The 115,343-nt window shown below is 38.4% G+C and carries 101 protein-coding genes (1 of these 101 only partly in view); 59 read left to right on the plus strand and 42 right to left on the minus strand.

From position 1 onward, the window contains the following. Positions 1-264: 264 nt before the first annotated feature. On the plus strand, positions 265-1,587 hold the full coding sequence (gene mtaB / locus BV902_RS06980) for a tRNA (N(6)-L-threonylcarbamoyladenosine(37)-C(2))-methylthiotransferase MtaB (RefSeq protein ID WP_075991309.1): 1,323 nt from the start codon (positions 265-267) through the stop codon (positions 1,585-1,587). A gap of 117 nt (positions 1,588-1,704) precedes the next feature. On the opposite strand, the gene BV902_RS06985 is transcribed toward mtaB, so the two are convergent. Beyond that, the gene (locus BV902_RS06985) at positions 1,705-2,601 is read right to left on the minus strand and encodes an EamA family transporter (RefSeq protein WP_075991310.1); all 897 of its coding nucleotides are present in this window, start codon (positions 2,599-2,601) and stop codon (positions 1,705-1,707) included. Between the two features lie 307 nt (positions 2,602-2,908). Between BV902_RS06985 and BV902_RS06990 the strand changes: the two genes are divergently transcribed. The 3 genes from BV902_RS06990 (at position 2,909) to BV902_RS07000 (ending at position 5,974) form a co-directional block, all read left to right on the plus strand. Beyond that, entirely contained in the window at positions 2,909-3,481 is a 573-nt protein-coding gene (locus BV902_RS06990; RefSeq protein WP_075991311.1) for a C40 family peptidase, read from the plus strand. Between the two features lie 91 nt (positions 3,482-3,572). Then, on the plus strand, positions 3,573-4,076 hold the full coding sequence (locus tag BV902_RS06995; RefSeq protein ID WP_228280036.1) for a hypothetical protein: 504 nt from the start codon (positions 3,573-3,575) through the stop codon (positions 4,074-4,076). 338 nt (positions 4,077-4,414) lie between these two features. After that, positions 4,415-5,974 (plus strand): calcineurin-like phosphoesterase C-terminal domain-containing protein, encoded by a 1,560-nt coding sequence (locus tag BV902_RS07000; protein WP_075991312.1) that lies wholly within the window; start codon positions 4,415-4,417, stop codon positions 5,972-5,974. Between the two features lie 387 nt (positions 5,975-6,361). On the opposite strand, the gene BV902_RS07005 is transcribed toward BV902_RS07000, so the two are convergent. From BV902_RS07005 to BV902_RS07025, 5 genes are all read right to left on the minus strand, one after another. Continuing rightward, positions 6,362-7,687, minus strand: a complete 1,326-nt coding sequence (locus tag BV902_RS07005) for a mechanosensitive ion channel family protein (protein ID WP_075991313.1) — start codon at positions 7,685-7,687, stop codon at positions 6,362-6,364. Positions 7,688-7,726: 39 nt separating this feature from the next. Then, entirely contained in the window at positions 7,727-9,097 is a 1,371-nt protein-coding gene (locus BV902_RS07010) for a nucleoside permease (RefSeq protein ID WP_075991314.1), read from the minus strand. A 45-nt stretch (positions 9,098-9,142) separates the two neighbouring features. Then, complete coding sequence (locus BV902_RS07015; RefSeq protein ID WP_075991315.1) at positions 9,143-9,769, minus strand: bifunctional nuclease domain-containing protein; 627 nt, start codon at positions 9,767-9,769, stop codon at positions 9,143-9,145. Between the two features lie 115 nt (positions 9,770-9,884). Continuing rightward, a complete protein-coding gene (locus BV902_RS07020) occupies positions 9,885-10,859 on the minus strand; it encodes an electron transfer flavoprotein subunit alpha/FixB family protein (RefSeq protein ID WP_075991316.1) in 975 nt (324 codons plus the stop codon). A gap of 20 nt (positions 10,860-10,879) precedes the next feature. Further along, complete coding sequence (locus BV902_RS07025; protein ID WP_075991317.1) at positions 10,880-11,617, minus strand: electron transfer flavoprotein subunit beta/FixA family protein; 738 nt, start codon at positions 11,615-11,617, stop codon at positions 10,880-10,882. A gap of 401 nt (positions 11,618-12,018) precedes the next feature. Here BV902_RS07025 and BV902_RS07030 point away from each other — a divergent pair, with 401 nt between their 5' ends. From BV902_RS07030 to BV902_RS27250, 3 genes are all read left to right on the plus strand, one after another. After that, on the plus strand, positions 12,019-12,351 hold the full coding sequence (locus BV902_RS07030) for a tetratricopeptide repeat protein (protein ID WP_075991318.1): 333 nt from the start codon (positions 12,019-12,021) through the stop codon (positions 12,349-12,351). An 84-nt stretch (positions 12,352-12,435) separates the two neighbouring features. Next, on the plus strand, positions 12,436-12,855 hold the full coding sequence (locus tag BV902_RS07035) for a copper resistance protein NlpE (RefSeq protein ID WP_075991319.1): 420 nt from the start codon (positions 12,436-12,438) through the stop codon (positions 12,853-12,855). A gap of 292 nt (positions 12,856-13,147) precedes the next feature. Continuing rightward, positions 13,148-13,330, plus strand: coding sequence for a hypothetical protein (locus BV902_RS27250; RefSeq protein WP_157625923.1), 183 nt, complete (start codon positions 13,148-13,150; stop codon positions 13,328-13,330). Positions 13,331-13,424: 94 nt separating this feature from the next. Here the strand turns inward: BV902_RS27250 and BV902_RS07040 are convergent, their stop codons facing one another. From BV902_RS07040 to rsmI, 4 genes are all read right to left on the minus strand, one after another. Then, positions 13,425-14,561, minus strand: a complete 1,137-nt coding sequence (locus BV902_RS07040; RefSeq protein WP_075991320.1) for a cysteine desulfurase family protein — start codon at positions 14,559-14,561, stop codon at positions 13,425-13,427. Positions 14,562-14,771: 210 nt separating this feature from the next. Then, positions 14,772-16,400, minus strand: a complete 1,629-nt coding sequence (gene lnt, locus BV902_RS07045) for an apolipoprotein N-acyltransferase (protein ID WP_075991321.1) — start codon at positions 16,398-16,400, stop codon at positions 14,772-14,774. Between the two features lie 23 nt (positions 16,401-16,423). Beyond that, entirely contained in the window at positions 16,424-17,173 is a 750-nt protein-coding gene (locus BV902_RS07050; protein ID WP_237242008.1) for a PH domain-containing protein, read from the minus strand. A 42-nt stretch (positions 17,174-17,215) separates the two neighbouring features. Further along, positions 17,216-17,881: a 16S rRNA (cytidine(1402)-2'-O)-methyltransferase gene (gene rsmI, locus BV902_RS07055; protein ID WP_083663502.1), complete on the minus strand. Its 666-nt coding sequence runs from the start codon at positions 17,879-17,881 to the stop codon at positions 17,216-17,218. A 112-nt stretch (positions 17,882-17,993) separates the two neighbouring features. On the opposite strand from rsmI, the gene BV902_RS07060 reads away from it, so the two are divergent. The 11 genes from BV902_RS07060 to BV902_RS07110 all read left to right on the plus strand — a co-directional run bounded on the left by BV902_RS07060 (position 17,994) and on the right by BV902_RS07110 (position 36,091). Further along, positions 17,994-19,067: a class I fructose-bisphosphate aldolase gene (locus BV902_RS07060; RefSeq protein WP_075991324.1), complete on the plus strand. Its 1,074-nt coding sequence runs from the start codon at positions 17,994-17,996 to the stop codon at positions 19,065-19,067. 312 nt (positions 19,068-19,379) lie between these two features. After that, entirely contained in the window at positions 19,380-20,651 is a 1,272-nt protein-coding gene (gene serS / locus BV902_RS07065) for a serine--tRNA ligase (protein WP_075991325.1), read from the plus strand. A 648-nt stretch (positions 20,652-21,299) separates the two neighbouring features. Next, entirely contained in the window at positions 21,300-24,536 is a 3,237-nt protein-coding gene (locus BV902_RS07070) for a SusC/RagA family TonB-linked outer membrane protein (protein ID WP_075991326.1), read from the plus strand. Between the two features lie 13 nt (positions 24,537-24,549). Further along, positions 24,550-26,040, plus strand: coding sequence for a SusD/RagB family nutrient-binding outer membrane lipoprotein (locus BV902_RS07075; protein ID WP_075991327.1), 1,491 nt, complete (start codon positions 24,550-24,552; stop codon positions 26,038-26,040). A 519-nt stretch (positions 26,041-26,559) separates the two neighbouring features. Then, positions 26,560-26,847: a hypothetical protein gene (locus BV902_RS07080; RefSeq protein WP_157625925.1), complete on the plus strand. Its 288-nt coding sequence runs from the start codon at positions 26,560-26,562 to the stop codon at positions 26,845-26,847. After that, positions 26,837-27,862 (plus strand): hypothetical protein, encoded by a 1,026-nt coding sequence (locus BV902_RS07085; RefSeq protein ID WP_157625926.1) that lies wholly within the window; start codon positions 26,837-26,839, stop codon positions 27,860-27,862. Before BV902_RS07080 ends, BV902_RS07085 begins: the two co-directional genes overlap by 11 nt. Positions 27,863-28,262: 400 nt before the next feature. Beyond that, positions 28,263-29,285, plus strand: coding sequence for an energy transducer TonB (locus tag BV902_RS07090; RefSeq protein WP_075991330.1), 1,023 nt, complete (start codon positions 28,263-28,265; stop codon positions 29,283-29,285). Between the two features lie 419 nt (positions 29,286-29,704). Next, the gene (locus BV902_RS07095) at positions 29,705-32,866 is read left to right on the plus strand and encodes a SusC/RagA family TonB-linked outer membrane protein (protein WP_075991331.1); all 3,162 of its coding nucleotides are present in this window, start codon (positions 29,705-29,707) and stop codon (positions 32,864-32,866) included. 12 nt (positions 32,867-32,878) lie between these two features. Beyond that, positions 32,879-34,453 carry a SusD/RagB family nutrient-binding outer membrane lipoprotein gene (locus tag BV902_RS07100; RefSeq protein WP_075991332.1) on the plus strand — a complete coding sequence of 525 codons (1,575 nt, stop codon included), beginning with the start codon at positions 32,879-32,881 and terminating at the stop codon, positions 34,451-34,453. A 12-nt stretch (positions 34,454-34,465) separates the two neighbouring features. Further along, complete coding sequence (locus BV902_RS07105; protein WP_075991333.1) at positions 34,466-35,329, plus strand: DUF1735 domain-containing protein; 864 nt, start codon at positions 34,466-34,468, stop codon at positions 35,327-35,329. 69 nt (positions 35,330-35,398) lie between these two features. Continuing rightward, the gene (locus tag BV902_RS07110) at positions 35,399-36,091 is read left to right on the plus strand and encodes an energy transducer TonB (protein WP_075991334.1); all 693 of its coding nucleotides are present in this window, start codon (positions 35,399-35,401) and stop codon (positions 36,089-36,091) included. 61 nt (positions 36,092-36,152) lie between these two features. Here BV902_RS07110 and BV902_RS07115 read toward each other — a convergent pair whose 3' ends face one another. Next, positions 36,153-36,515, minus strand: coding sequence for a VOC family protein (locus BV902_RS07115; RefSeq protein ID WP_075991335.1), 363 nt, complete (start codon positions 36,513-36,515; stop codon positions 36,153-36,155). A 477-nt stretch (positions 36,516-36,992) separates the two neighbouring features. On the opposite strand from BV902_RS07115, the gene BV902_RS07120 reads away from it, so the two are divergent. The 3 genes from BV902_RS07120 (at position 36,993) to BV902_RS07130 (ending at position 43,317) form a co-directional block, all read left to right on the plus strand. Then, entirely contained in the window at positions 36,993-40,238 is a 3,246-nt protein-coding gene (locus BV902_RS07120; RefSeq protein ID WP_075991336.1) for a SusC/RagA family TonB-linked outer membrane protein, read from the plus strand. A gap of 11 nt (positions 40,239-40,249) precedes the next feature. Next, positions 40,250-41,785, plus strand: coding sequence for a RagB/SusD family nutrient uptake outer membrane protein (locus BV902_RS07125; RefSeq protein WP_075991337.1), 1,536 nt, complete (start codon positions 40,250-40,252; stop codon positions 41,783-41,785). 296 nt (positions 41,786-42,081) lie between these two features. Next, entirely contained in the window at positions 42,082-43,317 is a 1,236-nt protein-coding gene (locus BV902_RS07130; RefSeq protein ID WP_075991338.1) for a porin, read from the plus strand. A gap of 110 nt (positions 43,318-43,427) precedes the next feature. Here BV902_RS07130 and BV902_RS07135 read toward each other — a convergent pair whose 3' ends face one another. The 6 genes from BV902_RS07135 to BV902_RS07160 all read right to left on the minus strand — a co-directional run bounded on the left by BV902_RS07135 (position 43,428) and on the right by BV902_RS07160 (position 48,181). After that, complete coding sequence (locus BV902_RS07135; protein WP_216640479.1) at positions 43,428-43,904, minus strand: Crp/Fnr family transcriptional regulator; 477 nt, start codon at positions 43,902-43,904, stop codon at positions 43,428-43,430. Between the two features lie 103 nt (positions 43,905-44,007). Then, a complete protein-coding gene (locus BV902_RS07140; RefSeq protein WP_075991339.1) occupies positions 44,008-45,282 on the minus strand; it encodes an adenylosuccinate synthase in 1,275 nt (424 codons plus the stop codon). A gap of 122 nt (positions 45,283-45,404) precedes the next feature. Continuing rightward, complete coding sequence (locus BV902_RS07145) at positions 45,405-45,986, minus strand: NAD(P)H-dependent oxidoreductase (RefSeq protein ID WP_075991340.1); 582 nt, start codon at positions 45,984-45,986, stop codon at positions 45,405-45,407. A gap of 58 nt (positions 45,987-46,044) precedes the next feature. Then, positions 46,045-46,611, minus strand: a complete 567-nt coding sequence (locus BV902_RS07150; RefSeq protein ID WP_075994658.1) for a Crp/Fnr family transcriptional regulator — start codon at positions 46,609-46,611, stop codon at positions 46,045-46,047. Positions 46,612-46,724: 113 nt separating this feature from the next. Then, positions 46,725-47,192 (minus strand): cupin domain-containing protein, encoded by a 468-nt coding sequence (locus BV902_RS07155; RefSeq protein WP_075991341.1) that lies wholly within the window; start codon positions 47,190-47,192, stop codon positions 46,725-46,727. Beyond that, positions 47,189-48,181 (minus strand): quinone oxidoreductase family protein, encoded by a 993-nt coding sequence (locus BV902_RS07160; RefSeq protein WP_075991342.1) that lies wholly within the window; start codon positions 48,179-48,181, stop codon positions 47,189-47,191. The genes BV902_RS07155 and BV902_RS07160 overlap by 4 nt, the downstream gene beginning before the upstream one ends. A 158-nt stretch (positions 48,182-48,339) precedes the next feature. On the opposite strand from BV902_RS07160, the gene BV902_RS07165 reads away from it, so the two are divergent. After that, the gene (locus BV902_RS07165; RefSeq protein ID WP_075994659.1) at positions 48,340-48,726 is read left to right on the plus strand and encodes a winged helix-turn-helix transcriptional regulator; all 387 of its coding nucleotides are present in this window, start codon (positions 48,340-48,342) and stop codon (positions 48,724-48,726) included. 4 nt (positions 48,727-48,730) lie between these two features. Here the strand turns inward: BV902_RS07165 and BV902_RS07170 are convergent, their stop codons facing one another. Next, positions 48,731-49,204, minus strand: coding sequence for a DinB family protein (locus BV902_RS07170; protein ID WP_075991343.1), 474 nt, complete (start codon positions 49,202-49,204; stop codon positions 48,731-48,733). A 194-nt stretch (positions 49,205-49,398) separates the two neighbouring features. On the opposite strand from BV902_RS07170, the gene BV902_RS07175 reads away from it, so the two are divergent. The 10 genes from BV902_RS07175 (at position 49,399) to BV902_RS07220 (ending at position 66,857) form a co-directional block, all read left to right on the plus strand. Further along, complete coding sequence (locus BV902_RS07175) at positions 49,399-50,019, plus strand: RNA polymerase sigma factor (protein WP_075991344.1); 621 nt, start codon at positions 49,399-49,401, stop codon at positions 50,017-50,019. 60 nt (positions 50,020-50,079) lie between these two features. Next, positions 50,080-51,279, plus strand: a complete 1,200-nt coding sequence (locus tag BV902_RS07180; protein WP_075991345.1) for a FecR domain-containing protein — start codon at positions 50,080-50,082, stop codon at positions 51,277-51,279. 132 nt (positions 51,280-51,411) lie between these two features. Continuing rightward, positions 51,412-54,876: a carboxypeptidase-like regulatory domain-containing protein gene (locus BV902_RS07185; RefSeq protein ID WP_075991346.1), complete on the plus strand. Its 3,465-nt coding sequence runs from the start codon at positions 51,412-51,414 to the stop codon at positions 54,874-54,876. A 4-nt stretch (positions 54,877-54,880) separates the two neighbouring features. Continuing rightward, on the plus strand, positions 54,881-56,614 hold the full coding sequence (locus BV902_RS07190) for a DUF4397 domain-containing protein (RefSeq protein WP_083663503.1): 1,734 nt from the start codon (positions 54,881-54,883) through the stop codon (positions 56,612-56,614). Continuing rightward, on the plus strand, positions 56,614-57,819 hold the full coding sequence (locus BV902_RS07195) for a hypothetical protein (protein WP_075991347.1): 1,206 nt from the start codon (positions 56,614-56,616) through the stop codon (positions 57,817-57,819). Before BV902_RS07190 ends, BV902_RS07195 begins: the two co-directional genes overlap by 1 nt. Positions 57,820-57,830: 11 nt before the next feature. Next, positions 57,831-58,952 carry a fasciclin domain-containing protein gene (locus BV902_RS07200; RefSeq protein WP_075991348.1) on the plus strand — a complete coding sequence of 374 codons (1,122 nt, stop codon included), beginning with the start codon at positions 57,831-57,833 and terminating at the stop codon, positions 58,950-58,952. Then, the gene (locus BV902_RS07205) at positions 58,942-60,285 is read left to right on the plus strand and encodes a fasciclin domain-containing protein (RefSeq protein WP_157625928.1); all 1,344 of its coding nucleotides are present in this window, start codon (positions 58,942-58,944) and stop codon (positions 60,283-60,285) included. Before BV902_RS07200 ends, BV902_RS07205 begins: the two co-directional genes overlap by 11 nt. Positions 60,286-60,288: 3 nt before the next feature. Then, positions 60,289-61,287 (plus strand): fasciclin domain-containing protein, encoded by a 999-nt coding sequence (locus BV902_RS07210; RefSeq protein WP_075991350.1) that lies wholly within the window; start codon positions 60,289-60,291, stop codon positions 61,285-61,287. Positions 61,288-61,387: 100 nt separating this feature from the next. Continuing rightward, positions 61,388-64,639, plus strand: coding sequence for a TonB-dependent receptor (locus BV902_RS07215; RefSeq protein WP_075991351.1), 3,252 nt, complete (start codon positions 61,388-61,390; stop codon positions 64,637-64,639). A gap of 61 nt (positions 64,640-64,700) precedes the next feature. Continuing rightward, the gene (locus BV902_RS07220) at positions 64,701-66,857 is read left to right on the plus strand and encodes an IPT/TIG domain-containing protein (RefSeq protein WP_075991352.1); all 2,157 of its coding nucleotides are present in this window, start codon (positions 64,701-64,703) and stop codon (positions 66,855-66,857) included. A gap of 140 nt (positions 66,858-66,997) precedes the next feature. Here the strand turns inward: BV902_RS07220 and BV902_RS07225 are convergent, their stop codons facing one another. The 3 genes from BV902_RS07225 to BV902_RS07235 all read right to left on the minus strand — a co-directional run bounded on the left by BV902_RS07225 (position 66,998) and on the right by BV902_RS07235 (position 69,687). After that, on the minus strand, positions 66,998-67,735 hold the full coding sequence (locus BV902_RS07225) for a metallophosphoesterase family protein (RefSeq protein ID WP_075991353.1): 738 nt from the start codon (positions 67,733-67,735) through the stop codon (positions 66,998-67,000). 182 nt (positions 67,736-67,917) lie between these two features. Beyond that, positions 67,918-68,679, minus strand: coding sequence for an SDR family NAD(P)-dependent oxidoreductase (locus BV902_RS07230; RefSeq protein ID WP_075991354.1), 762 nt, complete (start codon positions 68,677-68,679; stop codon positions 67,918-67,920). Between the two features lie 93 nt (positions 68,680-68,772). Then, positions 68,773-69,687, minus strand: a complete 915-nt coding sequence (locus BV902_RS07235) for a helix-turn-helix domain-containing protein (RefSeq protein ID WP_075991355.1) — start codon at positions 69,685-69,687, stop codon at positions 68,773-68,775. 167 nt (positions 69,688-69,854) lie between these two features. Between BV902_RS07235 and BV902_RS07240 the strand changes: the two genes are divergently transcribed. The 7 genes from BV902_RS07240 to BV902_RS07270 all read left to right on the plus strand — a co-directional run bounded on the left by BV902_RS07240 (position 69,855) and on the right by BV902_RS07270 (position 73,498). Then, the gene (locus BV902_RS07240; protein WP_075991356.1) at positions 69,855-70,280 is read left to right on the plus strand and encodes an organic hydroperoxide resistance protein; all 426 of its coding nucleotides are present in this window, start codon (positions 69,855-69,857) and stop codon (positions 70,278-70,280) included. Between the two features lie 3 nt (positions 70,281-70,283). Next, positions 70,284-70,652, plus strand: a complete 369-nt coding sequence (locus BV902_RS07245; protein ID WP_075991357.1) for a DUF1304 domain-containing protein — start codon at positions 70,284-70,286, stop codon at positions 70,650-70,652. 12 nt (positions 70,653-70,664) lie between these two features. After that, positions 70,665-71,300, plus strand: a complete 636-nt coding sequence (locus BV902_RS07250; protein WP_075991358.1) for a nitroreductase family protein — start codon at positions 70,665-70,667, stop codon at positions 71,298-71,300. A 46-nt stretch (positions 71,301-71,346) separates the two neighbouring features. After that, on the plus strand, positions 71,347-71,778 hold the full coding sequence (locus tag BV902_RS07255; protein WP_075991359.1) for a MarR family winged helix-turn-helix transcriptional regulator: 432 nt from the start codon (positions 71,347-71,349) through the stop codon (positions 71,776-71,778). A gap of 170 nt (positions 71,779-71,948) precedes the next feature. After that, positions 71,949-72,662: a 2OG-Fe(II) oxygenase gene (locus tag BV902_RS07260; RefSeq protein ID WP_075994661.1), complete on the plus strand. Its 714-nt coding sequence runs from the start codon at positions 71,949-71,951 to the stop codon at positions 72,660-72,662. 10 nt (positions 72,663-72,672) lie between these two features. Next, entirely contained in the window at positions 72,673-72,933 is a 261-nt protein-coding gene (locus BV902_RS07265) for an Ada metal-binding domain-containing protein (protein WP_075991360.1), read from the plus strand. 136 nt (positions 72,934-73,069) lie between these two features. Then, a complete protein-coding gene (locus BV902_RS07270) occupies positions 73,070-73,498 on the plus strand; it encodes a hypothetical protein (protein ID WP_075991361.1) in 429 nt (142 codons plus the stop codon). Between the two features lie 23 nt (positions 73,499-73,521). Here the strand turns inward: BV902_RS07270 and nudK are convergent, their stop codons facing one another. The 3 genes from nudK to BV902_RS07285 form a co-directional block, all read right to left on the minus strand. Further along, complete coding sequence (gene nudK / locus BV902_RS07275) at positions 73,522-74,103, minus strand: GDP-mannose pyrophosphatase NudK (RefSeq protein ID WP_075991362.1); 582 nt, start codon at positions 74,101-74,103, stop codon at positions 73,522-73,524. Positions 74,104-74,119: 16 nt separating this feature from the next. Continuing rightward, a complete protein-coding gene (locus BV902_RS07280; protein WP_075991363.1) occupies positions 74,120-74,458 on the minus strand; it encodes a hypothetical protein in 339 nt (112 codons plus the stop codon). 118 nt (positions 74,459-74,576) lie between these two features. Then, the gene (locus tag BV902_RS07285; protein ID WP_083663504.1) at positions 74,577-75,416 is read right to left on the minus strand and encodes a helix-turn-helix domain-containing protein; all 840 of its coding nucleotides are present in this window, start codon (positions 75,414-75,416) and stop codon (positions 74,577-74,579) included. Between the two features lie 526 nt (positions 75,417-75,942). On the opposite strand from BV902_RS07285, the gene BV902_RS27255 reads away from it, so the two are divergent. Together BV902_RS27255 and BV902_RS07295 are read left to right on the plus strand one after the other, a co-directional pair. After that, complete coding sequence (locus tag BV902_RS27255) at positions 75,943-76,284, plus strand: helix-turn-helix domain-containing protein (protein WP_216640438.1); 342 nt, start codon at positions 75,943-75,945, stop codon at positions 76,282-76,284. A 30-nt stretch (positions 76,285-76,314) separates the two neighbouring features. Beyond that, positions 76,315-77,472, plus strand: coding sequence for an FAD-dependent oxidoreductase (locus BV902_RS07295; protein ID WP_075994662.1), 1,158 nt, complete (start codon positions 76,315-76,317; stop codon positions 77,470-77,472). A gap of 60 nt (positions 77,473-77,532) precedes the next feature. Here the strand turns inward: BV902_RS07295 and BV902_RS07300 are convergent, their stop codons facing one another. The 3 genes from BV902_RS07300 to BV902_RS07310 are packed head-to-tail and all read right to left on the minus strand — an operon-like array spanning position 77,533 to position 79,598. Next, complete coding sequence (locus BV902_RS07300; RefSeq protein ID WP_075991365.1) at positions 77,533-77,814, minus strand: hypothetical protein; 282 nt, start codon at positions 77,812-77,814, stop codon at positions 77,533-77,535. Further along, on the minus strand, positions 77,811-78,665 hold the full coding sequence (locus BV902_RS07305; protein ID WP_075991366.1) for a DUF2071 domain-containing protein: 855 nt from the start codon (positions 78,663-78,665) through the stop codon (positions 77,811-77,813). The genes BV902_RS07300 and BV902_RS07305 overlap by 4 nt, the downstream gene beginning before the upstream one ends. 36 nt (positions 78,666-78,701) lie before the next feature. Beyond that, positions 78,702-79,598 (minus strand): SIR2 family protein, encoded by an 897-nt coding sequence (locus BV902_RS07310; protein WP_075991367.1) that lies wholly within the window; start codon positions 79,596-79,598, stop codon positions 78,702-78,704. Between the two features lie 745 nt (positions 79,599-80,343). On the opposite strand from BV902_RS07310, the gene BV902_RS07315 reads away from it, so the two are divergent. The 3 genes from BV902_RS07315 to BV902_RS07325 are packed head-to-tail and all read left to right on the plus strand — an operon-like array spanning position 80,344 to position 81,674. Next, a complete protein-coding gene (locus BV902_RS07315; RefSeq protein ID WP_075991368.1) occupies positions 80,344-80,838 on the plus strand; it encodes an N-acetylmuramoyl-L-alanine amidase in 495 nt (164 codons plus the stop codon). Continuing rightward, entirely contained in the window at positions 80,825-81,202 is a 378-nt protein-coding gene (locus BV902_RS07320; protein ID WP_075991369.1) for a hypothetical protein, read from the plus strand. The genes BV902_RS07315 and BV902_RS07320 overlap by 14 nt, the downstream gene beginning before the upstream one ends. Continuing rightward, complete coding sequence (locus BV902_RS07325) at positions 81,159-81,674, plus strand: hypothetical protein (RefSeq protein WP_157625930.1); 516 nt, start codon at positions 81,159-81,161, stop codon at positions 81,672-81,674. Before BV902_RS07320 ends, BV902_RS07325 begins: the two co-directional genes overlap by 44 nt. Before the next feature lie 150 nt (positions 81,675-81,824). Here BV902_RS07325 and BV902_RS07330 read toward each other — a convergent pair whose 3' ends face one another. Continuing rightward, complete coding sequence (locus BV902_RS07330; protein ID WP_075991371.1) at positions 81,825-82,397, minus strand: hypothetical protein; 573 nt, start codon at positions 82,395-82,397, stop codon at positions 81,825-81,827. Between the two features lie 341 nt (positions 82,398-82,738). On the opposite strand from BV902_RS07330, the gene BV902_RS07335 reads away from it, so the two are divergent. Next, entirely contained in the window at positions 82,739-83,545 is an 807-nt protein-coding gene (locus BV902_RS07335; protein WP_075991372.1) for a LexA family transcriptional regulator, read from the plus strand. Positions 83,546-84,073: 528 nt separating this feature from the next. On the opposite strand, the gene BV902_RS07340 is transcribed toward BV902_RS07335, so the two are convergent. The 5 genes from BV902_RS07340 to BV902_RS07360 form a co-directional block, all read right to left on the minus strand. Continuing rightward, positions 84,074-84,577 carry a hypothetical protein gene (locus BV902_RS07340; RefSeq protein ID WP_075991373.1) on the minus strand — a complete coding sequence of 168 codons (504 nt, stop codon included), beginning with the start codon at positions 84,575-84,577 and terminating at the stop codon, positions 84,074-84,076. Between the two features lie 407 nt (positions 84,578-84,984). Next, entirely contained in the window at positions 84,985-85,482 is a 498-nt protein-coding gene (locus BV902_RS28655; RefSeq protein ID WP_075991374.1) for an anthrone oxygenase family protein, read from the minus strand. 202 nt (positions 85,483-85,684) lie between these two features. Then, positions 85,685-86,458: a helix-turn-helix domain-containing protein gene (locus tag BV902_RS07350; protein WP_075991375.1), complete on the minus strand. Its 774-nt coding sequence runs from the start codon at positions 86,456-86,458 to the stop codon at positions 85,685-85,687. A 235-nt stretch (positions 86,459-86,693) separates the two neighbouring features. After that, positions 86,694-87,815, minus strand: coding sequence for an NAD(P)-binding domain-containing protein (locus BV902_RS07355; protein WP_075991376.1), 1,122 nt, complete (start codon positions 87,813-87,815; stop codon positions 86,694-86,696). A 12-nt stretch (positions 87,816-87,827) separates the two neighbouring features. After that, on the minus strand, positions 87,828-88,850 hold the full coding sequence (locus BV902_RS07360; protein WP_075991377.1) for an LLM class flavin-dependent oxidoreductase: 1,023 nt from the start codon (positions 88,848-88,850) through the stop codon (positions 87,828-87,830). Between the two features lie 178 nt (positions 88,851-89,028). On the opposite strand from BV902_RS07360, the gene BV902_RS07365 reads away from it, so the two are divergent. The 3 genes from BV902_RS07365 to BV902_RS07380 all read left to right on the plus strand — a co-directional run bounded on the left by BV902_RS07365 (position 89,029) and on the right by BV902_RS07380 (position 92,192). Beyond that, a complete protein-coding gene (locus BV902_RS07365; protein ID WP_237242012.1) occupies positions 89,029-89,628 on the plus strand; it encodes an HD domain-containing protein in 600 nt (199 codons plus the stop codon). Positions 89,629-90,940: 1,312 nt separating this feature from the next. After that, complete coding sequence (locus BV902_RS07375) at positions 90,941-91,162, plus strand: methyltransferase type 11 (RefSeq protein ID WP_075991379.1); 222 nt, start codon at positions 90,941-90,943, stop codon at positions 91,160-91,162. Positions 91,163-91,334: 172 nt separating this feature from the next. After that, a complete protein-coding gene (locus BV902_RS07380; protein ID WP_075994664.1) occupies positions 91,335-92,192 on the plus strand; it encodes an alpha/beta hydrolase in 858 nt (285 codons plus the stop codon). Positions 92,193-92,216: 24 nt separating this feature from the next. Here the strand turns inward: BV902_RS07380 and BV902_RS07385 are convergent, their stop codons facing one another. The 3 genes from BV902_RS07385 to BV902_RS07395 form a co-directional block, all read right to left on the minus strand. Beyond that, the gene (locus BV902_RS07385; protein WP_075991380.1) at positions 92,217-92,753 is read right to left on the minus strand and encodes a GNAT family N-acetyltransferase; all 537 of its coding nucleotides are present in this window, start codon (positions 92,751-92,753) and stop codon (positions 92,217-92,219) included. 385 nt (positions 92,754-93,138) lie between these two features. Beyond that, a complete protein-coding gene (locus tag BV902_RS27080) occupies positions 93,139-93,429 on the minus strand; it encodes a hypothetical protein (protein ID WP_083663505.1) in 291 nt (96 codons plus the stop codon). A gap of 119 nt (positions 93,430-93,548) precedes the next feature. After that, the gene (locus BV902_RS07395; RefSeq protein WP_075991381.1) at positions 93,549-94,715 is read right to left on the minus strand and encodes an FN3 domain-containing metallophosphoesterase family protein; all 1,167 of its coding nucleotides are present in this window, start codon (positions 94,713-94,715) and stop codon (positions 93,549-93,551) included. Between the two features lie 239 nt (positions 94,716-94,954). Between BV902_RS07395 and BV902_RS07400 the strand changes: the two genes are divergently transcribed. The 5 genes from BV902_RS07400 to BV902_RS07420 all read left to right on the plus strand — a co-directional run bounded on the left by BV902_RS07400 (position 94,955) and on the right by BV902_RS07420 (position 102,505). Next, positions 94,955-98,092, plus strand: a complete 3,138-nt coding sequence (locus BV902_RS07400) for a SusC/RagA family TonB-linked outer membrane protein (protein WP_075991382.1) — start codon at positions 94,955-94,957, stop codon at positions 98,090-98,092. A gap of 4 nt (positions 98,093-98,096) precedes the next feature. Further along, the gene (locus BV902_RS07405) at positions 98,097-99,710 is read left to right on the plus strand and encodes a RagB/SusD family nutrient uptake outer membrane protein (protein ID WP_075991383.1); all 1,614 of its coding nucleotides are present in this window, start codon (positions 98,097-98,099) and stop codon (positions 99,708-99,710) included. Between the two features lie 18 nt (positions 99,711-99,728). After that, positions 99,729-100,412: a hypothetical protein gene (locus BV902_RS07410; RefSeq protein WP_075991384.1), complete on the plus strand. Its 684-nt coding sequence runs from the start codon at positions 99,729-99,731 to the stop codon at positions 100,410-100,412. Between the two features lie 8 nt (positions 100,413-100,420). Continuing rightward, entirely contained in the window at positions 100,421-101,410 is a 990-nt protein-coding gene (locus BV902_RS07415) for a DUF5007 domain-containing protein (protein WP_075991385.1), read from the plus strand. 189 nt (positions 101,411-101,599) lie between these two features. Continuing rightward, on the plus strand, positions 101,600-102,505 hold the full coding sequence (locus tag BV902_RS07420; protein WP_075991386.1) for an AraC family transcriptional regulator: 906 nt from the start codon (positions 101,600-101,602) through the stop codon (positions 102,503-102,505). Between the two features lie 34 nt (positions 102,506-102,539). On the opposite strand, the gene BV902_RS07425 is transcribed toward BV902_RS07420, so the two are convergent. Then, on the minus strand, positions 102,540-105,179 hold the full coding sequence (locus BV902_RS07425) for an alpha-L-rhamnosidase (RefSeq protein ID WP_172840652.1): 2,640 nt from the start codon (positions 105,177-105,179) through the stop codon (positions 102,540-102,542). A 223-nt stretch (positions 105,180-105,402) separates the two neighbouring features. Here BV902_RS07425 and BV902_RS07430 point away from each other — a divergent pair, with 223 nt between their 5' ends. The 5 genes from BV902_RS07430 (at position 105,403) to BV902_RS07450 (ending at position 109,337) form a co-directional block, all read left to right on the plus strand. Continuing rightward, on the plus strand, positions 105,403-105,846 hold the full coding sequence (locus BV902_RS07430) for an SRPBCC family protein (protein ID WP_075991388.1): 444 nt from the start codon (positions 105,403-105,405) through the stop codon (positions 105,844-105,846). Positions 105,847-106,350: 504 nt separating this feature from the next. Further along, entirely contained in the window at positions 106,351-106,563 is a 213-nt protein-coding gene (locus tag BV902_RS07435; protein ID WP_075991389.1) for a hypothetical protein, read from the plus strand. Positions 106,564-106,643: 80 nt separating this feature from the next. Then, positions 106,644-107,492, plus strand: a complete 849-nt coding sequence (locus BV902_RS07440; protein WP_075991390.1) for a TraB/GumN family protein — start codon at positions 106,644-106,646, stop codon at positions 107,490-107,492. A 36-nt stretch (positions 107,493-107,528) separates the two neighbouring features. Continuing rightward, positions 107,529-108,290: an SDR family NAD(P)-dependent oxidoreductase gene (locus BV902_RS07445; RefSeq protein ID WP_075991391.1), complete on the plus strand. Its 762-nt coding sequence runs from the start codon at positions 107,529-107,531 to the stop codon at positions 108,288-108,290. A gap of 138 nt (positions 108,291-108,428) precedes the next feature. Next, positions 108,429-109,337: a DUF6268 family outer membrane beta-barrel protein gene (locus BV902_RS07450; RefSeq protein ID WP_075991392.1), complete on the plus strand. Its 909-nt coding sequence runs from the start codon at positions 108,429-108,431 to the stop codon at positions 109,335-109,337. Here the strand turns inward: BV902_RS07450 and BV902_RS07455 are convergent, their stop codons facing one another. From BV902_RS07455 to BV902_RS07465, 3 genes are all read right to left on the minus strand, one after another. Continuing rightward, positions 109,338-110,066 (minus strand): LytR/AlgR family response regulator transcription factor, encoded by a 729-nt coding sequence (locus BV902_RS07455; RefSeq protein ID WP_075991393.1) that lies wholly within the window; start codon positions 110,064-110,066, stop codon positions 109,338-109,340. Between the two features lie 9 nt (positions 110,067-110,075). Next, on the minus strand, positions 110,076-110,981 hold the full coding sequence (locus tag BV902_RS07460; RefSeq protein ID WP_172840653.1) for a sensor histidine kinase: 906 nt from the start codon (positions 110,979-110,981) through the stop codon (positions 110,076-110,078). A 204-nt stretch (positions 110,982-111,185) separates the two neighbouring features. Further along, positions 111,186-111,782 (minus strand): porin family protein, encoded by a 597-nt coding sequence (locus BV902_RS07465; protein ID WP_075991395.1) that lies wholly within the window; start codon positions 111,780-111,782, stop codon positions 111,186-111,188. Positions 111,783-112,033: 251 nt separating this feature from the next. Here BV902_RS07465 and BV902_RS07470 point away from each other — a divergent pair, with 251 nt between their 5' ends. Further along, entirely contained in the window at positions 112,034-112,969 is a 936-nt protein-coding gene (locus BV902_RS07470) for a hypothetical protein (protein WP_075991396.1), read from the plus strand. A gap of 123 nt (positions 112,970-113,092) precedes the next feature. Here the strand turns inward: BV902_RS07470 and BV902_RS07475 are convergent, their stop codons facing one another. After that, a complete protein-coding gene (locus BV902_RS07475) occupies positions 113,093-114,856 on the minus strand; it encodes a hypothetical protein (protein ID WP_075991397.1) in 1,764 nt (587 codons plus the stop codon). Positions 114,857-115,208: 352 nt separating this feature from the next. Then, positions 115,209-115,343, minus strand: the end of a protein-coding gene (locus BV902_RS07480) for an alpha-L-fucosidase (protein WP_075994665.1). It continues 1,212 nt past the right edge of the window; the window shows 135 of its 1,347 coding nt (coding positions 1,213-1,347); the start codon falls outside the window, past its right edge; it ends in the stop codon at positions 115,209-115,211.

The raw sequence follows: 115,343 nt of genomic DNA on the forward strand, positions 1-115,343 counted from the left end.
TAAAAAGTAATTATTAAATGCTAAATATCAATGCTGTCATCGAACTGGATAGGAACGAATAGCACCATTTTATGTGTCTGATTCTCAATCGGGGAATATTTGAATACATCATGTCCGGATCTTATTTCGTTTGCCTGTAATAAGCCGTCGCTGCATTCAGCCTTTCAAGATAGTCAAAACTAAGGAAAATCCTTATAACGAGAAAGTCAAAACTTAAAATGATAAGAGCGGTTACTGAAAAAAAATGTAATTTTGCAAAATATTATGGAGAATAAAAAAGTAGCTTTTTATACACTTGGATGTAAACTGAATTATTCGGAGACATCATCCATTGGTCGTTTATTTAAAGATGCGGGCTATGATACCACAGCGTTCAATAGCCGTGCAGACGTTTATGTAATCAATACATGTTCGGTAACGGATAATGCTGACAAGAAGTGTAGAAAAGTAGTGAAGGAAGCATTAAAGCACTCTCCCAACGCCTATATTACGATTGTTGGCTGTTATGCGCAGCTAAAACCAAAAGAGATTGCAGAGATTCCGGGAGTGGATATGGTCTTAGGTGCAGCTGAAAAGTTTAATATTATTGAGCATATCAATGATTTGACGAAACAGGAAAAAACGATCGTTTATAATGGTCCAATCGATGAGACCAATCAATTTGTCTCGGCTTATTCGATTGGCGATCGTACGCGTACCTTCCTAAAAGTACAGGACGGGTGCGATTATTCATGTACATTTTGTACGATTCCTTTGGCACGTGGCGGAAGCCGCTCGGGTAAGATCGAAGATATTGTGCGTCAAGCGGAAGAAATTGCAGCTTCAGGCGTAAAAGAAATTGTGTTAACGGGAGTTAATATTGGTGATTTTGGTATTCGGGATGGTAAGCGTGAAGACCGATTCTTGGATTTGGTAAAGGCTTTGGATGAAGTTGAAGGTATCGACAGGATTCGGATTTCTTCGATAGAACCTAATCTTCTTTCCAATGATATTATTGAGTTTGTGGCGCAATCAAAACGTTTTGTTCCACATTTTCATATGCCACTGCAGTCTGGAAGCAATAAAATTCTGAGTTTAATGCGCAGAAGGTACAAAAGAGAACTTTACACAGAGCGTGTCGCATTTATCAAGTCATTGATGCCTAATTGCTGTATTGGTGTTGACGTTATTGTCGGATTTCCGGGAGAAACACGTGAAGACTTTATCGACACGTACAATTTCTTGAACGATTTGGATATTTCTTATCTGCATGTCTTCACCTATTCAGAAAGAGAGAATACGATTGCAGCTCAAATGGACGGCGCTGTACCGGGAGCTCAACGCAGTGACCGTAGCAAAATGTTGCATATCCTTTCGGAGAAGAAGCGCCGTGCTTTTTATGAGTCACAGCTTGGCGAGACTGGTGATGTCTTGTTTGAGGCCGATGAGAAAGATGGATATATGCATGGCTTTTCTAAAAACTATGTCAAAGTACGGACCTTATACGATCCATTATTGGTGAATGAGGTTGTGCCGGTTAAATTTATGGACGTAACGGATTCCTGTGAAGTGGAGGTAGAAGAAATTCCGGAGACACTGACACATTAATCTTTTTAAGGGGTATACCATATTAAGATTTATAACATATAAAAAAGGCAATCTTCTCTAGTAAGATTGCCTTTTTTCGTTAAAAGGAATTCCAAAATTTTCCTATGGATTGCCCTCCTAATGTGCACTGCTCTTTGCTGCGTTCAACCAGATGACGGTACCCAAGATCAAAAGTACCCCGAGCCATTGTATCGTGGATACACTTTCATGAAGTATAAAAAATGACATACAGGTGGCTACAGGTAGCTCAGCCGAACTCAATATTCCGCCTAAGGAGAAGCCCGTTTTAGGTAAGCCGTAGGCAAACAATAAAGGCGGGATGACTGTGCCAAATAGAGAAAGGATCAAGCCGAAATAGAGGAAGTTTCCATCAAATTGACCATTCCATAAATAAGCAGGCGGAAATAAGGTAAAGACCATGATACAGGCCCCCGTTACCATAATAGCGCTTTTTTGAATGGGGTGATAGTCATTGCCGACACGGCCATTCACGATCATGAAGACCGAATAGGCAGTTGCCGCTAAAAGGCCAAATAAGATACCTGTTAAGTTGAGCTGTTGTAAGCCTTTTTCAATAAGTCCAGTCGCTAATAATGTTGCAATGAGTACAATGCCGATACCAATCAGGTTGTTTTTTGAAGGTTTTGCCTTGAAAAAGATAAATTCAATCAGCACACCGATCCAGATATACTGCATTAACAGTACAATGGCCAACGAAGCCGGAACAAGCTGTACACATTTGTAATAGAGGATACTCACCAAACCAGTAGAGGTACCACTGATTAATATCTTGATCCATGAAGATTTCTTGCTTGAAGAGTGAAATGACTTTGCAGAAAAGAGTTTGATGATAATATAGATAAGCCACAGTATAAGCATGCCAAATAAAACCTGAATTCCTGTTACCTCTCCTAAAGTCAACCCTTTACCATAGGCTTTTTTAACAAACGTTGATAGTATCCCAAAACTACTCGCACCTAAAAAGACAGCTAATGCACCTTTTAATTTTTCCATTCTCAAATAAATTAGGCGTCAAAGTTACGATTTCTGAACAATTCTTTTTCTTATCTGACGTTCTTATCAAGAAAAGCAATCTTCGGGGACAAGCTTAACAGTAAGGAGTAAATGCATCCAACAGGTGAAATTCATCGACTGGAAACATTGCTGTTCGTCGTAGCATGTTGCAGGGGACGGCTTTATAGCAGCGGTCATAGGGGTAAATTGTTTTTTAGCAGTGGGCAAATTTATTGGATATAAACAGCAATTTAATTAAGTTTGTTAGGCAAGTAAGTTTGTTAAGCAAGAACGTAAATCGAACAGCATGAGTGTCAGATCTTATTTTATCTTCTTTTTAGGTGCAGTTCTATTTTTGAGCAGTTGTTCAACGAAGAAAAAGGTACTTAGCTCCAACACACATTCTTCCAATGGCGCGGTATTGACAGATGCGAGCTCAGCGCGCGGAAAAACCTTTTCCGGATCGCGACTGGACAATTATGCAGACTTACTCAATGTGAGTACAAAAAAACTAAATCCGCACCTTTATTCATTTATTGACGATTGGATGGGCATACCGCATCGTATGGGTGGACAGACCAAATCGGGGGTAGATTGCTCGGGGTTTGTTAATTTGCTCTATATTGAAGTATACAAAGGGAATTTGCCCCGGACTTCGCGTGACATGGAAGGAATAGTAAAGAGAAAAAAGGTCGATAAACTTGAAGAAGGAGATCTCGTGTTTTTTTCTTTCGGACGAAATGGGATAGATCATGTAGGTGTATACCTGCATAATAATAAGTTTGTTCATGTTTCGACACGGAAAGGCGTTATTATCTCTGATCTTTCTGACAGCTGGTATGCTAAGACCTTTGTTGATGCGGGCTCTCCAAATATCTAAATGCGTGAATTTCATGTAGGTTTTATGTCATATCTTGATATAAACTTTTATACCCTATATAAATCCTTATTTTTGTCAAAATTTTATAGAAATGACAATCAAGAGTAAGAAGATTTTTTTGGGCCTATGTATTATTGTGCCGTTTTTGATGTATTGTGTTTATTACTATAGTAATATGATCAAAAATGCCCCTTTTCGTTTTGCTGATTTTGAATCCATTGAATTCAAATACGGCGAGCCGAACCACATGGTCAACGAATACAATTCAAAAACACGCATCTATAAGTATTTAGACAAAAAAGATTCTTTAATTACCGATACTGTAAAATTTACAAAAGACGATTTATTGTACCTGCACCGCAAAGCAATGGAGCTCGGCTTTTGGAACTTGGATACCGATATGACTGGACCTGAATGGCAGCAGGATTCAACACATTCTAAAGTTCCACGTTTTTATTTAGAGTACAACTATAAAGATAAATCCAAGCATATTACTTTAGATGCAGATTTTGCAGGCAACCCGCGTATGCATGACGCAGCTAAATCAATGATCGATGAAGTCAACCGTATGTTGGCAACCGCGCAAGCCCGATAGTTAAGAAATAAACCCCAAGGGTAAGAGAGAAATCAAGCAATTGGTTTCTCTTTTTTTGTGCCCAATATTCGTCAGGGAGCAAGGGCAAGAAGATGGGTTAATCAGCTAACAACATAATACTGATAGGGGAAATAGGTAGCTAATAGGGACCTGAAGGGACCTCATTTGGATGAAACCCCATGAAAGATGTATGAAATCCCTGTGATTATACTGTTAAATATGGGTTAACTAATACATTGATGTTAAATCGTTCTTTCTATTTTTTGATGAATTCTTGATGTTCTCTTTATACTCGTTTAACCTGAATCGAATACTTTAGCGCCAAAACAAAATTTCATATGAAAGCATTTTTGGCATTAGCAATTTCCTGGGCATTCGTAAACGCGGTGCAGGCCCAAGATTTTGCGAAAGGAAAAGTTTATCTCGACATAAACAAAAACGGAAAATTGGATAAAAACGAAAGAGGCGTTGCTTCCGTTGCTGTTAGTAACGGGCGTGAGGTGACGACAACCGATAAAGATGGCAATTATCAGTTGCCTGTTGGAAATGACAACATCATTTTCGTGGTTAAACCGACAGGCTACGCTTTGCCTTTGGATGAAAATAACCATCCAAAATTTTATTATATCCATAAGTTAAATGGTAGTCCAGCTTCAAAATATCCTGCTGTTGCTGCTACAGGGAAAATTCCGGCTGCTGTAAATTTTGCATTGTACCAACAAGATGAAGATCCTAACTTTTCAGCTTTTGTTTTTGGTGATCCACAGGCTTACACAGTGGAAGAACTGGCCTATTTCAAAAATGGTGTGATCAATGAAATTTCAGATAAGACAATTGCGAAATTTGGAATAAGCTTAGGCGACTTAGTGGGAGATGATCTTTCACTACAGCCAAAGTATAAATCGGTGATTTCCACGATGGGATTGCCGTGGTATAATGTCATGGGAAACCACGATATGAACTATGATGCCAAAGAGGATAGCCTCTCCGATGAATCGTTCGAGCAGACTTTTGGTCCCAATAACTTTGCGTTCAATTATGGAAACACGCATTTTATCATTCTTGATAATATCATTTACCCGAATCCACGGACAGGTAAAGGTTATTTAGGTGGATTCCGTAAAGATCAGCTTGATTTTGTGGAGAATGACTTAAAAAACGTAGCTAAAGATAAATTGATTGTATTGGCATTTCATATTCCTTTATATCATCAAAACTCGGATGTCTTTCGTAACGAAGATAGACAACGTCTGTTCGATATTTTGGCTCCATTTAAGCATACCTTATCTTTGTCCGCGCATACACACTTTCAGCGCCAATATTTTTATGGACAAAAGGACGGATGGAAACAAGAAAAGCCACATCACGAATATAATGTAGGTACAACTTCTGGTGACTGGTATTCGGGCGAGTTGAATGAAAAGGGAATTCCTGTTTCTACAATGCGGGACGGTACACCAAAAGGGTATGCCATTTTAAAAATCGAGGGCAACCAATACAGTTTTGATTATAAGGTTGTAGGTAAGCCGGCAACGTATCAGATCGATTTATACGGAGCATCGGTCGTTCCAGAAAAATACACAAAGAGATATCCGATATACGCTAATTTTTTTATTGGAAAGGAAGGTGACAAGGTAACGTATAGAATCAATCAGGGCGAATGGAAGGAAATGGATTTTGTCAATGAAAACGATCCAGCATTTCTAAATTCTTTGGCTAAGTATGATACAGCAACTGAATTAAAGAATACGCGTAGACCTTCAAACCCTGAAAAATCCAGTCATCTGTGGACGGCTAATTTGCCCAAATTAAAAGCTGGTAAATATCAGATTGAGGTTCAGGCTGTTGATCTTTTCAATAGAGTACACCTGGCAACGAAGACTATTGAAGTGAGATAAATAACCGGTTGTAGAGTTGTTTTAAGTTTAAAGATAGCTTAAGATGCACTTAACATAACCATCCTATATTTGTATAGAGTAATTTTTGATTCATAAAGAGTTAGGGTTAATGTGTAGATCTGTTGTGAAACACGTCTGAAAATTTAGTTTGTTTTTAAAGTGAAGGTAATCTCCCCAGATTACCTTTCACTGTTTTTAGACCTTTCACTTTAAATTATGCTGCCAAAATTTAAGTCCTTCTACTACGATCCATTTTTTACACTTTATCCAGTTTGCAGCTACAAACTTTGTTAAGCTGTTAACCTGGTATATGAATGTCAGTGCGGTAGCGGCTTTTTTTCTGAAAGCGACTGATATTATTGGCCGGAAAGAACTTTCAGTTCGCTTCTACCGCTGTTGGTCTGCGAAGTCATGAAGGTTTTGTTGTCGGATAACCTGCCGGAAATCATCTGATGCCGGATTTTCAAAGATCTCCAGGTCGAAGTATTTTGTTGCAGCAAATAAGTGGTCGAATACATCTGAAACAATTCCTTCGTAATATTCCCAGCGGATATCATTTACAAAGAAATAAAGTTCGACCGGAACACCGTGTTCGGTTGAAGCAAGCTGACGCACCATCAAGGGCATGGTCTTGTGAATATTGGGATTTTGACGTAGATAGGTGAGTGTATAAGCTCTGAACATCCCTAAATTGGTCATTTTGCGACCGTTTATGGGACTTGATTGATCTATTTGCTGTTCCGTATTGAATTGGTCAATTGTCTTGGCACGCTCCTCGATATAAGGCCGCAGAATCTGTATATTTTTGAGCCTTTCAATTTCTTCATTTTCCAAAAAACGGATCGTGGAAATTTTGATGTTTAGGGCTCGCTTTAAGCGCCGCCCGCCCGATTGCTGCATGCCCCTGTAGTTTTTGAAAGAATCCGACAATAGCGTATGCGTTGGTATCGTCGTAATGGTCTTATCAAAGTTCTGTACTTTCACATTATTGAGGTTAATCTCTTTGACAGTTCCATCGGCGCCATATTTAGGCATTTCTATCCAATCGCCTACACGGATGGAGTCATTGGCCGAAACTTGTATACTGGCAACAAACCCCAGTATAGTGTCTTTGAACACCAACATCAAGATTGCTGACGCGGCACCCAAGGATAATAAGAAGGACCAAGGGGATTTTCCTGTCAATATCGAAAAGCAGATCGTCCCACCGATAAATAATAGGATAATCTGGCAGACCTGTAAATAACTTTCCAGCGGCTTGTCGGCAAAAGATTTTTTCATGCGCAGCATGTCCCGTAAACTTTTCAGAAGCGAGTGGATAATCAGTAAACTGACGACGGTCGTTGCTATGTCAAGTACTTTATTGCTGTTTTCTTTCCAGGTTGGAAAACCCATGAAGATAATGGGCATGATATATTGTGCCACTAATATCGGAACAAAATGAGCAATAAGTTTCAGCGTTTTATTGCGGATCAGTAGATCATCAAAGCGATTTGTACTTCGCCTGATGGCTTTGATTGTTAACAGGAGTAACGTTCTTTTGGTGAAATAGTCAATGACGATCAAAAACAGGATAACCAGTAAGAGTAAAAGGATCGAGTTCACAAAGTGGCTCCCCTGATTATCAAGACCAAGTTGTTTAATCCATTGAAATGTCCAGTTATAGATGTAGGATTGGGAATCTTTGAATAATTCCGTTGCTGTGCTTTGCATGTTACAAATATACAAAAAGCCGCAATTAGCGGCTTTCGGTTATTTTGAGTTTAGCGGTTCACGCTCGTGTTTATGTCTAAAGAATACAGCAAAGAAGATTGCTATAACCAAGGTGTAGATGGCAAATGCAAGCCAGATGTCATGCCAGTCTTTTAGCATGAGGTTACCGCTTAACATGCCGTCAGGTAATATGGAAATACTCTTTTCCTGCAGGAAATGTAGAAAATGGGTATTATCGATTGTTGTATCCAGGTATTGTGCGAGATCCTTGCTGTTTTGAAAACTTTTGGTAAAGTAATGGTCAATGATCCAACCCGATGCAAAACTGCCTACAACGGCACCGAAACCATTTGTCATCATCATAAATAAGCCTTGTGCCGAGCTGCGTATGCGTGATGTTGTTGAGGTTTCAACAAATAAAGAACCTGAGATATTAAAGAAGTCAAATGCCATACCATAGACGATACAGGATAATACAATCATCCAAAGTCCGCCTGCAGGGTCACCAAATGAGAATAATCCAAAACGTAATACCCAGGCAAACATCGAAATCAGCATGACCTTTTTTATACCGAATCTTTTGAGGAAAAATGGAATAGCAAGAATAAAAAGTGTTTCGGATATCTGTGAAATCGACATAATGATGGTCGAATATTTCACAACGAAAGATTCTGCAAATTTAGGGTAGAATTTAAATTCATCCAAAAACACATCACCGTAGGCATTGGTCAATTGGAGTGCCGCACCTAAGAACATGGAAAAAATAAAGAATAAAGCCATTTTATAATTTCCAAAAAGTTTAAATGCTTCCAAGCCTAATAGTTGTGTCCAGGAAGCATCTTCCTGTTGTAACTTCTTCGGTGGACATTTAGGCAATGTAAAAGCATAGAGGCTTAAAGCCAAAGCTGCGGTTCCGGCGATATAAAATTGATAAGCTGTGGCCTTGTTGCCTGTTAAATTGGTGATCCACATGGCGACGATAAAACCTATGGTTCCGAAAACCCGGATGGGGGGGAATGCCTTGACCAAATCGTAGTTATTTTCATTTAACGCCGTATATGCAATGGAGTTGGATAGGGCCAAAGTCGGCATATAAAAACACATTGCCGCAAGCATCGCATAAAAAAAGGTGTTTGGATCATTTACCTGAGGTAAATAGAATAAAACACCCGCATAACATAAGTGAAGAATAAAATATAATCTTTCGGCATTTATCCAACGATCGGCGATGATTCCCATCAAGGTAGGCATAAATAAAGAAGCGATCCCCATGGTTGCAAAAATAGCTCCAAATTGTGTACCATCCCATTGTTTTGTGCCAAACCAATAGTTTGCTATTGTAATCAACCATGCTCCCCAGACAAAAAACTGAAAGAAGCTCATAATGGTCAATCTTAATTTAATAGACATAAATCGATGTTATTTAAAATTTTTGTTTCGCTTTAATGAAAGGAGTTATTTTCTTTTGGAAATCTCATCCCTAATCAATGCAGCCTGCTCGTAGTTTTCTTCGGTCAATGCCTGATTAAGTGCTTGCTCCAGTTGCTCATCTGTCAACGAGGAGAAAGGATTTTGTGGGGATTTTGAAGGTGTTTTTTCTTCGATCTCAACAACACTTGGATCCTGAACTTTATTGGACTTGTCTAGGTTTTCCAAAAATGCGAACTCATGTCCCTCAATGATAATTCCAGCAGAGGACATAATAAATTCGTAGGCATAGATCGGAGCTTCAAACCGTACAGCCAGTGCAACGGCATCGGATGTGCGGGCATCAATCTCGACAATCTTGTTGCCGTCGGAACAGATAATTTTAGCATAAAATATCCCTTCAATCAAATTATAGATCAGTACTTCAATGAGTTTAATACCAAAAGAATCTGCAAAAGATTGAAATAGGTCGTGTGTCAGCGGACGACTAGGAATCATTTTCTCTATCCGAATAGCAATAGCTTGAGCCTCGTGGCTGCCGATAATGATGGGCAATCTTCTGTTGCCCTCCACTTCTCCCAATACAAGAGCATAAGCCCCAGATTGCGTTTGACTATAGGATAAACCAACGATATCTAATCTGATTTTCTTCATTTTAATTCCAAAGCGGTCTACAAACTTAGATAAATTTGCTTTTATATGCAATTATAACAAATAAAAACTCCCCATTCATTTTGGATAAATGGGGAGAATATATCGGAAGAAAGCTTTAAATACCTTTGTAAGCCTTCAATGCCTGCGTTAATTTCGGAACGACGTCGAAAGCATCGCCTACAATTCCATAATCGGCCACTTTGAAAAAGGGCGCTTCTGGATCTTTATTGATGACAACGATTGTTTTAGAAGAGCTTACTCCGGCCAAATGCTGTATTGCTCCGGAGATACCGATAGCAATGTAGAGATTGGGGCTAACAACAATACCTGTTTGGCCTACGTGCTCCGAATGCGGGCGCCAGCCTGCATCAGATACGGGTTTTGAACATGCTGTAGCTGCACCAAGGACGTCTGCAAGTTCTTCCACCATACCCCAGTTTTCGGGGCCTTTTAAACCACGGCCTGCGGAGACGACGATTTCAGCTTCGGGCAGGGAAACTTTGTCTGTTGCTCGAACAATCTCTTTGACCATCGTTGTAAAATCTGTTTGGTCAATATTGGGAGCAAAAGTTTCGACAGTTGCGCTACCACCGGTCTCTTTTGTTTCATATGCATTCGGGCTTAGTGCGATGACCTTTATATCCGAGGATAGTTCGAGCGTAGCGAACGCTTTATTGGAGAACGCTGTTTTTTTGACAGTCAGTTTGTCGCCATTGATTTTCGGCAATTCGAGCGCGCCATCGGCCAGACCAGCCTCCAATTTGGCTGCAATACGTGGAGCGAGTCCCTTACCTGAGAATGAGTTGGACAGCACAAGTATTTTTGAGCCGGTACTCTTTACGGCTTCAGCAATGATGCTTGCATACGCTTGGTTTACAAAAGAAGCTAGTCGCTCATTGTCGACATTTAATACTTTGGAAGCACCGTACTTGCCCAAGCCAGCAAGTTCGTCTCCAGCGACATTTCCAATTGAAATCGCAACAAGATCAGTCTGTATGTTATCGGCGATGGATTTTGCATAAGAAACAACTTCAAAAGCAGATTTTTTGAATTTTCCATCGGTATTTTCTACATATACGAGTATAGACATGGTGTTTTAGCGTTTAAAGATTAAATAACTTTAGCTTCGTCGTGAAGAAGAGAAACTAATTTTTCTACCTCGGCAGCGTCAACAAGTTTGACTGTACCGCGCGGAGCAGGTGTCTCATAGCTGACAATGTGTTCAAGAACGTCTATAGTGGAAGGTTCCAGCACATCCAATGGTTTGGTCCGCGCACTCATAATACCACGCATATTAGGTATTTTTGGCTCGGCAACACCTTCTGCTGTACCAATGACGATTGGCAGCTTTGCTGTCAATACTTCTTTTCCACCTTCAATCTCGCGCTCAACTGTGACTGCGTCGCCCGCAATATCAACTTTTTTGGCAATGGAAACAGAAGGGATATGCAGCAGTTCTCCTACGATTGCCCCCACTTGAGCACCGTTATAGTCGATGGATTCGCGGCCAGTTAAAATTAAGTCAAATGCATTGTCTTTGGCATACTTTGCTATCTGATTAGCAACAAACCAAGCATCGCGTGGAGCGGCGTTAATCCGTACAGCATTGTCTGCGCCAATTGCCAATGCTTTTCGAATGGTTGCATCTGTAGATGCATCGCCCACATTGATGACAGTTACGGTTCCTTTTCCACCTTCAGCCAACTCAACTGCTTTGGATAAAGCAATTTCATCATAAGGGTTTATAATGAATTGTACACCAGCTGTATTAAATGCAGTGTTGTCATTTGTAAAAGTGATTTTGGATGTAGTGTCAGGGACATTACTTATACAAACTAATATTTTCATATACGATTGGTTTTACTCAAACTTACCATATTTTCTTTCAATTAAAAAGCGCTAAGGCGTTTTAAATTCTGTTAAAGAGTCGTCTTGTTATTTTGATGAATTTTTAATTTTATCAGTTGTTTTCGTGTATTTTTTTTGATATGATGTGATATTTAGGTATTTTGTTGTCTTTTTTGTAATTTTTTATTTTAAATAGCCGGTTCTTGATAATGGATTTATTGCGTCAGTAAATTGTCATTTTATATGCTAGCATAGTAATTTTAGAAAGCATAGCAGCTCATTCGGGGTTCCTGTTTATAAAGAGCTTTCGTGTGATATGGAGAGACGGGGAATTGTTTTAGGGGAAACACAATTAAATTGCATATAAAATGCAATTTGTCTAAGTTTGAAATAAAAAAGATATGTCGACACGATTGGATCAACTGAATGAATTTTTGAAAGAGAGCCCCGAAGATCCTTTTTTAAAATATGCAATTGCAGCTGAATACCTCAAGCAGGAAGATGAACAAGAGGCCATGCTAAGATTTGAGAATTTAGTACATACAAATCCGGATTATGTAGGAACTTACTATCATTTGGGTAAATTGTACGAAAAATTAAATAAACAGGCGTCCGCGATTGATACCTATAGATCCGGAATTGAGATCGCTCGGAGGACACGTAATTTCCATGCTTTGGGCGAGTTACAAGGTGCATTGTCATTCTTGACAGACGACGATGAAGATGATTTTTAATCTTTTCTAAATTTTTGGTATTTAATTTGTTATGAATTTATTGGTGTAACTGTTAGATGCTGGTTTTTTTGAATTTGGAATGAGATGAAAAGGTTTATTTGGATTGTGGGTTTGTTGTTGACAATTGGAATGGTGGGATGTGATAATCCCAAACAAAGTGTTGCGGTCTATAAAGATAATTTACAGGACCTAAAAGGTAGGGATAAGGCGGAAGTAGTGATTGGTGAATACAAAGGTGTTATGCCTTGTGCGGATTGTGATGGTATAGAAACACTTATTTCATTGCATGCTGACAACACCTACCAATATTCATCTAAATACCTTAATAAAAGTGATGATGTGTTTATGCGTGAAGGAAAATGGAAATTGGATGGTAACATCATTACACTGGACGGCGTTGACTATAAGTTCAAATTAGGAAATCGGATACTCAGTCAGTTGGATCTTTCCGGAAATGACATTACGGGAGATATTTCCAAATATTATGTCTTGACAAAAAATTGAATCTAGCATAAAAGATGTATGAAGAATGAAAAAGCCGAATCTATTTTCGGCTTTTTTATTTTTTTGAAATTATTCACTTTTCCCAGTATTGCAATCCTTAATTGGGATTATACTGAAAGTTTTCTTCCCTTCTTCTCTTTAATTTTTAACCGTAGCAAGTTAGGATCAAATAGGCTCTTTTAACAGTGCTTGTTCAGTGATTGTTCAGTGCTCGTTCAGTGCTTGCTCAGTATGAACTGAATAAGCACTGACTGATCACTGTCTAAAAACTGATTGAAAACTGTTATTAGGAGTGAGTTGGTATGATGATGTATATGTTCGGGTAATTATGGTAGTTGTCGGAAATGGGGGTGTACGTATCCAGAACGGTTTAGCGAATACAAATATGCCGTGTAACTTGTTGTTGGATGAGGAAGTCTTCTCACTCCAGCTTGCTGCTCTGATAGCGCGCTGGAGCAAGATTAAACTGATCTAACTCAATGTAGCGCTAATTAAGAATTCTTGCTTGAATTTTTAATTAGCGCTACATTGAGCGATCTTATTCGTTGTCTGTTGTCAACTATAAAATATTAGTTGTTTTTAGCACAAAGTTCTTTTAACGTTCCTACGACGAAGTCAACTTCTTCTTTGGTGTTATGCTTGCAGAATGAAAAACGAACTGAAGGTCGTTCCGAGCTGGATTTTATTGCGCCCAATACATGCGAGCCTATATCTGTTCCTGAACTGCAGGCACTGCCACCAGAGCAGGATATACCCGCAATATCCAGGTTGAATAAAAGCATGTCGGCAAGGTCACTGCAAGGGAAAGAAACATTCAGTACGGTATACAGTGATTTATCAGGTTCAATAACACCATTAAAATCAATCTCGGGGATTGCTTTCTGCAACTCGTCGATCATATAAGATTTGAGTCCTTGAATATAAGCGTGGTGTTCTTCCATGTGCTCATAGGCAAGTTCTAAAGCTTTGGCAAGCCCCGCGATTCCATAGACATTTTCTGTTCCACCACGCATGTTGCGCTCTTGTGCTCCACCATAGATTAACGGTTTAATCTTGTTATTCGCATTGATGTAAAGAAAACCCACCCCTTTTGGGCCATGGAATTTATGGGCAGCCCCTGTTATAAAATCTATTTTAAGGTTACCAAGGTCATGTGGATAATGCCCCATGGTCTGTACCGTGTCCGAATGGAATATCGCATTATACTTTTGGCATAACTCGGAGATACGTTGAATATCGTTGAGATTTCCGATCTCATTATTGGCATGCATAATGGAAACAAACGTACGCGGATTGGTACTTAAAAGTTCTTCCAGCTGGGTGAGATTTAAATTACCTTTTTCGTCAACTTCCAATAAGTCGAGGTGCACCTTACCGGCTTTTTCAAGTTCTTCTAAGGTATGTAATACGGCATGGTGCTCAATAGGTGAGGTGATGGCATGGGTTATCCCAAAGTCGGCGATCGACCTAACGATGGCCATATTGTCGGCCTCGGTTCCACCCGATGTGAAGAATATCTCTGCTGGAGATACATGAAGTAGATTGGCAATCGTTTTACGGGCTTTTTCTACAATTGTTTTTACTTGTCGTCCGTGACTATGGATAGAAGATGGATTTCCAAAGTTATTGTTCATCACATCAACCATTACTTTTATTACTTCAGGATCTAAGGCTGTAGTCGCTGCATTATCAAAATATACTTGCATGCTGCAAAATTACAAATCTCCAAAGTAAATTAAAGGTATTAAATGACTTATTTTTATCATTTTATTTTCCTAATTATAGCTGATAGATATTGGATTGCTGGGGGCTCATTAGAATTAGGTTCTTTTTGCCGAGGAAGGTATAGGATTAGCTTTCTCATTCTGATACAGAAAAAATAGCACCAAGTTACTATTTCAGTTTGGCGCTACTTTTCAATTTAGATAAGTTCTTTTTTTTCGTCGGACCACGATGAGTATCACAAGTCCTCCCATTGCGAGCACCAAACCCAAATAGGCAGCAATATCACCTGCTCGCGTGTAGAAAGTAATTTCTTCATTTAGATTAATTTCCTGATTTAGGGCCGCAGGCTGCCACCATTTAGTCTGTTGTACAATATCGCCACGTTGATTGATAAAGCCTGAAATCCCTGTATTTGCCGATCGGGCAACCCAGCGCCTGTTTTCAATCGCACGCAGTTTGGCATACTGTAAATGCTGGTCTTTACCCGAAGTATTGCCCCACCAGCCATCGTTGGTGATGATAGCAATAAACTGAGCGCCTTTTTTGACATATTGGGAAACATAATTGCCCCAAATGGATTCATAACAGATTACGGGTGCGGCACCAATACCGCTTTGGGCATAGAATACCGAAGGTTCGGCCTGTTTCCCGTAGCCACCTGTCGTGCCGCCGAATGCTTTAAATAAAGGTTTCAGGAAGTTCATCGCTGCGCCAAAAGGCATTTGCTCTACGCCCGGCACGAGTTTAGACTTATGGTAAAACTGAAGTTTGGAGGAATAATCGATCAATGTCGCAGCATTGAAATTATCCTGGTATACATTAGGAGCTATTTCACGCGCAGTAGGTGTTTTTGCATAGTTGTACAACTGATAGCTTTCAATACCTGAAAGTACATTACCATTTTTATATTGATCTAAAAATTTTAAAATGCGCTGGTAAGAATAGGTTTCCCTAAAGTTTTCCTCGTCAAAATCGCCGTTCTGTGAAAGTGCAGTTTCAGGCCAGATGAAAAACTCCGTATTGGGTTTGGCGACTGAATTTGATAAGGCGAATAAGGTGTTTAATTGTTCCTCGGGACTTAAATTGAATTTAATATAAGGGTCAATATTCGGTTGAACAACAACAATCTGTGCAGGATTCTGATGTTCTTCGTAGTTGAAGTAACGTATCAGCGAGTAGGCGCTGGGAACCAACAATATCGTCGCCAAAGAGGCAATCGGGATAATCTTACGTTTGATTGGATAAAGTCCTTTTCCATTGAGGTAAAGTGTAAATACCAAGATATTGACCAGCCAGATCCATATTGTTCCGCCATAGACCCCTGTGATGTCGTACCATTGGATCAATTGGTGGAAACTTGCGAAACCATTGCCTAAAGTCATCCAAGGGAAGGCTAAATCCCAGGATTCGTGTAGAAATTCATAGCTTATCCAAAATCCCATTAATCCGAAAAGGGATAACAGGATGTTCGTTTTGCGTCGTAATTGCCCATATAACCTGAAAGCCAGTGCCATTAAAGCGGCGCCAAGACAAAAAGGTATCAGACTGATGACAACAGCGGCAAAGGGCGGCATAACTGCCGAGATGGAGTTGTATACCCAGTAAATGGAAGCCGTGTTCCAAACAACAGCCGTGAGTCCCGCTGTAAGAAATACTTTACGGCCTTTTCTTTTGAATGTTTCACTGCGGATAATATTTTCTACAGCAATCAGCAAAGGCACAAACCCAATAAATAACAAGGGACTGGAATAGGGGATTGGAGGCCAGCCCAACCACAATAAAAAGGCACTTAAAAGTGCCAGTAAATAGTTGTTTTTCACTATATATTTTCTCCCATTTATGATTATAAACTGGATAAAACTTCTCTCTTTTTACTCTCGTATTCCTCTTGGGTAATCAATTGTTTGTCGAAGAGCGTTTTTAATTTTTTGAGCTTTAAGGTAATTTCATCATCTTCCTCTTCTTTTGCGGCAGCGGGTGGAACGATAGGAGCTGCCGAAACTGGAGGAACAGTAGGAGTAGATCCGATCGGTTGTTGTGTTTGAATTGACGCCGGCGGAGTTGGCTGAGCCGACCCATAAGCTTGAGGTGCCGCCGGAGCTGTAACTGCTGGCTGAACAGGCGTATTATTTTCTGGCCGTTCGATAATCACTTCCTTTGCAACTGTTGGAGCAATGACTATTTTTTCTTTTTCGGCAGCCAATTCGGCTTTTTTATAGTTTTCAAGGGCGGCTTTAATATATTGATACAATTTCCTAGCCTGAACTTTAGGGATATAGTCTATGCTTAAGTTCTCGCCAGTAAATGGTATCACCGTAACTTTTGAACCGAATATTTCTTCCTTAAAGGCAATATCCTTGATATCTTGCCAACCGAAGATTTCAAAATCAGTAGCTAGACCCAGTTTAGTAAATTCGCACATAAATATGCGCTTATTACTGATGGTGATACTATCTGGTAAAATAGTAACTGCAGGTTTCTTTTGAACTGCAATATAATCTATTTTTTCCCCTGGAGTAAGCATATCTTGGACTTTAGTAACCAATTTTTCAATGATTTTTATGTCCTGCCCGTCCTGTGCAAATTGTTCCATGTTCATGTCAAATACTTTTTAATACCTAAAGATTGTCAAAATTTATTCCAATCCCGCTACACAAAATACAAATTCTCCTTTAATCGGATTGTTTTCAAAGTGTAATTTTAAATCAGTTAATGTTCCGCGAACATTTTCTTCATAGAGTTTGCTTAGTTCGCGCGATATCGAAGCTTGTCTTTCTGCTCCAAAAACGGTAATAAATTCTTCGATGGTTTTGAGAATACGATGTGGCGACTCGTAGAAGATCATCGTTCTTTTTTCCTCCGCCAAAGCTTTTAAGCGCGTTTGTCTTCCTTTTTTGACGGGGAGAAAACCTTCAAAGCAAAAACGGTCGTTGGGAAGACCAGAATTGACAAGCGCTGGCACGAAAGCTGTTGCGCCTGGTAAGCACTGCACTTCAAGCCCTTCTTTGATGGCTTCACGCACCAGCAAAAATCCCGGATCTGAGATCGCTGGCGTCCCTGCGTCTGAAATCAATGCAATGTTTTGCCCTTCTTTCAAGAATTTAATGATTTCAGATACCGCTTTATGTTCATTGTGCTGATGATGCGCAAATACTTTTTTGTCGATTCCAAAATGCTTCAAAAGCGGAGCGCTGGTCCTTGTATCCTCTGCTAAGATGAGGTCCACTTCTTTCAGGACATTGATCGCACGGAACGTCATGTCCTCCAGATTGCCAATAGGTGTTGGAACTAAATATAACATGGTCAAAGTTAAGTTTTTTTTTACTATATAATATGCGCTAAAACATTCTGTGCTTTTTGGAGTTTTATTTTAAAGATAATGGTAAACTCCATCACTTTATTTTAAATAAATTATGCAATACATTGAAAAAATACAGGCACATCTGGGCGCAGAAGCGAGTTATTTATTAGAATTTGATCAACCCGCAGTTTCCAAAACAATGCTTCATCTTCCACAAGCAGCATTTATTGACCAAGTATATAGTTCGAGTGACCGTAGCCCACAGGTCTTGCGGAGTTTGGGGCAACTTTTTGGAACGGGACGGTTAGCCAATACCGGGTATCTTTCGATATTGCCTGTAGATCAGGGAATCGAACACAGTGCAGGAGCTTCTTTTGCTCCAAATCCTCAGTATTTTGATCCGGAAAATATTGTCAAGCTAGCTTTGGAAGGAAACTGCAATGCCGTGGCATCTACCTTTGGTGTTTTAGGAGCCGTTGCCCGAAAGTATGCACACAAGATTCCGTTTCTGGTTAAAATCAATCATAATGAACTATTGACCTATCCTAATCGAGCCGACCAAATCTTGTACGGAACAATTCGCGAAGCCTGGAATATGGGGGCAGTTGCGGTAGGGGCGACCATCTATTTTGGATCTGAGGAATCAGATCGTCAGATTATAGAAGTGGCAAAAGCATTTGAAGAAGCACATTCTTTGGGGATGGCGACTGTATTATGGTGTTATCTGCGCAACTCGGCCTTTAAAGTAGGTGATAAAGATTATCATTTAGCAGCGGATCTTACCGGACAGGCCAATCATTTGGGCGTAACGATCAAAGCGGATATTATTAAGCAAAAACTACCCGAATTGAACGGTGGCTTTAAAGCATTGAATATGGGTAAAAGTAGTTATGGAAAGCTGGATGAACGCATGTATACGCAGCTTTCTTCCGATCACCCTATTGATTTATGCCGCTACCAGGTACTTAATTGCTTTGCCGGTCGGGCTGGCTTGATCAATTCTGGTGGAGCTTCGGGACAGAATGATATCCAGGAAGCTGTAAAAACTGCGGTTATCAACAAGCGTGCAGGTGGCACGGGGTTAATATCTGGGCGTAAGGCTTTTCAAAAGCCAATGAATGAAGGCGTCGCACTATTACATGCCATTCAGGATGTTTATTTATGCGATGAGGTAAACATTGCTTAGCAAAAGCGCATCAAATGAGTTCATCAGGTTGAATCTCAGCACAGGGCTTTGCGTATAGATCGAATTATAGAGCGTATCGATTAGGCGTCTAATGGATACGCTCTTTCTATGGATTATGGGTTATAAACATCGGTTCCATGGAAGATTGGTCTTCCATGGGCTGATGGATGTTAGCCGGTGCGGTGTTATGAAAATAGAGCGCCGTAAAGTAGTCAAAAAGCCTTTTGGATGGTGGTTTAGGAATAAAATTGCTTGTAAATAAAGGCAAATTTATCTAAGTTTGTTCACTATTTTAAATAACACATTTATATTATGTTGCAATTAAATTATATCCGTGAGAACAGGGATACGGTAATCGAAAGATTGGCTGTCAAGCATTTCAAGGAAATTGGATTGGTCGACGAAATCATCAGTTTAGATGAAGAGCGTCGTAAGATCCAATCGGAATCAGACGCACTTTCGGCAGAGGCTAATGCGGCAGCAAAACAGATTGGAGATCTGATGCGCCAAGGTAAAAAAGAAGAAGCTGAAACCGTTAAATCCAAATCTTCGGGATATAAGGAGCAAGTGAAGCAACTTTTGGATCAATTGGGTACAATTGAAGCAGCATTGAATGAGAAGATCGTACAATTACCTAATTTACCGCATCAATCCGTTCCAGCAGGTGTAAGCGCTGAGGACAACGAAGTTGTTTTGAGCCATGGCGAAATCCCGGCTTTGTCGGAGGATGCATTGCCGCATTGGGAATTGTTGAACAAATATGATATTGTTGATTTAGAGCTTGGCGTAAAAGTTGCCGGTGCAGGTTTTCCTATCTATAAAGGTAAAGGCGCTAAATTGCAACGGGCATTGATCAATTTCTTTTTAGATCAGGCCGCAGAAGAAGGTTATGAGGAAGTACAGGTGCCCATTTTGGTCAATGAAGATTCTGCATTTGCTACGGGACAATTACCGGATAAAGAAGGACAGATGTACTATGTGGGTAACGACAATCTGTATTTGATCCCTACAGCTGAAGTTCCGGTCACCAACATTTATAGAGACGAGATTGTGAAAGAAGCACAGTTTCCAATTAAACATTGTGCTTATACACCATGTTTCCGTCGTGAAGCAGGTTCATACGGGGCACATGTACGTGGATTGAACCGACTACACCAATTTGACAAAGTGGAGACGGTGCAGCTTGTACATCCTGAAAAGTCTTATGAAGTGCTCGAGGAAATGAGTTTATACGTACAGCGTCTGTTGCAGAAATTAGAGCTTCCTTACCGTGTATTGCGCCTTTGCGGTGGAGATATGAGTTTTACTTCTGCATTGACCTATGACATGGAAGTGTATAGTTCTGCTCAGAAACGTTGGTTAGAGGTATCTTCCGTTTCCAATTTTGAAACTTATCAAGCGAATCGTTTGAAAGTCCGTTTTAAAAATGCTGATGGCAAGATGCAACTGGCACATACCTTGAACGGTTCGGCGTTAGCTTTACCACGTATTGTCGCAGCGATATTGGAGAATAATCAAACGGAAAAAGGAATTAAGATTCCTGCAGTTTTGGTGCCGTACACTAAATTTGAGTATATCGATTAAATATCAATAAATAAGTTGCTTTTACACTTATTTAATATCACAGTGAAAGACGCTCAGCCTGAGAAGGTAGAGCGTCTTTTTTTTGTTATAATTCGATTTTAAAGTGTTTAGAATCATTATAAATTACTTGTGTTTTAATACAGAAAAATAATAGAATAACATGTTAACGTTTTCTTATAACATTGTTAATGTTTTGTTAATTATGGATCATTCCGTATAAAATTCTGTTTGAAAATTGTTTGAAGAGTTTTTATTCTAAAATGATTCTTTTGTAACAATTTGTAAAATTGTGAACTTATTATTGCGGTATTTCCTGCTTTCTGGAGATTATGTTAAAAAACTTGTAAAAGCAACTTTGGCTTTCTATATTTGACACCGCTAATAAAAATCGCACTAACTATTATTTACTGTAAATGCTGAAAAGAGCAAATTTTACAGCTGGATATTTATCTAAGGACTGACCCTGCATCTACCTGGGGCCCGCTTTTCCAAAAATATTTTCAACTGTTACTGAATAAACTGCAATAGCATGTCATGTTTTTTGCTGTTTATTGTCTAGGCAATTTATGTTTAGACGGTTATGATAACGGATATAATTTATATCAATATATAGGATTAGAAAAAATAATAAAATTAACTAACTAAAACATGAAACAAACATTACTAAGTTTTCTTGTTGGCGGTATGATTCTGACTTCGGTTGCATTCGCTCAAGAAAAGAAGATTAGTGGTCGTGTTACATCTGCTGACGGTAAAGCAATACCAGGGGTGACAGTGGTTGTACAAGGTACTAATCAGGCTACGCAGACTGATACTGATGGTAATTATTCATTGAATGTGCCGGCAGGTAAGGTTGTCGTATTCCGTTCCGTTGGTTTTGATGATAAAACTATTATTGTTAATAACAACAGTACGGTATTCAATGTCTCTTTAGTAAATCATGACAATGCTTTGGAAGAAGTTGTTGTTACAGCAAATGCAATTAAGAGGGAGAAACGTTCGTTAGGTTATTCTGCGCCAACAATTAAGAGCGACGAATTGACAGAAGGCCGTAATTCGAGTGCGATCAATTCTTTAGCTGGTAAAGTTGCAGGGGTAAACATTACCTCTACATCAAATTCTCCAGGTAGTTCATCCCGTGTTGTATTACGTGGTGGTTCTTCTATTGCTGGAAATAACCAAGCACTGATTGTTGTTGATGGTACGCCGATTGATAATACAAGTAAAGTTGGTGGATCAAGTGATCTTTCAAGTGTGGATTTTGGTAACCGTGGTAATGATATCAATCCGGATGATATCGAATCCGTGACCGTATTAAAAGGCCCTGCGGCGGCGGCATTGTATGGTTCAAGAGCTTCGAATGGTGCGTTGATCATTACAACGAAAAGTGGAAAAAAAGGTGCGAAAAGTGCCATTACATTTAGCTCCACCAATACATTGTCTTCTATTTTGAAGTTACCTGAATTTCAAAATGAATACGGACAAGGCTATGCTGCATTTGATGAAAAGACAGGAGCTTTTATTGATTATGTGAATGATCCGAGGGAAAATGGTTCGTGGGGAGCTCCTTTTACAGGCAATGTTCAAGAATGGGGACAGGCGATAGATGGCGTTCGCCAGAAGAAAGCTTATTCTGCAGTAAAAGATAATGTACGCGATTTTTTTGATCTGGGTATTGCTTCTGACAATAACCTTAGTTTTTCAGGCGGTTCAGAAAAGTCTACATTCTATCTGGGATTAAATGCCTTGAATTCAAATGGTGTTTATCCTGGGAAGAAAGATAACTACAATAAATATGGTGTCAGATTTAATGGAACCACGGAATTCTCTGATAAATTCAGTGCCGGTGTTTCTGTAAATTATAGCCGTATTAACAGTAACAATGTCGGTGGTGGCCAAGGTGGCGGTTCTGTTTATAACAACCTATTGCAGACCCCGCGCGATATTGATGTTAAAGGATTGAAAGATCTTTCAAATCCGTATAATGCGTATGGATATACGGATGCAAACGGTGTTTTGCATGATGATGTATACGGTTATTACGGTGCTTATACCATGAACCCTTATTGGGTATTAGCGAATTATAATAATTACAATGATGTGAACCGCATTATGGGGAACTTCAATGTGAATTATAAGCCGACCGAATGGTTAACATTTCAAGAACGTGTAGGTTTAGACAATTATACCGATCGTAGAAGAGCGCAGTCTCCAAAATATAGCTACCTGCCTGCTGATAACTCTACAGGTAATTATGTAAAAGGAAACGTTCAGACGGATCCTGGGAGTTATAGAATCGATCAATTTAATGTGAATGAAATTGTACATGATTTCATGGCAACCGCTACTCATAAATTTAATGAGGACTGGGATGCATCATTTATGATTGGTAATAATATTCGTCAACGCAAAACTTCGAATAATAGCACTGCTACCAATTCAAGTGGAGGGCTTGTAGTACCGGGATGGTATAATCTTGCTAATTCTAATGGTCCATTGGATTTGATTGAAGACACCTGGAGTAACCGTCGTTTAGTCGGCGTTTATGGGGATTTGAACGTTTCCTATAAAAATATCGCCTACTTGCAAGCTACAGCACGTAACGATTGGTCATCCACTTTGCCAAAACAAAATAATTCTTTCTTTTACCCAAGCGTAAGTGGATCATTTGTTCTATCTGAATTGTTTAAACCTGAATTGAAGAGCAAGTTCAATTATGCCAAATTACGTGCAAACTGGGCGCAAGTTGGTTCAGATACAGATCCATATCAATTGATTACAACGTTCTCTAGAAGTACGATTGCTGGCGGTTTTGGTTCAACAACTTTTCCATTTGGAAACGTATCCGCGTTGATGTCAAGTAATACGATCGGAAATGCGGGGTTGAAACCTGAAATCACAACATCATTCGAAGTAGGTGCTGAATTAGGTTTCTTAAATAATCGTCTTTACGCAGATTTCACTTATTACAAAAATAATTCGAAAAATCAGATCCTAAGTATTCCAATTCCAGTTTCAACAGGTTATGGATTTGCCTTGGTAAATGCAGGTAAAGTCCAAAACAATGGTGTGGAATTAACATTGAGAGGGACACCGGTGAAAACTGAGAACTTGACATGGGAATTGTTCGGTACATTCACAAAAAATAACAGTAAAGTTATCGAATTGATGCCAGGTGTAGAGCAGGTATCTGTCGGTGGTTTCTCTGGTATGAATATCGTGGCAGCGGTAGGTCGTCCATATGGTGAGTTTTATGGAGTTACAAATGCTACGGACGCTCAAGGTCGTACGATTGTAGATCAGGCATCAGGTATGCCATTAGCTACTGAAAAACCACAATACTTGGGTACCTATAATCCAGATTTCCAAGCATCCTTGGGTACAAACTTGACCTACAAAAATTGGTCAATGAGTGCTTTATTTGATACAAAACAAGGCGGTGTATTCTATTCAAGAACAAAAGATATCATGGCTTTCGTTGGAACATCTGCTGAAACCGGTGGTGAGCGAATTGCACAGATTTTCCCAAATTCTGTCTACTTGGATGATAACGGAAACTCTATTGAAAATACATCGGTAACCTACGATAAGCAAAATTACTATGGTTCACTGGAGTCTGGAATGAATGTAGTGGACGCAACTTACATCAAGCTTCGTAACTTGACACTGAGCTATAAATTCACGAAAAATCAATTGAAAAACACGCCTTTTGGAGCTGCTTCTATTGGTTTGTTTGGAAATAACCTGTTTATCTGGACGCCAAGCGAAAATAAATATGCTGATCCGGAGGTGAATTCATCAGGTGCTGGTAATGCACAAGGTTTTGATTTTACCGCACAACCTTCACTGCGTAACTATGGCATTAATGTTAAAGTTTCATTTTAAAAGCGAATAAAGTATGAAAACTATAAAATTTAATAATACCAAGAAATTCCTAGTTGTGGCTTTAGTTGCGACAATGGGCTTGACTGGATGTAATAAATTCTTGGATATCAATGAGAATCCAAATAACCCGGAGTCAGCAACACCTAGTTTGTTATTGCCTACAGTAGAAGCCTCAATCAGTCAGGTGGTTGGAAATTCTTTTCAGGTATTTGGTAATATTTGGGGACAGTATTGGACACAAAATCCAACGTCTTCTCAATATAGAGTTATCGATCAGTATAGAATCACCAATACTTCTATGGATAGAGTTTGGGGTAATATCTACAGGGGAACTTTAAACAACGCTGAATTGATTATCAATTCAAAAGTGGCGGATAACGAAAATTATAAAGGTATTGCTCACATTTTGAAAGCTTATGCATATCAGGTTGCAACCGATGCTTTCGGGGATATTCCGCTTTCTGAAGCATCAAAGGCTGATGGAAATTTGAGTCCAAAATATGAAGCTCAGGAAGTTGTATACGATTCAATTTTCAATTATATTGATAAAGGACTGTCTTTACTAGCTGTGAAACAAGCAATTCCAGTAGCAAGTCAGGATATGATTTTCAATGGCGATCTTGAAAAATGGAAGGCTTTTGCTAATACCTTAAAATTAAGAGCTTATTTACGCCTTTCTAATGTGAACGCAACCAAAGCTGCTGCAGGTATTAAAGCACTTTATGCGAGCAATGCTGTTTTCTTGAATCAAGATGCGACAATCACTTATACAACAACAGGGGGTAATGAAAATCCTTTCTACAATGAAATGGTTGGTTTAGGAAAAACTCAAAATGTTGTAGCTAGTGGAACCGTTGTGCAAGCTTTTGTCAAAAATAATGATCCTCGCAGATTTGCTTTCTATGACAAAGTTGAATACACAGATCCAGAAACGAACGAACCAAAGATACAGGATACAATTGCTTACATTGCTCAAGGGACGTATTCAAGTAATTCAAAAAAATTAGTATCTACTCCTTCTCCAATGGTTGGAGGTAATGCCATGAGTCAAACATCTGCCGTTGCACCGGTAAAACTGTTTTCTGCAAGCGAAAGTTTGTTCTTACAGGCTGAGGCAGTTGTAAGAGGTTGGGGAACGGGAGATGCACAGAGCTTATATAGTGCTGGTATTACAGAGAGCTTTAAAGCAACAGGTAACGCCGCAGATGCTGCCAAATATATTGCTGATGCGCCAGATGCTAAATTCACTGGCGATGTGGAGGCTAAAGTAAAAGCTATTATCACACAAAAGTATTATGCAATGTGTGGTTTCCAAGGCTTCGAAGCTTGGACTGAATGGAGAAGAACGGGGTATCCAACCTTCTTTGTTAAATCTGCAGCTTCAACTTTAGGTGAAGACAGAATGCCTTTGCGCATGCCTTACGCACTTAGTGAAGCAACAACAAATAGCAATTATCCAGGTAACGTTGTAATCTATACACCGGTATGGTGGGACGTTAAGTAGTCTCTGAGATTATATACGTATAGGAGCGGCAATTTCGAAAGAAATTGCCGCTTTTTGTGTTATATCAGGGATATCCAAACTTAATTTTATGGAAAATATTTTGGGTTGAGCTCCGAAATATTTTCTGGCTCATCAAAAAATACAAGGGAATCCCAATTATTTTACTGTGCTTTCTATATATCCTGTCTAGAATCATCTATGTTTAGTTTAATAAAGGTGACTAGGTTTGTTTTATTCAAGAAAATATTTGGATAATAGATCTCGAAAGCAATAGTTTTCTGAAAATTATCATTTTATTGTTAGGAAGGCCAAATAAAGTAAATAATGTATATTACAACATCTCTACCGAATGGTTGAAAAAAATAAGTAGCTCTTATTTTTTATGATTCTAGTTAAATAGCTAAAAGCTCCGATTAAAATATTTGGTACGATTTATCAGTAGCCACACTTTTGTGTAGAATTAACCAATAGGCATATAAAATGTATTTAAGATTAGTATGCTTGCAAACTTATAAAGAAATGAAAAGATATTTAATGTTTATTGCGCTGCTAGGGCTAGGCTTTGGCGCGTGTAAAAAAGAAGAAGCCGTAAAACCTAAAGAGGAGACTATTTTAATTGATGGTGAAGAGTATGAGAAAGATTTTGTTTACAAGACAACTTCAAGAATTTTAGCCTTGCCAAAGGACAGTATTTATTACAACCCACTTACTCATACACTAAACATAGATTATCTCAATTTTTCAATGGATATAGAGAAATTTGGCCCAGATTTGAGACATGTTAAAACCGGAAAATATGAAAAGTAGAATTTTAATGATATACATTTTGCTTCTGGTATTTTGTAAGTTTGGATTTGCACAGAGAATTGTAGTAGATAGAGTTAATTTTAGCAATATCCCAATTGTGAATAACGAGGTCCAGGTTAACTATGATTCCCAAACAGTTTTAAAGGTTGGTTTTTTATTGGCGCGACCAGTTCAAGAACCTTGGGGCAGCTTGCCTATTAAAGGAGAAATAAAAGTTTTCTATTACAAAGATAACCAAGAAGTAAATATAATTGATGTTGTAACGTTTAACAAATCGAATTGGGACAATTCAGTATATTCAAACTTTATCGAGAGGGATATTTTCTTGCCCGCATATTCTGTTAGTGTAGCAAATCCAAAAATTCAAGTACTAACTAAATGGAGATATTATAAAGAAGGCTACCCTGACCCTGAAACTACAAATGGATGGACTGAGTGGTATAGTGCAGGCTCAATTACTTTTGCACTAAACCCAGACAGAGTTCCCCCATCCACGTTCAGCGGTCCAAATTCCACTTGCGGTGAAAGTGTTTACACAATTTCAAATCCTTATACTGTTAGTCTTGAAAATGCAACTGGTGTCGCGACATTAACTGCTTTAGGAAATAATCAATGGAAAGTGACCAGAATTGGAAATGCAGTAGGAACTGTGTACCTTAGGTCAACTTATCAAGGAAAAGTATTCAATTATCCTATTGAAGTAAGTTCTGAAATGAAAGGTACAATAGATGGGCCAGTTGGAATCAAGCAAGGATGGAATGATAATTACTTCTATTTTAAACCAGAACCTGGTATGGATTATACAAACGTAAATTGGTCGGTAGATTCACCTCATCTAATTACCACCCAGGTAGATAAATATACTTTTAAAATTTCAGTTCCGACAAATTATCCTTTGATGGACAAAGGAAGAGGAGACGATGTCGAAATCTATATTAGATCGAATGGAGAGTGTGGTGTAATGGAAAAATCTCGTATATTAAGAATATTACCAGCAAGACCTATTAAAAACTAGAATATAAAAGCCTAGACTAAGACTCTAGGTTTTTTTGTATTTTCCCTAAAACCGATCTGATCTCTTCCGCAATCTAAATTTGAAAATGATAAAGAACAATGGATCTTAATAAACTCTAGTTTTCTAAAGAACTTCGGTTTAGAGATTTATTTTCTATGGTAACTTTAGATGTTCGATATTTTGAGGAGATATTTGATCTGCCTGCCACTATAGCTATACTATATTGGAATTATTGATGTAGTATTATTTTAGTATTATACTATAGCGAATAGGGAGACTTTATTTATACCAATTAGGAGTTGTAGGTTAACGAACTATAGTTCTATTTGTTGTTTTATCGGATGGAAATGTTAGGATATTAATGGTATATTCGTCTACCATTTAGTAACCAATTTAATTTATGAAAAAGTTGATCTTTCTTCTGTTAGTATGGAGTTCTTTTCGGGTTTTTGCACAAGATATAAGGATAAAAACCGACGGTCAGATTATTCATATTGGCACTTCTAAGGATACAATTATTCGTTTTTTTGATGTAGAAAGTGATTTCTTGGCGACAAAAGACAAATCTTATTATTATAGACAAGTTTATCCTGTTGCAAATGAGCCTAAAAGACTCTATCGTGTACAAGCCTTTTATACCGAAACGAATCTTCCGAAGTTTTATGGATATAGTTTAAATTATGATGGAAAAAAATTAAAGTATTTTGGCGAGACCGTGTCTTATTTTCCTACCGGAAAGGTGGAATCTGTCGAACTTTATGATGAGCTTTCCTATTTGATTGATACCGCATATTATTATCACCCAAATGGAAAATTAAAAGCTTTAGTGTATTATGAGCCTAATAAAACGGAGGCGAAGTCCAATTTTCCTCATTATTTGCTGTATTTGGATTCGTTAGGAAATATGCTACTTCGAAAAGGAAATGGTTTTTTTAGATTTGATTATAAAAATGGTCAGTATATCGAAGGTGAATTAGTTAATGATAAGCGAGAAGGGATTTGGATTGGTTGGGATCATTCAAAATATGAGGAGTTTTACAAAGAAGATATATTGATAAATGGGAAGCGCTATTTGCCCGATGGTAAAATAAATACATACTCTGCCAAGACTATGGAGCAACAGCCTAAATATCATGGCGATTTAATGGCCGATGTTGAATTGGTTATGCGTAGAGTTCAGTTCCCTTTAGAATTTTTTGAAAAATATAAAAAGAAAACCATACTTGTCAGTTTCGTCGTTACTAAGTCTGGTGCTACTGAAGATTATGAAGTTGAGGGAGATTATGAACTAAGTATCAAAAGGATGATGATTGAGGCAATGCAAAGATTAGGTAAATGGACTCCTGCTTACCTAAAAGGAGTACCAGTACGAGTACGTTATACAGTTCCAGTGAGATTTAATTTTGAATTAATCATGCATTAAATTTACTCTCAGTAAATTTTTTGTTTTGTTGTAAGTGATTGTCTTTGTGTTTGTTTCTAAATTACATAAAATTAGTATTTCCATCATTGGCTGATTGGTTTAGGTTATTGAGATAGTTTTATGGATAATCAGTCCAAATTGTCTTTTGTTACGTTTAAAAGTGAAAATAATGAACTGTTTATCAGTTGTTTGTGATTTATTGTGAAATAAATGTTATCACAAAGTTATGCTTGCATTGCAAAAGTTAAAAAAAGTTATAAATTTGTATTTAACATTTTTTAACAGCTGACATTGCTGATTTAAAAGATGTATGACTAACTAACATAGCTTATAATAATTATTGAGAAGTAAACAATTCGCTAGCCAAGGTGCTTTATTGCCAAGAATTTAAATAAACATACTTAATTAAACATAAACATATGAAACACAAACTACTCAGTTTTTTATTGGGTGGTGCTATCCTCACTTCGGTAGCATTCGCCCAAGAAAAGAAGGTTAGTGGACGAGTGACAGGTACAAATGGCGAGGGGTTGCCAGGCGTTACTATTGTTATTCAAGGTACTAACCAAGCCACACAAACCGACGCAAACGGTAACTATTCCATTAATGTTCCTACGGGAAAAATTTTAGTCTTTCGTTCTGTAGGCTATTCAGACAAAACAATCACGGTTGCACAAGGTTCCAGTTTGTATAATATACAACTTAGTGACAATGAGTCGGTTTTGGATGAAGTCGTTGTAACTGGTGCGGGGTTAACTGCTAGTCGTCGTTCAGTTGGGGTTGCACAGACTACAATTAAGGCTGAAGACTTAATGCAGGCAAAGCCGTCCAATGTCGTTACGGGGTTAACAGGTAAAGTTGCAGGTTTATTGGTACAAGGTGTTACTTCTGGAGTTAATCCTAATTTTAGGGTTATGCTTCGCGGTATGCGCTCATTGACAGGAAACAACGAGGCCCTCATCGTTGTTGATAACGTTATCGTCCCTTCATCGATCTTGGGTAACTTAAATCCGGATGATATCGAGGATGTTACTGTTCTAAACGGTGCCAATGCTGCAGCATTGTATGGTTCTCAAGCGGCCAACGGAGCCTTGATCGTAACAACTAAAAAGGGTAAAGGTAGTTTGGGCTTCCAAATAGATCTTGAGAATACGACTACATTCGAATCTGTGAACTTTCTTCCAAAGATGCAAAAGCAATTTGGATCGGGAGCTGACAATGATTTGCAGATCTATAATCCGCATGAAAATCAGCAATATGGTCCAATTTATGACGGCATAATTCGACCAATTGGGGATCCATTACAAGATGGTAGCATCCAAAGTATTCCGTATAGCTATGCAGGTAAAAAAGGAAAAGACGGTTTTTGGGATACAGGTGTAACCAATATGACTAACTTGTCGATATCTTCACAGAGTGAAAATAGTTCGTTGCGTTTGTCAGGCCAATATTTGACTTCAACGGGTACAATTCCAGGTGATAAATACAATAGAGCCTCGGCACGGCTTTCTGGAACGCGTAGATTGGTGGAAGGACTTGATTTGACCTACTCGACATATTACGCTCAAAATCGGTACAACACGACCTCTGCTGCTGCAAATATTTATGAGCGTGTTTTAAATACGCCTGGCCAAATTCCATTAACCGATTATAAAGATTGGCAAAATAATCCATTTGCTTCCCCTGATGGTTATTTCAATGCCTATTATAATAATCCTTATTTTATGGCAGATAATTATCGTAGCCGGACTAGAAATGATTATTTTATTGGTAACTTGGAATTAAGATATAAACCAATTGAATGGTTTGATGTTTTGGGACGTGTCGGTGTTACTACATCAAATCAATCCTATAAAAATACGACTGGCGTATATACCTTCTCAGATTTTACAAAATCTTGGGCTGGAACGTCTACCTATAAATATCAAAATATATTAGGTGGTGTTACGGACGGATTTAATTATTCTACTCGAATTGTGTCGGATTTTATAGCACACGCTTATAATAAAACTGGGGACTTCAAAATTGACTATACTGCACTTTTTCAATTCATTCAAAACGAATATTCTGGAATGTCTGCGGGTGTATCTGGTTTAGCTGTTCCTGAGATTTATAATTTGGGTAATAGTACCAACAACCCAAGTGCTAATCAAGCGAATTACCTGGCACGTACATTTGGTTTAACGGGTAAAATTGACGTTGGCTATAAGGATTACCTATTCCTGACCGTAACAGGACGTAATGATTGGGTTTCTATTTTGGAGCCAAATAACCGTTCATTCTTCTATCCGTCAGCAGCCTTATCGTTTATCCCAACGGATGCCTTCGAAGGTTTGAAGGATTTTAAAGCTTTAGATTTCTTAAAAGTGAGAGCATCGTGGTCTAAAGTGGGACAAGTGAATTTAGGGTCATCAACAGACTTTGGTGCTTATCGTCTCTTGCCAACTTTTTCTCAAGGAGCAGGTTATCCATATAATGGAATTGGAGGGCATACTGTTGGTAATCAATTAGTACAAGATGGTTTGAAGCCTGAAATGACGCGTTCTTTTGAGGTGGGTTTTGAATCTGCTTGGGCCAAAAGACGCATCAATTGGGACTTTACATACTATGATAACCGTACAACTGATAACGTTGTGCCGACAGGAATTTCTACAGCAACAGGTTATTCGTCTTATCTTGTAAATGCAGGCACAACAACAGGTAAAGGAGTTGAAACTAAATTAAATATAATCCCAATTCGTACAGATAATTGGGAATTAAGTGTAGGTGGAAATTATGCATATTTTAATAATAAAGTTGAATCTATTGCGGAAGGACTTGAAGTTCTACAATTAGGAGCCTATACTAGTGGATCGAGTGCTGGTGCCGGTTCTTACGCGGTAGCTGGAGAAGATTTCCCTGTATTGAGAGGTACCTATTATAAACGTGATGATTTAGGTCGAATTATCGTTGACCCTGTTACTGGATATCCATCATCAGATGGTACACTCAAAATATTAGGTAAAGCAATGCCTACGCACACACTTGGTCTTAATTTAGATTTGACTTGGAAAGATTTATCATTCCATACGCAAGCAGAATACCGTACAGGTAATTATATTTATAACGCTGGTGGTAGTACATTTGATTTCTCGGGCGCAGGCTATAACACCGGAATTTATAACAGAGACCGTTTTGTTATTCCTAATTCTTCATATTGGGATGAGGCATCTCAATCATACGTGGAAAATACAAATATTACAGTACGCGACGGTGGACCTGGATACTGGTCAATTGCGGGGCCTCGTACGGGTATCCAAGAAAATTATATTACTTCTGCGGCTTTCTGGAAAATTCGTGAAATGTCTGTGAGTTATCGTATCCCAAAATCATTTTTGGCAGGTCAAAACGTAATTAAAGGGGCTCGTGTAAGTGTTCAAGGACGTAATTTATTTATCTGGACGCCAAAATCAAATGTTTATACCGATCCAGAATATTCTGATGGAAATGGCTCGTCAAATGGTAATGCAATTGGTTTGACTAATTTGGGTCAAACGCCTCCATCAAGATATGTCGGTTTTTCTGTGAACTTAACTCTCTAATTTGATCTTAAAATGAAAAGAAATAAATTTTTACTATATATGGGTTTGGGATTGAGCTTAGCCTCATGTTCCAAGGCATTGGATATCAATGATAACCCCAATAATCCTACAGAGTCTACTCCTCAACTTGTTTTTCCACAGGCTTTAGTAGCTACAGCACGCCTTGTACCTACATATAATAGCTATGGTACACAATTGGTCGGTTATCGTGCAAACGGTGGTGGAGTTTCTGGTTGGGGGTCAATTATCTCCTATAATTTTACTACGACTGATTTTAATTCCTTGTGGTCAACAAGTTATGATATATTGAATGATCTTCAATATGTTGAAAATACTTCCAAGCCTCAAGGCCAAATGGATTTGTATTATGCCGCTAAATTGTTAAAGGTTTATAATTATGCCAACTTAGTTGATACTTATAACGATATACCATATTCCCAAGCATTAAAAGGAAAAGGGAGTCTCACACCATCTTACGATAAGGCTGTAGATATTTATAAAGATTTAGGCACACAATTGGATAGCGTAGTAGCTTATTTTAAAACAAGCTCCTCTTCTACTTTATTTAAGAATACTGATTTTTTATATAAAGGAGACAATGTAAAATGGGCGCAATTAGGCAATACGTTGAAATTAAAAATGTTATTGCGTGCTAAAGATAAAGTTCAGTTTACGAAAACAACACTAGATGATGTTGGGTTTGTAACAGCTGATGTGATTGTTAATCCTGGATTTACTAAAAATGACGGCAAGCAAAATCCAATGTGGAATGCTTGGGCTTATTCCTATGATGGAGCGGCTGTAGGAGCTGCAAGTCAATATGCGCCAACGCCTTATATTATGACCTTTTATAATGGTACTAAAATATCTGATGCAGCTCGCGCTAATTTAATTTATAAGACAGGGGTGTCTACGCCTGTAAATCAGTTGGGATACCAGCAATCTGATGCTGGTCGTGGTCAAGCGCCAAGCTCTTGGTTTTTAGGTACTTCATCAACATCCTATACCGGAAAAGGAATATTAAAAGGCCCCGCGGCTGGTCAACCAATTTTATTGGCTTCGGAAAGTTACTTCTTACAAGCGGAAGCTGCTTTGAAAGGAATAACTTCTGGTAATGTGGCTACTTTATTTGATGAGGGGATTAAAGCATCGTATAATTATTTAAATAGAAATGAAGCGGATGCAACAACTGTTTCTGCAGCCGATTTAACAGATTATTTAACGACTTATAAAGCAGACAATGTCAATAACTATTTAGTAAATATAGCAAGCGCCACTTCGGATGTACAAAAATTGCAAGCCATAATTACACAGAAATATGTTGCTTTTAATTTTTTGTTTGGACATGAGGCATGGAACGAATATCGTCGTACAGGGTATCCTTCATTGATTAACCCGAATACAAATGCATATTATCCTAATAATATTGCAAACAGAAATAATACATTTGTTTCAATAACTTCTGAAGCTACAGCTACAGATAAGTTGCCTACGCGAGTGATGTATCCGAATACTGAGTTTAACTATAATAGTGCAAATATTCCTTCAATAGATAAATATACATCGAAGATTTTTTGGGCTAGATAAATTTAAAATAACATGAAAAAAATATTAAAATATATTTCTTTTGCACTGGTTTTTACCACTATATTTTCATCTTGTTTGAAAGATGAAGTTTTGATTGGACCAGATGCTCCAGGGGCAATATCAAATATTATCGAATTTAAGAATCCTGGTTTTATTCAATCTAGTACCACTAGTAAGCTACCCTTATATTTATTATCATTTGATATGAATCCAACAGGGCAGTTGGTATTAGAAGTAAATTATGCAGGTTCAAATACTGCCCCGAATGATATTAATGTGAAGGTTAAGCTAGATAATTCATTAATTGACGAATACAATGATGACCAGGAGGATGAGTTTGTTGCACTTCCTACCTCTCAGTATAGTATTTCTTCCTTTGATGTTGTCATAAAAAAGGGAGAGCGAGTTGGTAAATTTGTTATTGACTTAAAGCCTAGTATGTTTACTTTTGATAAAAGCTATGCGCTTGGTTTCTCTATTGAATCTGCTTCCGTTGGAAATATCTCTGGAAACTTTGGTAAAATGGTCGTTGGTATTTCTGGTAAAAACTTCTTCGACGGAACTTATGCCTATACAACTTCTGCAAACACTGCTCTTGTTCCAAACGCAAATAAGACAGTAACACTTGTAACAATTGGCGGAAATAAATGTCAATTGAAACCAGGACTTTTGGGTACATATTCAAATGTTGTAAATTATACAATTGATCAAGCTACAAATAATATTACAGTAGAAATGACGACTTTACTACCAATTGCTACTAAGCCAACCAGTAAATACGATCCAGCGACTAAAACACTTACAGTAAACTGGACTTCAAATGGAGGCGGACGTACTTTTGAAGAGAAATTTGTCTACACTGGACCGAGAGATTAGTTATTAAATAAATAAGTAGAGGAAGAATAAAGCTTTTTCCTCTGCTTTTTACTATTCAATTATTATCTTATGAAACTATCTTTTTTAACTTTATTGATGAGTTTTGGTTTGGCTTTAGTATGTCAGGCCCAGAATAAAGAGGCTGCTCCCAAAGTCGGTTATGATAATTTGGTGAAAGACTTAAGTAAAAATTTAGTGTTGACAACATCCGAAATTGATAAAAATATTTCTGGAGATGTAATCGTTGAATTTCGTGTAAATGAAAAAGGAAAGATAGATTCTGCAGATATTGTTAAAGATCTTGGTGACCAAATTGCACTACGTCTTATTCGTATATTGAAGGTTTCTGGAGAATGGACGCCTGCAGTTAAGGATAATAAAGAAGTAGCTTCTTGGGTTAGATTGCCTTACCACGTTCTTTCATCAAAAGAAATTGCAGATAGCCAAGATCATGTTGCGATTCCAGAGAAAGGAATGAAAGCTTTTAATGAAAACTTTTCCAACACTTTTGAATATCCGAAAGAAGCTTTAAATGCTGGAGTAAAAGGAACGTTTAATTTGCGATTTACAGTAGATACAAAGGGAGTGATTTCCAATGTAGCTTTTGAAAATGATCCGGGTTATAAGGTTTTGGAAAACGCAAAGAGAGCACTTTTGAGATCAGGGAAATGGATTCCAGCAAAAGAAAAAGGTATATACGTCGTATCAGAGGTAGTTTATCCCTTATCGCTTGATTTCAAATCTTTCAAAGGGCATATGTAGAAATACTAATGGCGTAAAACAAAAAACCACTTTAGGTCAAGTTATATCCTAAGGTGGTTTTTTATGTAGTTTCCTGCCCAAACTGAAGCACATATTCATTATTATCGTAAATAGCAAACTCACGCATGCCCCATTCGAAAGTTGCTATTTCATAACATATTTTGACATTATCTTTCAAACTTTCCCATAAATTATCAACATCAGCTATGTTAAAATAAAGGGACCCGGTAAATTGTGCTGTTTCAAAAGCAATGCTTTCAACAGGATGCGAAAACATGATTTCGATGGTTCCACTTCGCAGTAGAGCCCAGCTCAATGCTTCGTTTTTTTCAACACATGTAAACCCGAGCTTTTCAGTATAGAACTGAATAGTTTGATCTAAGCTTTTTGTATATAGTATTGGATTTAAGCTTTTGTAGTTCATCTTTTTTTTTGCATTTGATTGGTTCGAACTATTGTTTTGTCTTTTTGATAGCAGTTACGTGTGTTTTTTTATTATTATCGATTGTAAGGATAGTTTTATGATGAAAAATACAAAATATTACAGTATTTATTGTTACTTCGTAAAAAAAATAGTTACTTTTTTAGATTAAGGTGTGTTGTTTGTGTAATTGTTTGGTATTTAGTGTTTTTGTGTGTTATTTTTTGTGTGAAATACTATGATTTATATCGTTTGTTTTCCAGTTTTTTAATTCTATTTCTAACTTCTTGTTGCATCTTTAAAAGATTGTTTTATCTTTGCTTTTAACAAAACCTTAACATTTCATGTTTGGTTTTGCACACTAACTGTATTAGTCTAATAGACTCATCATTTTTAGAAAAACATATATTAAAAGATCCTTTTGGCGCTTTTATCTTTTTTAGTTAGATAAACTACTTACTATTAAACAAACATAAACATATGAAACACAAACTACTCAGTTTTTTCGTGGGGAGTATGATCCTTTCTTCTGTTGCTTTTGCGCAAGAGAAGAAAGTAAGCGGTCGTGTAACTGGAGCTGATGGTAAACCATTAGTCGGTGTGACAATTGCTGTTCAAGGATCAAACATTGCTACTCAAACAGACGCAAATGGAAAATATTCTTTATCAGTTCCTGTTGGTAAAGTAATGGTTTTCAGGTATGTCGGTCATTCTGATAAGACTATAATCGTTAAAGATGGACAGTCATTATTCAACGTGTCACTAGAGGATCAGAATACAGCATTAGATGAGGTTGTCGTAGTCGCTTATGGTACTGCCAAAAAAGAATCTGTGACTGGATCCGTAACCTCCGTCTCTGCTAAAGATATCGAAAAGAGACCAGTTACCAATGCATTTGCAGCTTTAGAGGGATCTGCTGCTGGTATTCAACTGAACAATACCTCTGGTATGCCAGGCGCAGAACCTAGTATACGGATACGTGGATTTTCATCATTGAATGGATCTAATAACCCGCTTTATGTCGTGGACGGTGTACCTTTTGGTGGTAATATTTCCGATATCAACCCCAATGATGTGGAAAGTATTTCAGTGTTAAAAGATGCTTCATCATCTGCACTTTATGGAAGTCGTGCTAGTAATGGGGTAATTATTATTACCACCAAGAAGGGTAAGGCTGGCCGTTCTCAGGTTAATATCTCAACAGACCAAGGTTTCTACTCGAGAGGTATTGCGGAATACGATCGCGTGAATGACAGACAATTTATGGAAGCCATGTGGCAGGGATATAGAAATAGTTTACTAACTAACAATTCGACATCCTATCCAACAGTTCAATCTGCAAATGATGAAGCAACCAAATCTTTGGTGAGCAATTACTTGAAATTAAACATCTATGATAAAGCTGATGATAAACTATTTGATTCCAATGGAAAGCTTGTCTCTGATGCCCAAATAAAAAGTGGATATGCAGACGATTTGGATTGGTTTAAAGAAGTAGATCGCGTCGGACATCGTCAAAATTATAACATTGATGGAACTACCGCTACAGATAAAGCAAAGGTTTTTTATTCGACAGGATACCTAGACGAGAAAGGATATATTAAAAATTCGGGTTTAAAAAGATTTACTGGACGATTAAATGCCGAACTTCAAGCTAAAGATTGGTTCAAATATGGCTTTAACTTAGCAGGTTCACATCAGATCTCAAATCAAATTAGCGGTTCTACTGACGATGCAGGTTCATTTGTTAATCCGTATAACTATGCAAGATCGATAGCACCAATCTATCCAATTCATTTGCATAACGCAGATGGATCTTATGCATTGGACGAGGCCGGAAAAATACAGTATGATAACGGTGAATCTACAAGATTGCAATATGTCGGTAGACATACCATTTGGGAAAATGAATTAAACAGAGACCAAACGATTCGTAATACAGTAAATGGTAGAGGCTTTCTTGAATTCAAGTTTCTGAAAGATTTTACACTGACTTTAAACGGTGATTTAAATCTTCGCAATTCAGAACGTCGTACGTATAATAACGCAATAATAGGGGATGGTGCCGGTCAGGGTAGAGCGGCTAGGAATATTTATCGTTACAAAAACTATACAGTTCAGCAATTATTGACTTGGAACAAAGATTTTGGCTTACACCATCTGGATATATTGGCAGGACATGAGAATTATTCTGACAACTGGAGTTATCTATATGGCTATAAAACAGATGAAATTTTTGAAGGCCAAACGGATATGGTAAATTTTACCAAAATCACGTCGCTGTATGACTATCAAGAAGATTATCGTGTAGAAAGTTTCTTGTCTCGCGCTCGTTATAATTACGCGGGTAAATATTTTGCGGAGGCGTCGTTTAGAAGAGATGGCTCATCTCGATTCAGCCCAGACAATCGTTGGGGTAACTTTTGGTCATTAGGCGGTAGCTGGAGCGTATCTAAAGAGGATTTCTTTAAAGATATGCTGAATACTGTTAATGATTTGAAGGTTCGAGCATCTTACGGTGAAGTAGGTAATGATGAAAGTGCAAGTAAGTATTCTTATTTATCCTTATATGAGTTAAGCCAGAATGCGAATGCAGGTGCGGTATTTAAAAACCAAAACCCTTCACCTGACTTAATTTGGGAAACCTCTAGTTCGTTCTCTGCGGCAGTAGAAGCCCGGTTATTTAAACGAGCAAATTTAAGCTTTGAATACTTTAACAAGCAGTCTCAAAACTTGATTTTTGATTTTAATCTTCCATTGTCTGCTGGAGCAACATCATCTTCGAGTGCAGTTTCAACAGTAACAAGGAATATTGGTTCAATGTCAAATAGGGGCTTCGAGTTAACTTTTGATGTAGACGTGTTAAAGGGTGATGGATGGAGATGGAATGTTGGTGCGAATGCAACTTGGTTGACGAATAAAATATTATCACTACCTGAGGAAAATAGGGAGAACGGAATTGTAACTGGTAATTTCAAATGGGTTGAAGGCGGAAGCCGTTATGACTTCTGGTTGTTTAAGTATGCGGGTGTAGATCAGATGACTGGTCGTTCACTTTACCTGGCAGACACAGAGCGTTTTAATGTGAATGGTTCTGCACCAGGAAAAGCAGAGATCCCTACAGCGGAACTTGTTGAAATTAATGGAAAATACTATGTAACAAATGCTTCAAGCTATGGTCTAAGGGGCTGGTCCGGATCGGTTATTCCTAAAATGAATGGAAGTTTCAATACTAGCTTTGAGTATAAAAACTTCAGCTTCTCAGCGTTATTCACTTACGCTATCGGTGGTAAAATATACGATTCTTCCTATGCTAGTTTAATGGCCATGTCCGGTACGCCAAGTGCGCTGCACACGGATATCATGAAATCGTGGAACGGTATTCCAGATGGAATGACAGCCTCCTCGGCGGACAGGTTGGATGTAAATGGTATCCCTTCTATCAACTTTTCTCAAAGTAGTATGAATAATTATGCTACTAGTGACCGTTTCTTAACTGATGGATCATATTTGGTTATCAAGAATATTGCGGTAGGTTATAGTCTGCCAAAAACATTGATTAGTAAAATAGATTTGTCTTCCGTGAGAGTTGTTGCTGGAATTGAAAACTTGTCTACAATGACAAAACGTAAAGGAATGAACCCGCAACAGCAATGGAATGGTACCAGCACAAATGCTTGGGTTACTCCACGTACAATTTCTTTTGGTGTAAAAATTGGATTATAAGAAATCAAACAATGAAAAATAATAAATATATAAAAGTATTGTTAGCAGGAATGATTCTTGTTTCTTCTTGCAAAAAAGACTATCTAAATACAAGTCCTACAGATTCCGTTGAGCTTTCTAAAGTATTTGAGACGACAAAAAATGCTGAAGTAGCCGTTAACGGTTTGGCAAAAATGATGACCCAACAGTATTTAGGTAGCCAAGGCTTTAATGGAGAGGGGACAATCAAAATGTACTATGGGAACTATCCTGGAAACAATTTTTTTGTCAACTTAAGTGGCTGGGCAGACATTATTAATGCAAATTATAATCAAAACTTAACAAGTATTTACCTGTATTATCCTTGGTTTTATTACTACAAGATCATTGGTAACGCAAATCAAATTGTCGAAAATATTGATGCTGCGGATGGAAACTTAGCCGACAAACAATTTATAAAAGCGCAAGCATTGACTTACCGTGCTTACAGTTACATGATGTTAGCTCAGATCTATGGCAATAGATGGAGTGATTCCAATAATGGACAGACAAGTGGATTGGTGTTAAGAAAAGATGTGTCAACAGGAGACATGCCTTTATCTACCTTGGGCCAGACTTATGATTTGATCTACACGGATTTGAATGATGCCATTTCATTGTATGAATCTTCAAAATTAGTCCGTAATGCAAGCAAAAATTACGAAGTGGACAAAGATGTTGCTTATGCGGTTTACGCTCGTGCAGCTTTGAACAAGCAGGATTATGTCAATGCTGAGAAATATGCTGTTTTGGCTCGGGCTAATTATGAACTGATGAATAATACGGAGTATAAAAGTGGCTTTGCAAATCCAAATAGAGAGTGGATTTGGAGTAGCTACGGTGCGTCTGATGAAACGTTATACTTCTATTCATTTCAATCGTATATTGCTTATAACTCGTCGGCAAGTGCTGTTAGAACGACGCCTAAATGTATCAGTAGAGAATTGTTCGATAAAATTCCTTCAACAGATATTAGAAGAGATCTTTTCTTAGATCCAAAAGACGAAGCGTACACAACAGCTACAGGATTGGCCGGAGCGACGATGAAGGCTAGGGCTTTTGCTACATTTCCAGATTTACAGTCTAATGCAGTGCCTTACGCTTACATGAACTTTAAGTTCAAAGCGAATGATCTACCGGGTGTCGGAAATTTAAATCACTTTAGGGCTTCCGAGATGTATCTTATTGAAGCTGAAGCTAAATTTTTCCAAAATAAAGCAGCAAGTGAAGTTCAAGGTGTTCTTAACGCATTAAACGCAACTTCAGGAAGAGATGTGAATTACGTTTGTACAAAAACAGGGACAGATCTACTTAATGAAATTAAACTTTATCGCGCGGTTGAACTATGGGGCGAAGGATTCGATTGGTTTGATATGAAACGTTGGGGAGATACTATTGTGAGAAGAAATAACGCAAACGGGGGTAATTTCCTTACATCTTTAGCTGTTACAATTAATCCACAAGATAAAAATAAGTGGACTTGGTCTATCCCTCTTCGCGAAAGCGATTATAATAAGGGATTGGAATAATTCAACGTATAAATCAATAGGATTAAAAGGCCGGTACAATTTGTATCGGCCTTTTTATTTTAAGGATACCTCTACATTGCGAGAGTCACCATTGTATTGACCTATCTCTTACGAGATATATTACTAAATCGTTAATTTTATGTATATAAATTAATAGACTAACAATTTATTAATATTAACTTAATATTGAGAATCTATTTTTACGCCGTTGAAAGATGATGGAATAGAAGATGGGAAAATGATTCTACTCGTATCATATCATCACAAGCGAAAAAGATAATTTATTTAAAATTCTCATGAAAAAAGCACTTTTACTCTTAGCCCTGATAGGTCCTGTCGTAGCGCTTGCGCAAAATAATAATGCGCCCTCCAGCTATGATCCACATGATATCAAGATTACGGGGTACCTTCAGACACAGTTTCAGAAAGCGCAATCTCCCGGAATTACTTCCTTTTCGGGTGGTGATTTTTCAAAGAATTCGGATAACAGATTTATGATCCGCAGAGGGCGTCTTAAAATTGACCGCGTGGATACGTACTCCAGTATTGTCTTTCAATTGGACGCTACTCAAGACGGTGTACAACTGATGGACGCTTTTATTCAATTGCGTCACCCAAGCCAAAAAGGCCTAAGTTTAACGGCGGGTCTTTTCAATAGACCTTTTGGATACTCTATTGTCTACTCATCCGGCTATCGTGATTTTCCGGAACGGGCACGTGTATTCCAGACTCTGATGCCGAGGGAGCGTGATCTTGGAGGGATGGTAAGCTATCACCCTGGCGGTAAAGCTAAATTCTTAAACTTAGATTTAGCCTTGGTTAATGGTAGTGGCCATTCGGCTAAAGATTATGATTCCAAAAAAGATCTGATCGGTAATCTTGCTTTTAAATTTGATAGCCTAGCGGATAAAAAACTTCATTTGGGATTTGGTGGCTCATTCTATAAAGGTTCGGTTCGTAATGATACGAAAACTTATTATACGCCCAATAGCAATGGTTATACAGCACATACCAGCGACGAGAATGAAGGCCGGGCGATCGGTCGGAATTATTATGGCGCCAATTTACAGTTGGAATTTGATAGTAGCTTGGGAAAGTCCAGCTTTAAAACAGAATATGTTGCTGGTGATCAGCCAGGGGTAGCGGGTGGTGCCGATATCAAAGGGCCTTACGCAAGCAGAAGTTTTACGACCCAACCGACAACAGACCTTTATCAACGAAAATTTAACGGATATTATCTTTGGTTTACGCAAGAGATTGCTAAGACCGGTATAACTGCGCTGTTAGCGTATGACGTCTATGATCCAAATACTAAAGCAAGTGGCATGACAATCGGCATGCCCGATAATTTTACAGCCGACGGAGATGTTAAGTTTAGTACGCTGGGCTATGGTCTTGCATATCAGATTAACAATAGGATAAAATTGACCGTATATAATGAGCATGTAACAAACGAAACCACAAGTTTACCAAACTTTTCGGCTGATCTGAAAGATAATGTCTTCACTACAAGGCTGCTTTATCGTTGGTAAAACGGCTCAGGCTACAATTTTATCGCAATGATCGAAGTTGATCGAAAGGATTCGTATTCGTGTGACTAATGCATTAGGGGGTGCGATTTGATTTAGATGCTGCGAGGGGACTAGATATTTTTCCGAATCCGGCTCAGGGATGATGCGGTAATCCCTAAATAGGATGCTAACATGGCTAATGGAACACGATTTGCCAAACCAGGGTAAAGCTTCAAGAATAGTAGATAGCGTTCTTTGGCATCGAGATTCATCATGGTATTTGCCGTTTTTAGCTTACTTTCCACTACAAAACCATAAAGTTTGGCCATTAACAATGGCCAAACTTTAATTTCCTTTTCAAGGAGCGTAAAATTGTCAAAATCAAGGCTCCAGATCTCGGTATCTGTGAGGGATTCTATATAGTCATTGGAAGGTGTTCGATCCAAGAAGCTCTGAAGATCCCCAATAAAACGACCTTCATAGATAAAATAACGCGTAAAATCGTCACCTTTACTATTGTAATAGAGCGAACGGAATACCCCCGATTCCACAAAAGCAATGCTATTGTTTACTTTACCGCAAGCGACAAAATAGCTTGACTTTGGAATACTTTTTTTTTTCGAATGCCTGTCGAATTAAGTTCTCTTCTCGCAAATCGAGCTGTCCAAATTTTCGGATGTATTCCAGTAATTGCTCCATGTTACCTTTATATTACTTTGCTAAGTTAATCAATTCTTCACGTTGAGGTCCTGTTGAAAGATACTTTATGGGAACTTGTAACTCTTCTTCTAAAAATGAGATAAATGCACCCAAGGTTTCTGGAAGTAAGTTTGCCTGCTTGATATTAGAGAAATCGGTATTCCAACCTTTTAAAGATTTCCAGATCGGTTTAATTTCTTGTTCAGCGGATTGGGGAAATGCTAAGGAAATTTTTTGTTCATCTATTTCATAATGTGTACAGACGGGAATCTCAGCCATTTCGTTTAAGATGTCGGCTTTCGTAAGAACAAGCTGAGTGACTCCATTTAACATGATGGCATATTTTAATGCTGGAAGATCCAGCCAGCCGACACGACGGGGACGCTTGGTATTGGAACCGAATTCAGCTCCTTTTTCCCGTAAATCATTGGCAGCTTGTCCTGTGATCTCGGTTGGGAAAATGCCATTACCCACACGGGTGCAATAGGCTTTTGTAACGCCATAAATTTTGTCCACCAGTTTAGGCGACACGCCCAAGCTTACACAGGCTGCGGAGGCAATCGTATTTGATGAGGTCACATAGGGATAACTTCCATGGTCGATGTCAAGTAGGGTTGCCTGCGCACCTTCCGCCAATACCTTCTTGCCATCTCGGATTGCCTTGTTCAGAAAGATTTCAGTATCTATAATTGACACTTGCTTTAACGAAGTGCATCCTTGAATAAAATCGTGGTAGAGCTCATCGAATGCAGGCATTTCTTGTCCGAGAAGCTGTAGTTCATTGTATTGACGATTTAAAATTTGATATACGTCCGTATTAAAACTATCCGAGTGAATATCACCAACACGAAGGTTCTGTCTTAGGATTTTATTGGAATAGCTTGGCGCAATTCCATTTTTGGTCGTTCCTATTGTACGGTACAATGGGGACTGTTCCATATAGATATCCCAATAGCGATGGGTCGGTAAAACGAGATGCGCTTTTTGGGATATCAAAATCCTATTGAAGAGATCTTGATCTGGCATAATGTGTGCTAGTTCTTCGATTTCCGCTTTGAATGCTAATGGGTCAACCACCACACCGGTGCCAATAATGTTTTTGACATGCGACGAAAAGATGCCCGATGGAAGTAGTTTAAGCGTAACTTTGTTACCTTGATAATAAATACTATGTCCGGCATTCGCGCCGCCATTAAATCGAGCGATAATGTCATAGTCGCTTCCGATCAGATCAATGAATTTTCCTTTACCTTCGTCTCCCCATTGGAGCCCAATTAGAATGTCCATATTGCGTTTGTCTTGAATTTATGGTCAAAGCTAGGGCTTGCAAAGCGGAGGACAATTGCCATTTGGCAAAAAGTGCTCCTCATTATCATTTGGCCAGCAGCATTACTGAATTTGAATTGCGCTTAAGCTTGTTTGTGTCCCAACTGTTGTATTTTTTGTAGCCATTTATTTCGTTTAATAGGATCGGAAGTTTTGATAATTCCGATATAGGTGACTTTAACCGGCGATATTCCACAAAATTGAAGGATGGATCTTTTTAGTTGATTAACACTTGGTCTGCCGTAAACTAATGCATAATACCAACTTGGTTGATCGAGGGTTGTAATAATTCGGGCAGATTTTCCTTTTAGCAATTTGTCCCAAAAAAGAGAATTTTCGCGGTATTGAAAGGCCCGTCCAGGTAAAAATAATCTATCGATAAAGCCCTTCATCAAGGCAGGAAGACCGCCCCACCAAACGGGATGTATCCAGACCAAATGATCGGCCCATAAGATGTCCTCCCAGGCAAGAAGTAGGTCCTGCTCAAGTTCTGTCCGTTTACGATAACCAAATTCAAGGTTTGGATTGAAGTCCAGGTCAATAATATGGATTGTTCGTACTGTAGCTCCGGACGCTACCGCAGCTTCTTGATAAGCATTTGCAATGCCAAAATTGAAGGATTCCCGATTCGGGTGACCATTGATAATCAGTATTTTTTTCTGCATGATGTCGTATTACATCACAAAAGTAGCGATAGAACCACCGTCTTTATAGGACAAATGTCTAAAAAGAAATTTCGCTGCGAATACGACTTAAATGACGTTGTGTAATGCCCAAATAGGATGCAAGATATTGTAAAGGAAGTTGTTGGATAAACTCAGGATGATCTTTGAGTAAATTGGCATAACGTTGTGATGCGGTTTCTTTTTGCAATTGAAAGACGCGCTTTTCAAGCTCAAGATATTGTTCCTCGGCAATCATTTTAAGGTACTTTGTCCATTTTAGGCTATTTATAGCGAGTGTATCAATGGTGTTTTTTTTGATCGTCCATAGTTCGGCAGGGGTGATGGCCTGCATGGTCTCCGTACTCGGCCCGCCTGTAATAAAGGAGGAGTAGGCCGCTATCCAAGTATTGGGAAAGCGGAAACAATAGGTAATATCTTCCTTGTTTGCACTGCTATAATAAGAACGGAAGATCCCTGATTGTATAAAAGCAACCTCATGACAAGGTTGATTCTCTTTAACAAAAAAGTCGTTTTTGTTCAGCTTTCTGTATTCAAAAAGCTGAACAATTTGATTGATCTCTTCTTCCTCGAACAGATGCAAAGACCGAAAATATGCTGCTATCATGAAGTCCAAACTTAGAAAAATTGCGGTGTTCATGCAAAATAAATTCGATGTGATTCAATCGACGCTATGTTTAGTTTGCCGATTGAGCAATAGGTAGATTTTTAATTCGCGTTTTAATTCCCATCGATTAGAATTGCCAATTGCAGGCACATTTGATCGGAACGATTGCTCCATGCATGATTCGTGCCACGCTGGATGACAATATCGCCGGCCTGTAAAAGCGTTTCTTCTGTGTCTGTAATCAAGTAAATCTCCCCTGAAAGAATAACGATGTAATCTAAACTTGCTGTCTGATGCATGAGGGGATGAGAGGTGCCAATCGCTGTTTCTATACCAAGGTCCCGATCAGGTGGGATCTGTACATAGCGGAAGTACGTGCCATTTTTGATGACTTGGGGTATAGCAGTGTTTTCTATGGGATGCTCTTTCTCAAACTTGGCCGGCATTTGACTGGTTTGCCAGATATCGGAAATAACGAGATTGGGATAGTGCTCCGATACATTATCGACCAATGCATCCGCTTCGATAAAGGATTTGCCGGCACGTATGCCTGTCACGATTCGTCTAGGTATAGTTCTCATTGATTTTGTATAATTAATTTATTGCCTTGAGTCTGGTTGTTTTTCAACATTAGATGCCCTTTTTCTATTGTTTCGGGGCTCAGTTTACCAATAAGATAAATAGGGGCGGATTGAATAATTTCTTGCTCAATATTGTGTCTGATCCGATCCAGCCCATTTTTGAAATAGGTATAATTTAGTTTTTGCGCGTGGATAAAGTTGGATATATTGATGATCTGTGCGGCCGAACTAAATAGTTGGTCTCTTGCTGCCGTGGTCGTAAAATGTGTGATGTCGATATAAGTTCCATAGGGTTTTAGTACTGCGGCGGCAACTTCCGAGAGATGCTGACCCACCGCATCGATAGCGACATCAATACCCTGCTGATTACTTCTACGCTTGATTATTTCGGTCAAATTCTCTTTTCGATAATTGATGATGCTGTCTTTTTGCAGTCCTAGTTGGTGTAATTTTTCAATACTGCTTATACTTCCTGCAGTTGCCACGATATTTTTAATGCCGTTAGCCAGGAGTAATTTTAATACAAAAAGACCCACGCCTCCAGACGCGCCGGTTAGGAAAATATGGTCTTGCGGATTAATTGTTGCTCTGTCGAAAACCTGTAATGCGGTGATGCCAGCGGTAGGAAGTGCTGCTGCTTGCTCAAAAGAAATATTTTTTGGTTTAGGGGCAACGAGGCCGGCTGGTAAATGAATGTATGCTGCATAGGTCCCGTTGCTGCCCATGCTACCACAGGCAAAAAACACTTCATCTCCAATTGCATATTCACTTACTTCTGAACCTTTATCTGTAATAATTCCTGCCCCTTCTCTACCAAGTATGGGGGAATATAAATAACGTCGTTCAAATTCATTTTCACGCATTTGGTAGTCTATGGGATTGATTGCGGAAGCTATTATTTTAATTTTCACCTCGTTGGGCTTCAATGGAGGAAGGTCAACGTTGGCATTTATTAAATGATTGTCTTGATCTAATATAACGGCGTTCATAACTCTATCTATTTTAAGGGATGAAAAATCAAATTGAAAATAATTTACACTGCATCCATAGATTTTACATCTTATATAGTTGTTATGACAAATCTACCTTTCCTTTGCTATATATTTGTTGGTAGTTAACAAGTGGTAACTAGTTGTTAGAAATCAATATGGGACAAGTTTTTGACGGAAATCAAATGCGGGAGGCGAGTTGTACAGAAGAATTGCGCGCTATGCGTGACGCGCTGGATATTTTGGGTGGAAAATGGAAATTGATGATATTACGTTATTTGGCTAATCGGGAGTTGCAGGAAATCCATTTCAAAAAAATGGAACGGGAGATTCAGGGAATTTCTGCAAAAGTGTTGACAAAAGAACTTCGAGACCTTGAATTAAACTTGTTAGTCGCCCGCCAGCCAAGTGAAGACCCCGTAAAAGTGTTTTATAAAATTACGGCCTATGGTAAAAGTGTGTTCCCCGTCACCGAATCTTTGGTCAGTTGGGGTTTGGAATACCGAGAGAAAGTGAAACAGGAACTCGCTGTACTAGCGAAATAACAATTTATTCCGATTGACGAATTACCTTTTTGATCAGTGAAATCTGACCAAGGTGATAATAGCTATGTTCGATTACAGCTTCGATATTTCTGAGGTAAGATCCATACTTTTTATCAATAAATGGCTGGTCGAAGAGGTTTTCTTCAAATTGGGCAATGCTGTTGGCAAATGTGGCTGCGTTTTTTAGGAATCGATCTACGAGTGTATCCCAGTCTGCTTTGGATCGGATAGGCGGGATATCAAAGCTATACTTATCGCTGATTTCCAATTTTCCGTGTTTAAATGCCATCAGTAACCCCTCGAGGTAATAATTGATATGATAGGTTAGGGCAGCGATGGAATTCAGATCATTTATTTTGATTATGGCTTGTTTCCAGGTCGTGTTCAATAGTTGTTCCTGATAGTTGGTGTTGGCAATCCAACGTCCATTCAAAAAAACTTCGCGAAGTCTGTCTGCAAGAAATATACGTCTTTCCATTTTGTGTTAAAATTTTCCAATGATTAGTTTTTTCCTGCCTTTTTGCCATTATTTACCCGTTATAGCTATAGGAAGAATTAGTATTGATTTTCTAATTCCAATTTACATACAATTTTCCTATTCTTCATCTTTGGTTAATCTCTTGTTAATAAGACTTTCCTTTTTTTGTATAAAGTCATTGTTACCAAGATATCATGTTTGCACTAACCGGAAAAGATCTAAGAAATATTTGGGACCAATTTGTGGCAGAGGAGTGTGAAGAATCATTTTATACGTTATATAAACATTATTACCACTATCTCTCTTATTTGGGGCTAAAAAAGAAAATGTCGGTACAGCGTGTTCAGGATAGCGTGAATGATGTGTTTCTACATCTATGGGAGAAAAAGTCTAGCAATCGTCAGATACGTAATCATCATAATTATATTATTACGGTTTTCTTTCAAAAACTTTTCCGCAAGGAATCACTGAAGCTGACAGATTTGGATTTTGTGGAAGAAATCCATGATCCGTCAATCCATCACTCTGTTGAAGACCAACATATCCGTGCGGTAACAACAAATACAGTAACACAGTTGGTTGCAGAGCATATGGAGCAATTAGGGACAAAACAACGATTGGTGATTTACCAACGATTTTTTTTGGATCTTTCTTATCAGGAAATCGCTGATGCCAATCAGGTTTCGATCCATACGATCTATAATACCATCTATAAATCACTAGAAAAAATAAAAAATAATCTTTCTAGTGAACAAGAAATCTTCCTTAAAGTTGCCGTAGGGCTACTTTCTTCATTTTTGTTGATTTTTTCTTAAAAACGAGTAGTGAAAAAATGACCCTGTCCACTCTATTGTATAAATTACGATTAGAGTAGTATGAACGAACTTAATTTGCAAGCGTTATTATTGGACGAATCTTTTGTGAACTATTGTAAGGGAACCAATAAAGAGGATATCGAAAAATGGGAAAAATGGTTACAAAAATATCCTGAACATAAAGCGTCCATAGCGGAGTTGCAGGAAACCATTGTGGCAATGGGGCATTATGCGGGCGAACTATCCGTTCAAACGAACTACGAGCGTTTGCAGTCTCAAATAAAAAAGCACGCTAACCAGCGCAGCTTTATAGAAATTGGTACGGCTGTCTGGTTAAAAATTGCGGCGCTCCTAGTCGTTGTTGGCGCTATCTCACTGTTTCTATTTAAACAACAGCTTGCTGAAGAACAGCCAAAAAATGTACAGCATATTGGTGTTCCGGGAAAGGATGATGCCGTATTAACACTAAAAGATGGCTCCGTTGTTTCCTTAGCTGATATAAAGAATGGAAGTGTTGTTGCACTTCAGGGCGGGGTAGAAATTCAAAAGAACAACGCTGGTGAATTGGTGTATAAGGCTGTTGAAAAGGAGCGGATCGCCAGTACAGCAATGAATAAAATTGCGACGAATAAGGGAAATCAATATCAAATTATATTGCCAGATGGATCGAAAGCTTTTCTCAATGCAAATTCAACCCTGACATATCCTTTGAAATTTAGTGAAAACGAACGGCATGTCCATATGACCGGAGAGGTTTATTTTGAAATTACAAAAATTGAGACGGGAATGGGAGGGGGAAAACGAATTCCCTTTTACGTGGAGACAGCAAATCAAAAAATAGAAGTTCTTGGTACGCATTTCAATGTCAACGCATATGATGACGAACCTTATACAACAACAACTTTATTGGAGGGAAGTGTACGCGTTAGTTCGAAAAAAAGAAATGAATCGGTGCTCTTAAAACCAGGGCAGCGGGCCTTGTTAAATGAAGCCCTTCGTGTAGAAAATGTGGATATTTCTCAGGAAGTAGCTTGGATAAATGGTGACTTTGTTTTTAAAGGAGAGGAGTTAGTAAGTCTGCTGCGTAAAGTTTCAAGGTGGTACAACGTGGATGTAATATGTCCTGAACGACTTGAAAAGCTGAAATTTGATGGTATGGTATCGCGTTCTCAACCGCTATCTACCATTATTGATATGTTGCAAACAACAGGAAAAGTAAAATTAACGCTAAATGGAAGGAGGCTTATTGTGATAGATTGACCTATCTAATTTTTACGATAAGCCGGATAAAAAACAACCAAAGGTGCTGGTAACACCTTTGGTCAATGTGTTAAGCTTATCGATCATGTTGCGATTCAATGATCATCAAATAATATTAACAACAACAAATATATGAGTTTTTATCAATGCATGCGTGTTATGAAAATCACCATGGTATTTTTAACTTGTTTGTTGGTGAAAGTCAGTGCGTTTACTTACGGTCAACGTATTACACTTAACAAACAAAATAGTCATATCCCAGCTATATTAAAAGAAATAAGGCAGCAGAGCGGTTATGACTTTTTTTACGATAATGGGCTCTTTAATCGAGCAAAACCCGTTAATGTCAATCTAAACAATGCAACTGTTGAAGAAGCATTGAATATATGTTTTGCAGGACAACCGTTCGGTTATGTTGTGAAAAATAAACTGGTTGTTGTTACGGCGCTTCGGACTGCACTGGAAAAGCCCGCCGATGTATTGCAGCAGCGATTGGCTGGTCGAGTCATTGATCAACAGACAAAAAGGACATTGGCCAGTGTTTCAATCCGTGTTAAAGGGACATCTGGAGGAACGAATTCTGATGCAAATGGAAACTTTTCGCTATCGATTTCTAAAATTCCTACTGTTCTCGTTCTTTCCTATCTGGGCTATCAGACCAAGGAAATTGAAATTAATGATGTGAAGGAAAACCTTGTCATTGGGTTGAACCCTCTTGCTACAGCATTGGAAGAGGTAACCGTTCAGGCAAGGCGTAAAATGAACACTGAAACGGCCGTGCTGGAAGAACGTAAACGCGCTTCTATTGTACAGGATGCTATTTCGGCCGAATTGATTGAGCGTACGGCCAGTATCACGACTACACAGGCATTACAACGCGTTACTGGTGTTACGGTGACTGATGATAAATATGTTGCGATAAGAGGGCTAGGTGATCGATCTGTGATCGGTCAGTTGAACGGCGTAAGATTGGCTTCATCTGATCCCGACCGTAGTGCCATCCCATTGGATCTCGTTCCGGCTTCCTTATTGGATAATATTACCGTTTATAAAACAGTAACACCAGATAAACCTGCCGATGCTGCTTCGGGTATCGTTGAGCTCAAAACGAAATCTGTACCTGAGAAAATGACATTTGAGCTTATCGCTCAAACCGGGCTCAATTCGAACATTGGTTTGGGAGGAAATTACAACAGCTTTTGGAACAGTGAGATGGGATTATTGGGAACAAGAATCAATAAAAAAGACCTTTCCTCGGATTTTCTAAATCTTGCAACGCAATATCCCAATGGATTAAGTTCTATCCAGGATATGATCGCCAATAGCAACTATAGTCCTTCAGGATACCAAGAAGTAAACCGGGTTAATACGATTATGAAAGGGTTTGATCCCGTTATGACGACTCGATACCGCCGTGCGCCCATGAACCAACTTTACTCGGCAACATTCGGTAATAGTTATGATGTTTTTGGAAAACACAAACTGGGACTTGTCGTCGGAGGAAATTATTATAGAAGAACCGCTGATATTTATCAGGGCGAACTGACCCAGTATAGCATCTATCAAGGGGTAGTGACTGGTAACCCTGATATTTTTAGTTTTAGGAATATCCCTAATTATATTACACCGAATAGTCTTTTTATGGGGAAGTATCAAACTTATCGTGAAAATACAGGAACCGAAACACTAAACTATGGTACACTTGTAGGGGTCACCTACCGCTTTAATCCACAGCATGAGGTCAGTATGCAATATTTGGGAAGCTGGGGAGGAGAGTCTATCGCAACAAATTTGAATGGGCGCTATGAGTATTCGGGCTTGCCTGGCGAAGTCAGAAGTACTATTCATTCGCTTAAACAGACTTTCCGTAATCTGAATACCTTTAACCTACAGGGCGAACATAAATTTTTGAAAAATGAGCTCTCGCCTCGTTTAAGTTATAATGTTGCAACGTCAAAGTCCACGCAGAATGACCCGGATTTTAGATTTGCAAGTCTTGTAGACTACAAACCTCGGGGTGGAGGATGGTATCGACGTCCCATTATAGGTGAGCAGGCTCATTTTGATGACTATGTATATGCTGAACATCTCTATGCACTTACATCGGGCTATGTAAACGGATTTGGAAATTATGGCATTATTCAAGCTGAACCTAATGGTCGGAGATGGCGGAATTTGAACGAAGATAATTTTAATGCAAAAGCTGATCTGAGTTTTCCTTTCAGGCTATTGGGTGAAAAGCAGTTGTTTAAAACGGGGTTCAATTATTTATTTAGGGATCGTAAATTTACAGAAAACCAGCTGTTTCTGCCAGGTTCAAATTTTACGGGCAATAAGGCCATTCCTTTGTATGACGTCCAAGGCAATTTAGACCGTTTGGTAAGCAATGAAATTGTAGGTGTTGTATTACCAAAAGCGGGACAGGGTGAAGGTATGATGCCAGTAGGTGGATTTCTATACAATAGCCAAAAATCGCCAAATAACTACAAGGGTTATTTTGAAACCAATGCATTATATGGTATGCTGGATCTCAAGATTGCTGAACGATTCCGCATGGCTGGAGGAGTTCGGTTTGAGATGACAAATATTGGTTCGGCAGTGGATACTGCTAATGTATTTTTAGACCCTGCACTGACCGCAACATCTCCAGATGGTACACGCATTCCACTGGATCCGATTAATCCCAATTCTGTCTATAAAACAAAATATAAACCATTCTATTCTGTCAATGCAACCTATACGTTGAATGACAACATGAATTTTCGTGGGGCCTTCAACACGACCCTGGCTAGACCTGAATTGCGTGAGATTACCAATGTATTTGAATTTGATGCCTTTCAAATGGGCTTAGTGGTTGGTAATCCCAATTTGAAAAACCAATATACCCAAAATGCGGATTTTCGTTGGGAATGGTTTCCTGCTAAAGGAGAGGTTATTGCCGTGTCGGCTTTTGGAAAGCGTATAGAAAATCAATTGGTTAAGGTATTTAATCTAAAAACCCAAGGATTAGCTGCTACTTATCCGGAATTTCCAACCATCCAATTTCAGAATGACGGTAATATTGGTAAGGTATGGGGATTGGAATTTGAAGTTGTCAAGAATTTGGGAACCTTATATGATCCTTTAAAAAACTTGTTTTTGGGTACCAATCTTTTATTGGCACAAAGTGAAATTAAAAAATCTGAGGAGCGTTATGAAGCAAATCGTTCACTGGATAGATATACGCCAAAAAATAGTCCGTTGTTTGAACAGGCTCCTTATTCGATTAATGCTTGGTTAAACTATGATAACGACAAATCAGGGACCGATCTCACAGTGACCTTTAATATGGTTGGGGAACGCTTAGTCCAAATTAATCTGACAGGGGAACCGGATCTGTATACACAGCCCGTGCCTTACCTTGATTTTGTTTTTTCCCAAAAGCTCAATAAACGGATCTTGTTTAAAGGCTATGCCAAAAATATAATGAATCCCGCTATTAAAACTGTTTATGCAAATCCGCAAACCGGAGGAAAGTGGTATGGAAATGAGTATATCAACAGAAGTTATAAGCGTGGGGCAGAAATTATGATCGGTTTTACCTATAACTTATTTTAATCTAATGAAAATCAGTATGTTTAAACGTGTGGGGTGTCGGTTTTTTGGTGTTACAGCGTTATGTTTTTTATCCTTTGTTTCTTGTAAAAAGGAAAAACTGGATGTGATTAATGACAATCGTCCTGTAACTGAAAACCGGCCTAATTCAAATACTAGAATTGTTAATCTATCTGACTTCAATCAGGTTATTGCTAATGGCGACAGCTTGACAAGTTTTGTTGTGTTGCATCCGTTAAATCCGGGGAATCATAAATATCCTGGAACGTCATATTTCCCAACAGACGGACGTTTGACAAAGACATGGACAGTTCCACAAGATCTTTTTGATCAGAAAGAAGAGGCAGACCTTACGTTTGCAGCTCGCTTTTATCAGGGTTTTGGTTTGAACCATGATTTTAAAGTCAAGGTTGACAATAGTTATGAGCAACCTAAGGATTATTTTTTGCTTCCTTCCTTAATCATGAATGGTCAACCTGAAGTTGTTGCATTAACGCGGGCTATGACTAGTCCCAGTAAGCCGGACCATTTTAAGATTCGGATTGTTAACCTAGCTGGAGCGATCAAAAACCCTTCCAATGGCATGGGCGGTGCACAGGAGAATCTCGTTGGTGCAATATCGTTAGCTTATGCTGATGGTACTTTGGTTGATCAAAAAACGAATGATATTTCTGTCGCACGTCGCAATTCAGACTATATTGAACTGCCCTATGGGACCTATCAGTTTAAAATATTGCTAGCAGATGGTAGACCCCTTCCTTCTTTGGGCTCAGGGCGGTTTGAGTATGGGCTCATTGATTTACCGACTTCCACCATTCCAAAAGATTATGCAAAGTCTACTAATTTTGCTTATGCTCCGATTCAGGATTTCCAACCTGGTGGTGTTTATACGATCGTAGTCACCCCGCAGCGATTTAGTTATTTCTCAAATGAAATGAACGAAACAGCTGAGGCCTATCAAAATTCGTTTCAGATTATCACAGACATTGCAGCGCAGGTTAATCAAAGTTACTTGAGGATACAAGGTGTAAATGCATATAAGGATCAATCGATAGGGTTTAGGGTCGATGGAAAGGTTATTGCCAGCGGTATCGGATTTGGAAAAGGAAGCAATTATAGTGTGTTTACCCAGAAGCAATATGATATAGAGGCTATAGATGCAACTGGAAACGTACTGGCGACAATAAAACAGGAATTGCGGAGCAATCAAAATTATACGTTATGGCTCTATCCTGACCTAAATGGAAAGGCTCAGTTGCTTCTCATTTCCAATGATCTGAGTGGTACACTCCCTTTACCGGCTGAAGACGATGGGACATACAGTCGGCTAGCTTTTAAATTCTTCTTCTTTAATCGCTTTTTAAATCTATCGACAAGCAATCCTTATATCACCTTTACACTGCCTAACGGACAGCCTTTCGGGAACAGCGGCAATGTAAATCTGCAACCTGGGATCCCTTCGATTAATATGCCTTATACCAATGTAAATATGATGACGAATCCCTATGCAATAATGGCGTATCGTTCTAAACCAGATGTAATACCGGGTGTCTGGGCCGACGATATTGACGTATTGCAATCGACGGAGTTTATAGCAAATAAATCGCTGTATACAATCATTGGAAGGCCTCTACCAGCATTTGAGCCAGGAATTTATACTGTAGCGTTGATTGGAAAAAGTGGTTCGGGATCGTCCGATAAAGAAAAAGCGCGAATGATCATTATCAAACATAATAAATAATGAAAAAGCAAAATATATCAAATCGTATTTGGCTAGTGGCCATTTTCATACTATCGCTTGCTTCCTGTACGAAAATTGAATATACACAGATTGCCGAGCCGGCTTATCTACGTGTTTTTAATAATGTCAATTACGTACAGACTATGGGTAGCAAGGATGATAAAGTACCCTATTTCTGCATGCTTATCAATCCGAAAATAGGATCTGATGGAAAATTTACAGGAGCTGAAATTATAGGTGATTTCTTGGATAAAAGAGATCCTTATGCTCCCCCATATCCTTCGCACATCGGGAACAGTACAGACCCAAGCAATCCCGAATATCCAGGAAAGGAAAATGTTCTAGTCGGTCCTATTTTAAACGGATTTGACTTAAGTAGCTGGGCTCAGGTACCCTCAGGCGAGATAAGGGTCGTATTTGCGTATCGTCCAAAAAATACGGTACCCTTCTTTGAATTGGAAGATCGTTTGAAAAATGACATTCTGATCGATACGGTGATCAATCTTCAAAGCAAAGAAGTTTATACACTCCATCTTTTGCAAAGGGATTTTATAAAGAAGGATCATGGAATCTTATTGAGACATGAAAATTTCTATAAGCTTCCATTATCAGATTCATTGGTGTACGTAAACTTTTACAATATGAGTGCAAAAGGGTTCTGGGAAGCTGATGCAAGCTTAAAAGATGATGATTATCGGTTGAAAAGCTTCAAAAATGGCGTCAAAGATGAAATGAATGTGTTTTTGTCACTTTATGAAAGTCAGGAAGAGCTTAGCCATTATGCTGCGAAAGTAAATGGTTACCAAGGGCGTTTTTTGACAACCATTAAACGTAATACAAGTTCAAATGAAGTGAATGCATATGCAAGTTTTCCGTTATGGGCGAGTAGTAAATCCAACGGTATCCGCACAGCTATTTGGCAACGATTTGACTTTTTTACACTTGGAATGGATCCCGTCACGAATCCATTTTATGATAGTGATACAAATACAGGTAGCAACTGGGCTGTACTTAATTGTCTCCTGAACGGAAAAGTAGGATTGACCAGTAATGAAAACGGAACACTGCTTCCAAATTTGTTGGTCAATGTACATTCGGGAAAGGATAATCCACGCACTTTCGCAACGGTCAATACGATCGAAATTGTCAATGGTCGCGTCTACCTAACTACCATACAACGAAAATATGCTCCACCTATTTACTAAAATTAGCAGAAATGATTCAATATAATAGCAAAATAGAACAGAAGGTCTCACCGCTTCATGCTATGGGCTGGTTTTCTGCGTGCTTATTTATTTTGTTGCTACAAGGCTGCAAACATGATAATCTCATTGTGCCCCAACCTAATGAAAATATACGACCGGCCGCCGACTTTATTCATAACAATTACGAAATGCGCCTCTTTGATGCGGCGCTGGAGAAAACAGGTCTGAATGTCGAACTAAATGGTAATGGGCCATTTACAGTTCTTGTGCCAAACGATCTCGCTTTTAATGAGATCGGTGTGTTTCGTCCAGCTGACCTTGATCGAATGAATAAGGATAGCTTGCGGAGACTGATTTCTTATCATATTCTCCCAAGGCGTCTTTATGTGAGCGATATTCCGAGCAATTCGGTGGATTTTAGGTATGCAACACTGGAAGGTTCCGAATTGTACGCCTCAATCGGTTCTATATCACCCGGGGCTATTACTCCAACAAATATGCTGTTTTTTAGCGGAGCGAAAGCGGTCCGCAAAGATGTGGTTTTATCCAACGGGGTGTTGCATGTGCTGGATAAGGTAATGAAACCACAATTTGAGAAAAATATTCAGGATTGGCTCAGTGACAAGAAAGACTATACTGTTTTTGTGGCTGGACTGAAGAAATTTGGGCTATGGGAACAGCTGGCTGAAAAAGGCCCATTTACGGTATTTGCACCAACAAATGAGGCACTAGAAAAGAGAGGGGTTACGATGGAATTTTTGGATAGTGCTGTTCCACAGAATTATGTCGCTGAGGTATTGTTTGGTGCCTACATCATGTACGATAAACATTTTTTTATATCGGATTCGCAAGTTTTTACTGTCATTAATTCGAATGGTAATTACAAATACCACTTGAAAGACAAAATACATTATATGGAATATTTTGCCAATGAAGCCTATCCGACCTGGAAACTAAGTTATAATATGAGACTCCGGGACAATGATACTTTCTATTCGATTATACTCGCTGATGTAACGTATGCTGTCGGCGCTAAAATGGACTATTTGTGTAGTAATGGTTTGGTTCATGATTTAGATCAAGGGCTGGTAAGCCCAGATCAAGCGATAAAAAAAGGAAAAGATGAAAAATAAATCAATAAATGCCGTTTGGCATATACTGTTGTTATGTACTACTGCTGTGTTTGTACTGCTATCTTGCCAAAAAACTGAGTTCATGCCGGAGCTTGTGGGGGAGGAAGTCCCTTATAAAAATGAAGCTTCACAAGATGTTACGCAACTATTGACAAAGCATAATGAAGCAAAAGTTTTTTTAGCGGCTTGGCAGAAAAGTAACATTGTAGCACTGATAAAGGCTGCTGGAGTCAATACAAAAGTGACCGTATTGGTCCCAACCGATAATGCGTTGAAGCAAGCAGGAATAACATTAGAGACTATTCAAAAAATGACCACGGAGGAAGTTGCCGACTTCATTCAATTTTATAGTTTTTTAGGAGATCTCAACCAAATTAAACTGGGCAAATATAGTCTCATGGTTCGCTCGATGTTAAAAAATCAAAATTACCGAGTACCTTTTTATGATAATACCGAGCCTGTAGGAAGACGTTACGATATCTATGCTTATCGTCATTATCTCGCTGTGAAAGATGGCGATTTGCTAGTCAATGGTAAGTCTAAAGGAAAATTAGCTTATGAGCCCGCGACAAATGGTGGAGTCTATATGTTGGAAAAAGTGATTGAAAAGCCTACTATGACCATATTGGAGGCGCTAATAGCCGACGGAAGGTTTACTTTTTTTGTGGAATCCCAACGTTTGTCCGAGGAAATGTTTTATGAAAAAATGTTGGATGATATTGAACCTCTATGGGGATATCGTATGAGTAAAGAGGAATTTTTGAGCTATTATCCAGAGGCCAGAGTTCCCTATCAACGAGGCTGGGATATAGATAGGGATCCATTTTACAATGAGATACCTAATATTAACCTGACAGCCACCTTTGCACCAACAGATGATGCCTTTCGAAAAGCAGGGTTCAATAGCGTGGCCGATATTTTGGCTTTTAATGCTAAAAGGGGAGATGTAAGATACGACGACATGTATTTTGAACCACGTGGAGCATTTCCGACAGATACTTTATTCAGTTTTCATCGCAATTGGGGCAGAGTGTTTGCAACTGAGGATCCTGCTTATGGCATAGCGATGTCCAATAATACTATCTTTTATAGTAATGATCTGGATCCTGCCTTGTTAAACGATTACTATGTGAATATAGGGGGGAATAGTCAGGTTCAATACGCTTATAAAATGCCGTTAGCTTTTTCTAAAAATGGAAACCAGATCCAAATGAAAATCAAAGAAGCTGAGCAAGCACCGATCAATATTATTGAGACAGATATCAATACGGTCAATGGGCCGATCCACGTTGTTGATAACCTATTGCTTCCCAAAGGATTTAAACTTAAATAAAAGATGAGACGACATAATTTTAGTTATAGCAAGTGTAGCCTATTTTTGCTGACGATCAATCTATTATTTGCTTGTAAAAAGGAAGAAAACACGACGAATTTTGACAATAATAAGGTCAACTTGGTGGTTGCTGATAATTTTAATTTATCGGTATTTAATGCTGCATTGCGCGTCAGTAATATGGATAAAGAGTTGCAAAAGGGCGAAGGTCCCTATACTTTGCTTGCTCCATCCGACAATGCCTTTGGAAAGGCGGGTTATCCAACTGTCGTGAGCATGTTGTCTGAACGCGCAGCGATAGTTTCTAATATCGCTAATTATCACATACTGGATGGAAAATATGAGCTCAATAAGCTTCCTTTTCTGTTCAATCAAGAATTAAAAACACGTCGCGGTAAGGTCTATGCCACACATTGGGTAAAAGGAACTGATACAGTACTGACACTGAATGGAGCACGTATATTGACACAAAATTTGCCTGCATCTAATGGACTGATTCAAGTGCTCGACCGCGTTATGACTCCGTATGTACATGACAAGATTGTGGATGCTATCAACGCAGATGCGAGTATCAGCATATTTGCTCGTGCGATAAAAAGGACCGGCATTTTATCCGAAAAAACAAATCAGGGAGCCTATACAGTTTTTGCACCAAATAATGCTGCAATGACTCTGCTGGGATTTCAATCCGTGCAGGATGTGGAGCTGGCCAATTTAGACGATCTGAAAAAATTAGTCCACTATCATATTCTCCATGACCGTCGTTTTGTGTACGACTATATCTTGAGTACGGGTAATACAAATATGTCTAAGCAAACCATGCTAGATGGTAACAGTGTAGACATTAAGTTGGTTCCAAATACCAGCTCTCCGGGCTCTTTTAGTGGTATCACACTTCGGGGTTTGGGAAATACAAATGATGTCTTATTACAGAAACAGGATATCCTTACCGGAGATGGGGTACTACATATTGTTGATCAGGGGCTCCGGCTAACACAGTAATGAGAAGATTTATCTAACGAATTAATGAAACATAGCAATGAATAGATATCAATATGACGGTATATGCATAGGAAGATCAACCATGACTTTCTATCCTATAATGTCAATACTAAAGCTAATTTTACTCTTTTTGTTTCTTTTGCCAGCGCTCAATTCTTTTGCGCAGGAAACTTCGGGTACAATTAACGGAAAGGTGCAAAGTAGCAGTGGAACTCTTGTGGAGAAGGCGACCGTTACTGTGATACACACACCAACGGGGACCCGTTATGTGCAATCGACCGATAAAGATGGACGTTTTACTTTAAATAATATTCGTATTGGAGGTCCATATACAGTTGATTTAAGTAGCATTGGATTACAAACAGAACGTAAAGAAAATATATTTGTGCGTTTGGGAGAAACCTTGCAGGTAGATTTTATTATGCAACAGCGTAATGAAACACTTAGTGAGGTCGTTGTGACTGGCCGGAAAGCTGATACAAGGGCAGGGACAGTAGGAACCGGAAATCATTTTAGTGGCGAGCAAGTCAGGAATATGCCTACAGTCAACCGTTCGATTACCGATGTAACTCGGCTTACACCTCAAGGAAGTCGCGATAATAGTTTCGGTGGTACAAACTTTAGGTATAATAATGTCACGATTGACGGTGCCATCAATAATGATGCAATAGGTTTTAGCCCCTCTCTTGGCGGACAAACGGGGACCTCAGGAATGGCGGGGAGCAGTACAAGAACAAACCCCATATCAATAGATGCCATTCAGGATATGCAAGTATATTTGGCTCCCTACGATGTCAAGATCGGAAATTTTACAGGCGGCTCGGTCAATGCTGTCACTCGAAGTGGTACAAACCAAGTTGAAGGTTCGGTCTACGCCTATGGACGGAATGCCGCGTTAACGGGTAAGGACCGTGTGGGAACTTTGGGGAAAATGAATAAAGATTTTTACGATTATCAAACAGGTTTCCGAATAGGGTTTCCTTTAATAAAAGATAAATTATTCTTTTTCAGTAATGAAGAGTTTACCAGGCGTCAAGATCCTACGCAGTTGCGTGTTGGAACTATCGAAACAGCTCATATCCTAGAACAGTATGATGTAGACGCAATAGCCGAAGCCGCTCGTTCTCGCTATGGTGATATTTTTAATATTGGAACCGCAGGTAATTATACAAATTGGTCCCGGTCAACCAAGTTTTTCAATCGTTTAGACTGGAATATAAATGCCAAACATCAGTTGGCAATCCGTAACAATACAATCTTTAGTAAGGCAACTCATATGGATCGGGATCAACAGGATTTTCGGTTCAGTAGTATGGCCTTTGAACAAGAGAACAACCAAACAAGTACCGTTGCGGAATTGAAAAGTAGATTTAGTAATAATCTTTCTTCCAATATTGTGTTGGGATATACACAGGTAAATGATCGACGTGACCCCTTAAGTGATCCTTCCTTACCTCAGGTACAGATACAAGGACGTACACCGGGCACAACAATTTATCTTGGAACTGATCGTGAAGCTAGTATATTTAACATGCGACAAGGTACCTGGGAGATTACGGCCAATCTAAATTGGACAAAAGGTAGGCATAAATTGTTATTTGGAACACATAATGAGCTTTATCGCATTCGGTATGGGTTTGTTAATAGTTGGAATGGTCGGGTTGATTACAATAGTATTGCAGATTTCGTCGCGAACGTTCCGTATCGTGTAAGAGGAAGTTACAACTATAAGGATAATTCACGTTCTTACATTTTGGATCATCCCGCAGCAAACTTCTCTGTTGATATGTATAGTCTCTACATTCAGGATGAAATCCTTATAAATGATCGTTTCCAAATCACACCTGGACTCCGTGCGGATTTGGCAGCATTGCCAACAATGCCGACACGGAGTGATAAAGTCAATGACATGTGGTCTGACCCCACTTTTGGCACAACCTACACCTATACGCCACCGAATCGGTTAAGAAATGAGTTTCTAAATAGGATACAGTTGTCTCCGAGAATTGGCTTTCGATGGGAGGCCATGGACAATAAACAACTGACTGTCCGGGGGGGCGCCGGTTTGTTTACAGGGCGTATACCGTTTGCTTGGTTGGCTTATGCATACTATAATACGGGTAACAGTTACGGTGCTTTCGATCAAAAAGCAGATCAGAAACCATTTGCACCTGGGTCTGACCCTATAAAGCCAAGTCCGAATGGAATAGGTGAGTTTATAGCGCAGAATGGCGCTATCATAAATGATCCAAGTACCGGAAAAACGCAGGTTGATCTGGTCGATAACAATTTTGTGCTGCCACAGGTGTTGCGGTCCAGCTTGGGCATAGATTACAAGGTTGAAAGCTGGAAATTTACGGTTGAAGGTATTTATACAAAGAATATTAAAGATGTTCTATTTCAGCAGCTGAACAACAAGGATAACCCATTATGGTATGGGTATGACGTCAATAAACAACAACCTGTTTATAGCGGTACTGTGGATAATCGTTTCTCGAATGTATATCTTCTGAGTAATACCAATCAAGGTTACCGCTACAGTATAACAGGGACCATTGGAAAAACGATCAAAGAAAAATTGAATGCTACACTGAGCTACACCTATGGAGAATCAAAGGATTTAAGTAATGGCGTACGTAATTCTATGGAAAGTAACTGGCAACTGAATCAGTCACTTGTCCCTAATAATCCAAAGTTAGCTTACAGCAATTTCGATATCCGTCACCGTATCGTTTCGAGTATAAATTACGAACAAACTTGGCGTAATGCAGGACGTACGAATTTTACCTTGTATGTCAGTGCGCAATCTGGAAGTCCATTTACCTATGGTATCGTCAATAACAGCATACAAGGCTTGCCACAGCAAGTAAGTTTGGTTTATATTCCAAGACCGACGGAAGCAATTCATTACTTTAAAGATCTTGCAAATGGTTTTTCTGCTCAGCAGCAAGCAGATGCTTTTAATCGGTTCATCGATGGTGATGATTATCTAAGCTCCCGTAGGGGTGATTTTACAGCGCGTAATATGGGGCGAACACCATGGAATGTACAGGCAGATCTTCGAATTGCACATGATCTCTTTCTTCAGAAGTCAAAGAAACAATTTATAACATTTTCGGTGGATGTTATGAACTTGACTAATCTAATCTCCAAGAAATGGGGTATTCAGTATTTTTCACCCAATACATTTAATTCGACGAGTAGTGTGGGCCTTACCCCATCATTATTTCCGCCGAGGCAAAATGCTGATAGCTGGCCCGTATTTACCTTTAGTGATCCTGGGCAACCTTATAGCATCGATTATTTTAACTCAAGAGCACAAATACAATGTGGGGTGCGATATACATTCTAGTTTGGCCATTTGGGAAAAACCTAAAAGGATAGCGGATATATAGTTACAAGAATTTATTCCAATGAAAAATACAATTAATCTAGTCATCATATCTATATGGATGGCTATTGCGACGATCAGTTGCAGTAAAAAGGAAGAATTGGTCGATAAAATTCCGGCTAAAGTGGATAGTTATTACCCTAATTCTGGTAAAGCTGGCACACTAGTTACGATTGAAGGACAGGGCTTCAGCGGGGCAATTACAGAATTTTCTGCAACAGTTGCAGGGAGTTCGGCAGAGGTGATTAGCGCTACTCCAACATCGGTTGTTTTACGTGTGCCAAAAGGTGACAAAAGTGGAGGAATTGTCTTGAAGTATGGAAGTAATAGTTTTGATGTTGGTACTTATACCTATCAAGATCTTTCAGTCTCAAAAATTTTTCCGACAAATGGTACAGGCGGCACCCAGCTACGGATTGACGGGGAGGGGTTTGGTAGTACAGATAAACCTGCAGAAGTCTATGTTAATGGCAAAAAAGCTTTGGTTGTGAGTGTTACAGATAAAGTAATCGTTGCAGAAATTCCCGAAGATGCTGGGTATGGTGCTGTAGAAGTTCGTGTGGATGGTAAAAAGTCTCAAGGACAGAATTTTACTTATCAGGTCGTCCGCAGTATTAAACCATTAACGGGTGGGGCGGGAACCAAAGTTACCCTAACTGGTGAAGGCTTCGAAAAAGTCAGTTCGGGGAATATCGTTGATTTCAATGGAAAGATCGCGGTCGTATTGGAGTCTAGTCCTGAAAAAATTGTCGTAGTGGCTCCAGCTGGCGTCAGTACAGGACTTCTATCTGTGAATATCAATGAACAGAAAATTTCGGGTCCGAAATTTACGGTTGTAGGCAAGCCTGAAATCGGCGCAGTCTCTCCTTTGAGTGGCCCAAAAGGGGCTGAAATGACAATAAGTGGGCTATTGTTTAGTAAAGAACTTGACGAAAATCAGGTTTTTATAAATGGAAAGCAAGTTGCTGTTTCTTCAAGTAGTGAAAATCAGCTTAAGCTGATCATCCCTGGCGGAACTGGATCCGGAAAGGTAAGGGTTGTAGTCAACGATCAATCCGTGGAAGGACCACAGTTTAAGGATCAGGCGCTTGGTATTCATTCTATAAGTCCAGACAATGGTTTGGCGGGAACAAGTGTAACCCTATTGGGAACCGGATTTAGTACAAATGCTGCCGAAAATAGGGTTTATTTTAATGGTGTTTTGACCCCTGTGACAAGTGCTAGTGAGAATAAGTTGGTTATGGAGGCACCACAGGGTGTTGCAACAGGCGAGGTAAAGGTAATCGTTGGCAGTCAAGATGCTTTAGCACCGCAGCCGTTCCGTCGCGCAGGTGTAATGACATTCGTTGGGGGGCCAGGAAGTACGGTATTCGGCAACAACCTAGCTGGAATGGCGATAGATGCACAGGGAAATTTATATGTCGCAGATCCAGAAAATAAACAAGTTAAAAAGATATCCCCGACTGGAAGTGTATCTATCTTACAAGTAGATGGTACCGATGCTGTGTTTGATTATCCTACAGGCATAGTTGTTGACCCGCAAAATAATATTTATGTCAGTGATCAACGAACGAATCAGATCTTTAAAATTACAGCTGCGGGCAAACGCACTATACATGCAAAAGGATTTTCTCCGGGTTCAATGTGTTTGGATCTGTCAGGGAATTTATATGTCGCAGTAGCTGGTTTTGCGCAGGGTATAAACAAAGTCAACGTGGCTGGAAATTATACTAAGGTACCCGGACCTAGTTGGGTAATGGCCAAGCCCTTTGTGGACAGTCAAGGAGTTTTGTATTATTCGGATCAGAATACAAGCAGCAATAACGGGATCGAGATTGTAAGACCGGGTGATACACGTGGGGAACGTTGGGTTGGAGGTTCGGATGCGGGCTATCAAGATGGGATTGGAACGAACACATATTTCAACGGAATAGGCGGTATAACAGCAGGATTAAATAACAGATTGATTGTTGCCGATAACTACAATTATGCTATTCGGGAGGTCAATATGTCGACACGAGAAGTGACTACTTTGATAAAGGGAACGAATGGATATGTGGATGGGACTTTATCGACAGCACGGTTTGGTCTGATAAAAGATGTGGTAGTAGATAAAGATGGTAATATCTACCTTCTGGATGTTGGTAATAAAGCTATTCGGAAACTGTTTCTGAAATAACAATTGTACATAAATCCCCGATGCAATCGTATTGTTTTTTTAGGAGATCCTCTCTTTGAAAATAATGCGGAGTATGTGTCGGGGATTTTTATGTTAAAATTGAAAGGACACCTTTAACTATTGAGGCAAATAGACAATGATTAAAGTGTATTATTCGCAAGTAAGAAGTCTCCGTAGAAATTGGGGATTTTACTCTCGTAAATTGCATTTGCGACAGCTATTATTGGGTAATCTACTTTAACGATCTCGGCATTAATTTCTTTATCAGATAAGGTTATTATTGCGTAGGTCGCTTTTCTGTCTTTTTCTTTACTACGCCCGACTGAACCACTATTGATAAACAAGACGTCTCCATCCTGTTGAATATAAGAATGGTGTGTATGTCCCATCACCAGAATATCGATTGATCTTTGCTTTAATTGGGTCGATAGAGCATGCTTGGGAGTTGATTCATGGATGTATTCGTCATTGCTTTGGAGACTGGCATGGACAAGAAGTATTTTCCTGAGACTCGTTCCAAGCTTGAAGGTTAGTTCAATGTTGTAGGGTAATGTTGCTAACCACTTTTTATGAGGGACCGATATCTCTTTTTTACTTAGGTTGATGGCGATTTCTCGATTTGAAGTCTCTATTACATCATGGTGTGGTAAAGGGATAATGGCTTCGTCAAAAGCAATTCTCTGGTCATGGTTTCCTAGTAGACATGGAATGTTTTTTTCTTGTATTCTGTCAATGACTTCATTCCCCCAGGGAGCGAAATCAACAAGATCACCTAAGCAGTAGATTTGTGTTAATCCTCTGTTTTTGATATCCGTTAATACCGCATCCAATGCAATTTCATTGGCATGAATATCACTTATTATAGCAAGTTGTATCATATTCTTATGCTACAAACATAATCATTCGGGTAATCAGTCAACGTACAATTTATGAGGTAAGGAAGAAAATGATAATAGCATTATAATTTTTAGGCTAAAAGGGGAGAAATTGGTGAAGAAATACTTTAAAATAAGCACATAGCTAATAGCCTCAGCTATGTGCTTATTTAGGTGGTAGGTTACTAAAGATTCATCCCGCCGGATACCTCAATACGTTGTCCGTTGATCCATCTTGCGTCTTCGGTACAAAGGAAGGCAACGACACCGCCGATATCGTCAGGTACACCAGCACGTCCTAAAGCTGTAACAGCTGCAATATGCGCATTTGTTTCTTTGTTATCCCGCACATGCCCGCCGCCAAAGTCTGTCTCGATTGCACCGGGAGCGACAACGTTTGCTGCAATACCACGGGGACCAAGTTCTTTGGCAAGATACCTCGTCAATACCTCGATTGCTCCTTTCATCGAGCCATAGGCAGATGATCCCGGAAATGCAAAACGCGCAAGACCAGAAGAAATATTGATAATACGTCCATCATCGTTCAAATAGGGAAGAACTTTCTGCGTGAGAAAAAATACCCCTTTATAATGGATATTATAAGCTGTATCGAATTGCTCTTCCGTAGTTTCCATGAAAGGGGCGTATAATGCTGTTCCGGCATTATTGATTAGGAAATCGAAGTTTGGTTGTCCTGTTTCTTGTTTTATATGCTGTGTAACTCGTTCGATGAAGAGATCAAAAGACTGCACATTACCTGCGTCTAATTGGAATGCAGCTGCATGCTGACCTAAAGATTGTATCGTGGCAACCACATGATCTGCTTCCTCCTGATTGCTATTGTAGGTTAGCATGACATCGATTCCTTTTTTTGCGAGGCTAACAGCCATGTTTCTACCTAAACCACGGCTTCCGCCTGTTACCAATGCTATTTTATTTGTAGCCATTTTTGATTTGTTTTAAGATTCAACAACACAAAGGTCCTTTAAAAAGGCGGATTCTCCTTTGCAATAAGCAAATGGATATTTGTAAAATTCAAATTATAACGTTTGAGATCGGAAATTGTTTGGTGCCAAACCTGTCTGTTTTTTGAAAAAATTTGAAAAGTGGGCTATCTCTTCAAAGCCAAGTGAAAATGCGATTTCAGAAATGTTCCAATCGGTTTGTCGTAGCAATATTTTAGCTTCCTGTACGATCCTTGCGGCAATGACATGGCTTGTTGTTTTACCTGTATTTTCTTTTAGGGTTTTATTCAGGTGGTTGACATGTATGGCAAGTCGTTCCGCAAAATCATTAGCTGTCCGTAGTTGTAGACGTTGCATTGGAGATTCAATGGGAAATTGTCTTTCTAGCAATTCTATAAATAGAGATGTGATTCTATTTGAGGCATTAGATGTTGGATTCGTTATACTCTTTGGCTGGAGTTTTTGCCCATAGTGGATAATTTCCAGTACATAATTTCGCATTAGATCATATTTAAAGACGTAATCTGAAGATAGCTCTTTATTCATTTTTAGAAAAATTTCCTCTATTTCAATACGTTGTTCTTCTGATAATTGAAAAATCGGAAGGCCGCCCGGTTGAAAGATAGGGAGATCATCTATGTTAACACCACTTTTATTTCGGGTTAGAAATTCATCGGTGAAAACGCAGAAATAACCCTTTTGATGCTCATCTTTCGGTATCCAATGGTAAGGAACTTTTGGGGTAGCAAATACAAGTGCCGATTCATCAATTTCGATTACTTTGTCGGCATATTCGGCTATGTTTTTCCCTGTGATTAAGCTTATTTTATAGTAGGTACGCTTATTGTAGGGCATGATCGGTTTATCTTTTAATTTAGCTGCAAGTTCCTCAAAGCTGAATACATTAAAATGACCAATCTCTCTTGCGATCTCCTTTGGGATGCTCGCATTGATCTCCTGATAAAACTGTTCAATGGAAGTTGTTTTCATTTAAACCCGATTTGCAATAATCAAATGTACTGGTTTTAGATTACATTCGATACACGCAGTCATGTTTTTGATATTTTGCTATTCTCATTTAAATGTAAATTGCAATATTATATTTTGCACAATATAATTTCTTGTCCTACATTTGTGCAAACAAAACAAATTGAAATATGAAAACGTTATATAACATCGGCGCGACAGCCAAAGGAGGACGAAACGGTCAAGTAAAAAGTGAAAATGGTGTACTGGATTTAGCTGTTCGCATGCCTAAAGGTCTTGGTGGAGCAAATGACGATTATGCTAATCCAGAGATGCTTTTTGCTGCAGGCTATGCTGCGTGTTTTGATAGTGCCTTGAATTTGGTTATTAGGTCAGAAAAAGTAAAAACTGGAGAGACTTCGGTAACTGCACATGTGAGTATTGGACAATTGGATAATGGCGGTTTTGGGTTGGCTGCAGAATTACATGCAAATATTCCGGGAGTGAGTTTGGAAGTCGCCCAGCAATTGATTGAAAAAGCACATCAAGTTTGTCCCTACTCAAATGCAACAAGGGGTAATATAGATGTTAAATTGACGGTATCAACTAACGAATAATAGATGAATAACTTGGCTAATGTGCTGACAGCGCTCGTACTTTTAGAACATGTATACATTGTATGGATGGAAATGTTTGCCTGGGAAACTGCAGGAAAACGTAGTTTTGGCAGGGCTCTTCCTGCTGATCTTTTCAAACCCACTAAAGGGCTTGCCGCAAATCAAGGCTTATACAATGGTTTTTTAGTTGCGGGTTTAGCTTGGTCCTTTTTTATCAATGATCCGGTCTGGAGTGGAAATGTACGCCTGTTTTTTCTAGGCTGTGTCCTCGTGGCTGGGGTTTTTGGTGGAATCACAGCGAGCAAAAAGATATTTTTTGTACAAGGAGTTCCTGCACTTTTGGCAATATTATCCATGATTTTCTTAAAATAATTAAATAATTATATGTCACTACTAGAAGATTTAAAATGGCGTCATGCTGTGAAAGCATACGATCCTACAAAAAAAGTTAGTCAGGAAAATGTAGATAAAATCGTTGAGGCTGCACGCTTTGCACCTACTTCTTCGGGCTTACAGCCATTTAAGATATTGATTGTTGAAAATCAGGCATTGAAAGAAGAATTGGCAAAGGGAGCACTAAATCCAGACTGTATGCGTGAATGTTCACATGTGCTTGTTTTCGCTGCATGGGATCGTTATACGGAAGAACGTATTGATAAAGTTTATGATTTTACAACGGATGAACGAGAACTACCTCGTGGACGTTTTGGTTCCTATACCGAGAAGTTAAAGTCAATTTATCTGAATGAAGCTGCGGAAAGAAATTTTGCGCACACGGCAAGACAGACTTATATAGCCTTAGGTTTGGCTTTGGCTCAGGCAGCTGAACTTCGTGTCGATTCTACCCCTGCAGAAGGCTTCGATAACCATGTGGTGGATACGGTATTGCAATTGGAGAAACATGGATTAAAAAGTGTCTCGTTAATGTATGTTGGTGTCGCAGACAGTTCCCGGGATTGGATCTCAACAATGAAGAAAGTTCGAATACCCAAGGAAGATTTTGTTGTTGAGTACAAATAGTTGATTACTGTTTTTCAATCCCTTAAAAACTCAATATCTTTGTAAGATGGATGATTTATTAAAATTAGACAAACAACTCTGCTTTTCCGTATACGTACTGCATAGGGAAATTATGCAGCGCTATCGCGCGATTCTCGAAGAGATTGATTTGACTTATCCGCAGTATATCACGATGATGGCACTATGGGAAAACGACGGACAAACCGTAAATCAGCTTGGTGGAAAACTATACCTCGACAATGGGACACTCACCCCATTGCTAAAGCGTTTGGAGAGTAAATCGTTGCTTACACGAACACGAAGCAAAGAAGATGAACGTGTGGTTAAAATACAGCTTACAGCACAAGGATTGCAATTAAAGGAAAAGGCGAGCTGTGTTCCCATGCAGATTTTTGAAGCCCTCAAGCTCGACTATGCTGATATGCTTCAGCTTAAAGCTTTGGCAGAAAAAATCGTAAATAATGTTGGAAATAGCTAGTTTTTATACGATATGAAATCAAAAAAGGATTAAATACACCAGCCTGTATTTAGTCCTTTTTTTTGTGATATGGATTGTCTTGAGCGATAAATGTTCGCGTTCCTTTTATTATACATCATATTAGCATATTTCGGATTTTTTGGCAGGACTATAATATGGAGATTCGTGCTATGGAAAATGTCATTCAAAACATAGAAAATCTAAATTGGTCTGCGATTACAGAGGAAATGCATAAACATGGTTATGTGGTCATTCCAAATCTATTAACAGATTTACAATGCGATCTATTAAAAGACGGGTATTACGATTCGAGGCTCTTCCGCAAAACTGTCGTTATGGAGAGATATCGATTCGGAATAGGAGAGTACAAATATTTTGACTACCCACTACCTGAGTTGATTCAAACGATTCGATCTCAACTTTATCCCCATCTGGCCGTCATTGCTAATGCTTGGTTTCGCGCGCTGAAAGTCGATAAGTCGTTTTCGATGAAACATGAAGACCTTTTGACGGATTGCCGCTTGAAAGGACAAGAACAGGCAACAGTATTGATTTTGAAATATAGTCAAGGAGGTTTCAATACCCTACATCAGGACTTATATGGAGAAGTCTATTTTCCGATGCAAGCGGTGTTTATGTTGAACGAGCCACAAATAGATTTTACAGGGGGGGAATTTGTCCTAACGCAACAAATACCTCGAGCGCAGTCAAAGGCTATTGTTTTGAAACCCCAAAAGGGAGATCTCGTCCTATTTGCAACAAATTTTAGGCCTGAGAAAGGACGAATCGGATATTTTAGGGTTAATATGAAACACGGGGTGAGTGAAGTTACGGCAGGTGAACGCCATGCGTTGGGTATTATTTTTCACGACGCCGAGAGATAAAACCCGCACAATGGAATGGCATAAAAATATATCAGATGCTTCATTGCACGCCAAGATTCGAACGGGAGAAATTCGCTTAGGAGGCAATGAAAAACTAAAAATTTATGGATTGCTTTGTTGTATTTCCGGAAAAAGGATGAAGCGGGAGAACAGGGTCTTTTTTGCCACTGAGCAAGAAGCGCTACAGCATCAATATCGTCCTTGTGGGCACTGCTTAAAAGCGAACTATGTTGAATGGAAGGAAAAAAATAGGAGATTTGGTGAAGTGTAGGTCGCATTAAGTTCTCTTATATAGAGCATCTAAGTAAATCGAGTTTGGAAAAAGCATCTTATGTCAATTTCCTTGTGTATTGTTGAATTTTGTGTTTATCTTGAGGCAGGGTTAATTATCGTAGATCAAAAGAAAAATGCGTTTATTTTCGATTGCTGTTTATTTTATTTTTTCGGCTCTGCTGTTAATAAGCTGTGAAGAGCGGAGACAAGATACTAAAGTATTGAGTTATATAGCGCATAGTGAACGTGATAGTGCCCGTTTGGATCTTAATCTTTTTGAGAGCCGTTTTCATGGTCAATTGTTCTTTTATAGACCTGGAGGTGAGGTTGATTCGGGAGATATTCGCGGCAATATCCAAAAAGACACATTGCTTGGGGACTATTATTATACACCATTTGGCTGGGGACAGAAAAAAAGAAGACCCTTTGTTTTATTAAAAAAAGGGTCTCTGTATATTTTAGGTACAGGAACGGAGCAAGTGTATATGGGAATTCCACATTATATACCTTCAACCATCAATTTCCAAGACCCGAAGTTTATCTTTGAGAAAGTTAATCACTAGCCCTAATCATATAAATTGGGCGTCTACAGTATATCTTTTAATCGAATATATTGTAGTAGCATAATGGTTTTACCATCTTTGATTTCACCTGTATCAATCATATGTAGTGCTTCTTTGATATTGATTTCTAGAATCTCAATATGCTCTTCCTCTTCTTCTAAACCACCGCCATCGCCAACTTTCATGTTATTGGTGTATTCTGCTATAAAAAAATGTAGAATTTCAGTTACAGAACCTGGAGACATATAAGCTTCAAAGATCTTTTTTGCCTCCTTGATCTGATAGCCTGTTTCTTCTTCTGTTTCCCTTCGTATACAGTCGTGTGGAGAATCTTGATCAAGTAGACCTGCACAAGCTTCGATAAGCATGCCTGATTCATTTCCGTTGATGTAGGTGGGTATTCGAAATTGTCTTGTTAATATGACTGTTTGAGTACTGGTATTATAGAGTAAAATGACAGCTCCATTGCCACGATCATAAGCTTCTCGGCTTTGTTGCTGTACCGTACCATCGGGTTTGCTGTATTGATAAGTCACTTTTTTTAAAGTGTACCAGTTGTCTGATAGAATTTCAGTTTTTACAATTTTAATATCTTTTATTGCCATTTTTAGCGCGTTAAAGTCAAAAGATAAAAATAAGAATTGCAATCCAAACTAAGCAGGAAAAACTAAGAGAAGCTTTGATGTATGTCGCGATTCTCCATGGTGCTACCCAGCGTAGTCGAAGCGGGATAAAAAGTAGGATAAAACCCATTGATAAACTAACAGGTATAATCCAAAAGAAATCAATTGGTGCAATCCGACTGTGGGGAAGTAGCGTAACAACCAAAGCAGCAACTAGCGTCAAAGACAGGCCCAAATTTGAAATTATTTTTTCTTTCTCAGGACGGTCGTTACTGGAACCTTGGCCAAAGATGAAAAGAGTTGTGTCCATTACAAGGTTAATAAGCTCAGAAATCATTGATAATGGTGTTTTTATGTAAAAATAACAAGTTTTTGTTTCGCAAATGGACTTACTGTTTATTTTTAACGAAGAAGTATTGGAGCAAAATTTAGTTTATGCTAGGTATTGGCGAACCTCAGTCCGTTCTAAATTGCTTTGGATTCAGACCTGTATGTTGTTTGAAAAAATTGGAGAAGTAAGGAGAGTCGACGAAACCAAGTTTGAACGAAATTTCTTTGATAGATAGACCGGTTGCTTTTAACAATCGTTTTGCTTCCAAGATAGTTCGCTGCTGAATGAGCTGGCTTGGAGATACTTCGAGCTTTTGACGACAGATTTTAGTAAGGTGCGGGGTGGATATATTAAGTTCTTTCGCATAAAAAGATACCGACTTCTCATGCCGAAAATGGATATCAATTAACTCCTGTAACTTTAAGAGACGAGGATTGGATTCATTATTTTGTTCATTTTGGACTACCTTTTGTACCTCTTTGCTTAGTATCGATGCGATCACAGCTGTGCGAGAATAGATAATAGCAGGAACACAATTGTGGTCCTCAAGTTCTTTTCTTATCGCATTAAATTCATAATAAAGTAGAGCAAATGTTTCGTTGGAGAGTGAGATAACAGGATTACGTTGATAGTAAGCGAATGAAAAACGGAAATTGGGTGAAAATTTCTCGAAGTATTCTCTATCGACCATCAATTGGAAACCAGTTGTATTGGCTCCTAATTTCCAGCTATGAACTTGCTTCGGAAACAGGATATGGATTTGATGACGATCAATGTGATAATCTTTAAAATCAATCGTATGGACACCTTCTGCTTGGTCAAAAAGTACCAATAAAAAAAAGTGATGTTGATGTGGACGCGCTATATGATGTTCACCACGCAATTCCGAGTATAAATATCCTTGATTACCTGCAAGCTGGTCTTTTCTAAATTCTTGAATATCTATTGTCGGAAATAACTCCATCGAAATGATTTTGAACCTAAATATAGGTGTTTTATTTTAAACCATCTTCCAGTACCTGTTTGTTGGTGGTGAATTCACGATAGCCAAAGGTTCCATCCAGACTTATAACCAATTACAGCACCAAGTTCAATGCTTTTTGAGTAAGAGGTCTTTGGGAATACAGAAGAGCGGTATACATTGGCCGCAGCTGGTGTTTGCGTAATGAATCTGGCGTTATAAAGGAAACCATCGGTTTGCCAGATGGACGTGTTGATTTGTTTCTTTTCAAATCTTCTGTAGATAACTTTAGGATCGCTTTACTTGGTCTAGGAACAATGCCCCATGAAGAAGCGACTATTCCTATTGACGGACAACTATTTGTATCAGCTTTAAATTGCTTGGGGCGGAGTATATTTTAAAGAAAGTATTGCCGGCATCATCAATACGGTAAGTTTCTTGTGACTGATTTTGGTTTTTGAGTTTGATGTGTTGATTTTGAGTTATTTGTGGTCAAATCTATACAAATTATTAGTCACTTCTTCCTTCTATGATTGATGAGCGAAAGCGTAAGTTATTTGAACTGATCTATCAGCGTAAGGGAGCGATTTCAGTTGCCGAACTCTCCGAACAGATTTTTTGGAACAGCAGGCAAATCAATCGTTATTTTAATCAGCAATTTGGACTTTCTTTAAAGTCGTACTGTAATATTTTACGTTTTAGGTCCTCATTGGATCACATTGCAAAAGGGAAACTTTTTCCAGAGGAACATTTTTTCGATCAGACCCATTTTATTAAAGAGATTAAGAAATTTTCGGGAGTAGTTCCCAAAGAGCTGTTAAAAAATAAAAACGACCGATTTATACTATTATCATCGCTTACATCTCAATAGTTTTGTTTTATGAATTTTAAAACAAATAAGATGTTAATACAAAATAAAAAAATAGCCATAATTGGCGGTGGAATTGGCGGCCTTACGTTAGCTCGATTATTACAGTTAAAGGGGGCTGATGTATCCGTTTATGAGCGGGATTTAAATCCTGAAGTTCGTGTACAGGGCTCTACTTTGGATCTTCATGAAGGGACGGGACTTGAAGCGATGAAACGCGCAGGATTAATGGAAGAGTTCTATAAATATCATCGACCGACTGCGAGTAAGCTGCGTATCGTTGATCAGGATCTCATCGTAAAATTTGATGACCATGATGAAGAGCAGTCAGTCGCCGAAAATCGACCGGAAATAGACCGAGCCCCTTTGCGAGATATCTTATTGAATGCCTTGGAACCGCATACCGTTGTTTGGGATAGTCAATTTGTTGCAATGGAAAGATATGGTGAAGGTTGGTTGTTGCATTTTAAATATGCAGTGGATGCATATGCCGATCTGGTGATCGCAGCAGATGGAGCAAATTCAAGAGTACGTCCTTACTTAAGTAATCTAACGCCTATATATTCGGGAATTACATTGGTTGAGGGAAATATCTATGATGCTGAAAAGAATGCTCCTCATCTCTTTAAATTGGCGAACGGTGGTAAAGTGATGGCTTTTGGATCGGAACAATTTATTGGATATGGTACAAAAGGTGACGGTTCAATGATGTTTGTTGCAAGTACAAAGATTCTAGAAGAAGATTATAATAAGGCTAGAATTGATTTTAAGGACAATAAGCAAGTATCGCAATGGCTTAAAGATCATTTCCCTGGATGGACCACGGTTTGGGATGAGTTTTTTGTGAATGACAATGTACAGTTTATACCCCGTCCCCAATATTATTTTGCTCTTGATCAACACTGGGAAACACAGACTAACCTTACAATGATCGGAGATGCAGCTCATCGTATGCCACCATTTGCTGGGGAGGGGGCGAATGTAGCAATGCAGGATGCCTTCGAGTTGGCTGAATGCCTGACAAATGGGAAACATGAATCTTTGCTGGAAGCATTATCTTATTTTGAAAAAGACATGATAAGAAGGGGGGCAGAAGCAACGCAGGATACATTGGAAAATAGTGATCGCATGCATTCGGCTACTGCTTTATCTGCTATGTTGGAATTTTTTAGCCATCCATCGGCGGATTAACAACCTTAAATCACCTTAAGTAGTATAGAGTAACAAAGGGAGTTTCCAGAAAAAGAATATTTATTTTTTCTGGAACTTCACAAGCAGTAAGCTACCGAAAATAAAATAAAGTATCAGAACTAATGTGCTGCCAAGTGCAAAACCATTGCTAAAAAGTTTATCTAACCCGTATTTGTGATGAAACAGACCGATTCCGACTATACATTGGCATAGTGCATAACAAATATTTGCTGTTGCCGTATAACCAAAAAGCCCTAAGAAGCGAACTTTTGTTATTCCAAAAATAAAATGGGGCATCGCGTTTGCGAGCAATACAGCTATACTAAAATCGATAAAGTTCATAATTTTATTGTTTTTTCGTGATTCATAAAAAATGAGACCGCCGGTATTTCAAAAGCAAAACACTTTTCATGCTGAACAATATCAGCTAATGTTTCGCTTCTAAAGAAATCAATTTTTAAAGGTCTTATGTCTTTTGGATCGAACTTTAACGCAATATTCGCCTGTCGGAATAGGCCATTGTCCAGTGGAGTTAAGGCTTGGTCCTGAATAATTATTTTATTCAGGAGTTGATTGATATCTTTCGACAGCTGGAGAAATTGACTTGGAATATTCCAGTGATCACAGGGTTGGCAAACAACCTCCAAGTCTGGTGCATTGCTTCTTCCAGGGATTATTTTGGTGTGAGTTTGAACGCCGATATGGTTATGTTGGAAAGCCAAAGGTTGATGTGTATACATCATGCTACTGAATAAACGACTACCGATGCAATAGATCTGGCTACTCATTACATTTGCGAGAAATAGGACTGTAGGCACTTTAAATTGCTCTTGGGTTTGACTGATGTAAAGTCTCCAATTACTCTGTAGAGGTGACCCATATAAGGATTGTAAATGATATAGTTTTGCAGGGCCGAAATGGCCATGGCGGTAAGTTAGCACTGAAAATAAAACATGGTTACCGACAGGATCGAGGGTAATTCCTGGGGGGACGAATTGTTGAATTCTGGCGAGAGGCACCATCCAGTTTAAATAAACTACATGGCTAATTTCACTTTTCAATTTTATTGCTGAAAAGGGTTTGGTAAGTATAAACTTTGTTTTCCTTAAGAATAGACTATTCAGAAAATTTTCAATGCTTAATGTAAATTTGTTTAGTTTGGCAGCGCGAAATTCTTTTTCTATTAATGACATGATAACAAGCTGAAAATCTATGAATTGCTGTATGGTTCAACTTAATATTTTGCTGGGTAGCTTATATCTATTTTTTATGCCTGCGAGGACTTTCTTGTAGTATTTAGTTTTATTGGTTTCGTCAATAACGACAATTTCAACATCGTTTGCTTGAAGTAATTGCATTTTATCTTTGGAGAGTGCATACCATTTTTTAGTTGTATAATAAAAGAGTTGATTTTCAATAAATGCGCTTCGTCTATAATACTTATTTCTGGCGCGATAGGTTAGCAGCCACCAAAGGTCTATTTCTACAAAATCAAGCGATAGACCTAGAATGTGGATATCCTGTGTGAAAAATAAATCAATCCAGGATTGGAGTTTAGTATCCTTTTTTCGGCTTAATCTTTTAATTAGTGCAGCCTTGTAGACCGTTTGTGAATTATAATTTGTCCCAACAACCACATAATCCCTCATTTTTTGCAATTGCCCACAGTAATGTTCATAACCTAGGTTAATGGAAGATGGATTTAGGCAGTCACCGTGTATATGCCAATAGCTCGTGTTGCCGATTTGGTGTTTACGAAATACACTGTAGGTCGTTTCACGGATTAAGCCGGTATTTGCTGTGGCGATTTCTCCTTCTAAGCTGAATTCATAGTTAGTGGTGATTATGTTTTCGATCGAAAGATCCCGAATTAATTGGTGTATTTCGTTTTGATTGATTTGAGAGACGCAATCCGATATATAGGTTTTGAGTTCTCTTTCATTAATATGTTTTTCTCGAATTGCGTTAAGGAATATTTCCTCATACAACATAGGAAAAGGTTTTTGTCCATTTTCTAATGAGCTGACTTTATACTTTTCTTTGATGTTGTGTAGTAAATCACTCCAGCTTATTCCTGGTGAAATATTATTAATGTCGTTTCCAACTAATAAAGCAAACTTGTTCATTGTATTATAAATCAAGATTCAAGCATGTAAAGTTAAATGACGATGTCAATCAATCTCATTTTTGGATGTAACATATAATCTATTGAATTTAGATTTCTCTCCTACGAATTTAATAAAAAATCGTAGGATTTATGTCAACTAGATTTGTGATGGTACTGTAAATGGTATTGTCGGCAGGGCCATGGAAGCAATATCGTGTAAATTGAAACCTCTGTAAAAAATGATTATGTCATTGCGAGGGGCGGATCAGTCAGATATGTTGTTTTTATTCGTCAAAAAAGGCTAGGCGAACCAACTTCCTAGCCTTCACGGTATAACTCATCCTATGCTATAACAAACAAATAACAAAGCAGCACAAGAAATGTTTGATGCCTCGTCAATGATGTGAGGTCTGTGGTGATATGGCTTGACAATGATATCACGGTCTTGATAACATGTTCCCTCATAAATTTTAGTAATATTTTGTTGTGTTATTGTCTGCTTTTGAGGGGACTATGAAGAGTTAGTCCTGTTAAATTCACTTTTGGTGAACGCGTACACCGAAGAAAATTTTGTGTAATATTCGGTATCTGTAACCTACCGCTTACATCCAGCTAATAGTCCGTTCTGCGACAAAGGATCACACTTAACTTTGTATAAAAATAGAAGCTAAATAACGACTGATAAAGTGTGTTTCCCTTTTTTAATACACAATGGTAATTTTTTTAGCGTAGAAACAGGTTAAGTCATAAAAAAAGTTCGTGATATGGAAATTAAAGAAAACAAATTGATCGGTGTTGCCTATAGAGATACACCAAACAAAGGTGGAATTATTAAACCCGTTTATATTATTATGCACTACGATGGTGCATCCAATGCAACGAGTGCAATTGATTGGATGACTGATTCCCGGAGCAAGGTCTCCGCCCATCTTCATATCAGTCGTGATGGTGTTATAACGCAATTGGCCCCTTTTAATATTAAATGTTGGCATGCGGGCCTTAGTACCTGGGCCGGTCAAAGAGATTTGAATAATTGTAGCATTGGAATTGAATTGCAAAATAAGGGTACGGAGAGCTACACCGAAAAACAGATCAATGTTGCGATAGCTGTGTGTAAAACAATTGTCCGTACTTATTCAATTCGGGAGATTTTGGGGCATTCGGATATTGCGCCTGGAAGAAAGGAGGATCCAGGGATACAGTTTCCCTGGGAAAAATTTAAACCGTTAACAAAAGGAAGTTATAATGGAATTACTTGAGATTTTGGAGAAATTGATTATCCCTTTAGTGACAGCTGTAGGGGGGTATTTTGTTGGAAGGCCCAAGCAGCAAGCTGAAGTGGAGGCAACAAATGTTGAGAATGCCGGAAAGGTAATTGAAAAATGGGAAGGATATGCCAATAGATTAGAGAAAGATATTGAGCAATTACGGACGATCATCGAAGATCTTAATGAAGGGTTACGTTTGGCAAATGACGAACGTACGTCTTGCGCTAAGACCTTAGCGGATTTGCAAGTGAAATATGATGATCTCATGAAACTTCATAATAGGTTACAGATTGAATTAAAGCGCGTTAAAAATGAAGAATACACTACAGATAATCGCAATGCTGCTACTGGTTAGCAGCTGCGGTTTGTTTAGAAAGGTTGAGAAAACCAAGGGATCACAAGAGTTTGGTGTCAAAGAGAAAAATACCAATTATGCTACTATAGCACAGAACACGGAACATATACAAATTGTTCGATCAGATAAAGAGGTTTTGGTAACAGATGAATATGTGATGCAAATTGAAGGTGAAGGGATCCAGATTATGCAGGATGGTGCAGTTCAGCTACGTAAGGGAAAAGTCTATACTAAAAAGGAGCATTATTCTGAAAAGCTGCAGCTTGAGAGTGGGTTCGATACCAATTGGAAAGCTCAGAAGGTAGAAAGTCGTCAACAAATTGAAACGAAAATGGAGCTACGCAAAGCACAATCAAAAGAGGTTTCAAAACCAGCGGTGTCAAGCCTTCTTTATTTTTTAATGGGTTGCGGTGTATTGGTCGGTTTTATTATTTGGTGGATAAAGAAACGTAAGTTTGTTGAGTCTTGGTAGTTTCCGATTAAAAAATGTTACTATTATTTTTAATGAAATTCAGATAAGAAGCACAAAATAGTCCTTGAGTATTTAAAATTCAAGGACTATATTTTTGGAACCGGGCAGAATTGCCGAATTAGCAGAGCAGGTGTGATTGTACAAATAATACTAAACCCCATCGAAATGCCTGTCAATAAGGTAATAATTGGCAATCTGTTTAATTTCCTTTTTGAAATCACGATAGAGGTCAAATTGATTACAAGCACAGATGATAGATTTCTGTAATGTGTCATTATTTATTTTTAAATAAGGGCCAAGTTCCTTATATATGCTACTTTTTACTTTTGTTTTCAGATTATCTAATTTTTCCGGCTGAAAAATACGTAGAACAACGGCGATAGCTTTGTAACGATGCTGAATATCCTTATAATTGATATATTCACCCATAATCTGTTGAGAAGGTATACCCACAAATTGACAATAGCAGTCAATTACTTGACTGATTTTGGAAAGGTCAGATTCATATATCTTATCGATGGATTTTAGTATTTCAGGATGATTTTCTTTCAAGAAACTCATGATGAATGAATAATATAGTGAGTTCATACCTTGTGAGCTATTTTTGTCGGTTATTGTACTGCTTTCTTCTTTTTTTAAATTACTGTTGTGTTTTTGTCGTTGATGATAATCTACTGCGTAAACAATGTGCTGTCTAGGATGTTGTGTCATGAGCTGTTCCATTTTCTTTTTATCTTTAAGTATGAACTGATTCTAGTCTCGCTAATTGCAAATCCAGTGAATAGCTAATTTACTTACTACCCTGTCCGTCTATTCTATGAATTTAATATAGTCTATTGATGTTAAACAAAGTTAAACAAATTTGTTAATCAAACAAGTTTATTCGAAGCTTATTTTTACTTTTTATATGGAAATATAAACTTATTTGTTTAACTATAATTTATTGGTAATTAGGTTTTTATTGTTTTATTTTGATTGTCTGTTTGTTTAGGTTTAATAAGTTGTGTAACTTAGTGTCAGATTGTTATATATTTGTGTAACATTTGTTAAATACCCGATCGACTATGGAAACTTATCCAAATAATAACTTTGAAGTTTTACGCTTGGAGATGCGTGTTACTAACCGTGAATTCGCGTCTTTATTGGGGGTACGCGAACAGGTGTACTCGCGTATTAAAAAAGGAGAGTATCCTATTGGACTTACGATGAAAACACGTATTCAAGCGGCTTTTCCTCAGGTTCAGTATGACTGGTTGGTGTATGGAAAAGGTGAAAGAGTGGAGATAACTCCTTTAATGCACCCCGACACGATAGCAATGCTTAGTATTGGTAACGGTAAGTCAATAGGGTATTTTTCGGAGGACGTCAAGTTTATTGACGAAAATAAGAATAATATATTTTTTGAAGTTTCCCCAGGACGATATTTGATGCAGACAAAACTTGTGACAGAGAAAGCTAAAGCGGGGTATTTGTCAGGCTTTTCTGATGCTGAATATATGGACGATTTACCGGCACATTTTATTACGGTCAATGAGTTCCATAAAGGTGCCTATCGTTCTTTTGAAGTTAGTGGTGATAGTATGACCGATGGAACCGATGCAAGTGTATTGGACGGCGATATTGTGACGGGACGTTTGATTAAAAGGGAGTTATGGCAATCAAAATTTCATACCCACAAATATCGTTATTGGGTTGTTGTACATAAATATGAAGGAGTTATTATCAAAGAAATTGCTCATCATGATGTCAATAACGGAATTCTTACCCTTCGTTCGCTAAATACTGATAAAACAAGATACCCGGATTTTGAAGTAAGTTTAGATGATGTTGACCAAATTTTTAATGTTGTAGATATTAGCCGTTCGCTTTAGGAACAGCCTAACTCAGAATATGATCGTTTTGATGGTTCGTCTTTTCATATCAACGTTTATAGGTGGACCTTTTTGTTTAGGCTATAGGTGCGATAAATTAATCCAATCCCCCCGCTATTAAATTGAAAGTTCTCCGTATCAAGTCTTTACGTTTTTGCTAAAAAATATAGAAATAAAAACTAATATAATTAGTTTTTATTTCTATATTTGATTATAAATTGAACGTTTGCGGACATGTTGTTGCGTGCTGTCTTGGCGCACCTAGTATATATTTAACGTTAAGAAGGCCGATAACGTGACGAGAATATTGGTTGCTCATTATTCAGGCATGTCCGTGGCGTTCAATTGAAATAATAGGTACATGTGCGTAGGTTGTCAGGGCGGGGTGGAGGCATTTTTGAGTAAATCGAACTATTTACTAAGTTGTACCTATGGACTTACCATTTACTAATCATCATATGTTTATTTTTGAAGCCAGGTTTTGAAATCTGGCTTTTTTATTTCTTATGCTATCAATTGTTGTTAATTTTAGTCTTTTACAAAGCTTACATCGGTTATTTTATAGGAAAAATTATCTTTTTCCCGTTCAGTTTCAGGTTTTTCCATTTCACTGTAGTGAACGGTTCCCTTCATCTTGAAGGTTGTATGGGAATCTAGATTGATTTTTTCTCCCTTATCGTCAAATACATAAAAGTTCTTAAGCGTATAATTTTTCTGATCTGCGGGAATTTCAAATAAAACATTGTTTTTTTCTGTCCCTACAGGTAATATAACGCTGAATGCAGTGAATTTTTCAGAACTAAATGCATGGGATTTAACTACGAAATTCATGGCCATAGTTTTTGATTTACCTGATGAGAATGTAAAGGATGGTGCATCAAATTCACCTGTTAACGTAATGGTTTTGTTTTGATTGTCGTAGTTTGATTCGATAGCTTTTACCGTATCGACAGAACTGCCATTGCAAGATGTGAACAACGCTATGGCAGAAGATACTAACAATGATGTCGAAATTAAGTGTTTTGTTTTCATGGGGAAAAATTTCATTAATTGTATATTATTTTGAACATAACATACTTCGTACTGCTATGCTCCTTTTTAATTGTAAAGACCCTTTTTATTGATAGACAACTTCGGCTCATGTATGTTTTGGCAGTTTCGTGAAGATTTCTTTGAATCATCAATATACATGCCTTCATGATGATTTAAGCTCACATTCAATAACATTCGTTGATCAATTTTTATAAAAGTAAGGTATTGAGGAAGAGGTTTTAGCACTTGATTTAAATTCGGGGGGAATGAATTTAAATTCGCATGCCTTGGGCTTTTTTTCGTCTATAAGAGATAGGTAAATGATAAACTCAAGTTTTATTTCGGCGGAAATGTCTGTAAACAGGTTGTAAGGGATTTGATCTTATACTATTAGCCCAATGTTATGATCAATTTTTTGATTTAAAAAAGACCAAGTTAATAACTAAACAGGTGAGTGTAAGTAAAGAAGAGCAAGTTCGGATGTTATTCCAAAATACCCAGGGTTTTTCAAAGGTGTCACGTGCAAGTCTTAACGATTTTTCTGAAGATATCGATAGGTCTATCGAGGCTAATTGATTATTTAAGGGTACATTTTGCGTGCCTGTAACCACAAATACACCAATAATATAGCTTAGGCATGCTGCTAGGATTAGATAAAATTTTGGTGAATACAGATCAAAAAATAATATGGTAGCCATGAATAACAAAAGTGGTGCGCCTAGAAAACAGCAGTAAAAAGCTGAGTTTAGTATTTCTTTATTGATATTTTGCATCGCCATCAAAAAGGCTTTATCGTTGAGTTTATGTAGACCCAAATTGACCGAAAAGGTATACGAAAAAAACAAGCCTGATATGATAGCCGAAAATATTGTTGCCAGCGCTAAAATGATGTCTTGCGATTTCATGTCTATATTTTTTTTGATGTACAATGTTTTACTGAACCTAATTCTCTAGGAGCTCTAATTTATCAAAGCATTGTTTTCTTATAGCAAATCTTTCGAAGAAGTTGAGGCTTTAAGAAATTACACACTTTCGTTGAGCTCGCCCTTAGACAATACAAAAGTTGTGATAAACAGTGAGTCAATATAGAATAAAAACGACAGTAACCTACTTTTTGTTAAATGATGTTGGCGTTGTTCCTGTGAAAGTCTTAAAGACACGAATAAAGTGCGATTGGTCGGAGAACCCATTTTCATAAACAATTTCCGTTAGCTTTTGGAAATCTTTGCTATTAAGCTGTTTCAAAGCGGCCTGAAACTGTACCATTTTAGCGAATTGTTTAGCGGACACCCCAGTTTCCTTGAAAAACCTTCTTTCAAAAGTTCGGATGTTCAATGCTTCTTTTTTTGCAATTTCCTTAATAATGATTTGGCCCTTTTTTTTGATGATTTCGAGAATTGCTCGCTGAATCGAAAAATCTATGTTATATTTCTTGCTATCGAAAAAGCTGAGGAGCGATTGTGTTAATAGTTGGATGCTGTTTTCAGCATTTGAAGATGAGAATAATGTACTGCTTAGTTGGTGGAAGGCTCTATTTGAAGGAGCATCTAGATCATAGCAGTCGTCGTTTATGCTTTCGGGCGAGATACCCCAAAATCGGCGTAATACAAATGGGTAAAATTGAAAAACGATAATCTGAAAAGGCCCTGTTACATCTATTGAAATCGGTTTTATTGTCTGACCATAGAGAAAAATCGTCGGCATCTTTTTATCATGGGGCTTGATTGTAAAATCACCATAGCATCGTTGAAACAATAGACCAGGGTAACCATCAGCATAAAAAGGTAAGTTTATGCGATCATTTTTCTGACTTTCAAATACCAGGATCGCCTTTACGAATAATGTAATGGATGTATCAGGGCTGATAATTTGAGAATTCATCAATTAACTTTGTTGGCTTTTGATTACGACCTGTTGTACGTTTAAATATACTTAAAAATCTATTATAAGATGGAGTTGCCCTAAGATTTTCATTAGCGGATTTGTAATATCATGGTATATCTAAAGTCTACGGATGTAATCCGATTTATTTGAAATAAGAAAGGGAATTTTCTCTTCTTACCTGAAATAATTGTGCATGTTCCAGTAATTTAAGTACTCAAAATTGAAACTATCATTATAACTGGTTTCCACTAAATGTATTTGTGTTCAGGTCGGCAGCTGAAAGCGTTTTTAGAAGTTCTCTAGCTGCGGCGCTACCTGCACGGTTTGCACCGATTGTCGATGCTGATGGACCATAACCCACGAGGTGAATTCTTGGTTCTTTAGCGACCATAGTCGCTAGTCTTCCTGCCATTTGAATGCCACCCTGTTTTTCTTTTGGTAGCACTGCGTCTAGATGGCTCAATGAACTTTTAAAGCCTGTATTCCAAAGTATAACATCTGCTTTTTGTTCTGTTCCATCGGCCCATTTGATCCCCCTTTCTGTTATTTCTTGAAACATTGGAAAACGTTGAAGGACACGCCGTTTTTCCATCTCCTGGATTTCTGTAGAATAGGGGAGGCCCGTAACGGAAACGACAGACAAAGGTGAAAGCCCCAACCGTACACGTTCCTCTACCATAGCAACAGCATTATGCCCAGCCATGTCATCAAATGGCCCCTCTCTGAATAAAGGTGGTCGTCGTGTTACCCAGGTTGTCGTTGTAACCTTCGAGATTTGGTCCAATAGCTGAATGGCAGAAATACCGGCTCCAACAACAATAACATGTTTGCCACGAAAATACTCTGCAGTTTTAAAATCCTTTGTGTGAAGTTGCTCGCCACGAAATAATTCTGCACCTGGATAGGTAGGAATATAGGGGTTTTCCCATGTTCCGGTGGCGTTGATAATACCGAGTGCTGAGAAAAGAGTTTCTGCCGTATCGATATGAAAGCGATCTTGGTACAAGTAGACTTTTTCTACTTTAGCTGGTCGATATACTTGAAGTCCAAATTTTTCTTCATAAAGTTTAAAATAATGGGGAACAGCGGTGTTTGCCTGAACTTCCGCCCCTTTTGTTGATAAAGTCTCCTCAAACGACATGCCGGGCAAATCGTGTATTTTATTGACTGTACTTAAGGTAAGGGAGTCCCAGCGAAATTGCCAGGCTCCTCCTGGTGCAGAGGCTTCATCCAAGATGATAAAATCCGGCCCGATTTTAAGTCCGAGCTTCTTCAAATGATAAGCAGCAGAAAGTCCAGCCTGACCCGCACCAATGACTGCAATTTTTGTTTTGTAGCGAATGTTCTTTATCATACGAGAGTGGAGTTAACGCCAACCAAGTTCGGGAGCTACGTGTTCCAAAATGGCTGAAAGAATGTGGACATTGTAGTCGACCCCTAGCGTATTTGGAATGGTCAATAATAGCGTGTCTGCTTCCTGTATTGCTTCATCTTGCGCTAGTTCTTTCACGAGTTGATCTGGTTCTGCGGCATAACTTCGCCCAAAAATCGTCCGCTTGTCCGATTCTATTACCCCAATTTTATCTGTTTTGTCAGCCTCTTGCCCGAAGTAATAACGATCTAAATCATCGACCAGAGCGAATATGGATCGACTGACCGAAACGCGGGGTTCACCAGGGTGCCCTGCTTCCTTCCAGGCCTCTTTGTATAAACGTATTTGTTCGGCCTGCTGAATATGAAAAGGTTTGCCATTTTCATCATATTTCAAAGTGGAACTTTGCAGGTGCATCCTGTTTTGAGCAGCCCATACAGCCGTGGCATTCGATGCTGCTCCCCACCAGATACGGTCACGTAACCCTTCCGAATGGGGTTCGAGTCTCAGCAAACCGGGCGGGTTTGGAAACATTGGATAGGGATTTGGTTCAGCGAAACCAATTCCTTTAAGTTTTTCTAAAAATTCCAATGCTTTTTGCCTTCCCATATCAGCATCTGTTTCGCCCTCGTTGATATTGTAACCAAAGTAACGCCAACCATCTATTACTTGTTCAGGCGATCCTCTGCTGATGCCGAGCTGCAATCTGCCCCCGGAGATTAGATCTGCAGCTCCTGCGTCTTCCACCATATAAAGGGGGTTTTCATAGCGCATATCGATGACGCCGGTGCCGATCTCAATTTTGGAGGTTTTGGCTCCAATGGCCGATAATAGAGGAAAGGGAGATGCTAGCTGATTCGCAAAATGGTGTACACGGAAATATGCACCATCTATGCCTATTTCTTCAGCAGCTACTGCTAGATCGATGGATTGCAATAAAGTATCGCTTGCGGTCTGCGTACTATATGCGGGATGCTTGGACCAATGGCCAAAAGATAAAAAGCCTATTTTTTTCATAAATCACAATGGGATTTGATGTCAATCAAATTTAATAAATGTTGCGATTATTTCGGTAGTTTACATTGTCCGATGGGTGTCAATAATATATGGTTTGAATGAATTTGCCAAATGACAAGTAGGCTGTGGCTCAAAAAGAGTAATTTTATATATTATTCAATTGTATTAGTGATTCAGGATGATGCTTTCAGACAAATTATTACAACAGATCGAGTTTATTAAGGAGATCGATAAGATTAAATATATCCAGCGCAGGACAAAACTTTTCAATAGTGACCGTCCCGAAAATGACGCTGAACATAGTTGGGATCTTGCCCTCATGGCTATTGTACTTTCAGAACACGCAAATCAATCAGTGGATTTATTGAAGGTAGTCAAAATGGTATTGATACACGATATCGTCGAAATTGATGCAGGTGATACTTTTATCTATGATACAGAAAAAAATCATACCAATACAGGTGCGGAGCGTTTGGCAGCTCAGCGGATTTTTGGAATTTTGCCTGGGCAGCAAGCAGAGGAACTCATTGCGATCTGGGAAGAATTTGAAGCTGGCCAAACGCCAGAAGCACAGTTCGCACGAGCGATGGATCGATTGGAACCACTTTTACAGAATAGTTCCAATAATGGTGGAACCTGGAATGAACCTGGTGTAAATTATGAAAAGGTTTATGCAAAAAAATCTGTCATCAAGGATGGCTCAGCAGTATTGTGGGAATATGCAGAAAAATTGATCGATGCTGGAGTTGCTCGAGGGATTCTCAAAAAGGGAGAGTAGTTAGGATACTGATCAATGGCAAGCAGTAAATCCGATACTATTGCTGACAGCTGCCAGCTTTTTATGATGATTGATAACTAAGTTCAGCGGTAAGTCTTCGAGTTCTATTTGTTTCCCAACAGAGGTTAGTGTCCAGCCATTTGGTAGTCCAACTTTATTGCTTTCCAAAATGAACTAATTCTATTTTGTATATTGTTTTGACTGAACGTGAGCTGCGAGGTTGCAAACATGCACGTTGTCAAAATGAATGTTCCTATTCTTTTCATGGGACATATTTACGAAATTGAGTAGTCAGACTAAATAGGAAGCATCAAAATTAAAGAAAACTTAATATTGGACCGCGAACTTAGCGTAGGTTATAACGCGTTGTTTTTTAGTATGGTCAAGAGCCTCTGAAAATCTGTTTGAAAAAAAAATACTATATGACAGGAAATTTAGTATGGAATTCTCTTGTGTAATTGTTTATAGCAAAAGCTGAACGGTTTATAGGTAAAAGTCTGTTGTTTACCGATGGAAATTGTTCTTTCGCCGAAAACTTATGGTTTTTTAAAGTTTATTTTTTGAAATTGGATTGATAAACTATTCAATCTTTATTTATGATACACTTCTTTAATTCATTGGTAATTTTAACTATAGTAGGATTGATAACCATCTCTACCAATGTGAAAACCAAAGATCCTCAGGCCAATATTGGGGACACTATAGTAGAATATAAATCTTCAATCAATCGCACTATTAAGCCCAGTATCCTACACAATATGCGACAAGATAAGGTTCAACTATACATGGATTACAAAGATTCTATTTTGTAACATTAACTTTCTTATTTGAAGTGACTGTTTTTATTTTTTGAAAAATATAATTTTTAAATTACTTTATTGTTATATAGATTAATTTCGTATATTGAGTTATATTGAAAATCAAGAGGGTATGTTATGGCGTCTGTTCTGTTTTGCAGCGCTCTAGCGCAATTTCCATCTTTGTGAAGCCTATATTTTTAAATTGATTATTCTTAAATAGCTTGTTATGAAAAAGAAAAGTTCGTCGTGGTTTTTTTATGCCATTATTGCTATTGTCATTTGCGTATTTTTATTATTAAATCTACCTGAACTTATTCAGGGATTTATGAACGGTTATAATTCAGTTATTAAATAGCAGCCTGTTGTTTACCGTTTAATTTACCATACTTACCGAGTTTTTTACTGTGTTTATCTAAATTTTGTAGCTGTTGCACGCGCTGTATTGTAGTTTAGAATGAGTAAATAGAATAGGATTAACACCGTATTTCTTGAATTGAACTTAATCAGATCTAATGAAACGAGTCGAAATATTTAAAACCAATGTTTATCGAATGAAGGATGCACAGCGAATTGTTGCAACTCTTGTCAGCCTCTTTTCCTCTTATAAAATTAATTTCGATCTTGACGATGAAGAACGTATTCTAAGAATTGAATCTTCACAATTGGAAATTGAGACCAACAGCATTGTTAGAAAGATGTTTGAGTGGGGTTATCGTTGTGAAAGAATCATTTAATTATGCTCAAAAAATAAAAAACTAACAATTATATTAATTTTCATTGTAAATTGTGCTGGTAATTTGTTGAACAAAAATGTTGGCAGGTCTTAGGGATATTATGTCGAATAGTCAAGGATTTCAATATAGGATTATTCAAAAAAACAGTCTTGGTAAGCGCAATATATCGGATATGATTGGTAATAGAATGCTCATTCTTTTAATTTTCTTTATTTTTAATACAGATTGTTTGGCACAAAATGGTACTCCTTTATTGATGGGGAGGTCAGAGATTTTGCATTCAAAAGTTTTGGGTGAAGACAGAATGATCAACATTTATCTTCCCGACAATTATAACCCCAATGATGCTGTTCGCTATCCAATTGTATATGTTCTTGATGGTGGTGTTGATGAAGATTTTTTTCATATTGCGGGTATTGTCCGTTTCAGTACACAACCCTGGATCGATAGATTCCCTCAAAGTATTGTTGTTGGAATAGGTGGAAATACACGTAGAAGAGATTTTACCTTCCCTGTTGAAAATACAGATTTTATAGAAAAGGAAGGTTTTCAAAAAGCTAGCTTTCCCTCGTATGGTGGTTCCGAAAAATATAGAACCTTCATGAAAAATGAATTGATTCCTTACATAAGTGGCAATTATAAATCGAATGGAAAACAGACTTTAATAGGAGAATCACTGGCTGGGCTTCTTTCCGTAGAGATACTATTAAAACAACCCGAACTATTTGATGACTATATTATTATAAGCCCAAGTTTGTGGTGGGGCGAGGAGTCATTATTGAAAAAAGCGGAGAAGTTTCTACAAGGTAATTTGAAAAAAGATGTAAAAGTTTATCTTGGTGTGCCCAATAAAGAAGAAGATGTGAGAATGTATGACGAGGCCATAGCGTTATCTGATATACTTAATAACAATAAAAAAATTCATTTTGTATTTGATTACATGCCTGATGAATTGCATTCCACTGTAATACATCAAGCGGTCTACAACGCTTTTAAGAAGTTGTATCCAAAAACATTTTATTCAAAATAGTGTGGGGATATGTAGCGATTAATTTTATTTTATACTTAGGTTTCTTCTATCGTGCCATTCATCTTCCAGGATTGACATCAATAGCTTGTCGTGAAATTGATTATCCCTAAAACAGGCTTTACGCATTCTTCCTTCCAATTGAAATCCTGCGTTTTCATATGCTTTTATCGCTGCATAATTCGGTTCAGATACCGTAAGCATAATTCTATTGAGCCCTAGATTTCCAAACCCTATATCTAGGATTAATTTGGTAACTAAAGAGCCTATCCCTTTCCCCCATTCTTGGCGATTCCCTATAAAGATAAAATACTCTCCGGATCTGTTTAGCTTGGAAATATTACAAATGCCCGCATACCCAATCAGTTTATTCGAATCGTTTAGGAAAATTCCACGATTAAAATTTTTAGAATCGTTGACAACGGATAGAAACCAATTGTCTATATGATCCTTTGATCGGAGTGACTGAAAAAGAGAGAGGGAATATTTAATAGATAAATCGTCATTGAGCCATTCATAAAATGGTGAGACATCTTCAACAGAGAGTGGTTTTAAGTTGACCATGGTTTAAGGTATATTGCATTCATTATTTTCAAAATTTATTCAGGTTCAAAGGCTCTTCAGCTAATGCTCGTTCCCCTGATAGATGCACATAGGGTCGTTTTTCTTTGCTCTTTCGAAGCTTTTTTTGTTAGAAATTGACGGAAGTACGATTTGCTATTAGCATTTGCATATGAAAGTGCAGGTAAATTTCCTGCGCTATCTTCTTGACCATTTTATTTTTACTGCTGATAGGTTGGAAGTCTCAAGACGTTGATTCGGTTCGACTTCAAAACCATTTTTCATATAGAAACCTAGCGGTGAATTATACGGGCAATTATTATTTTTTTTCTCCATGTGATGGTCTATCACCCAGCCGTTAAGCTCCGTTTCTTCAGATTTCAATCTGTCAAGTAGATTGGAACCTATTCTTTTTTTTGTGTAAAAGACTTGAAAGTATAATAAGAAACCAGCGTTTTGTATCGCGATCAAATTTTGAACACCAACCGACAATTTGTTGATTTTGTTTGACAAGGATGTGTTGTGGTTGGCCTAAGCTTTCCAAATAGTTCTCAAAGGTCGATAGGCTGGAATATGCCATAACTGCGGGATATTCTTTATTCCATAATCCCATGATAGCAATTTTTTCGTTCCTGTCAAGTTCTGAGGTCATCAGATATTCAGTCGATATTGTATTCATTTAGATTAATTTACCATAATTTGCTTAATTATAAAGAATAGAGTTAAAATATCTATATGGTAGTTTTACAACATACGGTTATGGCCGTATAGTCCTCATTCATGAGCAAATTTGTTGTTTTATTTTAACGGGTTAATGATCACTTGGTCCACCGTTTTCCCCTGCTGATCGAGAATTTTGAAGATTCCTTTTTCATCGTCTAAATCTACGCGAAGCACATTATTGTTGGAATTTACAATGACCGGAAATTGTATCGTATTTGTCGCATTTTTGATGATGTTTCTATGTAAATGTCCTGATAGCATGATCTGTGTTCCTGCTTTGTTGAGGATAGGAACAAATTTCTCCAAAATCTCTTGTTCCCCATGCCATCCACCAAAAGGGGGCATATGACAGATTACGATCTTATATTTGGCATCTTTAAATGACGGATCTTCAATAGCTTGAGCTAACCAGGCCGCTTGTTCGCTTCTATAGTTATCCATATCTACAATGCCACTATATTCAATGTCGGTATCGGGTTTATCTTCACCACAATCTAAAATGATAAAACCAGCATTTCCATGCCTAAATTGGTAATATAGTTTACCTGTTGGTGTTGGGAAATATTGGGGATATTCAGTGGCAAAAGGTCCACGTGTTTCATGATTGCCTCTTGAATAAAACATTGGTTTTTCGCTGGCGAACTTTTTAATGGCGGTATCCATAAACCCTTCATATAGTTGTGTTTCACTTAATAGGTTATTAACCATATCACCGTTGAATACCACAAAGTCACTAGTCTTTAGACCGCCGATATCCAATAGCTTATCGAGAACCTCATTGCGTTCGTGAATATCATTAACTACCGTAAAATGGGTAGATTTGGCCATGCCAAAGGTTTGGAAAAATAGGGGTGCCTTTTGATAGACATCAGTGGCCACTACTTTTCCATATTGCACATTGACTCCAACATGTTTGAGAACTTCCTGACTATACACACGATATCTATAGCGTGTTCCAGGTTTTAAATTGGTCAATGTAACCTGATGTAAAGTGCCTACCTTTTTGAAGCCATAGGCAGCCGCATAATATTTTGGTCTTTCCTTAAAGTAAAAGTGACTGGAGTCATCTGGGGCCAGCTCAACCCAGCCAGTAGCAGGCTTGTCTGTCGTCCAAATAATGGAAACAGATTGCTCTGTCAGTCCTTGAATGAAAGGTAAGTGATTTATTCTGATCGCATCCTGACCAACTGCCATAAAACAATTGAAGAACAACAATAGGATGATGCATTTTAGTTTCGTCATTGTAGTACCTGGGTCTATAATTGATTTACCGATGTAAATCGGTTTTTCTTAAGCTAAAGATATAAAATTGTGTAAAAAAGCCATCAATCAAAATGTAACAGTCTTGCTAGACTACATGGCGCCCCGTTTTGTTTTTTTGCTAAAAAAGTGCTGTAAACTGGTAATAATTAAGAAAATTAGACCTGTGTTTAGCTCCTATATTTGGAATAACCTAAGTAAGAGCACCTAATCAAACACAAATGAAAAAGATAGTTTTATTTTTATCTGTGTTTCTAACTTCACTAATTGCACTAGGCCAGCAGATCACGGGTACCGTACGTGATAAGAATGGTAAGCAATTAGCCGGAGTAACTTTAAGAAACACGAGTACTTCCAATAGTACACAGACCGATGATCAGGGGAATTTTAAGATTTCAGGTAAAGTTGGAGATGTCTTGGAGACGAGTTTTATCGGATACGAGCGGGCGCGTCAGCCTATCCCTGCAACCGGTAAAATGACCTTTACCTTGGTCGAAACATTAAGTATTCTTGACGAGGCCGTGGTAATCGGTTATCAAAGTACTTCCCGCAAAAAAGCTACTGCAGCTATATCAAGTATTTCAGGTAAGGATCTGGAAAATCTTCCAGCTGCCAGTTTTGATATGTTGCTTCAGGGAAGATTAGCTGGCGTCAACGTTCAGAATTTTTCTGGCGCTCCGGGTGCTTCGCCAACATTGGCTGTTCGTGGTACATCGGCAGTTAGCCTGAATTACTCCAATGACGACTATTACAATGTCATTAGTAATCCACTCTATGTTATTGACGGAGTTCCGCAGCCTACAGAACAATTTGTGGGTCCGAATACAGGAACAGGAACCAACTACCTGGCAGGTCTAAATCCGAATGATATCGAATCTGTGGACGTGCTCAGAGATGCTTCTGCTGCTGCAATTTATGGGTCTAGAGCAGCAAATGGGGTGATTATGATTACGACGAAAAAAGGGCGTAATGGCGATCCCCGTTTTATGCTAACCGGATATGGAGGTCTAACGCAACGGCCCGAACTACGTGAAGTAACACTCGGAAGAACCGAGCGTGAGCAGAAGATGAGGATACTAAAAAATCAACTCTCTTCCAACGATTTTAGAAATCTACCTTTTATGCTTACCGATTCGCTAAACCCTGCATTCAATGGAAATACAGATTGGCAGGATTTATTCTACCAAAAAGGAAAGATAAAGAGTGCAGACCTTTCTGTTAGTGGCGGATCGGCAATTAGTTCGTATCGTTTTAGCGGAAATTATTACGATGAGGCCGGGATCATTAAAGCAACCGGGTTTAAACGCTATACAGGAAGACTCAATTTGTCCAGTAAGGCTATCAATGAGCGTTTAACGATCAATCCCATTGTTGCCTATTCGTATAATAAGCGAGCGCGGGGGAGCGGGAGTGATGTGAGCCCAATAGCATTGAGTGCGGGTAGTATGCCATCATCACTTTTTAATCTTTCAGATGCTAAAAAAGCTTATCTTTTGGGTACCTATGATAGTAGTCTTGACAATAATGAATCTTCTAATCTGAATACCAATCTAAATCTGATTTTCAATATTGCACCTGGGTTAACTTTTACCTCCCAATCTGCTTATATTAAAGATATGGCCAACAGGGCTTATAATAGACCATCAGCCTTGATGAGTGGGGCGGGTAATTATTCGTCAGCTTATTCTTATGAGAATAGCCAGGTCAGGATATCGAACTTTTTAACCTACGTCAAACAGTTTGGAAAACACTCGCTCAATGTATTACTGGGCCAGGAAGCTGAAAAGAATAGAATGCAAAATGTATCAGCTTGGGGCAGCCAGGGCGTATCGGATCAGATCCAAGTGGTTACAGGTTTTCTGCAAAATAATATTGGTGCCAACTCCGATTTGCAAAAATGGTCACAGCTATCTTATCTCGGTCGCTTTTCCTATGATTTTGATAGTAAATACCTTTTTTCAGGTGCTGTACGTGCTGATGGTTCGTCCCGCTTTGGAGAGAACAACAAATGGGGATATTTTCCATCGGCATCTGTTGGCTGGATTTTAACTGAAGAAGATTTTCTGAAAAACAATCCTACATTCACCTTACTTAAAATTAGAGGAAGTTACGGGTTGACCGGATCTCTCCCCAAAAGCAACTATTTGCAGTATAATCTCTATAATGTCAATAATGGGGGGTATCAGGGTAATTCCGGAGCAACTTCCTATAATGGCCAAGTGGCTATTACACCAAACTTTAACAATGGCGTTGCCCAAAAGAATCTCAGCTGGGAGCGCAACAGGCAATGGAATTTAGGTGTCGATATGGAGTTGTACAAGGGGCGATTTACAGCTATGGTCGATGTCTTTAATAAGGAAAATTATGACGGACTATTTGATGTAATGCTCCCGGTGACTTCAGGATATGATTATGCCAAAACAAATTCTGTCGGGATTCGCAATTCAGGTGTCGATATTCAATTATCAGCTGATGTTCTCCCACGTAGCTCCGCATTGACCTGGCGATCCAATTTAAATATTTCTTATGTCAAGAATCGAATTATGAACCTTCCAAATGGTGGCCGTGATATGGTCATGGACGGCGATCGATTTGATAAATCACATATCCTTTCCGTAGGTAGTCCAATCAACGCATTCTATCTCTATAAAACTTTGGGCGTTTTTGCTACCCTGGATGATATTCCTGTTAACCCCTATACAGGTGAGCGTTATCGCAATTCCAATGGAACGTTCAATCCAGGAGATTTTTATTTTGAAGATGTTGATGGCGATTATTTTGTAGACGTGTTTAACAGTGGTATCAATCCTGATAAAAGGGCTATTGGAGATCCCAATTTTAAATGGACCGGTGGTTGGAATAATGTCTTTAACTATAAAGACTTTTCGCTTACTTTATTTTTTACCTATGGTTTTGGAAGAGATGTACTAAATCTTTTTGAATCAGATCAATTTAATAATTCCACTTCTGGAGATGCGGTATCAAATTTCACTTACTATTCGATACGGGATTTAGATAAACTGAATATTTGGAGGCAGCCAGGTGATAAAGCTGAATATGCCAAATATGATATTGGTACCTATCGCTACTACTATACCTCTGCACAGACTTTCTTTTTAGAAAATGGTTCCTATATGCGTTTCAAGAACCTTATTTTTTCTTACAACCTCCCTGAACGCATTAGCAAGAAATGGAGTATTTCTAAAGTGAGATTCTTTGGTATAGTTGACAATGTAGCCCGTTGGCAAAAATCAAAAAAATTGCCTGATGCCGAGGCAGTAAACCCATATGGAGAGTATAACGGTGGGGGTTATCCTATTCCAAGAAAATATACATTAGGATTTGAACTAACTTTTTAAGACGATGAAAAGATTTTTTTTAAACTATAGACTAGCTGTGCTACTGATGCTGGTTTTCTTGCTAGGGTCATGTAAAAAGTTTTTGGTGGAAGAACCTGTCAATTCAACCTTCGCGGGTGCGTATTGGAAAAGCTCCGGCGATTTGAGAAGTGCTATGGCAGGTAACTATGCCTTGGTACGGGATGTGATGAATTCAGGTAACTGGAATCCGAGTCCTCGATACTTTATGTATGGCGATGCAATTGCCAAGAATTATTTTACAATCCAGTATAATGGCGATGGTCTGGAAGGAATTCAAGACGGAGATTTCACATTTCAATACAACGTAGAAAACTTCGGAGACTGGACCAAGTATTATAAAGCGATTACAATGAGCAATATCCTTATTAATCGAGTTCCTAAGGTAGCGGACGACTTGCTGACCGATGTGACCAATCCGACGAAATTCAAAAATGAGATGCTCGGAGAGGCCTATTTTTTACGGGCGTTCACTTATTTTATGATGCTACGTGTTTGGGGAGATGTCCCCTTGGTAACTGAAGAATACGATGATCCTATTTCTGCTCCAGAATTAGCACGAAGTACCAAAAAAGAGGTTATGGCGCAGATTGAGAAGGACGCACTGTTGGCACATGAACTGCTACCTTGGCAATATTCACTTGTTGGGAATGCGAAAGTTACAGCCAATAAAGGCGCGGTGAATGCATTGTTAGCACATTTTTACCTTTGGAAGGCAACAATGAGCGATGTCAATTCAAACCAACCGGATCTCGAAACGGTAGACAAAGCCGATAAGGCCATCGATGAAATCTTAAATAATGGTATGTATTCATTGACCGATACATCTAATTATTACAAGACTTTCGAAGGACTTTCGAGTGAAGGTATTTTTGAAATTGCAATGAGTGAAAATACGCGTGAAGGAACCAATCAACATATTGCCAATATGTTTTTGAGAACAGCGCAGCTGGCAACTACTGGAACAAATTCGAGGTGTTATGTCAATTCAGATTATCTGACAAATCATTTTTATAAGATAGACCAAGTTTGGGATTGGTATTGGAATACAAGTTTGCAGCAGTGGGAGTGGAAAGCGATGCCTTCACAAGTCTTTGACGATAGTGATATTCGCTGTCGACGTAATTTTACAGATTTAAACAGCGATAAAGCTACTTGCATAAAATATCAAAATGTTGTCTACCGTAATCCCTCACAAAAGCAAGATCCTTATGTTAGCAATAATTTGATTGTCTTTAGGTTAGCGGATATGCGCTTGTTGAAAGCCGAAATTGCACTCTATAGAAATCAAGTCTCCAAAGCGATCGATATCATCAACGAATTTAGAAAAAGGAATGGCGCCGATGAATCTGCATTCGTGGATAATACATCGAGTAAAGACGATGTCATGTACGAATATATTATTGAAAGAGGTAAGGAACTTTATCTCGAAGGGCATATTTTTTATGATCTATTGCGAACAAGGCAATACAGCAATTTTGTTCCATGGCTTTCAGAATCCCGTTTTCGTCAGGAAGGATTCTATTGGCCGATTAATCCAGCCCTATTCAAAAATAATAACAAGTTGACACAGACCTCTTACTGGAGAGGAAAGGTTTAAGCACTAACTAAAAGAATTATGAAAAAGATAACAGGATTGTTTGCGTCGTTATTGATCTTTCTTTTTGCTTGTAAGAAAGATAATTACAAAGTAGATGGAGGAAAGAGCGACGCCCACGTGAATCAGACAACCTATGATTTTTTAAAGCAGCACGGAAGCTTTGATTCATTGGTTAAGATTATAGATCGCGCTGGTATTAAAGATATTGTCAATTCGGATGTCACTTTCTTTGCTACGAGTGATTATGGCGTACGGGATTATGTAGCCGCCAAAAAACAACAAAAGATCATTGAAGTAGGAAACGAAAATATTCAGTTCGGGATAAATAACATCCCAGTCAAGGAACTACGTGATTCGATGATGATTTATCTATTCGATGGAAAGATTACAAGAGAGAATCTCAGCCCGGATAATAAATATTTTGTGAGCAAGCTTGGCGCGATCCCAAATGTCAGGTTCAATATTAAGTTGCGTAGAACACGTGATTACAGCGATTATTTGGATTATGTAGACTATCTCAATTTTACAAAGGTTATCGGGACTCTTGATGCTGAAGAACCAGATTATAATGCGATTCCCAAAGATCAGCTCGATAAATCCTATGATTGTCAAACCTCAGGAATTATTACGACGACAGGTGTATTGCATGTATTGCAAAACACACATCGTTTATTTTTTAACGCCGGAAAAATGGCTGACTAAAAACAGATATGAAAACGAATTTAAAAATTTTATATAGCCTAGTGTTTGTTTTTACACTGACTTCTGGGTGCAAAAAAATTGAAAACGGTTTTTTGAGTGAAGGTATCCGTTATAAAGACAATACCATCTTTTGTAAACGTGGGATGTCGCTTACGATGTCTGACCGTATCAATACGGATGGCTCCACTCCGCCCTATACATTCGAATTGTTAAATTTAAAGGATGAAGCAACAGGTCAGCCCGCACCGGATGTCTTTTTTAAAGAATTTGACATTTTAACCTTTAAGCCTGGTTTAGTATTCAATGCCGAGACAGATACCACGGTTGAGCTTCTCAATAAAAAGAGAGAAACAGTAAAAAAGGCTCCGATGGAATTCAATACCGTCAGTGGACAGCTGGTTTTTAATCGAGCTTCTGCCAACCTACCTCTAGGGCGTTTTAATTTTGATGTCAAAATGACCAATCCAAGAGGAGAACGGGTATTCCCTAAATTGGCAACCATTGAGATTGTAGAGCCCACGATTGATGATATGTTTAAAGTAACATATCAGGCGGCGTCAGGATCAAGTGCTGCTGAAGTTTTTACTGGGATCACGGCTCCAAAGGTGACTTGTACAAAAATTTCAAACGATGGCGCTCGTGTTATTCTAAAGATCGTCGATAAAAATGGAAATGCATTCAATCCTAAAAATGGAGAAGTGATCAAAAGAGGGGATCGTCCGATGTTTGAATCTCATGTGAAGTTTAATCCCGTACAGGTTACAGATAATTCAATGATCTGTGATTTTGAAGTAGCCCCCTTTCCATTGGCTAAATTAATTGGAAAAGATGGAACAGATTGGGGATTTCTCAATTATTATCGCATCCCAATGAAGTATGCACAGATAGATGGGTTGAGTGCTAATAATGTTAACCCCGTATTTGGATTCCAACTATTGATGGAAGGTACTTATGAGGTTCAGGTGAAACTGCCAACAGTAACGCGTATAACACAATAACGATTAGGGGGGGGCAAAGCGGGGCTCCCCTTGTTTTTAATAGATCCAAAAGATCAAAGTGCAAAAATTATCCAATAATGAGCAAATCTTGATATTTTATTTGATCTCAGATTGACGTATAATAAATATGTTGTGTTTGTTATTTATATTTAGTAAACCAATGTTGAGTACCCTAAATACCGACGCACTATGAAAACACTACAGTTTAATATCCCCGTGATACAAGGACAGAGTATAACTGTTCAAGAGGATATATCGGAATCTTTCTACCCGCATTTGCATCGTCATCAAGAAGCGCAACTGATGTGGATTACAAAGGGAAGAGGTGTATTGCTCGTGGATGAAACCTTGCATAGCTTTAAAGAAAACGATATCTTCTTCATTGGCGCGAACCAGGCGCATGTATTTAAATCTGTTTCCGAAGATAAGGCGAGCGATGCGGCACGTTCGATTTCCATATTTTTTGATCCTGCTGGGAGATTAAAACAGCTCTTTATGTTGGGCGAATTTGAACCATTGGAGCAATTTTTAAAACAGGATTCCAGGGGGTTTAAGATTCCTAAGATGGATTTCGAAGTGGTATCTAAGCGTATTATGTTGTTAAAACAAGCCGAAAAGATAGATAAAATGATGCATTTCTTTTATTTGTTAAGAACACTATCTCAAATTTCAAAGAGAACAGATTCACTCTGTCCTGAACCCATGGAGGCTGCCGTCTGTTTGATTGGAAAAAATAACCGAATTGAAAAGGTTTGTCATTATATCAATACACATTTTAAACATGGGCTTACTTTAGAGAGTGTAGCAGAAAGTGCACACTTGTCGCCACAGGCATTCTGCCGTTATTTCAAAAAACACTGTGGAATTACCTTAGTTGGTTATCTAAACCGGATACGAATTAATGAGGTTTGCAGTCAATTGGGAAAAGATCATTTACATTTGGAAAATATCTCATTTATCGCTTATAACTGTGGCTTCAATAGCATTACAAATTTTAACCGCGTATTTAAACAGATTATCGGTTGCACACCGAAAGAGTATATTATGCGCTATGATCAGCGGCATACAGAAAATACAATTGTTTCATATGTTTAGTTTAAGGCCACGTCGTGTGACGTGGCTTTTATGCTTATTTGACACTACTTTCAAAATGATAAGTACCCGAACCTATATTGTGGCTGGAATCAACGAGTACAATTTTTGCCCGTGTATTTACCGGAACGGTGACATCTAGTTTCAATAGATTATTCTCTAACAGCCAGACCGATTTTACCGTACCGTACACCGTTTCAAGTTCTGCAGATGCATGTGTTAATTTACCACCCGGTTTTGGAGCAATAACGATTGATTTATAACCCGGAGCATCTGCTGCCGAGTTAATTCCAGCTATTGTTCGATACATCCAGTCACCAATGGCGCCATAGGCGTAATGGTTATAGGAATTCATGTCTGGAGTTTGAAAAGATCCATCAGGTTTAATACCATCCCATCTTTCCCAGATGGTGGTAGCGCCCATTTTCACGGGGTAGAGCCAAGAGGGATAACTCTCTTGCATCAATAGATCGTATGCAACGTCATTGTGTCCAAATCGAGTCAAGACATGGCATATATAAGGGGTGCCCAAGAAACCTGTCGTGAGGTGGTTGCCATAATCCCGGATGTTGGCAACAAGGCGGTCAGCACAAGCAGATCGTAGCTCTTCAGGCAACATATCAAATTGCAGTGCCAGTACATAAGCCGTCTGTGTACCGGATACTAGGCGACCTGTTGGAGTCATATACTCCTTTGCAAAGGCTGCTTTGATGTTAGAAAGTAATGCCGTGTATTTGGCAACGTCTTCTTTTTTGCCTAAGACCTCCGCTGCGTTAATCAGTAGTTGCGTCGAGTGAGCATAAAAAGTCTGTGCGATTAGATATTTATCGGTTACAGCGGCTCTTCCATCATTATCATCATTCGGACGGTAAAAAAGCCAATCCCCAAAATGAAAACCTGAATTCCAGAGATTATTTTTCGCAACAGAAGTAATATAACCCACCCATTTTTGCATACTTTCGTATTGTGTTTCTAATATTCTGCGATCTCCATAAGCGCGGTACATATCCCAAGGAATAATTGTGGCTACATCGGCCCAACCAGCTGATGCGCCATCATTGATCCCAAGTACATTTGGTACGACATGAGGAATGAGTCCGCTGGGTTGTTGGTCAGCTTTGACATCCTTTAGCCATTTCGTAAAGAATCCTGCTACATCCATGTTGTAAGCCGCGGTATTCGCGAAAGCTTGTGCATCGCCTGTCCAACCTAGGCGTTCATCGCGTTGTGGACAGTCGGTAGGTACATCTACGAAATTTCCTTTTTGTCCCCATTGAATATTGTGCTGCAATTGGTTGATTAGGGGATTGGAAGTCGTAAATTTACCCGTCGTCGCCATATCAGAATACAGAGCCACGGCCGTTAGATCATCGGATTTTAATTCTCCGGGATAGCCCTCAACTTTAACATACCTAAAACCCTGAAAAGTAAAATGTGGTTCAAAGACTTGTTCGGCCCCGCCTTTTAAAATATAGCTGTCCTGAGCCTTGGCAGATCGTAGATTTGTTGTATAAAAATTACCTTCTTTAGTAAGTACTTCAGCATGACTTAGTGTAATCTTTGTTCCAGTAGGGCCCTGTGCCTTCAAAATCACCCATCCCACCAAATTTTGCCCAAAATCTACCACAGTTTCCCCTTTTGGGGTTTTAAAAATGCTGAGGGCTTTAAACTGTTCATGTTTCCTAACATGAGGACCGCTCATCGCGATAAGCTTTTCCGTTCCTTTGTTCATCACATTTACATTCTTCCAGTTGCTATCTTCTTTAAAATCAATATTATCCCATCCAGTAATCTCCATTCTAGCATCGTAAATCTCTCCATCATAGATATCCGACGCCATAATAGGCCCATAAGTATACTTCCAGTTCTCATCCGTATTTATTGTTTCCTTTGTGCCGTCGGTATATTCGACCTCAAGTTGTAAAAGCAGTCCCCGTGTATCGCCATAGAAATTATGCTGATTTCCAAATCCAATACGGCCTTTATACCAGCCATTGCCGAGACTTGCGCCCAGCACATTCGAACCGACCCTAAGCAATGCTGTAACATCGTAAACTTGGTATTGCAACTGGTTCTTGTAGCTGGTCCATCCCGGAGCAAAATATGTGTCACTTATACGAGCGCCATTAAGCTTGGCTTCGTATAGGCCTTTTGCCGTAATATAGGCCATCGCTGATTTTATCTTTTTTTTCAGGCTGAATTCTTTTCTGAAAAGTGGACTTCGGGACGAAGTGTCCTTTCCTGAGACAGTGATCCATTGTGCAGACCAATCTGAGGTTGAGATTCCCATTTGAAAGAATCCTATTGTGGACCAGGCAGATGTATTGCCATGATTGTCTTTTACCCGGACTTGCCAAAAATATTTTTTCTTTGACTGAAGGGGAGATCCCGCGTAGTCAATTAACACAGATTGATCTGTGGAAGAACGATGTTTCCAAACGAGATCTTTATCTTTATTTAAGAAAACTTTGTCTGTTCCCACTCGAATTTCATATTCGGCTTGTTGTGTGTTTTTCTCCGTAGAGGTTATTTTCCAGCTCAATCTCGGAATCTCGGTTTCGATGGCTAATGGATTGCTCAGATGTTCTACCTTTAGGTCAATTACCGCTAGTTTTTGAGCGAAAGTGGAGAAATTTAGTACGATCAGAAATCCTAATATTCCTAATTTTTGAAGCATAGTCTTCATAGATGGTTTTATATTTGATTAGTAATCTGTTGCTTGGAGTATAAAAGTATATAGCTATTATCCGCAATAAATTTTATATAAGCGTCATGTACTATCCTGACACTGAAGAAAAACTTGTCTTATGCTAAGGTCGATTGGAAAATCTATCTATAAATTCGTTAATAATAACGGAAAATCGAGGCCGTGTGTACTATTCAAAAAATAAAAATTGACAATGGAAAATTATAGTCAAACGATCCAGTTGGGTGTAACAAAGGATCGGGTTTTTAAAGCACTAACCGATGAAATACCATTTTGGTGGACAACCATGTTTGAGGGCTCTTCCAATAAGAAGGAGGATAGATTTACAATTCGCTTTGGCGATCTTATTTACAAAGTAATGCAAGTGGAAGACTTATATGAAAATGCAAAAGTTGTTTGGCATGTCGAAGATTCCTTGATAGCCCTTCCTGGATTGAAAAATCAAAAAGAATGGATTGGCACAACGATCGTTTGGGACATCACTGAAAAAGAAAACGGGGTTGTGTTGCAACTTGAACATATTGGCTTATCCCCTGAAATCGAATGTTATGCTATTTGTACAGATGGATGGCGACAATTTGTGAAAAGTTTAGAAGCATATATTGAAACAGGTAAAGGACAGCCTTTTTCGAATTGATCTTTGCTAGCATACCAAAATAATAAACTATGAGCCTGCCCTTGGGGGCTCCAGCATCTGTTTCTCCTTCGAGATTAATAATCCCTAAATCATTACCGCTATAATTTTTCTTTCTCCAAAAATACCATAGACTTGATTCTAAGCTGTCTATCACATATCCATTGGATCCCCGCTCATCTTCAGATTTACTCCTGATGTTATGTAGAATGACACGGTCGAAATAAAACCACTCCACTGTGGAAAAATTGATTGGATCTGAATTCAATGGAACTAGGATAGCTACTATAATTTCTGGTGGAAGCTTTGTTAATTTTTTTGATTAATTTATGAAAATAACAATTAAATTAATAATCTGATTAATGAAATATTTAAAATTATTTACGATATTTGAATGAATTATAAAACTGCAAGAAAATAAAAATTAACATGCTTTCTGAACGATTGCTGGCCTATAAGACCTGTATCGATTTGTAAGATAAGTATTTCTAGAATTGAATAAAAACAATGGAGTATTTTTCCCAACTTGGATACCATTCTAACGAAATCGTAAAATTCGCTGCCGCTAGCGGAATCTTTTCCCTACTTTTAAAATGTGGTGAAGTAATCCATTTTACACCACAAGATCCGGAGCATTTTAGAGCCTGGTTGATTGAAAAAAATATCGAAGATATTAAAAGCGAAAAACAGCAACGAGAATTTTTGGGGACTAGCATTTAATACCATAAACAGTAGATAATATTTTGGTGAAAAGCCAAAAATTATATTTTTTTATATAAAAAATCAATTTATACGATCTTATGAAAAAGACATTACTTCTATTGGCGCTGCTGATTTGTATGACCATTAATAGCTTTGCCCAAGGCAGTTCGATGTTATGGAAAATTTCCGGTAATGGTCTAAAGCAAGATTCTTATTTGTTCGGTACGATCCATATGTTGTGTCAAGACGACTTTGTCATCAAACAGAAGAATTTAGATGCACTCAATGCTAGTAAAAAGGTAGTTTTTGAAGTTGATCTTTCTAAACCAGAAAATGCAAAATCTCTACAGGCATTTACTGTTTCGGATCCGAATTTTATAAAGTCATTTTCTGAAGACGATATCAAAAAGATGGACAGCGTGTTGATCGCACAGCAGCTTTCAATCAAATTGTTGGATTATGTATCACCTGTTGCTGTTATATCCTTGTTCTCGATGAAAGGATTTAATTGCCCGGATCCTACAAAGATGAAGTCTTATGAGGTTGAGCTGTCAGCACTTGCGACCAGCCAAGGAAAGGTAATAGGAGAGTTGGAGACACCTGATTTTCAATTTAATTTGCTGAAGGATCTCATTACACCTAAATTGTTCATGGAATCTGTTTTTCAGTTGGAGGAATACCCTGCATTGACCGTTAAGATGGTTCAAGCTTATAAATCAGAGAATTTGGAAGAGTTGACAAAATTGCTCCAAGATCCAGCCTGGATGACGAAAGAACAAAAAGAAAAATTGTTAATTGGGAGAAATTTGAATTGGAGTAACCTGATACCCCCTATGATCAATGAAGAATCCTGTTTTATTGCCGTTGGCGCAGGGCATTTGGCCGGTGATCAGGGGCTGATTACCTTACTCCGAGAAAAAGGATTCAAAGTAGAGGCCGTAAAATAAATCTTATCTTAGTGGATATTTAAAACTAAGAAAAAAATGGCATCCGAGCACAACAAAACAGTAGAGATATTGAAAACAGGTGGCAAGACATATTTGATTTTTGGTATAAGTAGGGGATTAGGCAGAGCTATAGCGTTGAATTTGCCAAATGAGAATGATCTAATATTTGGTATTTCCAGGAATGAACCAAATTATTTAAGTGCCAATTCAGACATCCGATGGATTGCTACCGATCTATCCCAACCGAAAGAATCTTCGGAGATGATAAAGGCGATAATAGGAAATCAGCGGATTGATTATTTTATCTATAATGTTGGGATATGGGAAAAAGATGCATTTACGGAAGCGTATAATTTTGCAGATAGCAGCGCCTCCGAAATAATAAACTTAATCAATACGAATATTACGTCTTGCATTTTAAATGTACAGTCGGTAATAGATAATTTAAGACAATCGTCCAACGCTAAGATTATATTGATTGGTTCTACTTGGGGTTTAGATAACCACAGTGGAAAAGAAGTTGCATTCTCTGCGACAAAGTTTGCATTACGTGGTGTTGTCCATTCCTTACGAGAAAACCTTAGAAAAGATAAAATAGGTGTTTCCATATTAAATTTGGGCTATTTAGCGACAGAATTTGATCATAATGAAACCATAGAAAACGTTATTGTACAAACACAAGGTAATCTTATTCCCCTGCAAGATGTAATCCAAGCATTACGATTTATTATCTCTACTTCAGCGGCAAGCTGTGTAAAGGAAATTAATATGCCGGCAATGTGTGATTTCAATCTATAACATTGCTTTTGATCCGCACTTCTTGCCGTTATAAATTTTTTGACATCGCGATAAATTTGCATTTGGTCAACGTATACATGCACTATATCAAAAAGATTGGTGCTTGAGCCGTCCAAAAGCTTCCTTTGTTGAAAAAACATGAGGAAACAAGTATTATGTGCAGTTATACTCAGCGGTTTTACTACGCTGGCTGCACATGCTCAAAATGCAGTATCGGGACAGGTTGCTGTGGATTATGTCCCACTATCAAATTATATTCGCCCTGAAGATAGTGTTAAGACAGGTTCAAAGAGCGATTTTAGGAGAATACAGTTTAACCTGGAAGTTCCATTATCTACCAAAATAGATTCTTCTGGCAATATAAAACGCTGGTCCTGGAAGATAGGGGCAGCTTATGCAAAGATGGAAAATAGAGGGTACGAAGAGCCCTTATTCCCGACTGAAATGCTCAATGCTGAAATGGGACTTCAATACCTGACCTCATTAAGGAAAAATTGGTCTCTATTGACTTTTGCCTCCGTTGGGATTTATTCAGACCTCGTTAAAGTAAATGGTAAGGATGTACTGGGGCAGGGGGGAGTGCTTTTTATCAAAAAATTTAGACCGAATTTAGCTTTTGGTTTTGGCCCTGTGTTGAGCAATAGTTTTGGCGTGCCAATGATCTTACCTGGCTTGTATTTTGACTGGAAAACAAATGGAAAAGTGAAGTTCAATGTGAATTTCCCACAGGGTCTTTCCGCATCCTATCACCTCAATGAAATGGTTGATCTTCGTGCTGTCGTTAATCTAGATGGTATGACTGCAGAGCGAGAAAAAAATGGGAAATCTACTTTGGCCGGTTTTATGTTATTGACAGCTGGGCTTCAGCCTCAGTTCAATTTGGGCAAGAGCCTGAAGCTCCAGCTGACCGGCGGAAGCACACTTGCTAGATTGTATGTAGAAAATGATAGGTCGCTGAAAAGTTTATTCAAGAACAAAAGTCAGGCGGACCCCCGGTTTTCTCCAACCTTCTATACTTCCGTAGCACTTAAATGGAATATGCCTTAATCATCTGCTGAGGAGCTTCTTAAAAACAACATTTTGGAGAAGCTCCTCTCTTTTTGTACGCGATATCGGTAATTCTTGTTCCTGTATATATACTCTCCCTCCAGTAATAATATCAATGTGGTTTACATTGACTAGGTAGGATTTGTGAATACGAAAAAAATGGTTGCCGGGTAATGCCTCTTCCAAAGCTAACATGGTTTGATGGATTGTAATTGTACGTTCTTTAAAGTGAAGTTTTGTATAATTTTGCATACTTTCCGCGTACAGAATATCTGTCCAGGAGATTTTAACAAAAGCATCCCCCTGTCTTACAAATAACATATTGTCATTCGGACTACTTTCCTGTAAGGGTTTGTTCCGCTGTACAAAAAGCTGATAAGCTTTGGTGCTGGCCTGATAGAAACGCTGGAAAATTATAGGTTTGAGCAGGTAATCAACAGCTTGAAGTCTGAATCCTTCCAAGGCATATTCTGAATAAGCTGTGATGAAGATACATAAAGGCGGGTTTTCAAGGGAGTCTAAAAAGTCTATACCATTGAGATAGGGCATATTAATATCTAAAAAAATAAGATCTATATCGCCCTGCTGTAACCTCGAAGTTGCAGCTAGTGCTGAAGGAAATGTTTCCACTAAATCCAAAAAATCGATCTGCTCGGTCATTTCGGCAATATGTTGGCGCAGCATAGGTTCATCGTCTACGATGATACATTTCATTTTAATTTCTTCCATTGTCAATAGTTAGCTGTTAAGATCGATGGTCAGTTGTATAGTAAAACTGTCGTCAAGTTTATGGATTGTTAACGAATAGTTGTTTTCATATTGCAGTTCCAGTCTTTTTTTTACATTTTCCAGCCCTATGCCCGAGTGTCCTGTCGAAGCTAATTGCGGATAGTCCTGATAACTATTACTGATGTTGAATTGAAGTTTTCCTTTTTCCTCAGCACAGGATAGCGCTATACTTCCTTTTTGATTTGGAAGGCGGTTTACGTGTTTAAATGCGTTTTCGACAAAACAGATAAGCATCAATGGTGCAATATATAAATCCTTTGAAGATTGATTCCATGAACAGCTTACATCCAGTTCGTTACCCCACCGCATTTTTTCTATGGCTATAAAATCCTGTAAATATTGCAGTTCGCGTGTTAAAAGTACGAGCGGTTGGTTGCACTCATAGAGCTGATACCTCAGAATGTCAGAAAATTTCAGAAGCAAATAATCGGCCATTTCCACATTCTTTTTCATGAGGATGTGAATATGGTTCAAGACATTAAACATAAAATGAGGATTGACCTGATCCTGTAAAAATTTTACCTGACTTTCAAGAAAATTCTGCTGCAATTGACCATGGATACGTTGAATATCTGCATGTTCCTGATAAAATCTAATTCCGCAGGCCGTACCATTGATCAGTAGGGAAGATGGAATTGCTTGATAGAAATGAGTGAGTATTAGCTCTGTCCGTTCATGGTTAGCTATTCCTTCTTTGGTGAGAATGAAATAGAAATCTATACTTCCAATTAAAATAGCTAAAATAACTACAAAAAGCACTGCTTTTAGTACAAAAGGTTTCATTTGTTGAGCCTTGATCGCTCGCGGTAGAACCCGGTCGCTCAGCCACTGCGATACAATAATCGAAGAAGCCATGATTAGCGAGGTGTGCAGTAAAGCCTGGAGCGAATCGAACTCGCCTTTTATTTGAATCCATACAGCAAACCCAAGAACGAACCAAAAAGAAATGAGAAAAAGATGTTTATTTAAATAGTTTTTTTTGAACATATGACGATTTAAAAAAAATACCTTTGGAGCCTGATTCCTAGGTAGCTCCAAAGGTAAAACTTATTCATTGTTTTAGAAGATAAAGTAACCCAATCCAATAGAAAATGCCTGTGGTTTGGATTTAAAAGATTTATTAAGGTCAGAAAAACCGCGTTCATAACGAACATCGAGTGTAAATCGCTGAATATCGACTCCCAGACCGCCGGTAACTTGTAAGTTTGATTTGTCAAAATGTTTGATTCCTTGTTGTATTGCTTTGAGAGGTGGCAAATTGTCGTTTAACGTATAGCTGTAAATTGCACCAGCTAATACTCGGAAATTGATGTCCTGATTTTGGTAGATTTTGTAGCCTGCAACAACGGGGATATCAATCGCATTCCATTTGAGTTTGCTTTCGGTTTGCCCTTGCGGTTTAAGTGCTGCTTTACGTTTATTGAAAAGAGCTTCACCCTGGATATAGGCTCTTCCAAGATTAACTCTTGCCATACCCCCTACGTGTAACCCTATGGCATATTTGTCATCTAAATCTGCTAATTCGGTATTGAGTTTGTTGAGACTACTTCCCCCTTTAATACCCAATTGAATGAAAGGTTGCTCCTGAGCAAACAGTGTTTTGCTAAACATCATGGCAAATAATACGATGCATGATAAAATTGCGTTTTTATTCATTTTATATTGTTTTAATTTGTCCAAAAGAACAAAGGATCAATTCCTTGGCAAAAAGAGTTTGACGAACGGCATTTTTGTAGTGACGAAGGTTAATATAGGGATGATTAATCTGTCAAGATTTCTATTTGTTTGTCAAGATTTCTGGCTTAAGCGTATTTTTTTCAGGATTGATGGGAAAAGGTCTATTGTTTTTTTTTAACTTACAAGATAGATTTTGTTTGGTCAATTGTGTTGTACAAATAATCGATTTCATGAAAAATCCATTGAAGCGAACGTTTTCCTTTTCCTATCTGGTATGGCCGTTTTGTCTGCTTATACTAACATCCTGTTCTAAAGAAGGACTTAATTCACAAGGAGGTCTAATAGATCCCGGTTTTAAAGCTGTCAACTTACAAACCGGAATCAAGGAAAATGTAATTCCGATCAAAGCGGATTTATGGTATGTATCCTATGTCAAAGATGCCCTTACAGGAGAAATATTGAAAGATTCCACTGGAAAAAAGCTCAAATTGGAGCGTACGGGCTCAATTGGAGTTGACGGCGGGTGGCTACAGTTGGAAAAAACAATTAATAACGAGCTTAAATTGACCTTATTGGAAAATTTTAGTGATCAGCCCAGGAATTTTGCTATTGGCATATTATCAGCGGATAAAATGGATGAAGTGAATTTTATTCAAACTAGGGCTGATGGATATGAGTTGGTCAAAAAAGAAATCAACGAACTGAAAGAAAGCCGGAAAATCTATGTCAGTACCGAAGGGTGTACTGCGATGAATCTGGTAAATAGCTCAAATCGAGAGCGAAAAGTCGATATCACTGCCATTTTTAAGGACGTAAAGTATAGTTCCGAATTCATAAGTGACAGCTACGGCGCTTTTGACTGGCTCAATAAAGCAGATTCTACGATTTTCATGGATGAATTAATGGTAAATGGTGGAGTTCGCTGGCAAGGTAAAGTTCCTTACAGCAAAGGCAAAACTTTTGAAAATTATATTAAATCTGGAGATAAACAAGAATTGCTGCTCAAACCCAATGCCCAGATAACCGCGAGAGGTGAATTCAAATACCTCGAAAGAACTTGCAATTATATCTTCACGATCAAGAATAAAACATCCGGGCACGAATTCCAAGTGAAGGGTACCTGGAAGCAAAAGGTTCCGCTGACCCCACGGACTATTTTGCAATAAGATTATTTATGAGGTTTTAAGCATAACAACAATATAATGACCTTTTTGTAATTCTCGGTAAATATAAAAGCCACATCATCTGATGTGGCTTTTTTGTGTTCTGCTTAATGGCTATACAATGTCTTATTTGACTTGTGTAATTGTTCCGTTAGTAACGCTTCCCCAATTTGTAAGACTTCCATAAACAATTAATTTGGACTTACTGTTGGCAAATTCTACCTTTCCGCTACCATTAATAGTCAAGTTACCGTATACGACAACTTCACCGTCAATAACCATCTTACCATTGATAAATGAAGTGGATTTTGATCCGACAGTTCCCTGAGAAAGTGAACCTGTTACACTCAAGATACCGCTTCCGTTTACGGTAAAAGTTCCACCAATAACACCTGAGCCCACCAAATTCATTGTTGAATTGACGTTAATGTTTTGCTTCAAAGCGATTGAACCATACATATTGAATACACCGCTGTTGATGTTAACAGAATTTCCATTGATATTAAGTGTTCCACACCAGTTAAAATTCCTGTTGATATTAACGTTTGAAGCAAATGTTTTTGTATCCGAGTAGCTGGCTTCACTATTAACATTCAGGTCTCCCTGTGTACTGCCTGTGAAGGCTGGATAAGTACCATTACAGCTTGGAGTTGTTGGTTTCAGATCGATGAGTTTAAGAATTTTTAAGCCACCTTTTCCCGTTGCCACAAAAACATAGTTATCTCTACTGATCACAAAATTACTTGAACTGTTGTCAATCGCATTGAAACTTGCACTACCAATATAGTTAAAGTTGTTTTGTGTGTCAAATTGATAAGCCGCGATACCAGCGCCACCGTTGGCAACAAACACACGTTTGTCGTTTGTGGATACAGCATTGGTCACAATATCTTCCGGATCCATGTTGCTGTCATCAGGACTTACTGGAATACTAATGCGTTTATCCAGAGCTCCTGTATTGATATTATAAATACCCAAGCCCTGAGCGCCTTCAGAAGCTAAAAGATAACTGCTATAAAAATCAATAGTACGCTTTGCTGAACTTGGATTTTGACCCACATTGATTGTTTTAACAGGATCAAGATTATTGGATACAACTTTTATCCCCTGTGTTCCTGACAGCACATACACTTGATTCTGGTATGTTCTTACAGATAGGAGATCCGCAATAGTTACCGATTTTTCGATAGCACCCGAAGATTTATTGATTTTAGAAATAGCACCCGCATTACCTGAAACAGCATACTGGCTTTCGTTGTTAAAAGCAACATCTGTTGCCACATAGCTTGGCAAACCTGTATAACGATAAGCATCGGTAGGTAATCCATTCTGAAGTGGTAAAACAATAAGAACTGCAGGTGAGGTCATTTTTGCCAATACACCTTCATCTGCTGCTCCAGCTAAGAGTAGGCTATTGCCATCAACTGCCAATGAGCTTATGTCGATATTCGGCAATTTAGCATTTACGATAAGACGTGGGTTATTAATATCTGAAATGTCGATGACATCGACACCACCAAGATATCGATCGCCTTCGGTATTGTAACTTACATAAGCGTAGTTGCCCGAAACAGCAACATGCGTTGCCCGAAGCTTATTGCCTTCATAATCCGGAGGAGCGACTTGTGCGACCAATGCTAACGAGAAGTCTGGGTTTTGAGTGGCAGTGACTGTCGAACTATTGGCTGCTCGCTTACCGGATGCTAAAAGATTAGATAACGGCAATAAACCAGCATTTTGATGATCTAAACGTGCATTCAGTTGACTTGCATTATTATCAATAACAACAGACTGATTTTTAGGATCATCAATGTTATCATTGTTTTTGTTGCAGCTAATAATTGCGGTCAAGGTCAATGCTAAAAGTGGCAGGTAAAATTTCTGTTTCATAATATTATATATCTATCACAAAAGTAAACCAAAAATCTTATAGTTAAGTTTTGTTGCGGTTAATTTATAAAGCTGTAGTTGTTTTACTACTACATTTTATGCTGTGTAAACTCCTAATGAACATAAATTTTTCCATAGCTTGTTCAACTGAGTTTACCCGTATACAAAAGGGTCTGATATAAATCAGACCCTTACTTTGGAAGATGGAACTCTTTGTTTCTTCTTGCGCTGTGGTTCCCCCTTTTATATGAAGTTATTCCTTTTTTTAATTCTCATTTGAAGTTTAACATATTAAAGCTGCTTAAAGGCAGACTTCTTTATCGCTGCTCGTTGGGCAATTATTTCTTTTGGCTCAAATGTCATAAACTGCAAAGCTTTTGATGTGTGGCGTTGCTGTGGATTCAACGACATGAAAACGAATTTTAGATGTTTTGATTTTGTTAAACTTATGTATCCTTTTGTTGCCAACTGATTCACCAGAAGCAAT

This window comes from Sphingobacterium sp. B29 (genome assembly GCF_001952815.1).
GTDB lineage: Bacteria > Bacteroidota > Bacteroidia > Sphingobacteriales > Sphingobacteriaceae > Sphingobacterium > Sphingobacterium siyangense.

Coding starts and splice junctions, on each gene's coding strand:
- mtaB (WP_075991309.1), top strand. CDS start 265: ATGGAGAATAAAAAAGTAGCTTTTTATACACTTGGATGTAAACTGAAT.
- BV902_RS06985 (WP_075991310.1), bottom strand. CDS start 2,601: ATGGAAAAATTAAAAGGTGCATTAGCTGTCTTTTTAGGTGCGAGTAGT.
- BV902_RS06990 (WP_075991311.1), top strand. CDS start 2,909: ATGAGTGTCAGATCTTATTTTATCTTCTTTTTAGGTGCAGTTCTATTT.
- BV902_RS06995 (WP_228280036.1), top strand. CDS start 3,573: ATGACAATCAAGAGTAAGAAGATTTTTTTGGGCCTATGTATTATTGTG.
- BV902_RS07000 (WP_075991312.1), top strand. CDS start 4,415: ATGAAAGCATTTTTGGCATTAGCAATTTCCTGGGCATTCGTAAACGCG.
- BV902_RS07005 (WP_075991313.1), bottom strand. CDS start 7,687: ATGCAAAGCACAGCAACGGAATTATTCAAAGATTCCCAATCCTACATC.
- BV902_RS07010 (WP_075991314.1), bottom strand. CDS start 9,097: ATGTCTATTAAATTAAGATTGACCATTATGAGCTTCTTTCAGTTTTTT.
- BV902_RS07015 (WP_075991315.1), bottom strand. CDS start 9,769: ATGAAGAAAATCAGATTAGATATCGTTGGTTTATCCTATAGTCAAACG.
- BV902_RS07020 (WP_075991316.1), bottom strand. CDS start 10,859: ATGTCTATACTCGTATATGTAGAAAATACCGATGGAAAATTCAAAAAA.
- BV902_RS07025 (WP_075991317.1), bottom strand. CDS start 11,617: ATGAAAATATTAGTTTGTATAAGTAATGTCCCTGACACTACATCCAAA.
- BV902_RS07030 (WP_075991318.1), top strand. CDS start 12,019: ATGTCGACACGATTGGATCAACTGAATGAATTTTTGAAAGAGAGCCCC.
- BV902_RS07035 (WP_075991319.1), top strand. CDS start 12,436: ATGAAAAGGTTTATTTGGATTGTGGGTTTGTTGTTGACAATTGGAATG.
- BV902_RS07040 (WP_075991320.1), bottom strand. CDS start 14,561: ATGCAAGTATATTTTGATAATGCAGCGACTACAGCCTTAGATCCTGAA.
- BV902_RS07050 (WP_237242008.1), bottom strand. CDS start 17,173: ATGGAACAATTTGCACAGGACGGGCAGGACATAAAAATCATTGAAAAA.
- rsmI (WP_083663502.1), bottom strand. CDS start 17,881: ATGTTATATTTAGTTCCAACACCTATTGGCAATCTGGAGGACATGACG.
- BV902_RS07060 (WP_075991324.1), top strand. CDS start 17,994: ATGCAATACATTGAAAAAATACAGGCACATCTGGGCGCAGAAGCGAGT.
- serS (WP_075991325.1), top strand. CDS start 19,380: ATGTTGCAATTAAATTATATCCGTGAGAACAGGGATACGGTAATCGAA.
- BV902_RS07070 (WP_075991326.1), top strand. CDS start 21,300: ATGAAACAAACATTACTAAGTTTTCTTGTTGGCGGTATGATTCTGACT.
- BV902_RS07075 (WP_075991327.1), top strand. CDS start 24,550: ATGAAAACTATAAAATTTAATAATACCAAGAAATTCCTAGTTGTGGCT.
- BV902_RS07080 (WP_157625925.1), top strand. CDS start 26,560: ATGAAAAGATATTTAATGTTTATTGCGCTGCTAGGGCTAGGCTTTGGC.
- BV902_RS07085 (WP_157625926.1), top strand. CDS start 26,837: ATGAAAAGTAGAATTTTAATGATATACATTTTGCTTCTGGTATTTTGT.
- BV902_RS07090 (WP_075991330.1), top strand. CDS start 28,263: ATGAAAAAGTTGATCTTTCTTCTGTTAGTATGGAGTTCTTTTCGGGTT.
- BV902_RS07095 (WP_075991331.1), top strand. CDS start 29,705: ATGAAACACAAACTACTCAGTTTTTTATTGGGTGGTGCTATCCTCACT.
- BV902_RS07100 (WP_075991332.1), top strand. CDS start 32,879: ATGAAAAGAAATAAATTTTTACTATATATGGGTTTGGGATTGAGCTTA.
- BV902_RS07105 (WP_075991333.1), top strand. CDS start 34,466: ATGAAAAAAATATTAAAATATATTTCTTTTGCACTGGTTTTTACCACT.
- BV902_RS07110 (WP_075991334.1), top strand. CDS start 35,399: ATGAAACTATCTTTTTTAACTTTATTGATGAGTTTTGGTTTGGCTTTA.
- BV902_RS07115 (WP_075991335.1), bottom strand. CDS start 36,515: ATGAACTACAAAAGCTTAAATCCAATACTATATACAAAAAGCTTAGAT.
- BV902_RS07120 (WP_075991336.1), top strand. CDS start 36,993: ATGAAACACAAACTACTCAGTTTTTTCGTGGGGAGTATGATCCTTTCT.
- BV902_RS07125 (WP_075991337.1), top strand. CDS start 40,250: ATGAAAAATAATAAATATATAAAAGTATTGTTAGCAGGAATGATTCTT.
- BV902_RS07130 (WP_075991338.1), top strand. CDS start 42,082: ATGAAAAAAGCACTTTTACTCTTAGCCCTGATAGGTCCTGTCGTAGCG.
- BV902_RS07140 (WP_075991339.1), bottom strand. CDS start 45,282: ATGGACATTCTAATTGGGCTCCAATGGGGAGACGAAGGTAAAGGAAAA.
- BV902_RS07145 (WP_075991340.1), bottom strand. CDS start 45,986: ATGCAGAAAAAAATACTGATTATCAATGGTCACCCGAATCGGGAATCC.
- BV902_RS07150 (WP_075994658.1), bottom strand. CDS start 46,611: ATGATAGCAGCATATTTTCGGTCTTTGCATCTGTTCGAGGAAGAAGAG.
- BV902_RS07155 (WP_075991341.1), bottom strand. CDS start 47,192: ATGAGAACTATACCTAGACGAATCGTGACAGGCATACGTGCCGGCAAA.
- BV902_RS07160 (WP_075991342.1), bottom strand. CDS start 48,181: ATGAACGCCGTTATATTAGATCAAGACAATCATTTAATAAATGCCAAC.
- BV902_RS07165 (WP_075994659.1), top strand. CDS start 48,340: ATGGGACAAGTTTTTGACGGAAATCAAATGCGGGAGGCGAGTTGTACA.
- BV902_RS07170 (WP_075991343.1), bottom strand. CDS start 49,204: ATGGAAAGACGTATATTTCTTGCAGACAGACTTCGCGAAGTTTTTTTG.
- BV902_RS07175 (WP_075991344.1), top strand. CDS start 49,399: ATGTTTGCACTAACCGGAAAAGATCTAAGAAATATTTGGGACCAATTT.
- BV902_RS07180 (WP_075991345.1), top strand. CDS start 50,080: ATGAACGAACTTAATTTGCAAGCGTTATTATTGGACGAATCTTTTGTG.
- BV902_RS07185 (WP_075991346.1), top strand. CDS start 51,412: ATGAGTTTTTATCAATGCATGCGTGTTATGAAAATCACCATGGTATTT.
- BV902_RS07190 (WP_083663503.1), top strand. CDS start 54,881: ATGAAAATCAGTATGTTTAAACGTGTGGGGTGTCGGTTTTTTGGTGTT.
- BV902_RS07195 (WP_075991347.1), top strand. CDS start 56,614: ATGAAAAAGCAAAATATATCAAATCGTATTTGGCTAGTGGCCATTTTC.
- BV902_RS07200 (WP_075991348.1), top strand. CDS start 57,831: ATGATTCAATATAATAGCAAAATAGAACAGAAGGTCTCACCGCTTCAT.
- BV902_RS07205 (WP_157625928.1), top strand. CDS start 58,942: ATGAAAAATAAATCAATAAATGCCGTTTGGCATATACTGTTGTTATGT.
- BV902_RS07210 (WP_075991350.1), top strand. CDS start 60,289: ATGAGACGACATAATTTTAGTTATAGCAAGTGTAGCCTATTTTTGCTG.
- BV902_RS07215 (WP_075991351.1), top strand. CDS start 61,388: ATGTCAATACTAAAGCTAATTTTACTCTTTTTGTTTCTTTTGCCAGCG.
- BV902_RS07220 (WP_075991352.1), top strand. CDS start 64,701: ATGAAAAATACAATTAATCTAGTCATCATATCTATATGGATGGCTATT.
- BV902_RS07225 (WP_075991353.1), bottom strand. CDS start 67,735: ATGATACAACTTGCTATAATAAGTGATATTCATGCCAATGAAATTGCA.
- BV902_RS07230 (WP_075991354.1), bottom strand. CDS start 68,679: ATGGCTACAAATAAAATAGCATTGGTAACAGGCGGAAGCCGTGGTTTA.
- BV902_RS07235 (WP_075991355.1), bottom strand. CDS start 69,687: ATGAAAACAACTTCCATTGAACAGTTTTATCAGGAGATCAATGCGAGC.
- BV902_RS07240 (WP_075991356.1), top strand. CDS start 69,855: ATGAAAACGTTATATAACATCGGCGCGACAGCCAAAGGAGGACGAAAC.
- BV902_RS07245 (WP_075991357.1), top strand. CDS start 70,284: ATGAATAACTTGGCTAATGTGCTGACAGCGCTCGTACTTTTAGAACAT.
- BV902_RS07250 (WP_075991358.1), top strand. CDS start 70,665: ATGTCACTACTAGAAGATTTAAAATGGCGTCATGCTGTGAAAGCATAC.
- BV902_RS07255 (WP_075991359.1), top strand. CDS start 71,347: ATGGATGATTTATTAAAATTAGACAAACAACTCTGCTTTTCCGTATAC.
- BV902_RS07260 (WP_075994661.1), top strand. CDS start 71,949: ATGGAAAATGTCATTCAAAACATAGAAAATCTAAATTGGTCTGCGATT.
- BV902_RS07265 (WP_075991360.1), top strand. CDS start 72,673: ATGGAATGGCATAAAAATATATCAGATGCTTCATTGCACGCCAAGATT.
- BV902_RS07270 (WP_075991361.1), top strand. CDS start 73,070: ATGCGTTTATTTTCGATTGCTGTTTATTTTATTTTTTCGGCTCTGCTG.
- nudK (WP_075991362.1), bottom strand. CDS start 74,103: ATGGCAATAAAAGATATTAAAATTGTAAAAACTGAAATTCTATCAGAC.
- BV902_RS07280 (WP_075991363.1), bottom strand. CDS start 74,458: ATGATTTCTGAGCTTATTAACCTTGTAATGGACACAACTCTTTTCATC.
- BV902_RS07285 (WP_083663504.1), bottom strand. CDS start 75,416: ATGGAGTTATTTCCGACAATAGATATTCAAGAATTTAGAAAAGACCAG.
- BV902_RS27255 (WP_216640438.1), top strand. CDS start 75,943: ATGATTGATGAGCGAAAGCGTAAGTTATTTGAACTGATCTATCAGCGT.
- BV902_RS07295 (WP_075994662.1), top strand. CDS start 76,315: ATGTTAATACAAAATAAAAAAATAGCCATAATTGGCGGTGGAATTGGC.
- BV902_RS07300 (WP_075991365.1), bottom strand. CDS start 77,814: ATGAACTTTATCGATTTTAGTATAGCTGTATTGCTCGCAAACGCGATG.
- BV902_RS07305 (WP_075991366.1), bottom strand. CDS start 78,665: ATGTCATTAATAGAAAAAGAATTTCGCGCTGCCAAACTAAACAAATTT.
- BV902_RS07310 (WP_075991367.1), bottom strand. CDS start 79,598: ATGAACAAGTTTGCTTTATTAGTTGGAAACGACATTAATAATATTTCA.
- BV902_RS07315 (WP_075991368.1), top strand. CDS start 80,344: ATGGAAATTAAAGAAAACAAATTGATCGGTGTTGCCTATAGAGATACA.
- BV902_RS07320 (WP_075991369.1), top strand. CDS start 80,825: ATGGAATTACTTGAGATTTTGGAGAAATTGATTATCCCTTTAGTGACA.
- BV902_RS07325 (WP_157625930.1), top strand. CDS start 81,159: ATGAAGAATACACTACAGATAATCGCAATGCTGCTACTGGTTAGCAGC.
- BV902_RS07330 (WP_075991371.1), bottom strand. CDS start 82,397: ATGGAACAGCTCATGACACAACATCCTAGACAGCACATTGTTTACGCA.
- BV902_RS07335 (WP_075991372.1), top strand. CDS start 82,739: ATGGAAACTTATCCAAATAATAACTTTGAAGTTTTACGCTTGGAGATG.
- BV902_RS07340 (WP_075991373.1), bottom strand. CDS start 84,577: ATGAAAACAAAACACTTAATTTCGACATCATTGTTAGTATCTTCTGCC.
- BV902_RS28655 (WP_075991374.1), bottom strand. CDS start 85,482: ATGAAATCGCAAGACATCATTTTAGCGCTGGCAACAATATTTTCGGCT.
- BV902_RS07350 (WP_075991375.1), bottom strand. CDS start 86,458: ATGAATTCTCAAATTATCAGCCCTGATACATCCATTACATTATTCGTA.
- BV902_RS07355 (WP_075991376.1), bottom strand. CDS start 87,815: ATGATAAAGAACATTCGCTACAAAACAAAAATTGCAGTCATTGGTGCG.
- BV902_RS07360 (WP_075991377.1), bottom strand. CDS start 88,850: ATGAAAAAAATAGGCTTTTTATCTTTTGGCCATTGGTCCAAGCATCCC.
- BV902_RS07365 (WP_237242012.1), top strand. CDS start 89,029: ATGATGCTTTCAGACAAATTATTACAACAGATCGAGTTTATTAAGGAG.
- BV902_RS07375 (WP_075991379.1), top strand. CDS start 90,941: ATGAAACGAGTCGAAATATTTAAAACCAATGTTTATCGAATGAAGGAT.
- BV902_RS07380 (WP_075994664.1), top strand. CDS start 91,335: ATGATTGGTAATAGAATGCTCATTCTTTTAATTTTCTTTATTTTTAAT.
- BV902_RS07385 (WP_075991380.1), bottom strand. CDS start 92,753: ATGGTCAACTTAAAACCACTCTCTGTTGAAGATGTCTCACCATTTTAT.
- BV902_RS27080 (WP_083663505.1), bottom strand. CDS start 93,429: ATGAATACAATATCGACTGAATATCTGATGACCTCAGAACTTGACAGG.
- BV902_RS07395 (WP_075991381.1), bottom strand. CDS start 94,715: ATGACGAAACTAAAATGCATCATCCTATTGTTGTTCTTCAATTGTTTT.
- BV902_RS07400 (WP_075991382.1), top strand. CDS start 94,955: ATGAAAAAGATAGTTTTATTTTTATCTGTGTTTCTAACTTCACTAATT.
- BV902_RS07405 (WP_075991383.1), top strand. CDS start 98,097: ATGAAAAGATTTTTTTTAAACTATAGACTAGCTGTGCTACTGATGCTG.
- BV902_RS07410 (WP_075991384.1), top strand. CDS start 99,729: ATGAAAAAGATAACAGGATTGTTTGCGTCGTTATTGATCTTTCTTTTT.
- BV902_RS07415 (WP_075991385.1), top strand. CDS start 100,421: ATGAAAACGAATTTAAAAATTTTATATAGCCTAGTGTTTGTTTTTACA.
- BV902_RS07420 (WP_075991386.1), top strand. CDS start 101,600: ATGAAAACACTACAGTTTAATATCCCCGTGATACAAGGACAGAGTATA.
- BV902_RS07425 (WP_172840652.1), bottom strand. CDS start 105,179: ATGCTTCAAAAATTAGGAATATTAGGATTTCTGATCGTACTAAATTTC.
- BV902_RS07430 (WP_075991388.1), top strand. CDS start 105,403: ATGGAAAATTATAGTCAAACGATCCAGTTGGGTGTAACAAAGGATCGG.
- BV902_RS07435 (WP_075991389.1), top strand. CDS start 106,351: ATGGAGTATTTTTCCCAACTTGGATACCATTCTAACGAAATCGTAAAA.
- BV902_RS07440 (WP_075991390.1), top strand. CDS start 106,644: ATGAAAAAGACATTACTTCTATTGGCGCTGCTGATTTGTATGACCATT.
- BV902_RS07445 (WP_075991391.1), top strand. CDS start 107,529: ATGGCATCCGAGCACAACAAAACAGTAGAGATATTGAAAACAGGTGGC.
- BV902_RS07450 (WP_075991392.1), top strand. CDS start 108,429: ATGAGGAAACAAGTATTATGTGCAGTTATACTCAGCGGTTTTACTACG.
- BV902_RS07455 (WP_075991393.1), bottom strand. CDS start 110,066: ATGGAAGAAATTAAAATGAAATGTATCATCGTAGACGATGAACCTATG.
- BV902_RS07460 (WP_172840653.1), bottom strand. CDS start 110,981: ATGGCTTCTTCGATTATTGTATCGCAGTGGCTGAGCGACCGGGTTCTA.
- BV902_RS07465 (WP_075991395.1), bottom strand. CDS start 111,782: ATGAATAAAAACGCAATTTTATCATGCATCGTATTATTTGCCATGATG.
- BV902_RS07470 (WP_075991396.1), top strand. CDS start 112,034: ATGAAAAATCCATTGAAGCGAACGTTTTCCTTTTCCTATCTGGTATGG.
- BV902_RS07475 (WP_075991397.1), bottom strand. CDS start 114,856: ATGAAACAGAAATTTTACCTGCCACTTTTAGCATTGACCTTGACCGCA.